Annotated in this window: 109 protein-coding genes, 5 tRNA genes and 1 pseudogene (2 of these 115 cut by a window edge); 49 read left to right on the forward strand and 66 right to left on the reverse strand. The window is 69.7% G+C overall.

The window, feature by feature from the left end:
• Nucleotides 1-714: the start of a tetratricopeptide repeat protein gene (locus tag QSK18_RS03075; RefSeq protein ID WP_285616506.1), read on the reverse strand. It extends 1098 nt beyond the left edge of the window; the window shows 714 of its 1812 coding nt (coding positions 1-714); it begins with the start codon at nt 712-714; its stop codon lies off the left edge, out of view.
• A 206-nt stretch (nt 715-920) separates the two neighbouring features.
• Here QSK18_RS03075 and QSK18_RS03080 point away from each other — a divergent pair, with 206 nt between their 5' ends.
• The 3 genes from QSK18_RS03080 (at nt 921) to QSK18_RS03090 (ending at nt 3047) form a co-directional block, all read left to right on the forward strand.
• A complete protein-coding gene (locus tag QSK18_RS03080) occupies nt 921-1508 on the forward strand; it encodes a SigE family RNA polymerase sigma factor (protein ID WP_232808375.1) in 588 nt (195 codons plus the stop codon).
• Nucleotides 1509-1511: 3 nt separating this feature from the next.
• Nucleotides 1512-2504 carry a hypothetical protein gene (locus tag QSK18_RS03085; RefSeq protein ID WP_285616507.1) on the forward strand — a complete coding sequence of 331 codons (993 nt, stop codon included), beginning with the start codon at nt 1512-1514 and terminating at the stop codon, nt 2502-2504.
• Between the two features lie 357 nt (nt 2505-2861).
• Nucleotides 2862-3047 (forward strand): hypothetical protein, encoded by a 186-nt coding sequence (locus tag QSK18_RS03090; RefSeq protein ID WP_232808377.1) that lies wholly within the window; start codon nt 2862-2864, stop codon nt 3045-3047.
• 24 nt (nt 3048-3071) lie between these two features.
• Here the strand turns inward: QSK18_RS03090 and QSK18_RS03095 are convergent, their stop codons facing one another.
• From QSK18_RS03095 to QSK18_RS03110, 4 genes are all read right to left on the reverse strand, one after another.
• The gene (locus QSK18_RS03095; RefSeq protein WP_232808378.1) at nt 3072-3260 is read right to left on the reverse strand and encodes a hypothetical protein; all 189 of its coding nucleotides are present in this window, start codon (nt 3258-3260) and stop codon (nt 3072-3074) included.
• 45 nt (nt 3261-3305) lie between these two features.
• Nucleotides 3306-3728, reverse strand: a complete 423-nt coding sequence (locus QSK18_RS03100; RefSeq protein ID WP_232808379.1) for a hypothetical protein — start codon at nt 3726-3728, stop codon at nt 3306-3308.
• Between the two features lie 78 nt (nt 3729-3806).
• On the reverse strand, nt 3807-4568 hold the full coding sequence (locus QSK18_RS03105) for an alpha/beta hydrolase (protein ID WP_285616508.1): 762 nt from the start codon (nt 4566-4568) through the stop codon (nt 3807-3809).
• Nucleotides 4569-4662: 94 nt separating this feature from the next.
• Nucleotides 4663-5499, reverse strand: coding sequence for a CPBP family glutamic-type intramembrane protease (locus tag QSK18_RS03110; RefSeq protein ID WP_285616509.1), 837 nt, complete (start codon nt 5497-5499; stop codon nt 4663-4665).
• Nucleotides 5500-5558: 59 nt separating this feature from the next.
• Between QSK18_RS03110 and QSK18_RS03115 the strand changes: the two genes are divergently transcribed.
• A complete protein-coding gene (locus tag QSK18_RS03115; protein ID WP_285616510.1) occupies nt 5559-6146 on the forward strand; it encodes a TetR/AcrR family transcriptional regulator in 588 nt (195 codons plus the stop codon).
• Between the two features lie 50 nt (nt 6147-6196).
• On the forward strand, nt 6197-7063 hold the full coding sequence (locus QSK18_RS03120; RefSeq protein WP_285616511.1) for a DODA-type extradiol aromatic ring-opening family dioxygenase: 867 nt from the start codon (nt 6197-6199) through the stop codon (nt 7061-7063).
• Nucleotides 7064-7068: 5 nt separating this feature from the next.
• Here QSK18_RS03120 and QSK18_RS03125 read toward each other — a convergent pair whose 3' ends face one another.
• From QSK18_RS03125 to QSK18_RS03135, 3 genes are read right to left on the reverse strand one after another with little or no spacing between them, the layout of a single operon-like run.
• Nucleotides 7069-7221, reverse strand: coding sequence for a hypothetical protein (locus tag QSK18_RS03125; protein WP_232808384.1), 153 nt, complete (start codon nt 7219-7221; stop codon nt 7069-7071).
• A 22-nt stretch (nt 7222-7243) separates the two neighbouring features.
• Nucleotides 7244-8149, reverse strand: a complete 906-nt coding sequence (thyA, locus tag QSK18_RS03130; protein ID WP_285616512.1) for a thymidylate synthase — start codon at nt 8147-8149, stop codon at nt 7244-7246.
• A gap of 1 nt (nt 8150) precedes the next feature.
• On the reverse strand, nt 8151-8657 hold the full coding sequence (locus QSK18_RS03135) for a PGPGW domain-containing protein (protein ID WP_232808386.1): 507 nt from the start codon (nt 8655-8657) through the stop codon (nt 8151-8153).
• A 223-nt stretch (nt 8658-8880) separates the two neighbouring features.
• Between QSK18_RS03135 and QSK18_RS03140 the strand changes: the two genes are divergently transcribed.
• Nucleotides 8881-9327: a BLUF domain-containing protein gene (locus QSK18_RS03140; protein WP_285616513.1), complete on the forward strand. Its 447-nt coding sequence runs from the start codon at nt 8881-8883 to the stop codon at nt 9325-9327.
• 2 nt (nt 9328-9329) lie between these two features.
• On the opposite strand, the gene QSK18_RS03145 is transcribed toward QSK18_RS03140, so the two are convergent.
• A complete protein-coding gene (locus QSK18_RS03145) occupies nt 9330-10049 on the reverse strand; it encodes a GntR family transcriptional regulator (RefSeq protein WP_232808388.1) in 720 nt (239 codons plus the stop codon).
• A 157-nt stretch (nt 10050-10206) separates the two neighbouring features.
• Between QSK18_RS03145 and QSK18_RS03150 the strand changes: the two genes are divergently transcribed.
• Genes QSK18_RS03150 through QSK18_RS03175 form a run of 6 tightly spaced genes read left to right on the forward strand, consistent with a single transcriptional unit; the run spans nt 10207 to nt 16244 of the window.
• Nucleotides 10207-11208, forward strand: a complete 1002-nt coding sequence (locus QSK18_RS03150; protein WP_269809470.1) for a BMP family protein — start codon at nt 10207-10209, stop codon at nt 11206-11208.
• Nucleotides 11208-12749, forward strand: a complete 1542-nt coding sequence (locus QSK18_RS03155) for an ABC transporter ATP-binding protein (protein ID WP_285616514.1) — start codon at nt 11208-11210, stop codon at nt 12747-12749. Before QSK18_RS03150 ends, QSK18_RS03155 begins: the two co-directional genes overlap by 1 nt.
• A complete protein-coding gene (locus QSK18_RS03160; RefSeq protein WP_285616515.1) occupies nt 12746-13852 on the forward strand; it encodes an ABC transporter permease in 1107 nt (368 codons plus the stop codon). Before QSK18_RS03155 ends, QSK18_RS03160 begins: the two co-directional genes overlap by 4 nt.
• Nucleotides 13849-14760, forward strand: coding sequence for an ABC transporter permease (locus QSK18_RS03165; RefSeq protein ID WP_285616516.1), 912 nt, complete (start codon nt 13849-13851; stop codon nt 14758-14760). The genes QSK18_RS03160 and QSK18_RS03165 overlap by 4 nt, the downstream gene beginning before the upstream one ends.
• 33 nt (nt 14761-14793) lie before the next feature.
• The gene (locus QSK18_RS03170; RefSeq protein WP_285616517.1) at nt 14794-15774 is read left to right on the forward strand and encodes an ornithine cyclodeaminase family protein; all 981 of its coding nucleotides are present in this window, start codon (nt 14794-14796) and stop codon (nt 15772-15774) included.
• Complete coding sequence (locus QSK18_RS03175; RefSeq protein WP_232808394.1) at nt 15771-16244, forward strand: nucleoside deaminase; 474 nt, start codon at nt 15771-15773, stop codon at nt 16242-16244. The genes QSK18_RS03170 and QSK18_RS03175 overlap by 4 nt, the downstream gene beginning before the upstream one ends.
• A 35-nt stretch (nt 16245-16279) precedes the next feature.
• Here QSK18_RS03175 and QSK18_RS03180 read toward each other — a convergent pair whose 3' ends face one another.
• From QSK18_RS03180 to dapA, 4 genes are all read right to left on the reverse strand, one after another.
• Nucleotides 16280-17314, reverse strand: a complete 1035-nt coding sequence (locus QSK18_RS03180) for a hypothetical protein (protein WP_285616518.1) — start codon at nt 17312-17314, stop codon at nt 16280-16282.
• Nucleotides 17314-17895, reverse strand: a complete 582-nt coding sequence (locus QSK18_RS03185) for an RNA polymerase sigma factor (RefSeq protein ID WP_232808396.1) — start codon at nt 17893-17895, stop codon at nt 17314-17316. The genes QSK18_RS03180 and QSK18_RS03185 overlap by 1 nt, the downstream gene beginning before the upstream one ends.
• 49 nt (nt 17896-17944) lie before the next feature.
• Nucleotides 17945-18220, reverse strand: coding sequence for a hypothetical protein (locus QSK18_RS03190; RefSeq protein ID WP_232808397.1), 276 nt, complete (start codon nt 18218-18220; stop codon nt 17945-17947).
• Nucleotides 18221-18290: 70 nt separating this feature from the next.
• Nucleotides 18291-19202 carry a 4-hydroxy-tetrahydrodipicolinate synthase gene (gene dapA, locus QSK18_RS03195; protein WP_232808398.1) on the reverse strand — a complete coding sequence of 304 codons (912 nt, stop codon included), beginning with the start codon at nt 19200-19202 and terminating at the stop codon, nt 18291-18293.
• A 72-nt stretch (nt 19203-19274) separates the two neighbouring features.
• On the opposite strand from dapA, the gene QSK18_RS03200 reads away from it, so the two are divergent.
• The 3 genes from QSK18_RS03200 to QSK18_RS03210 are packed head-to-tail and all read left to right on the forward strand — an operon-like array spanning nt 19275 to nt 21826.
• The gene (locus QSK18_RS03200) at nt 19275-20189 is read left to right on the forward strand and encodes a LysR family transcriptional regulator (RefSeq protein ID WP_285616519.1); all 915 of its coding nucleotides are present in this window, start codon (nt 19275-19277) and stop codon (nt 20187-20189) included.
• Nucleotides 20189-20821 (forward strand): hypothetical protein, encoded by a 633-nt coding sequence (locus QSK18_RS03205; RefSeq protein ID WP_285616520.1) that lies wholly within the window; start codon nt 20189-20191, stop codon nt 20819-20821. The genes QSK18_RS03200 and QSK18_RS03205 overlap by 1 nt, the downstream gene beginning before the upstream one ends.
• A gap of 42 nt (nt 20822-20863) precedes the next feature.
• Nucleotides 20864-21826, forward strand: coding sequence for an SDR family NAD(P)-dependent oxidoreductase (locus QSK18_RS03210; RefSeq protein ID WP_285616521.1), 963 nt, complete (start codon nt 20864-20866; stop codon nt 21824-21826).
• A gap of 43 nt (nt 21827-21869) precedes the next feature.
• Here QSK18_RS03210 and QSK18_RS03215 read toward each other — a convergent pair whose 3' ends face one another.
• On the reverse strand, nt 21870-22310 hold the full coding sequence (locus tag QSK18_RS03215) for a VOC family protein (RefSeq protein ID WP_352396461.1): 441 nt from the start codon (nt 22308-22310) through the stop codon (nt 21870-21872).
• Between the two features lie 132 nt (nt 22311-22442).
• Between QSK18_RS03215 and QSK18_RS03220 the strand changes: the two genes are divergently transcribed.
• Entirely contained in the window at nt 22443-23414 is a 972-nt protein-coding gene (locus QSK18_RS03220) for an NAD-dependent epimerase/dehydratase family protein (protein WP_232808403.1), read from the forward strand.
• A 3-nt stretch (nt 23415-23417) separates the two neighbouring features.
• Here the strand turns inward: QSK18_RS03220 and QSK18_RS03225 are convergent, their stop codons facing one another.
• The 4 genes from QSK18_RS03225 to QSK18_RS03240 are packed head-to-tail and all read right to left on the reverse strand — an operon-like array spanning nt 23418 to nt 27489.
• Complete coding sequence (locus QSK18_RS03225; protein WP_285616523.1) at nt 23418-24050, reverse strand: uridine kinase family protein; 633 nt, start codon at nt 24048-24050, stop codon at nt 23418-23420.
• A gap of 37 nt (nt 24051-24087) precedes the next feature.
• Nucleotides 24088-24738 (reverse strand): response regulator, encoded by a 651-nt coding sequence (locus QSK18_RS03230; RefSeq protein ID WP_285616524.1) that lies wholly within the window; start codon nt 24736-24738, stop codon nt 24088-24090.
• The gene (locus QSK18_RS03235; protein ID WP_285616525.1) at nt 24735-25946 is read right to left on the reverse strand and encodes a sensor histidine kinase; all 1212 of its coding nucleotides are present in this window, start codon (nt 25944-25946) and stop codon (nt 24735-24737) included. The genes QSK18_RS03230 and QSK18_RS03235 overlap by 4 nt, the downstream gene beginning before the upstream one ends.
• A 28-nt stretch (nt 25947-25974) precedes the next feature.
• Complete coding sequence (locus QSK18_RS03240; RefSeq protein WP_285616526.1) at nt 25975-27489, reverse strand: alpha/beta hydrolase; 1515 nt, start codon at nt 27487-27489, stop codon at nt 25975-25977.
• Between the two features lie 313 nt (nt 27490-27802).
• Here QSK18_RS03240 and QSK18_RS03245 point away from each other — a divergent pair, with 313 nt between their 5' ends.
• Complete coding sequence (locus QSK18_RS03245; protein WP_285616527.1) at nt 27803-29776, forward strand: MMPL family transporter; 1974 nt, start codon at nt 27803-27805, stop codon at nt 29774-29776.
• 64 nt (nt 29777-29840) lie between these two features.
• Here QSK18_RS03245 and QSK18_RS03250 read toward each other — a convergent pair whose 3' ends face one another.
• Entirely contained in the window at nt 29841-31226 is a 1386-nt protein-coding gene (locus tag QSK18_RS03250; protein WP_285616528.1) for a TolB family protein, read from the reverse strand.
• 211 nt (nt 31227-31437) lie between these two features.
• Complete coding sequence (locus tag QSK18_RS03255) at nt 31438-33297, reverse strand: phosphatase PAP2 family protein (protein WP_352396462.1); 1860 nt, start codon at nt 33295-33297, stop codon at nt 31438-31440.
• 177 nt (nt 33298-33474) lie between these two features.
• On the opposite strand from QSK18_RS03255, the gene QSK18_RS03260 reads away from it, so the two are divergent.
• Entirely contained in the window at nt 33475-34692 is a 1218-nt protein-coding gene (locus QSK18_RS03260; RefSeq protein WP_285616530.1) for an MFS transporter, read from the forward strand.
• A 17-nt stretch (nt 34693-34709) separates the two neighbouring features.
• Here the strand turns inward: QSK18_RS03260 and QSK18_RS03265 are convergent, their stop codons facing one another.
• Nucleotides 34710-35111, reverse strand: a complete 402-nt coding sequence (locus QSK18_RS03265; RefSeq protein WP_285616531.1) for a RidA family protein — start codon at nt 35109-35111, stop codon at nt 34710-34712.
• Between the two features lie 85 nt (nt 35112-35196).
• Here QSK18_RS03265 and QSK18_RS03270 point away from each other — a divergent pair, with 85 nt between their 5' ends.
• The gene (locus QSK18_RS03270) at nt 35197-36093 is read left to right on the forward strand and encodes a LysR family transcriptional regulator (protein WP_232808407.1); all 897 of its coding nucleotides are present in this window, start codon (nt 35197-35199) and stop codon (nt 36091-36093) included.
• Between the two features lies 1 nt (nt 36094).
• Here the strand turns inward: QSK18_RS03270 and QSK18_RS03275 are convergent, their stop codons facing one another.
• The 3 genes from QSK18_RS03275 to QSK18_RS03285 all read right to left on the reverse strand — a co-directional run bounded on the left by QSK18_RS03275 (nt 36095) and on the right by QSK18_RS03285 (nt 38539).
• Nucleotides 36095-36763 (reverse strand): hypothetical protein, encoded by a 669-nt coding sequence (locus QSK18_RS03275; protein WP_285616532.1) that lies wholly within the window; start codon nt 36761-36763, stop codon nt 36095-36097.
• Complete coding sequence (locus QSK18_RS03280; protein WP_232808409.1) at nt 36763-37344, reverse strand: DUF6585 family protein; 582 nt, start codon at nt 37342-37344, stop codon at nt 36763-36765. Before QSK18_RS03280 ends, QSK18_RS03275 begins: the two co-directional genes overlap by 1 nt.
• Nucleotides 37345-37489: 145 nt before the next feature.
• Complete coding sequence (locus tag QSK18_RS03285; protein ID WP_285616533.1) at nt 37490-38539, reverse strand: helix-turn-helix domain-containing protein; 1050 nt, start codon at nt 38537-38539, stop codon at nt 37490-37492.
• Nucleotides 38540-38667: 128 nt separating this feature from the next.
• Between QSK18_RS03285 and QSK18_RS03290 the strand changes: the two genes are divergently transcribed.
• Together QSK18_RS03290 and QSK18_RS03295 are read left to right on the forward strand one after the other, a co-directional pair.
• Nucleotides 38668-40455 (forward strand): atrophin-1 family protein, encoded by a 1788-nt coding sequence (locus tag QSK18_RS03290; protein ID WP_285616534.1) that lies wholly within the window; start codon nt 38668-38670, stop codon nt 40453-40455.
• Between the two features lie 45 nt (nt 40456-40500).
• Nucleotides 40501-40947: an acetyltransferase gene (locus tag QSK18_RS03295; protein ID WP_232808412.1), complete on the forward strand. Its 447-nt coding sequence runs from the start codon at nt 40501-40503 to the stop codon at nt 40945-40947.
• A 37-nt stretch (nt 40948-40984) separates the two neighbouring features.
• On the opposite strand, the gene QSK18_RS03300 is transcribed toward QSK18_RS03295, so the two are convergent.
• Nucleotides 40985-41545, reverse strand: coding sequence for a hypothetical protein (locus tag QSK18_RS03300; protein ID WP_285616535.1), 561 nt, complete (start codon nt 41543-41545; stop codon nt 40985-40987).
• Between the two features lie 430 nt (nt 41546-41975).
• Here QSK18_RS03300 and QSK18_RS03305 point away from each other — a divergent pair, with 430 nt between their 5' ends.
• Together QSK18_RS03305 and QSK18_RS03310 are read left to right on the forward strand one after the other, a co-directional pair.
• Nucleotides 41976-42395: an Hsp20/alpha crystallin family protein gene (locus QSK18_RS03305; RefSeq protein WP_232808414.1), complete on the forward strand. Its 420-nt coding sequence runs from the start codon at nt 41976-41978 to the stop codon at nt 42393-42395.
• Nucleotides 42396-43075: 680 nt separating this feature from the next.
• Complete coding sequence (locus tag QSK18_RS03310; RefSeq protein ID WP_285616536.1) at nt 43076-43591, forward strand: hypothetical protein; 516 nt, start codon at nt 43076-43078, stop codon at nt 43589-43591.
• 18 nt (nt 43592-43609) lie between these two features.
• On the opposite strand, the gene QSK18_RS03315 is transcribed toward QSK18_RS03310, so the two are convergent.
• Nucleotides 43610-44779, reverse strand: a complete 1170-nt coding sequence (locus QSK18_RS03315) for an ROK family transcriptional regulator (protein WP_285616537.1) — start codon at nt 44777-44779, stop codon at nt 43610-43612.
• A 137-nt stretch (nt 44780-44916) separates the two neighbouring features.
• Between QSK18_RS03315 and edd the strand changes: the two genes are divergently transcribed.
• The 4 genes from edd (at nt 44917) to QSK18_RS03335 (ending at nt 53833) form a co-directional block, all read left to right on the forward strand.
• On the forward strand, nt 44917-46833 hold the full coding sequence (gene edd, locus QSK18_RS03320) for a phosphogluconate dehydratase (protein WP_285616538.1): 1917 nt from the start codon (nt 44917-44919) through the stop codon (nt 46831-46833).
• Entirely contained in the window at nt 46830-47486 is a 657-nt protein-coding gene (eda, locus tag QSK18_RS03325) for a bifunctional 4-hydroxy-2-oxoglutarate aldolase/2-dehydro-3-deoxy-phosphogluconate aldolase (protein WP_269809406.1), read from the forward strand. Before edd ends, eda begins: the two co-directional genes overlap by 4 nt.
• A 141-nt stretch (nt 47487-47627) precedes the next feature.
• Entirely contained in the window at nt 47628-48644 is a 1017-nt protein-coding gene (locus tag QSK18_RS03330) for an LLM class flavin-dependent oxidoreductase (protein ID WP_285616539.1), read from the forward strand.
• Nucleotides 48645-48793: 149 nt separating this feature from the next.
• Nucleotides 48794-53833 carry a DUF3320 domain-containing protein gene (locus QSK18_RS03335; protein WP_285616540.1) on the forward strand — a complete coding sequence of 1680 codons (5040 nt, stop codon included), beginning with the start codon at nt 48794-48796 and terminating at the stop codon, nt 53831-53833.
• Between the two features lie 16 nt (nt 53834-53849).
• On the opposite strand, the gene QSK18_RS03340 is transcribed toward QSK18_RS03335, so the two are convergent.
• Nucleotides 53850-54857 (reverse strand): 1-aminocyclopropane-1-carboxylate deaminase, encoded by a 1008-nt coding sequence (locus QSK18_RS03340; protein WP_232808419.1) that lies wholly within the window; start codon nt 54855-54857, stop codon nt 53850-53852.
• A gap of 15 nt (nt 54858-54872) precedes the next feature.
• Nucleotides 54873-55523, reverse strand: a complete 651-nt coding sequence (locus QSK18_RS03345; RefSeq protein WP_232808420.1) for a GntR family transcriptional regulator — start codon at nt 55521-55523, stop codon at nt 54873-54875.
• Nucleotides 55524-55766: 243 nt separating this feature from the next.
• On the opposite strand from QSK18_RS03345, the gene QSK18_RS03350 reads away from it, so the two are divergent.
• Complete coding sequence (locus QSK18_RS03350) at nt 55767-56027, forward strand: hypothetical protein (protein WP_285616541.1); 261 nt, start codon at nt 55767-55769, stop codon at nt 56025-56027.
• 37 nt (nt 56028-56064) lie between these two features.
• On the opposite strand, the gene QSK18_RS03355 is transcribed toward QSK18_RS03350, so the two are convergent.
• The 7 genes from QSK18_RS03355 to QSK18_RS03385 form a co-directional block, all read right to left on the reverse strand.
• A complete protein-coding gene (locus tag QSK18_RS03355; RefSeq protein ID WP_232808426.1) occupies nt 56065-57003 on the reverse strand; it encodes a hypothetical protein in 939 nt (312 codons plus the stop codon).
• An 85-nt stretch (nt 57004-57088) separates the two neighbouring features.
• Nucleotides 57089-57844 carry a histidine phosphatase family protein gene (locus QSK18_RS03360; protein ID WP_232808427.1) on the reverse strand — a complete coding sequence of 252 codons (756 nt, stop codon included), beginning with the start codon at nt 57842-57844 and terminating at the stop codon, nt 57089-57091.
• Nucleotides 57845-57928: 84 nt separating this feature from the next.
• Complete coding sequence (locus QSK18_RS03365; protein ID WP_285616542.1) at nt 57929-58639, reverse strand: hypothetical protein; 711 nt, start codon at nt 58637-58639, stop codon at nt 57929-57931.
• Between the two features lie 37 nt (nt 58640-58676).
• Nucleotides 58677-59588 (reverse strand): DNA-processing protein DprA, encoded by a 912-nt coding sequence (locus QSK18_RS03370; RefSeq protein WP_232808429.1) that lies wholly within the window; start codon nt 59586-59588, stop codon nt 58677-58679.
• A 218-nt stretch (nt 59589-59806) separates the two neighbouring features.
• Entirely contained in the window at nt 59807-60646 is an 840-nt protein-coding gene (locus tag QSK18_RS03375) for a DUF2382 domain-containing protein (protein WP_232808430.1), read from the reverse strand.
• Between the two features lie 153 nt (nt 60647-60799).
• Nucleotides 60800-63112, reverse strand: coding sequence for a DEAD/DEAH box helicase family protein (locus tag QSK18_RS03380; protein WP_232808431.1), 2313 nt, complete (start codon nt 63110-63112; stop codon nt 60800-60802).
• A gap of 6 nt (nt 63113-63118) precedes the next feature.
• Complete coding sequence (locus QSK18_RS03385) at nt 63119-64996, reverse strand: site-specific DNA-methyltransferase (protein WP_232808432.1); 1878 nt, start codon at nt 64994-64996, stop codon at nt 63119-63121.
• A gap of 139 nt (nt 64997-65135) precedes the next feature.
• Here QSK18_RS03385 and QSK18_RS03390 point away from each other — a divergent pair, with 139 nt between their 5' ends.
• Entirely contained in the window at nt 65136-65378 is a 243-nt protein-coding gene (locus QSK18_RS03390) for a hypothetical protein (RefSeq protein WP_232808433.1), read from the forward strand.
• A 7-nt stretch (nt 65379-65385) separates the two neighbouring features.
• On the opposite strand, the gene QSK18_RS03395 is transcribed toward QSK18_RS03390, so the two are convergent.
• From QSK18_RS03395 to QSK18_RS03435, 9 genes are all read right to left on the reverse strand, one after another.
• Nucleotides 65386-65847, reverse strand: coding sequence for a hypothetical protein (locus QSK18_RS03395; protein WP_232808434.1), 462 nt, complete (start codon nt 65845-65847; stop codon nt 65386-65388).
• Nucleotides 65848-66095: 248 nt separating this feature from the next.
• A complete protein-coding gene (locus QSK18_RS03400) occupies nt 66096-66767 on the reverse strand; it encodes a fasciclin domain-containing protein (RefSeq protein WP_269809408.1) in 672 nt (223 codons plus the stop codon).
• A 90-nt stretch (nt 66768-66857) separates the two neighbouring features.
• Nucleotides 66858-68393, reverse strand: a complete 1536-nt coding sequence (locus QSK18_RS03405) for a molybdopterin-dependent oxidoreductase (protein WP_285616543.1) — start codon at nt 68391-68393, stop codon at nt 66858-66860.
• 96 nt (nt 68394-68489) lie between these two features.
• Nucleotides 68490-69491, reverse strand: a complete 1002-nt coding sequence (locus tag QSK18_RS03410) for a nucleotidyl transferase AbiEii/AbiGii toxin family protein (protein WP_285616544.1) — start codon at nt 69489-69491, stop codon at nt 68490-68492.
• The gene (locus tag QSK18_RS03415) at nt 69488-70108 is read right to left on the reverse strand and encodes a hypothetical protein (RefSeq protein WP_285616545.1); all 621 of its coding nucleotides are present in this window, start codon (nt 70106-70108) and stop codon (nt 69488-69490) included. Before QSK18_RS03415 ends, QSK18_RS03410 begins: the two co-directional genes overlap by 4 nt.
• 63 nt (nt 70109-70171) lie before the next feature.
• Nucleotides 70172-70822, reverse strand: a complete 651-nt coding sequence (locus tag QSK18_RS03420) for a response regulator transcription factor (protein WP_232808438.1) — start codon at nt 70820-70822, stop codon at nt 70172-70174.
• Complete coding sequence (locus QSK18_RS03425) at nt 70819-71925, reverse strand: sensor histidine kinase (protein ID WP_408622469.1); 1107 nt, start codon at nt 71923-71925, stop codon at nt 70819-70821. Before QSK18_RS03425 ends, QSK18_RS03420 begins: the two co-directional genes overlap by 4 nt.
• Before the next feature lie 48 nt (nt 71926-71973).
• Entirely contained in the window at nt 71974-72492 is a 519-nt protein-coding gene (locus QSK18_RS03430) for a hypothetical protein (RefSeq protein ID WP_285616546.1), read from the reverse strand.
• 71 nt (nt 72493-72563) lie between these two features.
• Nucleotides 72564-74780: an LLM class flavin-dependent oxidoreductase gene (locus QSK18_RS03435; RefSeq protein WP_285616547.1), complete on the reverse strand. Its 2217-nt coding sequence runs from the start codon at nt 74778-74780 to the stop codon at nt 72564-72566.
• Between the two features lie 72 nt (nt 74781-74852).
• On the opposite strand from QSK18_RS03435, the gene QSK18_RS03440 reads away from it, so the two are divergent.
• Together QSK18_RS03440 and QSK18_RS03445 are read left to right on the forward strand one after the other, a co-directional pair.
• Entirely contained in the window at nt 74853-75194 is a 342-nt protein-coding gene (locus tag QSK18_RS03440) for a winged helix-turn-helix transcriptional regulator (protein WP_232808849.1), read from the forward strand.
• 70 nt (nt 75195-75264) lie between these two features.
• Nucleotides 75265-75891 (forward strand): dihydrofolate reductase family protein, encoded by a 627-nt coding sequence (locus QSK18_RS03445; protein WP_232808442.1) that lies wholly within the window; start codon nt 75265-75267, stop codon nt 75889-75891.
• On the opposite strand, the gene QSK18_RS03450 is transcribed toward QSK18_RS03445, so the two are convergent.
• The 3 genes from QSK18_RS03450 to QSK18_RS03460 all read right to left on the reverse strand — a co-directional run bounded on the left by QSK18_RS03450 (nt 75878) and on the right by QSK18_RS03460 (nt 79270).
• Complete coding sequence (locus QSK18_RS03450) at nt 75878-77062, reverse strand: diacylglycerol/lipid kinase family protein (protein WP_285616548.1); 1185 nt, start codon at nt 77060-77062, stop codon at nt 75878-75880. The genes QSK18_RS03445 and QSK18_RS03450 overlap by 14 nt on opposite strands.
• 558 nt (nt 77063-77620) lie before the next feature.
• The gene (locus QSK18_RS03455) at nt 77621-78460 is read right to left on the reverse strand and encodes a LysR family transcriptional regulator (protein WP_232808444.1); all 840 of its coding nucleotides are present in this window, start codon (nt 78458-78460) and stop codon (nt 77621-77623) included.
• Between the two features lie 48 nt (nt 78461-78508).
• Nucleotides 78509-79270, reverse strand: a complete 762-nt coding sequence (locus QSK18_RS03460; RefSeq protein WP_232808445.1) for a DUF899 family protein — start codon at nt 79268-79270, stop codon at nt 78509-78511.
• A gap of 121 nt (nt 79271-79391) precedes the next feature.
• Between QSK18_RS03460 and QSK18_RS03465 the strand changes: the two genes are divergently transcribed.
• On the forward strand, nt 79392-80288 hold the full coding sequence (locus QSK18_RS03465) for a WcbI family polysaccharide biosynthesis putative acetyltransferase (RefSeq protein ID WP_232808446.1): 897 nt from the start codon (nt 79392-79394) through the stop codon (nt 80286-80288).
• Here QSK18_RS03465 and QSK18_RS03470 read toward each other — a convergent pair whose 3' ends face one another.
• Nucleotides 80289-81230: a heme-binding protein gene (locus tag QSK18_RS03470; protein WP_232808447.1), complete on the reverse strand. Its 942-nt coding sequence runs from the start codon at nt 81228-81230 to the stop codon at nt 80289-80291.
• A 234-nt stretch (nt 81231-81464) separates the two neighbouring features.
• Here QSK18_RS03470 and QSK18_RS03475 point away from each other — a divergent pair, with 234 nt between their 5' ends.
• A complete protein-coding gene (locus tag QSK18_RS03475) occupies nt 81465-82055 on the forward strand; it encodes a helix-turn-helix domain-containing protein (protein WP_232808448.1) in 591 nt (196 codons plus the stop codon).
• 646 nt (nt 82056-82701) lie between these two features.
• Here the strand turns inward: QSK18_RS03475 and QSK18_RS03480 are convergent.
• From QSK18_RS03480 to QSK18_RS03505, 6 genes are all read right to left on the reverse strand, one after another.
• A tRNA-Phe gene (locus QSK18_RS03480) sits at nt 82702-82775 on the reverse strand.
• A 31-nt stretch (nt 82776-82806) separates the two neighbouring features.
• Nucleotides 82807-82883: transfer RNA gene (locus QSK18_RS03485), tRNA-Asp, on the reverse strand.
• Between the two features lie 128 nt (nt 82884-83011).
• Nucleotides 83012-83085, reverse strand: a tRNA-Phe gene (locus QSK18_RS03490).
• 35 nt (nt 83086-83120) lie between these two features.
• Nucleotides 83121-83194: transfer RNA gene (locus tag QSK18_RS03495), tRNA-Asp, on the reverse strand.
• A gap of 31 nt (nt 83195-83225) precedes the next feature.
• Nucleotides 83226-83298: transfer RNA gene (locus tag QSK18_RS03500), tRNA-Glu, on the reverse strand.
• 299 nt (nt 83299-83597) lie between these two features.
• Entirely contained in the window at nt 83598-83792 is a 195-nt protein-coding gene (locus QSK18_RS03505; protein WP_232808449.1) for a DUF4926 domain-containing protein, read from the reverse strand.
• 432 nt (nt 83793-84224) lie between these two features.
• Here QSK18_RS03505 and QSK18_RS03510 point away from each other — a divergent pair, with 432 nt between their 5' ends.
• The 3 genes from QSK18_RS03510 to QSK18_RS03520 all read left to right on the forward strand — a co-directional run bounded on the left by QSK18_RS03510 (nt 84225) and on the right by QSK18_RS03520 (nt 87132).
• On the forward strand, nt 84225-84815 hold the full coding sequence (locus QSK18_RS03510) for a hypothetical protein (RefSeq protein WP_285616549.1): 591 nt from the start codon (nt 84225-84227) through the stop codon (nt 84813-84815).
• 85 nt (nt 84816-84900) lie between these two features.
• Nucleotides 84901-85335, forward strand: a complete 435-nt coding sequence (locus QSK18_RS03515) for a pyridoxamine 5'-phosphate oxidase family protein (protein WP_232808451.1) — start codon at nt 84901-84903, stop codon at nt 85333-85335.
• Nucleotides 85336-85380: 45 nt separating this feature from the next.
• Entirely contained in the window at nt 85381-87132 is a 1752-nt protein-coding gene (locus tag QSK18_RS03520; protein ID WP_232808452.1) for a sensor histidine kinase, read from the forward strand.
• Nucleotides 87133-87184: 52 nt separating this feature from the next.
• On the opposite strand, the gene QSK18_RS03525 is transcribed toward QSK18_RS03520, so the two are convergent.
• From QSK18_RS03525 to QSK18_RS03535, 3 genes are all read right to left on the reverse strand, one after another.
• A complete protein-coding gene (locus QSK18_RS03525; RefSeq protein WP_285616550.1) occupies nt 87185-89494 on the reverse strand; it encodes a flagellar hook assembly protein FlgD in 2310 nt (769 codons plus the stop codon).
• Between the two features lie 205 nt (nt 89495-89699).
• Nucleotides 89700-90359 carry a flavodoxin family protein gene (locus QSK18_RS03530; RefSeq protein ID WP_285616551.1) on the reverse strand — a complete coding sequence of 220 codons (660 nt, stop codon included), beginning with the start codon at nt 90357-90359 and terminating at the stop codon, nt 89700-89702.
• Nucleotides 90360-91054: 695 nt separating this feature from the next.
• Complete coding sequence (locus QSK18_RS03535) at nt 91055-92029, reverse strand: aldo/keto reductase (RefSeq protein WP_232808455.1); 975 nt, start codon at nt 92027-92029, stop codon at nt 91055-91057.
• 93 nt (nt 92030-92122) lie between these two features.
• Between QSK18_RS03535 and QSK18_RS03540 the strand changes: the two genes are divergently transcribed.
• Nucleotides 92123-92326, forward strand: a complete 204-nt coding sequence (locus QSK18_RS03540) for a hypothetical protein (protein ID WP_232808456.1) — start codon at nt 92123-92125, stop codon at nt 92324-92326.
• 78 nt (nt 92327-92404) lie between these two features.
• Here the strand turns inward: QSK18_RS03540 and QSK18_RS03545 are convergent, their stop codons facing one another.
• A complete protein-coding gene (locus QSK18_RS03545; RefSeq protein WP_285616552.1) occupies nt 92405-93085 on the reverse strand; it encodes an SDR family NAD(P)-dependent oxidoreductase in 681 nt (226 codons plus the stop codon).
• Nucleotides 93086-93187: 102 nt separating this feature from the next.
• Between QSK18_RS03545 and QSK18_RS03550 the strand changes: the two genes are divergently transcribed.
• Entirely contained in the window at nt 93188-94030 is an 843-nt protein-coding gene (locus QSK18_RS03550) for a helix-turn-helix transcriptional regulator (RefSeq protein ID WP_232808458.1), read from the forward strand.
• 130 nt (nt 94031-94160) lie between these two features.
• Here QSK18_RS03550 and QSK18_RS03555 read toward each other — a convergent pair.
• Nucleotides 94161-94346, reverse strand: a pseudogene (locus tag QSK18_RS03555) (MerR family transcriptional regulator); the annotation flags it as partial.
• 56 nt (nt 94347-94402) lie between these two features.
• On the opposite strand from QSK18_RS03555, the gene QSK18_RS03560 reads away from it, so the two are divergent.
• A complete protein-coding gene (locus tag QSK18_RS03560) occupies nt 94403-95281 on the forward strand; it encodes a CE1 family esterase (protein ID WP_232808459.1) in 879 nt (292 codons plus the stop codon).
• On the opposite strand, the gene QSK18_RS03565 is transcribed toward QSK18_RS03560, so the two are convergent.
• Nucleotides 95239-95922 (reverse strand): ArsR/SmtB family transcription factor, encoded by a 684-nt coding sequence (locus QSK18_RS03565; RefSeq protein ID WP_232808460.1) that lies wholly within the window; start codon nt 95920-95922, stop codon nt 95239-95241. The genes QSK18_RS03560 and QSK18_RS03565 overlap by 43 nt on opposite strands.
• Before the next feature lie 58 nt (nt 95923-95980).
• Nucleotides 95981-96682 carry an aspartate/glutamate racemase family protein gene (locus tag QSK18_RS03570; protein ID WP_232808461.1) on the reverse strand — a complete coding sequence of 234 codons (702 nt, stop codon included), beginning with the start codon at nt 96680-96682 and terminating at the stop codon, nt 95981-95983.
• A gap of 121 nt (nt 96683-96803) precedes the next feature.
• Here QSK18_RS03570 and QSK18_RS03575 point away from each other — a divergent pair, with 121 nt between their 5' ends.
• On the forward strand, nt 96804-97871 hold the full coding sequence (locus tag QSK18_RS03575) for a LysR family transcriptional regulator (RefSeq protein ID WP_285616553.1): 1068 nt from the start codon (nt 96804-96806) through the stop codon (nt 97869-97871).
• A 3-nt stretch (nt 97872-97874) separates the two neighbouring features.
• Here the strand turns inward: QSK18_RS03575 and QSK18_RS03580 are convergent, their stop codons facing one another.
• The 3 genes from QSK18_RS03580 to QSK18_RS03590 form a co-directional block, all read right to left on the reverse strand.
• On the reverse strand, nt 97875-98108 hold the full coding sequence (locus tag QSK18_RS03580) for a CDGSH iron-sulfur domain-containing protein (protein ID WP_285616554.1): 234 nt from the start codon (nt 98106-98108) through the stop codon (nt 97875-97877).
• A complete protein-coding gene (locus QSK18_RS03585) occupies nt 98105-99139 on the reverse strand; it encodes an iron-containing redox enzyme family protein (RefSeq protein WP_285616555.1) in 1035 nt (344 codons plus the stop codon). Before QSK18_RS03585 ends, QSK18_RS03580 begins: the two co-directional genes overlap by 4 nt.
• Nucleotides 99140-99282: 143 nt before the next feature.
• Nucleotides 99283-99882: a TetR/AcrR family transcriptional regulator gene (locus QSK18_RS03590; RefSeq protein WP_285616556.1), complete on the reverse strand. Its 600-nt coding sequence runs from the start codon at nt 99880-99882 to the stop codon at nt 99283-99285.
• 176 nt (nt 99883-100058) lie between these two features.
• On the opposite strand from QSK18_RS03590, the gene QSK18_RS03595 reads away from it, so the two are divergent.
• Nucleotides 100059-100964, forward strand: a complete 906-nt coding sequence (locus QSK18_RS03595) for an SDR family oxidoreductase (RefSeq protein WP_232808466.1) — start codon at nt 100059-100061, stop codon at nt 100962-100964.
• Nucleotides 100965-101453: 489 nt separating this feature from the next.
• Entirely contained in the window at nt 101454-103052 is a 1599-nt protein-coding gene (locus QSK18_RS03600) for a phytoene desaturase family protein (protein ID WP_232808467.1), read from the forward strand.
• A 3-nt stretch (nt 103053-103055) separates the two neighbouring features.
• Here QSK18_RS03600 and QSK18_RS03605 read toward each other — a convergent pair whose 3' ends face one another.
• A complete protein-coding gene (locus tag QSK18_RS03605) occupies nt 103056-103583 on the reverse strand; it encodes a hypothetical protein (RefSeq protein WP_285616557.1) in 528 nt (175 codons plus the stop codon).
• Nucleotides 103584-103843: 260 nt separating this feature from the next.
• Here QSK18_RS03605 and QSK18_RS03610 point away from each other — a divergent pair, with 260 nt between their 5' ends.
• From QSK18_RS03610 to QSK18_RS03640, 7 genes are all read left to right on the forward strand, one after another.
• Entirely contained in the window at nt 103844-104515 is a 672-nt protein-coding gene (locus tag QSK18_RS03610; RefSeq protein ID WP_232808469.1) for a LuxR C-terminal-related transcriptional regulator, read from the forward strand.
• Nucleotides 104516-104761: 246 nt separating this feature from the next.
• Nucleotides 104762-106282 carry a nitronate monooxygenase gene (locus QSK18_RS03615; protein ID WP_285616558.1) on the forward strand — a complete coding sequence of 507 codons (1521 nt, stop codon included), beginning with the start codon at nt 104762-104764 and terminating at the stop codon, nt 106280-106282.
• A 406-nt stretch (nt 106283-106688) separates the two neighbouring features.
• On the forward strand, nt 106689-107726 hold the full coding sequence (locus tag QSK18_RS03620) for a TerC/Alx family metal homeostasis membrane protein (RefSeq protein WP_232808471.1): 1038 nt from the start codon (nt 106689-106691) through the stop codon (nt 107724-107726).
• Between the two features lie 103 nt (nt 107727-107829).
• On the forward strand, nt 107830-108660 hold the full coding sequence (locus tag QSK18_RS03625) for an IclR family transcriptional regulator (protein ID WP_232808472.1): 831 nt from the start codon (nt 107830-107832) through the stop codon (nt 108658-108660).
• Nucleotides 108657-109061: an allophanate hydrolase-related protein gene (locus tag QSK18_RS03630; RefSeq protein WP_232808473.1), complete on the forward strand. Its 405-nt coding sequence runs from the start codon at nt 108657-108659 to the stop codon at nt 109059-109061. The genes QSK18_RS03625 and QSK18_RS03630 overlap by 4 nt, the downstream gene beginning before the upstream one ends.
• Nucleotides 109062-109178: 117 nt before the next feature.
• Nucleotides 109179-110441: a glucarate dehydratase family protein gene (locus tag QSK18_RS03635; RefSeq protein ID WP_232808474.1), complete on the forward strand. Its 1263-nt coding sequence runs from the start codon at nt 109179-109181 to the stop codon at nt 110439-110441.
• Nucleotides 110438-111385, forward strand: a complete 948-nt coding sequence (locus tag QSK18_RS03640) for a 2-hydroxyacid dehydrogenase (RefSeq protein WP_232808475.1) — start codon at nt 110438-110440, stop codon at nt 111383-111385. The genes QSK18_RS03635 and QSK18_RS03640 overlap by 4 nt, the downstream gene beginning before the upstream one ends.
• A 3-nt stretch (nt 111386-111388) precedes the next feature.
• On the opposite strand, the gene QSK18_RS03645 is transcribed toward QSK18_RS03640, so the two are convergent.
• A protein-coding gene (locus tag QSK18_RS03645) for a DUF7010 family protein (RefSeq protein ID WP_285616559.1) crosses the window boundary here: on the reverse strand, nt 111389-111664 show its 3' portion. It continues 267 nt past the right edge of the window; the window shows 276 of its 543 coding nt (coding positions 268-543); its start codon lies off the right edge, out of view; its stop codon occupies nt 111389-111391.

The raw sequence follows: 111664 nt of genomic DNA on the forward strand, positions 1-111664 counted from the left end.
GCCGCCCGGATCGGGCCGGGTGGTGAGCACCGGGGCGAGCAGGTCGGCGGCGCGGGCGGCGTCTCCGGACGAGAGCAGGAGCCCGCCCAGCCGGCCGGCCGCCAGCAGGGTCAGCGGGTGCTCGTCGCCCAGCACCCGGCGGCACCCACCCAGCACGTCTTCCGCCGCCTCCACCGCGCGTTCCGGCTCGCCGGCCGACTGCAGGTGCCCGATGGCCAGCGTGACCATCTGGTTCACCGGCTCGAGAACACGCTGTTCGCTCATCGTCAGTGCATGATTCCACAGGGTGATCGCATGCCGGCCCAGCTCCCGGGCCGTGCGGCGTACCGCTGCGGCGTCGTCGCCCTCGGGGCGGGTGGCGGTGACCATCCCACTGAGGACGTCCGCCAGCCCTTCGATGCGGCCGGCGGCGGTTGCGTCGGTGTGGTCCTGGGCGCGCAGGGCGCGGGCGACCGACACCGGGATCTTGAGGACGCCGGTGCTCGCCTCGCGCTTCAGGCCGCCGGTGGCGATCAGGGCGTCTACGGCGGGAGCGAACCCCGGCAGTCGGGCCAGCACCTCGGGCCCCAGACCGTCGGGGTGGAAGTAGGCCAGGACGCTCAGGACGGCGTCGACCGCGGCCCCGCCGGCCAGTTCCGCGGCCGCCTGCCGGGCCCGGCCGAAGCTCTGTGCGACGTCGTCCTCACCTGGCGTCATCGCCCCCGGTTCCCCCACGGTCGCGATTTTGCCAGAGCAGGCCGCTCCGGCCAGGATCTCAACACCCCTGCACGCGGCCTTATCCGCGGCAAAACATAAATTCCCCCGCAACCGGGCAACCTTTGCTGGTTCTCACCCGACCTACAGCACGTACGGAAGGCCCCCGCGGGCATTCGGGTGTCTTCCGTACGGCTCGAGACAAGGACAAGGAGACGGCTCCACGGATGAGCAAACCCCCGGCGACGGGAAGCCCGGTCCGGCTCGGCAAGGCCAGCGCACGAGCCGAGTTCGAGGACTTCTTCCGTCGTCATCACCGTGAGCTGGCCCGCCTGGCCTACAGCATGACCGGTAACCGGGCCGAGTCCGACGACGTGGTCGGTGAGGCGCTGGCCTCCGCCTGGGAGCGCTGGGATCGGGTGCAGGCAGCGGACAGCCCGCTCGCCTACGTGCGCAAGATCGTGGTCAACCTGTCGGTGGAACGCGTCCGGACGGCTGTGCGGGACCGGCAGCGGCATCGCCTGATGGCGCCGCTGACCCGGTGGTTCTACCACTCGCCGGACGTCGGTGGCGCGGTCGACCTACAGGCTGCCGTCCTGGCCCTGCCCCCTGGGCGCCGGGCCTGCGTGGTGATGCGCCACGTCCTGGACCTGCCGGAGGAAGAGGTCGCCCGAACCCTGGGCATCAGCCTCGGCACGGTCAAGAGTCAGACATCCAAAGGTCTTGCCCAGCTGCGCAGTCAGCTGGCCCCGAACGAGCTCGCCACTGCCGCAAGCAGTGCGCGGGCCGCCAGAACGAACCGGAAGGAGGCGTGATCCGTGCCCGAGGATGAACTGCTCGAAGCCCTGCGAGGACTGGGGGCGGATCACGAACCCGACGTCGCGGCCATCCGTCGCCGGATGGAGGGTGAGCGCCCGAACGTCGTGCCGCTGCGCCGCCGGGTCGTCGAACAGGGGCCGCGCCGCCGGCCGGTGTTCCTGTCCGCGGCCGCCGCGATCCTGATCGGCGGCGGCGTCACGGTCGCGGCCTCGCAGATGGGCCCGTCCGACACCGGCACCCCGGCCACCAAGCTGCCGGTGGAGATGCCCGAGTTGACCACCCCGAGCCACACCCCGACCTCGGCGGCGCCCACCACCACCGAGAGCGACTCCGACGACCGTAAGGAATCCACGCCGGACAAGGAGGCCACCTCCAAGGGGGGCCAGCCCGACGGCGAGGACAAGACGTCCGACGACAAGGACAGCACGCCGCCGACGAGCACCACGCAGTCGAAGCAGCCGCCCGCCTCCAGCGGGTCGGGAACGGGTGCGGCCGCCGCGATCGGCACGGTCACCCCGCTCAGCACCGGCCAGGAGATCGTCCTGGGCGACGCCGACGAGGACTGGCTGGCCATCGGCTCCCGCAACGACATGAAGACGGTGCGCAAGAAGTCCTCCTCCACCTCCCCGCTGCTGAACTTCGTGGCCCCGGACTCGGCGTCCAGCGTCGACGGGCCGTTCAAGCTCTCGTGGGAAGGCGGGGTCCCCGAGTCGAACCGGGCCGGCAGCACCCGCTGGATGCAGACCAACGGCGCGGTCGTCACGGTGACGGCCTCGCAGGCGGCGCGCACGGTCACGCTCTACACCGGCAACGCGATGAACATCGTGGTGAAGGGCGGCGGCCTGAAGGATCTGAACGTGACGCTGGGCGACAACGCCCAGGGGTTCGTCACCACCCTGCAGATCCCCTCGCACGCCGGCGACACCACGATCGAGTTGCAGAGCGGTCGCGGGCCGGTGCACCTGGCGGCGGCGACAGCGGCCTCCCGCTAGTCCGCCGACCAGGTCCGGAAAAAACTTCCGGAACACGAGCAACCTTTGCCCCACCCCGAACGACTGACGCGCTGAGGAGATGCGGTTCCGTCGGCCACGAGACCGCATCGCTTCCTGCTCAGGGCGCCGGATTCATGACCGGTGTCCTGAGCAGTAGGTCCCGTCGTGTCCCTCCCACGGCGGGACCTCATCCCCCAGAGCGCCCCTCCCGGCTGGTCGGAGCCGGGAGGGGTCTGGGCGTTCCTGGCCAGGTACGCCCAGAGGGGCACCTTACGGAAGACGCGCGGGCAGCCGGACATCCACCCCGGACCTCGGCCCGGCTGCTTCGATGGCTGCCCTCGGCGAAGGGGGCGCGTCGTGACCGCAGTGCTGCTGACCTGGCTCTTCATGGCGAGCTGGGCCCTGGTCGCAACCGGCTGGGCGGTCTGCGCCCAGTACCGCTGGGTGGGCCGGTGCGAGTACCTGATCCGGTGCGAGTACCGCACCTGGGACGACTACTGGCCGATCGTGGTGCCGGCCGTGGTGGTGGTCGACCTGTACTGACCTGCACTGGACCCGTAAGGGCCCCTACTGGGCCTGGTCGGCGAACCAGTTGTAGTTCTGCTGGGGCTGCTTCGGGTCGAGCCTCAGCACCTCCTGCTCGTGCCACGCACGCAGGCGGTAGACGAAGTCGAACGGCAGATCCTCGGGACTCGCCGCCGCGAGGACGGTCATTGCCTGCTCGATCTGCTCCATGCCGGGTGACGACTCACTCATGCCGGGCAAGAGTAGAGCAGCCACCTGGGTCCCGCTCGGGCGCGTTCACTCGGGCCAGGCGAGCGGGGTGGTGAACGGGTCACCCCGTGAGTACTCGATGTGCATCATCCAGACCCAGGGGTCGTAGCGCACCCAGGTCGGTTCGCTGAACTCGCCGATCCGGTCGGCGAACCGGTGGATCTCGGCCGAGGCGGTGAACTCGTTCCAGAACGAGCGACTGACCGCCACCACCTCCAGGTGCGGCACGTAGAGCGCCCAGGTGTGCGGCACCAGTTCGTGCCCGGTGACCCGGCGCGGTGAGTTGCCGGTCGCCGGTGCGTGCACCCGGAAGGCCGGGTCCAGTTCCAGGGCCTTCACCCCGAACCGCACGGCCTCCTCACGGTTGCCCTCGTCCAGGGCGAGCTGCGCCCGGGCCCAGGCCTGCGTGATGGCTTCGGTGTCCACCTGCTGCGTCTCCCCGTTGCCCATGACACTCAAGGCTAGGCACCGGCCGCCGCCGCGGGTAGCGCCGTCCGGGGGCCTTCCCGCTCACCGGGCTCACCAGGCTCACAGCTGACGCAGCCAGCGTTCGCACAGGTCGGTCCAGCCGGCCGTGTGCGGGATGCTGACCAGCGGGGGCATCCGCTCCCCCTCCGGCGCCTCGCCCCACGACACGCCGTCGGCCAGCCCGATGCCGTGATACCCCTCCGGGAAGACATGGATCTCGCAGCTCACCCCGGCCGCGGCGCAGGCCCGGGCGAGCTCCAGCGTGTTGGGCAGGCCGGGTGGATCGTTCAGAGTGCACCAGGCGAAGACCGGTCCCGTCCCGGGCGAGATGTGGGTGACCGGCGAGAACTCGTCGCGCAGGTGCAGGCGCCCGTTGGTCATGGCCTCGACCGGCGCATCCGGGAGCAGCTTCAGATCTGCCACCGAGTACGCCAGCACACTGAATTCCGGCCTCGGGGGCGATGTTCCGGGCGCGTCCAGACTCAGCACCGCACCGGTGGCCAGCAGCCCGGCCAGGTGCCCGCCGGCGCTGGCGCCGAACACCCCGACCTTGCCGACGTCCAGCCCGTGCTCGCCGCTGCGCACCCAGTCCAGGGCCTGCCGGGCGGCGACCAGCGGCCCCGGCCAATCGGTCTCGGACGGGAACGGGTAGCGGAAAGTGAAAGCGTGCACCCCGATGGAGGCGAACCAGTGCGCGACCCCGGCCCCCTCGTGCGGGGCGTGGAACCGGTAGGCGCCACCTGGGAACACCATGACGGCGGGGCGGGGACCTGCTACGGGGGCCGGGACCACGTCGATCCGGGCAGCGATCTCGAAAGGCAATGTCGACCTTGAGGTTCGGCTCCTCCATGCCTGACGCAGTCCGCCAGCGGCACGCGAAGCTGATCGACACCATGCCCCGGTCGGCCGTCTGCCGTCAAGCGCGCCGGCGTAGGACGACGAAGCCGAGTCCCGCCACCAGCAGGTAGACCAGCACGAGCAGTTCCACACCCGGTTCGGTCGCCACCGACAGGCCGGTGTCGAAGTTGTCGCTGGGCAGAAGGATGCGGTTGGCGGTGAGGAAGGTCAGATGTACGCCGATCGCTGCCCACAACGATCCCGTCGCCTCCCGGGCCAGCAGCAAGACCGCGCTGAAGGCGGTGAGCAGCACGGCGTAGGCCACCGGATCCTGGCCGCCGGGTGCGAAAGTGGCTGGATCAGTGGGAATGCCGAGCACCTGACCAGCCGCCGCGGTCAATGCGATGGCAGCCGCCGGAGCCACGACGAAACTGGCCGTGGTCAGGACGGCCGCCAGTTTCAGCCGCCCACTGCCGCGCAGTGAACCGTAGACCGAACCCCGGAACGCCAGCTCTTCCGGGACGGCTTCGTGCGCCAACGCCAGAAGGGTGTTGGTGACCAGGAAGAGCAGCAGCACAGCCGGTTCGACGGCGGTGAAGGAGATCCAGCCGGCCAGGAAGGCGGGCCCGAAGGTGATGCCCACCGCGGCGACGGTGACCATCGCTCCAGCAAGAGCTTGCTCCGGGTGCGCGAGGGCCAGCGGCGACCGGTCCCGCCGGTGCACGAGCAGCACCAACGGCATCCCGACGAGCAGCGTGATGACGGCCGGAACCGCCTTGACCAGGACGTCCGGAGGGTGGCTGACGGCCTCTTCGAACGCGGCCAGGCCGAGCGAGGCCGCGGCCATCGCCACGACGAACGCACTCCAGCCCAGCAGCGCCCGAACCCCCCGGGCAGTACGACTGTATTGCCTCATCGATCCAGCATCAGCAATACAGTCGTATCGGACAAGTAGACCAAAGACTAGGATTGCGCATGGACCAGGCCTGGGATCCGACACGCGGCCGACAGGTGATCGCCGAGGCGGCGGTGCACCTGGTGGCCACCCACGGCCTCGAGGGCGTGAGCGTGCGCAAGGTCGCCACCCAGGCGGGGGTGAGCGCCGGCCTGGTGCAGCACCACTTCCCCACCAAGCAGGCCCTGCTGCTGGCCGCGATGCACCAGGTCGACGCCGCGGTCCAGGCCCGGCTCGAGCCCCTCGTGAGCGACCGGCGATCAGCCTCCGCGCGCCTGCGGGCTCTGGCCCTGGAGATCCTCCCCCTGGACGAGACCCGGGCCACCGAGGCCCGGGTGTGGCTGGCGTTCATCGCCGCAGCGCCCGCCGATCCAGCGATCACCCAGGCTCATGCCGCCACCTGGCAGGAACTGGCCGAGATCCTCACCCGCCTGCTCACCCACCACCACGGCAGCGACCAGCCCGAACTGGACCGGGCCACCCTGCTCCTGGCCGGACTCGACGGCCTGGCCGTCACCGCCCTGGCCGAGCCGCAGCGACTTCCCCCGCCCCGCCTGCTCGCACTCGCCGAGCAGCTGATCGGGCAGGCCCTCTCGCCAGATAGTTGAGGATTCAAGTACAGTGACGGCTCTCAACCGCACGCTCCTGGGAGCTCGCCATGTCTGATCCGTTCAACCCCAAGGTGCCGGCCGGGGCCTACGACGCCCTCCTCGCCGACGTCCTGCCGCAGGCCCGCGAGCAGCGCCTCTGGGAACCGGCCGACGGCCCGCTCCCGTCGTTGTTCGTCAGCCACGGCGCCCCACCCACCCTGGACGACGCCGACTGGCTGCGTGACCTGTACACCTGGGGCCAGTCGATGCCGAAGCCGCGGGGCATCGTGATCGTGTCGGCGCACTGGGAGAACGCCCCGCTGGCGATCTCCGCATCGGCAGCCGGCACCGAGCTGTACTACGACTTCGGAGGCTTCCACCCGCGCTACTACGAGCTGAAGTACCGCTCCCCCGACGCGAGCGCCCTGGCCCACCAGGTGGCCGGCAGCCTGGCCGACACCGAGCCCCTGCACCAGTTCGTCAACCGTGGCCTCGACCACGGCGCGTTCATCCCGATGATGGCCATGTACCCGGCCGCCGACGTGCCGGTGATCCAGCTCAGCATGCCCAGCATGAACCCCGCGGCCCTGCTGAAGCTGGGCGAGCGGCTGCGCTCCCTGCGCCAGGAGGGCATCCTGGTGATCGGCTCGGGCTTCATGACGCACAGCTTCGCGGTGTTCCGGCACCCCGAACTGATCGGGCACAACCAGGCTTTCGACACCTGGGCGGTGGACGCGATGGCCCGCGGCGACGTGGACGCCCTGGTCGACTACCGGGCCAAGGCTCCCGGCGCGCAGGTCGCCCACCCCACGGCCGACCACTTCGTGCCCCTGCTGCTCACTCTCGGCGCAGCGTCGGCCCCAGGCCAGGGCATCGAGACCGCTTTCGGCCGCATGGTGATGGGCAACTCGATCCGCTCGATGCAGATGGCCTGAGACCCTCAGAAGGCCGCGAAGATCCCGAAGATCACCAGGACGACGCCGACCAGCGCGGGCACCAGGCCGGAGACCCCCAGCGACTGCATCGCCACCGCCAGGACCCCGAGCCCCACACCGAGGGCCATGGCCCAGATCCCCACCGCTCTGCTGATCACAGCAGGACGGTACCAACCGGCCTCAGGTGGCGACCGGAATGCCCCGGATGCCGGGATGCGGGTCGTAGTCGGCCAGTTCGAAGTGTTCGGCGCGGAAGTCGTGGATGTCGCTCACGGCCCGCCCGGCCTCGGTCAGCCGCACGGTCGGGAACGGCCGCGGGTCGCGGGCCAGCATCGTCTCGACCGCTTCCTTCTGGTCGAGATAGATGTGGGCGTCCGAAATGGTGTGGTAGTACGTGTCCGCCGGATACCCGGTCAGCTGTTCCAGCATCAGGGTCAGCGCCGCGTACTGCACGATGTTCGAGGGCACGCCCACCGGAACGTCTCCCGAGCGCTGGAACATGTGCAGGTGCAGCCGGCCGCCGAGCACCCGCACGTGGACCCAGCCGTGGCACGGAGCGATCGTGGTCCTGGGAAGCTTTCCCGCACCGCGGATCTGGTACTGCGGGATCCACGGCGAAACGAAATGCGTGCGGTCGCCGGGCAGTTCGCGGATCTGCTCGACCAGGTGCTTGAACTGGTCGAACCCGCCGCCCTCGGAGGTGGGGAAGTCGTGGAAGGCGCCGCCGTACGAGCCGGGGCCGAGCGTGCCCGGCTCGATCCCCTTCTTCAGGGTCTTCTCCGGGGTGGCCCACGCCCCCCACCAGTCGCACCCGAACTCCTCGAACTCGTCCATCGTGGTGGCGCCGTTGACGAACGCGCAGAGCTCGCCGATCGCCTTCTGCCAGAACGCCTTCACGCTGCGCTCGGTGATCAGCGGGAAACCGTTGGCCAGCGGGAAGGTCATGGTCTGCTGCATCAGGGTGAGCGCGGTCACGCCCTGACGGGTGGGCACCTCGACGCCGCTGGTGAGGATCCGCCGCAGCACCTCGCGGTACTCGGAGGAAGGCTGACGTTCGGCGTAGGGCAGGTACTCCACGCTCGCCACACTACCTCCCGGACTGCTGCGACCTCCGCCGCTCCTCGGCCTCCTCCTGCGCCTCCTCGACCGCCTCCTCGTGACGGATCTCGCGGAAGTTGAGGTACGAGTAGACGATGGTGGCCGCCGCGATCAGCGCCGAAACGATCAGCGAGGCCCCCACGCCCCAGCCGCCCTTGAGCCACCACTCGTCGTCGATCGGCCACCACGAGGGCACCGGCGTGCCGACCCCCCAGACGATGCCGATCGCCATCAGCGACAGCACGCCGAGCACCGACATCGCGATCCGCCAGGGCGCCGCCACACTGTCGGCCGCGGTGCGCAGCGCCGCCTTCTTCACCGGCTCGAGCCGCCGCTCGGCCCACTCGTACTGGGTGGCGAGCACGGCGAGCCCGGCGAAGAGCGCCAGCAGACCCGGCCCGGGCAGCACCAGGGCCGCGATCCCGGCCAGCACCAGCGCCCAGCCCACCACCTGCAGCGCAAGGCTCTTCAGGGCGTTCGTCCCGGGCACTCTCATGGCAGCTACCTGTACTTTCGTCATCGGGCCGGCGCGGACATTCCACCGCGCCGGAGCCTGCCCCGCGAGGCCATCCTGCCCAACGGCCGACGCCCGCACGCCGGTTCCGCCGGATATTCACCTGAAAGTGCCCTCCGGATCGCCGATCCGTCTCGAGTCGCCGCTCAACCTGACTCGGGTAGCTTGCCGAGGCTCAGTCGAAGCCGAAGGTTGGGAGCACTCGTTGTACGAGCTCATCTACGCCAGCCGGGCCGTGGTCGACCTGAGCGAGAACGAACTCGAGGTCTTCCTCGGCCGCAGCCGTGAGCGCAACGCCGCCGCCGACATCACCGGCTGCCTGTTGCACGTGCACGACCGCCCGGGCGATGCGGCCTACTTCGTGCAACTGCTGGAAGGCCCTCAGGAGGCGGTGGAGGAGACCTACCGGCGCATCACCCAGGACCTGCTGCACGTCGACAGCACGGTGGTCCACCAGGGCGAACGTGAGGGCCGCGGGTTCGAGGGCTGGCGGATGCGGCTGGCCACCATCACCACCGAGTCGGTGCTCGCGCTGATCGCCACCGACCCGGAGTACCTGAACGACCCCCGCCCGACCGCCGAGCTGCTCCAGAACCCCTCGCTGGCCCGGGCCCTGCTGGAGCTCCAGGCCGGCCGGGCGGTCACCCCCTAGCCTCAGCGCCGGCGTGAGCGGGTGACCTCGACCGGGTTGATCGTGGCGGCCGACCACTCCCGGGCCAGCGCGATGCTGTCTTCCCGGCCCGAGGTGACGTGCTCGAACGCGCAGCGGGCGGCCTGCTCGGCATCGCCTGCGGCCAGCGCGTCGTACAGCTCCTGGTGCTCGTCGCACTGCTGCCCCAGGTCGCGCTGCCGGGTCAGGTGGAACAGCCACTGCGTGCGGGCCTCCAGAGGCCGCATCATGGACGTCAGCAGCGGGTTGTCGGCGATCCGCACCAGCACACGGTGGAACTGCGAGTTCGCCGCCGCGATGGCCGGGTGGTCCTGGGCCGCCAGGGCCCCGCGGGCCCGGTCGATCTGCTCGCGCAGCTCGGCCAGCCCCTCCTCGCCCACCCGGTGCGCGGCCAGGCGCGCGGCGAGCACCTCCAGGCTCTCGCGGACATCGAACAGATCACGGACGTCGGCGGCGGTGAACGGGGCCACCAGGGCTCCCTGCCGGGGCACCAGGACGACCAGGCCGTCGTTGGCCAGCAACTGCAGCGCCTCGCGCAGCGGGATCCGCGAGACCTCGAGTTCCGCCGCCAGGTCGCGCTCGAAAAGCCGCTGCCCGGGCGCATAGACGAGATTGACGATGCGGCTGCGCAGTTCGTCGTAGGTCGCCTCGCGCAACGACGGCGCCGATCCCTGGTCGCCGGGCTTCTCTCTGCCGTTCCGCACCACCGTCACACCCCCAGCATTGCTCACCGCCCTCGTCCCCCACGAACTTTCCCGACCTTTACCCCGCCGAAACGTGGCCGTCACAGCCCCTCACCACCCTCGTTGCTTAGTGGTATACCGCTAATTGGTGAACGCAGACAACGAAGGGCTCACTGCCATGGCCTCCCGCTCGTTCCCGCCCCACAGCCTTCTGGCCGCCACCCTCGTCGGGGCATCCGTGCTGCTCAGCGCCTGCGGCTCGGACAGCCCCGAGGCCTCCCCGGCGGCCGGCGACGACGCCCTCAAGGTCGGCGTGTTCTTCCCCGGCTCGATCTCCGACACCGGGTTCATGCAGTCCGGCTACCTCGGCTACGAACGCCTGAAGAAGGCCGGTGAGGTCGAGCTCAGCTACGTGGAACAGGTCGAGGCCGCCGACTACGAACAGGCCCTGGTCCGCTTCGCGTCGCAGAACGACCTGGTGATCTCGCTGGGCGGGCAGACCGACGCCGACGTGCGCAAGGTCGCGCCGCAGTTCCCCGAGGTCGAGTTCGTCGAGATCGGCGGCCCGGCCGATGCCGAGCCCCTGGCCAACCTCGCCTACTACGACCCGCAGCAGGCCGAGGCCGAGTTCCTCACCGGCGCCGTGTCGGCGATGGCCTCGGCCAAGGGCACCATCGGCTTCGTCGGCGGGGTGGAACTGCCCGCGATCGTCAATGCGGCGAACGCCTTCAGCAACGGCGCGCAGTTCGCCGATCCCGCCGTGAAGGTACTTCCGCCGCAGTACGTGGGCGATTTCAACGATCCCGCCAAGGCCAAGCAGGCGGCCGCCGCGAACTACGGCGCCGGGGCCGACGTGCTCGGGCAGATCGTGAACCTCGGCAAGCAGGGCATCCAGCAGGCCGCGGCCGAGAGCAGCGCCCGGATGATCGGCGGCCCGATCCCGGGCAGCTGCGACGACGAGTCCTACGTCGGCTACGTGCAGACCGACATCGGCAAGGAGATCGAGTACGCGGTCGCCGCCGTCCAGGACGGCACCTGGAAGGCCGAGCAGGTGCCGTTCGGCCTGACCTCGGACAAGGACGCCACCGACTTCGTGCTCTGCGACGAGGACGCCGAGATCCGGGCCACGCTGGAGAAGGCGAAGACGCAGCTGGCCTCCGGCGCGGTCGAGCCCTACTGATGACCACCCTGCTCCGGCTCAGCGACCTCGGTAAGCGTTACGGCCCGGTCGAGGCCCTGCACGGCGTCGACCTCCAGGTCCGCGCCGGCACGGTGCACTGCGTGCTCGGCGAGAACGGGGCCGGCAAGTCCACGCTGTGCAACCTGGTCAACGGCGGCGTGCGGCCCTCGTCCGGCTCGATGACCCTCAAGGACCGGCCCTACCGCCCCTCGTCCCCGGCCGAGGCCCTGAGCAGCGGTGTGGCGATGGTGCACCAGCACTTCTCGCTCATCCCGACCCTGACCGTGCAGGAGAACCTGCTGCTGGCCTCGGGCCGGTTCTTCGGCCGGCGCTCGGCCCGGCTGGGCCCCCGTCTGGAGCGCATCCGCGACGAGTTCGGCCTGTCCGTCGCCCTGAACGCCCGGGTGGCCGACCTGCCGGTGGGCGGGCGGCAGAAGGCCGAGATCGTCAAGGCGCTGCTGACCGATCCGGACCTGATCCTGCTCGACGAGCCCACCGGAGTGCTCGACGGGGCCGAGATCGACGCGCTGATCGGAGTCTGTCAGGCGATCGCCGCGTCCGGCCGCGGCGTGGTGCTGGTGACGCACAAGCTGGGCGAGGTCTCCCGGGTCGCGGACGAGGCGACGGTACTGCGCCACGGAACCGTCGCCGGCGGGGGACGTCTGAGTGAAGTTGCGGTGGCAGAATTGCTTTCGCTGATGCTGGGTCAGAAACCCGAAGACGTCTCGAGCGTTGCGGCCGCAGCGGCCGGGGCCGGGGTCACCCGCCGATCGGTCACCCGGACCGCAGCCGAGCCGGTGCTTTCGGTGCGGGACCTTTCGGTCACCGCCGCCGACGGGTCGAAACTGGTGGACGGCGTGCAGCTGGATCTGTTGCCGGGCCGGATCACCGGAATCGCCGGGGTCGAGGGCAACGGCCAGAGCGAACTCGTGCGGGTGCTCTCGGGAGCGTTGCGGCCCACGTCGGGTTCGGTGAAATTGAAGACCCTCGACCTGACCGACGCGCCTCCGGCGCTGCGCACGGCTCACGGTCTGGGTGTGGTTCCGGAAGACCGGCACCACGAGGGCATGGTCGCGGACCTTTCCGTGGCCGAGAACCTGTTCCTGTCCCGCCTGGGAGACTTCCGCAGGTACGGGCTGCTCGACCGAAAGACGCTGGAAGCCGCTGCCGCACAACTGATCGAGACCTACGACGTACGGGTGCCGGGACCCCGCACGCCGATGAAGTCCCTTTCCGGCGGCAATCAGCAGAAGGTCGTGCTGGCCCGGGAGCTGTCGATCGAGGGGTTGCAGGTTCTGGTCGCCGCGCAGCCCACCCGGGGTCTCGACGTGGGCGCGGTGGCGGCCGTGCTTGAGCGGCTGCGCGAGGCCGCGGGCCGCGGCGTGGCCGTGCTGGTCGTCTCCAGCGAGGTCGACGAGCTTCTCACCCTGTGCGACCAGGTGCTGGTCAGCTACCGGGGTCGCCTGCTCGGACCGGTCGAGGCAGGAACCCCCTCGGCCGAGGCCGAGATCGGCGCCCTGATGACGGGAACGACGGCATGAGACTCACCTACCACCCGGCCTTCACGGCCCTGGCCTCGACCGCCGCGGCCGCGGTGATCGGGCTCGTTCTGTGCGCGGTCGCCGGAGCCTCGCCTGCCACCGCCGTCTCCGCCCTGGCCGAGGGCATGTTCGGAACCCCCTACGCGATCGGCAAGTCCGTCAACACCGCAGCCGTGCTGCTCCTGGTGGCGGCCGGTTTCGTCCTGGCCTACCGGGCCGGGCTGGTCAATGTCGGCGGCGAGGGCCAGATCTGCGCCGGAGGCATCGCCGCGGCCGCCATCGGCACCACCCTCCCCACCGGCACCCCGGCCGCCCTGGCTCTGCCCCTGGTCCTGGCCGGCGCCGCAGCCGCCGGCTTCGGCTGGGCCGCCATCGCCGCCGCACTACGCGCCTGGCTGGGCACCAGCGAGATCATCACCACGCTGCTGCTGAACTTCGTCGGCATCGCCCTGGTGACGCTGATGGTGCACGAACCCTTTCTGCTGCGGCAGCCGGTGACGTCCTCCGAAACCCTGCCCCAGTCGTCCGCTCTGATCGACGGCGCCCGCCTGCCTCTGCTCGGCCTGACCGGCTCACCCGCCACGATCGCCGTCGTCATCGCTCTCATCGCCGTGATCGCGGTCGGAGTCCTGCTGCGCCACACCGCCTCCGGCATCCGGCTCAGCGCGCTCGGCCACGCCCCCGAGGCCGCCGCCCGCCTGGGCATCCCGGTGGCGCGCACCCGATTCCTGGCCCTGTCCGGCGCCGGGGGTTTCGCCGGGCTGGCCGGAGGCCTGCTGGTGGCCACGGCGCCGTTCATCCTGGCCGAGGGCTTCACCTCCGGCTACGGCTTCTCCGGGCTCGTGGTCGGCCTGCTGGCCCGCGGTTCCATGCTCGGCCTGGTGTCGGTCGGCCTGCTGCTGGCCCTCCTGGTCTCCGGCGGGATCAATCTGCAACTGGTGGCCGGGGTGCCGGCCACCACCGTGTCGATCGTCGAGAGCCTGATCATCCTCTTCATCGCGGCCACGGCCGGCTGGGCCACCCGGCGCCGGCTCGCCCGTACCCGCGACGGAGCCGGCCCGGCCTCCGACCGGGCGGCCGAACTGACGGGAGCCGGACGATGAGCATCCTCACCCAGATCCTGGTCAGCGGCATTGGTTTCGCCCTCCCCCTGCTCGTGGCCGCGGTCGGCGAGCTCGTGAGCGAGCGGGCCGGCGTCCTCAATCTGAGCTTGGAAGGCATGATGCTGACCGGCGCCTTCACCTCGGTGGCGGGGGCGGTGGCCACCGGATCACCCTGGCTGGGCGCCGCCTGCGGGGTGCTCGGGGGGCTGCTGACCGGTCTGGCCCAGGCGATCCTGTCGGTGCGCTGCCGGGCCGACCAGATCGTGGTCGGCATCGCCCTCAACGCCCTCGCCCTGGCCGCCACCACGTTCGGGGCACGGCTGTGGCTGGACTCCACCGACACCGTTCCCGCCTTCGCCGATCTGAATCTGCCCGGACTGAGCGAGATCCCGGTGATCGGCCCGGCCCTTTTCGGCCTGACCCCGCTCGGCTACCTGTGCCTCCTGCTGGCCGGCGGGGTGGCCCTGACGCTCTCGCCCCGCACCGGGCCCGGCCTGCGCATCGATGCGGTCGGCGAGGACGCGGTGGCGGCCGACCACACCGGCCTGCCCGTGCTCCGGCTGCGCACTCTGTGCATCCTGCTCACCTCCGCCCTGGCCGGCCTGGCCGGAGCCCAGCTGGCCCTGTCCGAGGTGCGGGCGTTCAGTGACAACATGACCGCAGGTATCGGCTACCTGGCCGTGGTCGCGGTCATCGCCGGGCGCTGGCGGCCGGTCGGAACTGCTCTGGCGGCAGTGGTCTTCGGCGTGGTTCAGGCCCTGCAGTACGCGCTGCCGGCCCTCGGTGTGGACGTACCGCCCGCCCTGCTCACGATGCTCCCCTACCTGGTCGCGATCATCGCGGTCAGCGGCCTGGCCGGCGCCAGCCGCGCCCCTTCGGGCCTGACCGTGCCCTTCGCCCGAGCCTGACCTCCCCACCCCGACTCCCGTGAGGACGTCCCCTTGCTGATCCTGACCCACTCCGACGTCAGCCGACTCCTCGGCGAAAACCCGCACTCCGACGTCCGTTCGGCTCTTCAGCAGGCCCACACCGAACTGGCCCTCGGCCGGGCCGTGGTGCCTGCCCCACCGGCGATGACCATGAACGGCGCCTCGCTGGTGCCCATGGTCGCCGCCACCCCCACCACCGCAGCGGTGAAACTGCTGGCCGACATCCCGGCCAACGCCGGGCGCGGCCTCGCCGTGCAACGCTCCACGATCCTGGTCACCTCGGCCGAGACCGGTGAGTGCCAGGCGTTGATCGACGGACGATTGGTGACGGCGGTGCGCACGGCCGCCGCGAGTGCCCTGGCCACGGCCTTCCTGGCTCGCCCGGAAAGTCGCACTCTGGGACTGGTGGGTGCGGGCGGCCTGGCGGTCCAGCACACCCGCGCGCTGAACGAGGTGCTGGACCTGGAAACCGTTCTGGTCTGGTCGCGTACCCCAGCCACGCTGGAACGCTATCGCCAGGCCGTCGCCGACCTCGGGATCACCGTGAAAAGCGTTCAGACGGTGGAGGAAGTGGTACGCGGCAGCGATGTCGTCTGCACCCTCACGCCGTCACGCGATCCCTTGGTGCTGGGCGCCTGGTTCGGCCCCGGCCTGCACGTGAATGCCGTGGGTGCGCCTCCGCGGCCGGATCATCGGGAGATCGACGGGGAGGGGCTGCGACGTTCCCGGGTGGTGGTCGACTCGCTGGCAACCGCTCTGGCCAAGTCCGGAGAAGTGGTGTTGGCTCTGGCCGAGGGCGCCGTGGTGCAGGCCGATGTGTCGGTCGAGCTCGGCGCGGTGACAGCCGGCCTCGCGCCGGGCCGCTCGGACGCGCAGGAGGTCACGTTGTTCAACTCGGTGGGGCTGGGTCTGCAGGATCTGGCGGTGGCCGACCTGCTGGTCGAACGGGCCCGGGCCCTGGGAGTCGGTACCGAACTGGAGCTGTCCGCATGAGCGAGGCCCTCGACCACGAGGTCCACATCCGCCGCTCCATCGAACTGGCCCACCTGGCCGTCGAGCGCGGCGACCACCCCTTCGGCGCCGTCCTGCTCTCGGCCGAGGGCGAGATGATCGCCGAGGGAATGAACGCCGTGCCCTCCACCGGCGACGTGCGCGCCCACGCCGAGCTGGAGGCCGTGGTGAACGCCCGTCGCCTGGGCCCGGCCGAGCAGATCCCCGGCGGCATCATGATCGCCAGCGGCGAGCCCTGCCCGATGTGCGCCACCGGCATGGTCTGGGCCGGCCTGTCCCGCATCGTCTTCGCCGCCGCCACACCCGACTTCGCCCAGTACCTGGCCCCCGGGCCGAGCTTCACCCTGCGCTGCCGCGACATCATCGAAAGCGCCTCCTCGAAGGTCGTTCTCGAGGGGCCGATCGAGGGTGTGGGCGCGCTCGAACCCTTCCTGGCCTTCGCCGCACGCTGAGGTGGGGGCGCCTGCAGTCAGGCGCCCCCACCCGTTCAGGCCGTGAAGTCGGACACCGAGACGCGGGAGACCTGGTAGGTGCTCTGCGAACCCGGCACGTCCGCGTCGGCCGCGCTGACCAGCGAGATCGGAGTGCCCGACTCGGCGTCGACGGTCAGCACCTGCGGTGCGCCGCCCCCGGACAGCGCCGCACCGGCGGTGAGGGTCAGGGTGGCCTGCCCCTCGGTGGTGGTCTTCTCGACCTTGACCTCGGGCACGGACGCGTACAGCCGCAGCACGCCGGCCCGCACCTCGGGGCTGCCGCTGCCGCCGTTCAGGGCGTCGAGCCCCTGGTTCCACAGGTGGGAGCCGACCAACTGCTCGAGCTTCTTGCCGGTGGGCGGGTTCTTCGGCGGCTGGTAGCCCTTGGCCTCGTAGACGTCGGCGTTCTCGGCCAGCGTCTCGTCCCAGATCTTCTGCCGCGCGGCCTCGTCCAGGCCCAGGCCCAGGCTGTTGGGCGCCGCGTCGACCATCCGGCGACGGGCCTCCTCGAGGTCACCGTCCACCGCGAACCGCGCTGCCTCGACACTGTTCGCGACGATCCGCGAGAAGCCCTCGTCCGAGCCCTCACCGATCGCCTGGCGCAGCGACGCCTCGTCCGCGGCGCCGAAGTAGCGGCCGTCATCGGTGTAGAGGTTGTAGCTGACCGTGGGATCCTGACCGTCGATGGTCTGGGTGCGAACAACCAGGGACGCGTCTCCCGACCCGGCCTCGCCGGCGGCGGTCAGGCGGGTGGCCAGGGAGATCAACTCGGACTCGACCACCGGCCCCTGGGCCACCGGGGCCTTCGGCGTAGCGGGCTGCGACATCGAACTGACCGCGAACACCACGGCCGCACCGGCCGCCAGCGCACCGATCCCGGCGCCGATCCACGGGGTGCGCCGCCGACGCGGCTTGAGGAAGGCCACCTCGCCCCGGCCAGAGGCTTCCTCCAGGGCCGCCCGCAGGTCGGCGCGGGCCCGCTCGTGCGCCTCCGGCCGCAGCGGCGACACCTGCAACGACTTCTTCGCCAGGTCCATCTCGTCCACCATTACCTGCTCCCTCTCACGCTGTTCAGTTCGGTCAGGAGAGCCGCGACCTCGGGGGTGCCGCGCAGTGTCTCGCGGGCCTGGTGCAGCAGACGCCGGGCCGTGCCGGCCGGAATGCCCAGCACCCGGGCGGCATCGGCGGCCGTCAGGTCCTCCCCGGCGACCAGGGTCAGCACCTCACGCTCGTCGGACCGCAGCCCCGCCAGGGCATCCCGGAACACGGCCTGGGCATCCACCCGCATCTGCACCATCGGCCACGGGTCCCACGCGCCGCCCTGCTCGTTCAGATCCGGCACCAGATCCTCGGGCGGCTGCGAACGCCAGTGATGCCGGACCTGGTTCAACGCGACGGTGTAGAGCCAGGGGCGCGCGTCCGGGTACTGCTGGTCGTAGGTCTTACGGGCGGCGAAGGCGGCCACCCAGACCTCACCCAGCAGGTCCTCGGCCGTGTCCCGGCCCACCCGCCGCACCAGAAAGGCCCCGATCGCGGACTCGTGCCGAAGCACCATCTCCACGAAGGCCTCGGCCTCGCCGGTCAGCGACCGGCCGATCAGCTCGGCGTCCGATGCTCTGCGGCTCTTCACACCCACTAGTAGTCGGGGCGGAGGCAAAGCGTTCAGACGGCCGGCCGGCTCAGAGTGCCTCGGGGTTCTGCATGGCGGCCGACATCGCCTCGGCGTGCGGCCCGATCAGGATGAGCAGCCCGTCCGGCGTGAGCACGACCGGCTGGTCGGGGTAGGTACGCCGGGCCGCCTCCAGGTCGTCCTCGCCCCAGGCCTGCTTCAGCCCGGCCTCCTCGATCGGGAAGATCAGGGTGCCCTCGATCATCTCGATCCCGCCGACCGCCAGACCGGGCCAGCGCCACTGCCAGGCGGACGGGCTGCTGAGGGCTTGGTCCTGGTCGGACACGGTGACTCCTTGATCCGGGCGGGGCACCGGACCAGCCTAGGTCCTGTCCGAACTCGTCCCCGCGCGCCGATCAGGCGACCGGCGTGGCGATCGTCAGCAGGGCCGCGCGCAGCTTGCGCAGGTCCTCGTCGGGCGATTCGAGCAGCGGCAGGCGCACCGCGGCGCTGGGGACCACCCCGATCTCGGCGAGCGCGGCCTTGGCCATGATCGCGCCGGAGGAGGTGCGCATGATCGCGTCGGTCAGCGGGATCAGCGCCTTGGCCACCTCCTGGGCCCGCTCCAGGTCGTGCTCGCGCACCGCCTTGATCAGCTCGGCGTTGCGGTCGGCGACCACGTTGCCCACCACGCTGACCACGCCCACCGCGCCGCTGGCCAGGTAGGGCAGGTTCAGCTCGTCGATGCCGCTGTAGTAGGCCAGCCCGGTGCGGGCCATCACGGTCAGGGCCTCGAAGATGTCGCCCTTCGCGTCCTTGATCGCCTGGATCCGCGGGTGGGCGGCCAGCTCGACGATGGTGGCCGGGCTGAGCGCCAGGCCGGTCCGGGCCGGCACGTCGTAGAGCATGATCGGCAGACCGGTGGAGTCGGCCACGGCCCGGGTGTGCGCCACCACCCCGGCCTGGGTGGGGCGGTTGTAGTAGGGCGTGACCAGCAGCAGGGCGTCGGCGCCGGCCTCCTCGGCCGCCTGGGCGCGGGCGATCGTGGCCCTGGTGTCGTAGGTGCCGACCCCGGCGATCACCCGGGCCTGCCCCTGCACCTGGGCCTTGACCTGCCGGATCAGCTGCAGGCCCTCCTCGCCGGAGACGGTGGCCGACTCGCCGGTGGTGCCGTTGACCACGATGCCGTCGCAGCCGGTGCTCAGCAGGTGCGCGACCAGGCTGGTCACGGCGGCCTCGTCGATGGAGCCGTCCGGCTTCATCGGGCTCACCATGGCCACCACGTTGGAGCCGAAGAGCAGGTCAGCGGGCACACGCGTGTCGGTCATGGGTTCATCCTGACGGGCCTAAAGCCTGCGGTCCAGCGATGGATTCTTGGCGGTATTGCGTAGCCTGGCTTCATGATCGATGTGACCGCCCTGCGTGCGCTGCGTTCCGTGGCCACCCTGGGCACCCTGGCCCGGGCCGCCGAGGAGCTGGGCTTCACCGCCTCGGCAGTGTCTCAGCAGATCAAACGGCTGGAACGCGAGGTCGGCGTGCCCGTGCTGGCCCCGGCCGGTCGCGGCGTGGTGCTCACCCCCGCCGGTCAGGCCATCGTCGACACCGCTCCCTCAGTGTTCCAGGCCCTGGAGCAGTGCGCCGAGGCGGCCCGTTCCGTGGCCGACGGGGCTCCCAGCGGCACCCTGCGCGTCGTCGCCTTCTCCACCGGCGTCCGCGGCCTCCTCGCCCCCGTCGTCCCCGCGCTCGCCGCCCACGCTCCCGAGCTACGGCTGCACATCTCCGAGGAAGACCCCGAACAGGCGCTGCGTAGCGTCGAGGCCGGCACCGCCGATCTGGCCCTCACCCACGACGCCGACGGCCTGCCCGTCGCCCTCTCCCCCGCCATGATCCAGCGGCGCATCCACACAGACGTCGGCGACGTCGTCCTCCACCGCTCCCATCCCCTCGCATCCCTCGACCGCCCCCTGGCCGTCTCCGACCTGGCCGGTCACGCCTGGGTCACCTCACCCCCGGGAAGCGTGTGCCACCAATGGTTCCGCCGTCTCTTCGCCTCGTCCGGAGAAGACCCCGACGTACGCCACCTGATCGACGACTTCAGTACCCAGCTGTCACTGGTGGCCTCGGGTGACGTGATCGCCCTGATCCCCCGCCTGGCCCGCCCCCCACTACGCGAGGACCTGGTCTCGCGCCCCCTGAAGCGAGCCCCCAAACGCGAGGTCTTCGCCGCCTGGCGCCGCAGTGCCAACGCCAGCCCCGCCATCCAGGCGGTCCTGCGAGAGCTGGCCGCCGAGACCCCCTGGCCCGAGGCGCTTTGATGAGTTCTTCACCAACGCCGTGGCAGAACACCACCCACGACTGGGCCCGTACGGTGGATGCAAAGCACCTGGCCACCATCCGAGGCGACCCGACCGCTTACGCGCCCACCGGCGTCCTTCATCTGGTGTTGGAAGTTCTGGCCTACGCGGCCGACGAGGCTGAAAGCGGTTCGCGGGTGGGGCATTGCACGGTGGCCCTGCATCGGGACGGCTCGGTGTCGGTGAGTGATGACGGGCGAGGTACCGACACGCGGCGCGACGAGCAGGGCGAGCCGGTGAAGAAGCCGGTGATGGCCACGAAAGACCTGCGCTTCTTCGACTTTCCCGATGCCGAGCAGTTGCCCGACGGACATCCGCGGCGGGGCATGTCGGTGGTGGCGGCGCTGAGTTCGTGGCTGGTGCACACCAATCGGCGGCTCGAGGGGTCCTGGACTCAGCGCTACGAGCACGGGATCCCGGTGACCGGCCTGCGGCCCGCCCCGCCGCAGAGCGGCACGGGCACGACTGTGCACTTTCTGCCCGACGCCTCGATCGATGCGCCGAAGCTGACGCTGGCCGCGGAGCTGGTGCCCGCGCTGGCCGCGTTCACGCAACTCGATGTCGAGATCGTGGGAGCGCGTGGGTGGTTGTGACACTGCCTGGAACAGCACCGGGGGCGTTCGTACGGTCGAGGCATGGTTTCTTATCAGCGCCCGATCGGGTCGGGTTTCGGTCACCACACCACCACTGAGGACGTCCTTGCCGGGGTTGATCTCACCGGTCGGGTCGCGATCGTGACGGGTGGGTATTCGGGGATCGGCATCACCACCACGCGCGCGCTCGCCGGGGCGGGCGCCACAGTGGTCGTGCCGGCGCGTCGCCCTGATGCGGCGGCCGAACAGTTGGCCGATGTGAAGAACGTCGAGATCGCTGAGCTGGATCTGGCCGACCTGGGCAGCGTGCGGGCCTTTGCTCAGTCGTTCCTGGCCAGTGGCCGGGCCCTGGACATCCTGATCAACAACGCCGCGGTGATGGCGATCCCGCTGACCCGGGTGGGGCCGGGCTGGGAGGCGCAGTTCGCCACCAACCACCTCGGTCACTTCGCCCTGACCACCCAGGTGTGGCCGGCCCTGGTGCAGGCCGCAGGGGCCCGGGTGGTGAGCCTGAGTTCGTGGGGGCACAAGGGTTCCGACATCCAGTGGGACGACCTGCAGTTCCACAACTCCTACGAGAAGTGGCAGGCCTACGGGCAGGCCAAGACGGCCAACGTGCTCTTCGCCCGGCACCTGGACAAGCTCGGCGAACCCCATGGCGTACGGGCGTTCTCAGTGTTCCCCGGGGGCATCAAGACGCCGTTGCAGCGGCATCTGCCCGACGGGGAGATGGTCGGCCTGGGGTGGATCGACGCCGAGGGCAACGACATCTACCCCTGGAAGACCCCGGAGGAGGGTGCGGCCACCAGCGTCTGGGCGGCCACGTCGGCTCAGCTCGCCGGCATGGGCGGGGTGTACTGCGAGGACGTCGACGTGGCGCACATCGCTGATCTGGGCACCCAGGAAGGCCTCGACCGGGGTGTGAACGCCTACGCGATCGACCCGGTGGCGGCCGAACGGCTGTGGACGCTCTCGGCCGGGCTGACCGGCACCGACCTTCCCTGACCCCCTTGTGACCGCGGAGCCGGCGCCGGCCCGGACGGGCGCTTCAGGCCGTGGCTTCCTGCTGCTGAGCTGCGACGAACTCTTCGGGGCCCGTCTCGGCCGCCGCCGGGTCCATCCACATGATCTGCCAGCCGTGACCGTCCAGGTCGAAGAAGCTGCGCGAGCACATGAACCCGTAGTCCTCCAGGCCGTCGGCCTCGACCCCGCCGGCGGCCAGCGCGGCCTGGGAGACCGAGTCGACCTCTTCGCGGGAGGACACGCTGAAGCAGAACAGGGCCTGGGTGTGGGTGGCCGGGTCGGCCAGCGGCCGCTTCGCGAAGGTGGCGAACTTCTCCCGGGTGAGCAGCATGAAACTGGCCTGGTCGCTGACCTTCATGCAGGCCGCCGTGTCGTCGGTGAAGTTCGGGTCGAAGGTGAAGCCCAACTGGGCGAAGAAGGCCTTGCTGGCCCCGAGGTCGGCCACGGGGATGTTCACGAACAACATGCGTGCGGTCACAGCGGTCTCCAGGTGGGTGAAGCGTCGGATACGCAGTGAAGACCGGGCCGGCCGGCAGAACTCATCGCCCCCGCCCCGATAACGTGAGCCGCCAAGGACCTCCGGCGGATCGGGAGAGACATGCGCATCGTGGTCATCGGCGGGAGCGGCCACATCGGCACCTACCTCGTCCCCCGGCTCGTGCGGGCCGGTCACGAGGTGGTCAGCATCAGCCGCGGCACCCGCTCGGCCTACACCGAGGCTTCCGAGTGGACGTCGGTGCAGCAGGTCGCTGCGGACCGGGAGCAGGAGGACGCGGCCGGCACGTTCGGCGACCGGGTCGCCGGACTCGGGCCCGACGTCGTCATCGATCTGATCTGCTTCACCGTCGCCTCGGCGACCGCCCTGGTCGAGCGCCTGCGCGGCGAGGTCGGGCACCTGCTGCACTGCGGATCGATCTGGCGTTACGGTCCCAGCCACCTGGCGCCGATCGCCGAGGGATCCGGCACCCCGCCGTTGGGGGAGTACGGGATCCAGAAGGACCAGATCGCTCGTCTGCTGCAGGCCGAGACCGCGGCGGGCGGCCTGGTCACGACGTCGCTGCACCCCGGCCACATCGTCGGCCCCGGCTGGATGCCGATCGGCCCGCTGGGCAACCTCGACCCCGGGGTCTGGCAGACCCTTTCCAGCGGTTCGCGGCTCCGCGTGCCCGGCCTGGGCAACGAGATGATGCATCACGTGCACGCCGACGACGTGGCCCAGGCGTTCGAACTGGCGGTGGCCCGCCGCGAGGCGGCCGCCGGCGAGGACTTCAACGTGGTGGCACCGACCGCGCTGACGGTGCGGGGTTTCGCCGAGGCCGCGGCCGGCTGGTTCGGGCAGCCGCTGTACCTGGAGCCGGTCGACTGGGACCGGTTCCGCGAGGGCATGTCCCATGAGCACGGCGAGGCCAGCTGGGAGCACCTCGTGCGCAGTCACTGCTGCTCGATCGAGAAGGCCCGCCGGCTACTGGGGTACGAACCGTCGTACACGTCACTGGAGGCGGTGCTGGAGGCGGTGCGCCGGCTGATCGAGAACGGTGACCTGACGGTCGAGCGTCCACTGGTTGTCTGATCCCTACCGTCGGCCGACCGCGACGAGCACCTCGGTCTCCGGATCGTGGGCGACCGCCGACAGCGTGCCCACGATCGCGTCGGCCCGTTCCCAGGGCTGGTCGTCGGCCAGGAAGGGGATCTCCTCGACCTCCCACTCCTCCCACTCCCGGGCGGCGGTCTCCTCGTCGAGATCGCTGCGCTGGAGCATGTCCCGGGCCAGACCGCGGCGCCGGGCCTCGTCCGGGTCCGACTGCACCCAGACGACGAAGTCGAGGTAGGGGGCCAGCGAGCGCCGGGAGACGCCGATGCCCTCGATGATCAGCATGGGCGCGTCGGCCGGGACGTCGAGGTGCCCCTCACGGCCGTGCGGAGCCCAGCCCAGCGGCTGGTAGTGCACGCCGCGGCCGGCCCGGAACGGCTCCAGCACGCCGTCCCGCATCAGGTCGCCCCAGTCGAAGCGGGCGTGATTCCAGGCCACGTCGTCGGAGTGCACCACGACGGCCCCGGTGCGCGCGGCCAGCCGCTCGGCCAGCGAGGTCTTGCCGCTGCCGCCCCGGCCGTCGACGGCCACCACCCGTCGGCCGGTCAGCGTGGCGGCGAAGTCGTCCAAGGACGTCCTGCGCCAGTTCTCGTAGCGGGGTTCCCCTGGTCCCATCCCTGCACGCTAACCCCGGCCGGTCGGACGGACCAGGTCACCGGGGCAGAAGACCGTTCTCGTAGACGTAGACCACGGCCTGCACCCGGTCGCGCAGGCCGAGTTTGGCCAGGACCCGGGAGACGTGGGTCTTCACCGTCTGCTCCCCGACGAACAGGGCGGCGGCGATCTCGGCGTTCGACCGGCCGCGGGCCAGTTCCAGCAGGATCTCCTTCTCGCGGACGGTGAGGCGTTGCAGGTCGGCCGGCTCCGGGGGCGGGGCCAGACCGGCCGCCAGCCGGGCGGCCAGGCGCTGGGTGACCGAGGGGTCGATCAGGGCGTCGCCGCGGGCCGCGATCCGGATGGCGCCGAGCAGTTCCTCGGTGGGCATGCTCTTGAGCAGGAAGCCGCTGGCCCCGGCCTGGAGCGCCCGGTAGAGGTAGGCGTCGTCGTCGTACGTGGTGAGCAGCAGGATCCGGGTGGGTGAGCCGGCGCCCAAAACGGCCTCGGCCGCGCCCAGGCCGTCGAGCACCGGCATCCGCACGTCCAGGACGGCCACGTCGGGGACCAGACCGAGCACCTGCTGCACGGCGGCCCGGCCGTCTCCCACGTCGGCCACGCACTCCAGGTCGGGCTGGGTCTCCAGAGCGGCCCGGAAGCCGGAACGGAAGAACTCGTGGTCGTCGGCGAGCAGCACTCTGATCGTCATTCTTCGCTCTCCAGGGGGAAACTCACGCGGGTGGTCCAGGTCCGGCCGTCGGGCTCCGGACCGGCCTGGACGGTGCCGGAGAAGAGCCCGGCCCGGTGCCGGATGCCGTCCAGCCCGCGGCCCGAGCCGGGCGAGGGCCGCACGCTCGCCGGGACCGGGTTGCGGCCGGTCACCACCAGACGGGTGTCGTCCTGGTCGATCACCAGGTCCAGGGTGCCACCACCGCCGTGGCGCAGGGCATTGGTGAGGATCTCCTGGACGACCCGGTAGGCCGCGACGTCCACGGAGCCGGGCAGGTGGGCCGGTTCCAGGTCGGGCCGGTGCAGCCGGATCGGCAGTCCGGCCCCGCGACTGCCCTCGAGCAGTTCCTCCAGGTTGCGCAGGCCCGGCTGGCGCACCTCGGCCCGGTGGTCGCCGTCCGGCTGGTCGTCGTAGAGCAGGTCGAGCATGCGGCGCAGGTCGGACATCGCGGCCTGGCTGGAGGCTTCCACCTGCCCCAGCGAGGCTTTCACCTTCTCCTCACCGGCCCCGGCGGCCAGCCCCAGCCGGGCGGCGGAGGCGTGCATGCCCATCGCACTGACGTGGTGGGAGATGGTGTCGTGCAGGTCGCGGGCGATGGCGCCGCGTTCCTGGGCCACCACCGTGACCAGGGCCTGACGGGCGGCCTGGCGTTCGGTCTCGGCCCGCCGTTCGATCTCGTCGATGTAGCCGCTGCGGGCGGTGGTGTACCGGCCCACCAGCCAGGGCAGGAACGTGTTGCTGACCGTGGTGAGCAGGTCCCCGCCGACCGAGTCGAACCCCTGGATCATCTGGGCCCCGGTCATCCCGGCGACCAGCGCGGCCAGAGCGGCCACGGACTGCCGGCCGCGCAGCCAGGCCCCGGCCCGGTAGCCGGCCAGGACCAGCCCGACCGCGTTGCCGATGCCGCTGTCGCCGCCCTGACCGGTGGAGACCAGCAACCACGCCACCAGGCAGCGCGCAGCGCCGTGGGCGAAGGCGGCCCCGGCGGCGGTCGCCGCCGGGAGGGCCAGGGCCAGGTCGACCACTGCGATCGTGACCGCGGCCAGCCACAACGCCGGTCCCAGAGGGTTCCCGGAGACGTCCAGGAAGAAGAAGATGGCGCCGTCGAAGGTCAGGCAGAGCAGTGCGATCAGGATGGACTGGCGTCGTAGGGAGGCGTTCTCGTCGAGCCGGGAGCTCCGCGTCACCGGTCCATCCTTCCGCACGTGGCGTTCCTCAGGCCCGGCCGGCCGCGATGAAGGAGAGGATCTCCTGCACGCCCTCGGGCGTGGAGGCCGGGGTGTGCCCGGCGTCCTTGATCTCCTTGAACGTGGCCCGGGGGAACTGCGCGGCCGCCTGGCGCCCGGCGTCGCTGTGGGTGTTGGCGTCCAGATCACCGGAGAGCACCAGCACCGGCACGTCCGGGAGCTCGGCCCGGGCGGGCAGCGGCGACTTCGCGGTGGGGTCGTTCGGCCAGTTCAGGCAGGCACCGGTGTCGTAGTCGGCCCGGGTGACCCAGGCCTGGGGGCTGAAGGGCGCGAAGTCCTTGGCCCTGAACTGCGACTGGCGCTGGTCGTACTCGGCCCGGCGGGCGGCCGCAGGGTCTGCGTAGTCGAAGTCGCGGGGGTAGTCGTGGCAGGTTGCGGCCCAGGTCAGGGTGTCGGAGAACAACTGCGGGCCGACGGTGAGGTGCTCGGCCAGCTGAAGGGTGCTCTGCCGGACGAGTTCGCCGAACGGTCCGAGGTTGCCGCGGCGCCCGGCGGCGGCCGCCTCGACCAGGGCCAGCTGGGCCTCGGGATCGGCGGTGGAGGAGTAGACCCCGGCGGCGGTCGAGGTCATCCGCCACTCGTCCAGGACGACCTTGTGCGTGGTGCCCCCGAAGCGGACCTTCACCTGCACAGGGTGGGCCCGCAGCCGCTCGGCCAGGGCACCGAGGTCGGAGAGCACCTGCTCACCGGAGCATTCCTGGGTGCGCTCACAGACCAGCCGCACGGCCCGTCGGAAGGCGGCCACGTCGCCGACGCCGATCGGGTTCACGTTCACCGCGTAGGCGCCGGCCAAGGTGACGGTGCGCACGTGCTCGGAGTGACGCTGGGCGTAGACCGGCATCAGGTAGCTGCCGTAGGAGACACCGACCAGGTCGAGCCGGTCCACGCCGAGCCGGGCCCGCACGGCGTCGATGTCGTCGGCGAAGGCGGCCGTGCCGTAGTCGCCCACCCGTTCCCCGAGCTGCCGGCCGCACTGACCGATCAGCTTGCGCTGCTGCTCCAGCCCCTGGAAGGCGCGGGCCGGCCCCTTCAGCGCCGCACAGGTGACCGGTCCCGAGCGGCCCACCCCCCGAGGGTCGATCAGGAGCAGGTCACGCCGGTCCGAGAGGGGCTGGAAGACCTGCGCGAACAGCTCTCCGGTGAGGTCGATCGCCGAGTCGCCGGGACCTCCGGGATTGGGGACGATCGTGCCCAGTCCCGGCCGGGTGGTGTCGGTCCGGGGGACCAGGGCGAAGGCGATGTCGGTGGTCCCCTTGCCGGGGTCGGTGCGGTCGAGCGGCAGTTTGAGGACGCCGCAACGCGCCTTGGGCAGCTGGTCCAGGTCCTTGCAGGGCTGCAGACCGGCCAGGGTCTGGGCGGAGGCCGTCATCACGGGCGGCTTGGTGGTGGTGGAGGTGGCGGCACCGGCCGAACTGCCGGCCGCCGTGAGAGCGACGGCGCCGGACACGGCCAGGAGTGCGGAGACGAAAGCGGTCTTCTTCATCGGGTTCTCCCTCTTGGGTGGTTCGACTGGGGACAACGCTAGGAATTGCGGTGCCTCGCGGTCGTCACCGGCAAGACCCCCTTCGGGTCCCCCGTGAGAGGGATGCCCTGCCCACGTTCAGGGTGACGATCTACGGCTCCGCACCGAGCAGGCTCGAGGCATGAGCCAATCAGCGGTCATCACACCCCCTCCGGCAGAGAAAGTTTCGGCCGGCGCCACTTCGCGGATAGCCCGATGGAGCGCCACCCACCCTTGGCGATCGGTCAGTGCCTGGGTCCTGCTCGTCCTGGTGTGCGTGGGCATCGGTTCGGTCGTGCCGGGTCGCACGGCCACGCCGCTCGACCTCACCGTGGGCCAGACCCACCAGGCGGCGCAGATGCTGCGGGATGCCGGAATGAGCGCTCCTGCAACGGAGAACGTCCTGATCACGGCCGGGTCCGGCGCACTCGACCGGGCGCAGGCCGACGCCGCCACCGCCGACCTGGTCTCCCGGGCCTCCGGTCTCACCGACGTCGCCCAGGCCGGTGATCCGGTGACTGCCCAGGACGGGCAGGCGGTCCTGGTGCCGCTGGTGATCCGTGGGGACGCCGACACCGCCGCCGAGCGCATCGGGCCGCTCGGCGCGGCCCTGCACGAGGTGCAGGAGAACTTCCCCGGCCTGCGTCTGGAGCAGGTGGGCGAAGCCTCGCTGAGCAATGCTCTGGCGGACCTGGCCACCGAGGACCTGGAGGCGGCCGGGGTGATCAGCCTGCCCGTGACCCTGGCCATCCTGCTGGTGGTCTTCGGGGCGCTGCTGGCCGCCGGAGTGCCGGTCCTGCTGGGCCTCTCGGCGGTGGCGACCGCGAGCGGCCTGTCGGTGCTGGTCTCGTACCTGGTGCCGAGCACCGGTTCGACGTCGGCGATGATCCTGCTGATGGGAATGGCCGTGGGCGTGGACTACTCGCTCTTCTACGTCAAGCGCTACCGCGAGGAACGGGCCCGCCACCAGGACCATCTGGACGCGGTCCAGATCGCCGCCGAGACCTCCGGGCACTCGGTCCTGGTCTCCGGGCTGGCCGTGGTGATCTCGATGGCCTCGCTGTTCCTGGTCGGCGACGTCACCTTCAGCTCCCTGGGCGCCGGTTCCGTCCTGGTCGTGGCGATCGCCGTGGTCGGTTCCCTGACCGTGCTGCCGGCCCTGCTGGCCGGGCTCGGCCGGGCGATGAACCGCCCCCGGGTGCCTCTGGTGTGGCGGCTGACCGCCTCGACCCGGCCGCCGCGGCTGTGGCCGGCCCTGCTGCGCCCGGCCCTGAACCACCCCGGCCGCACCCTGGTGACCTCGGTGCTGCTCCCGCTGGCCCTCGCGGCTCCGGCGCTGAGCATGACCCTGGCGGACCCGGACGAGAAGTCGCTGCCCACCTCACTTCCCACCGTCTCGGCGCTGCACCGTATGACTGCGGCCTTCCCGGGCGAACGAACCTCCCACGACGTGGTGGTCGCGGCCCCGACGGCGGCCACTGCCGACACCGCCGAACAGCGCCTGAACCAGTTCACCCCGTTCGCCGGTGCGGGCACCGAACTCTCGCGGTCGGCCGACGGACGCGTGCTCCACCTGGTCGTGGCCACCGCGGTGGACTCGTCCTCGACCGAGGCCCGGGCCCAGGTCGAGGCGCTGCGCACGCAACTGCCGTCGGTCCTGGCCGGCACCGAGGCCCGGTGGGCCGTCGGTGGCGCGGCCGCCGGCTCGGTGGACTACGCCGACAACCTGCAGGCGAAACTGCCCTGGGTGGTCGGTGCCGTGCTGCTCGCCACGACCGTGATGATGCTGGTGGTGTTCCGCTCACCGGCCCTGGCGCTGATCACCGCGGCCACCAACCTGCTGTCGGTGGCGGCCGCGTTCGGCGTGATCTGCGCGGTCTTCCAGCACACCTGGGCCGAGAGCCTGCTCGACTTCCGTTCCACCGGTGCGGTGGTCACCTTCGTTCCCCTCTTCGCCTTCGCGGTGCTGTCCGGATTGTCGATGGACTACCACGTCTTCGTGCTGACCCGGATCCGCGAGCTCGTGGCGCAGGGAGTGCCTGCCCGTCGGGCCGTGGCCGACGGCATCACCGACTCCGCCGGAACGGTGACCAGTGCCGCCGTCATCATGGTGTCGGTCTTCGCGATCTTCGTCATGGGCCACGGGCTCGAGTTCAAGCAGCTCGGGGTCGGCCTGGCCACCGCCGTCCTGCTCGACGCCCTGGTGGTACGGGCCTTCGTCCTGCCCGCGCTGCTCACCGTGCTGGGCGAGAAGGCCTGGCGGCGCTGACTTCCCGCCGGGACGGAAACGGCGGCGGAAACCGGAGACCCGGTGTCCGCCGCCGCCTCCGGTTCTACTTGCCCCAGAACTTCTTCGGCAGCTGACGCAGGTACAGGTCGTCACGGCCGAAGACCGGGTCCGGGACCAGGTTCGTGGCGTCCGACGAGAACACCACCTTGGTGCCGCCCGAGGAGACCACGGAGTTCAGGCCGCCGCTGTCCTTGTCGGGCTCGCCGCCCTTGAGGCCGACCGAGATCCGCTCGTTGCGGCCCGCCTTCAGGTCCCGGACGAAGACGTCGGTGTCGTTCCCGGCATCGGCGCCCTTGACCAGATCGGGCCCGGAGGTCTCGAAGACCACGAACCGGCCGTCGGGCGAGATCGTGGCCCCGTTGACGTGGGCACCGGGCGCGCCGCTGGTGCCGGGCACGCCTCCGTCGGCGGTACGCACCGCGAGCTGCGTCTTACGCGTGACGCGGTTGTACAGGTAGGCCTGCCGAATGTTGCCGGTGTCCTCAGCAACCAGGCCCTTCAGGCTGATCGCCGAGTAGACGACCAGCTTGCCGTCGTCGGAGACGGTCGGTTCACCGGCCCCCTCGTGCACCGAGGGGATGCCGCCGGTGGCCTGGCTCCCGTTCGGGCCGACCGAGATCCGGGTGGTTCTGTGCGTGGTCAGGGAGTGCGTGAAGACGTCGGAGACGTCGTTGGTGTCCCCCTTCACCAGGTTGCTTGCGCCGGAGCGGAACACCACGGTCTTGCCGTCGGCCGAGATCTGCGCGTCCCGGGAACCGGCGTAGTAGTCGTAGGGTGCCCCGGCCGCACCGGCCTGCTTGCCTGTGCTGGTGACGCTGATCCGGGTGATCTTCTTGGTCGCCCGTTTCCAGACGAAGACGTCGTTCACCGCATTGGTGTCACCTTTGATCAGGTCGGCCCGGTTGGAGTAGAAGACGACCACCTGACCGTCGGCGGAGACCGCCGGGTGATACTCACTGCCGTGCTCGTTCGGCCCGCGCTTCACGGTGGTGACCCGAGTGGTCTTGCCCGTCTTCAGGTCCTTGTGGAAGACCTCGTAGGCCAGGGTGCTGGGGTCGGGGTCGTTCTTGACCAGGTTGGAGGCTGCGGACATGAACACCACGTAGCGGCCGTCCGGCGTGATGTCCGGGCTGGAGCTGCCCCCGTTGGCCTCGGCGCCCTTCAGGCCGGTCGAGACCTTCCGGGTCTTACCGGTCTTGGTGTCGCGGACGAAGATGTCCGAGTGCGCCAGGCTGTCGGTCTTGGGCAGCAGGTTGGTGGCGGTGGACTGGAACGCCACATAGCGGCCGTTCGGGGTGATCGACGGCTCGGCGCCCGGGCCGGTCGGGGCCAGGCCCCCGGCCCCCTTGGTGATCAGCTCGGTCTTTCCCTTGGCGGCCGCGGCCTGCGCGGGGGCGGCCAGCAGGCCACCGAGGGTCACCGCAGACACGGCGGACACAACGGCTGCGACGGTGAGACCACGGCGGCGCACTGATGCTCGATGCTGCAACGAACGTCCTTAATCTGGATCGGTCCTGACGGCGGAAAACCTGGAAGAGGCGTCGCTCAGCAGGTGATCGTCAGAACCGTTGCAGACGTTACATATGCCACGTACGAGGCGCGCGGCCACCAGATGGCCGCGCGCCCGCCGAACTCCCGGATCAGGCCTTGCGCAGCTTCACCGTGATGCCGTCGCGGACATAACCGATGTCGGCCCGCAGGCCCTGCGGCACCTGTACGTCGCCGAACTTGCCCTTGACGCGGGCGGCCCGGATCACCACGGAGTCACCGGACTTGCCCTCCACCTGCAGCACGGTGTCGCCGCTCAGCACCAGGTCGTCGTCGATCGCGACCTTGACCTTGCCGTGGGCCTTGAGAACGCCGCCGTTCTGGCGGTATTCGCCGGACAGGCGCGCGTCTTCGGCGAACTCCAGTGTGGCGCCGTCAACCACGACGTCACCGTTACCCAGCGCACGCTTGGCCGCCACCACGAGAGTGCCCCCGGCGACCGTGGTGCCACCCCGGTAGGAGTTCTCACCGGTCAGCGTCAGCGATCCGGTGCCGGCCTTGGTCAGTCCACCCCGGCCGCTGATGTCGTTACGCCAGATGTCGCTCTTGGAGAACCCACCAGCGGACGCGTCCATGGTCACCTTGACGTCGCCGTCGAACGCGCCGTAACCGTCCGTCGCCACGAAAAGGTCCAGCCGCCCCCAGTTCTCCGGGCCGTCGAGCAGCGGGTGCCCGGCCTCCAGAGCGGTGGTGCGCAGCACCTCGCGGCGCTGTTCGGCGCTCAGGTACGGCTGGCGCGTCTCCAGCAGCACCTCCGCGCCCTTCGGCACCACCATGGCCGCGGACGAGCGCTTGGCCGGCAGGTCGTAGGTGAGCTTGTCCTCGATCAGGCGACGGTTCGCCTTGCGGTCGGCGTAGGCGTCGTTCTTACGGTCGGCGCTGTGCGCGTAGCCGATCACGTCCTCACCCACCTTGCTGGTGAAGAACGCGCGGGCCTGCTCGCGGGCCGCAGCCTTGAGCGAGGCGTTGTCCGGGTCGTTGAGGATCGCCGCGGCCAGCGCGGTGGCCAGGATCCGGCCGCCCATCACGTCCAGCGGCGAGTGCATGCCGGAGACCACGCGGGTGTGGGCCAGGTCGATGGACGAGGTGACCAGTTCCTGGAAACGCTCGGGAACCGCGTAGGCGTAGGCCAGCGAGGCCAGGTAGAAGGCGTTGGTGTGGCCGCTGGGGTAGCCGCCGTCGTCCGCCGGGGCGGTGCTGCGCTGGCGCAGGAGCTGCGGGATCACCGTCACCGGCGAGTCGTAGACCGGGTAGCCGAGTTCGTCGGTCTTCCCGGTGTCGACCACCTCGTTCTTCAGGTTCATCCGCCACGGCCGCGGGTACAGGTAGGCGGCCTTGCTCGGGTTGCCCGAGGAGTAGTTACCCCGCAGACGTCCGACCAGCGCCACGACCTGTCCGAGTTCCGAGTCCGCAGCTCCCGCACCCAGAGCCGAACCGGCCGGCGCATCGGCGGGGAGAGCGTCCTCGATCTTGGTGGCCGGCGTGCCCTTGGGAGCCTCGGTGATACCGGTGACCGCGCGGGCCGCCTCGCGGTAGAGCGGGGCCAGCGGGCCGAGGCCGACGATCGTGGCGTAGCTCTGGTGCTGGCGGTCGGCGATGAACGCACGCTCTTCCTCGGCCAGGGTGCGGGTGCGGCTCACCTTGGCCATGTACTGCATGTTGGCGCGCAGCACCGACGACGAGAGCACGGTGCCGGTGTTCCAGGTGCTGCCGGTGCGCCACAGGCTCTGCATGCCGGACAGGGCCCGCACCGCCGCGTTGGTCTCGACGGTGACGTTGCCGGTGACGTTGGTCTTGTAGGAGTCGACGAAGGCCTCGACGGCGGCCTTGGTCGTGGCCAGGCTCTCGGCGTTGAGCGTTCTGGCGTTCGCGGTTCCGGACAGCAGGGTGGGGCCTGCGGCGATTCCGGCGGTGGAGACGAGGGCCGCGCGCAGGAGGGTGCGGCGGTTCATGGTGAGGGACACCCGCCGATGGTGGTTGGAGTGAGTCCGACCGCAGAGAACACCAGTGGGTCTCCCGGTTAACGGTGGGCGAATGTCCCTACCCACGGGTTTGCTGTGAACCGGCAGGTGAGGGACCGGTACTGACAGGGCCTCCCTCTCTGCGGCCCGGCTGCCTACGGTGAGGGCGTGCCCGTGAACGCAGCCGTCGAGGCCCCCGTCATGACCCGCCGGCTGACGCTGCTCTTCGCCGTCGCCGGAGGAGCCGCCGTCGCCAATCTCTACCTGGCCCAGCCCCTGCTCGACCTGATCGCCTCCGACCTGAACGCGTCCCCCCACACCGCGGGCTGGCTCGTGACCGCCACCCAGATCGGCTACGCAGCCGGGATCCTGCTCGTGGTCCCCCTCGGCGACGTCCGGGAGAGGCGCTGTCTGCTGCCCATCGTGATGACTCTCGGCGCCGTCGCGCTGGCGGCCTGCGCGCTCGCGCCGTCGATGGGCGCACTTCTGGTCGCGATCACCCTGCTGGGCGCCACCACGGTCTCCGGGCAGATCCTCGCGCCCCTGGCCGGGGATCTCGCCGATCCGGGCAACCGAGGACGAGTGGTGGGCACCGTGGTCTCGGGCCTGCTGACCGGCATCCTGCTCTCGCGCACGCTCAGCGGCCTGATCGCCGACCGGGTCGGCTGGCGCGCGGTCTACGGCTGCGCGGTCGTGCTCACCGTGCTGCTGGCCGTCACCCTGTACCGGAACATCCCCGCCACCGGCCGTAAGACCCGGCTGCGCTACCCCAGCCTGATCGCCTCCGTGTTCCGGCTGGTGCGCACCGAACGGATCGTGCGCTGGACCCTCGCCCTGGGCCTGCTCACCTTCGCCACCTTCACGATGTTCTGGACGGCCCTGACCTTCCTGCTCAGCGCCGAGCCGTACGGCTACTCGGTCACCACGATCGGCCTGTTCGGGCTGGTCGGGCTCGCCGGCGCGGCGGCGGCCCGCAATGCCGGTTCGCTGCACGACCGCGGCCTCTCGCTGCCCGCCACCGGGATCGCGGTCGTGCTGCTGCTGGTCTCGTTCGGCATCGCGCTGGCCGGCCGCACGTCGGTGGCCGCGGTGATCGCCGCCGTCGCCCTGCTCGACGTCGCCGTGCAGGCCGTGATGATCCTCAGCCAGACCCGGCTGTTCCAGGCCGTTCCCGACGAACTGCGCTCACGCGCCAACACGGCTTTCGTCACCTCGAACTTCATCGGCGGTGCGCTGGGTTCGGCGGCGGCTTCGGTGCTTTACGACGTCGGTGGCTGGGACGCCGTGTGCCTCACCGGGGCGGGGATCACCGCGGTGATCCTGGGGATCTGGGCGGTGGGGCGACGATCGGCACTGCGCCCGGTGGCCGCCAGTTCGTCGACCTGACCTTAGGCGGGGCGATCTCAGACCGCAGCCAGCACCTCGACCTCGAGTTCCACACCGGGCAGGAACAGCCCGCTGACCTCCACGGTGGTGCTGGCCGGGCGCAGCGGTCCCGGGAAGAACTGGTTGCGGGCCTGGCCGTACTCCGGCAGCCGGCTGAGATCCCGCATGAAGGTTCGCAGGTGGGCTACGTCGGCCAGAGTGGCGCCGTGGGCGGTGAGCAGGTCCCGCACCATCTCGAAGATGGCCGTGGTCTGGGCGCCCACATTGCCCGGGCTCAACACCTGCCCGACCTCGTCCACGGCAACCTGCCCGGAGAGCACGAGCAGGGCACCGGAGCCGGTGGGGATGCGGGCGACATGGGCGAAGCGGTCGCCGAAAGGTGCTGGTACGGAGGCGGGGTTGTCCAGGGAGACGCTCATACCGACCAACGTAGGCAGCCTACCGGCATGCCACAAACAACGATCAGGCATGCTTCCCATGCGGGCGACGCATATGTTTGCGCGCGTGGACACGCAGTTGCTGAAGACGTTCCGCGCGGTGGCCGAGACCGGTTCCATCTCCCGGGCCGCCGCTCGGCTGGGATACACCCAGTCCGCGGTATCGCGTCAGATCGGCGTACTGGAGACGACTCTGGGGCGCGCTCTGCTGGATCGGCTCCCCCGCGGAGTTGCGCTGACCGAGGCCGGCCAGGCTCTGCTGCCGCACGCCCAGGCCGTGCTGGAGCGGCTGGACGCAGCCGGCCTCGAGCTGGAAGACCTGGACCAGCTTCGGCGGGGTCGCCTGCGGGTCGGGGCCTTCGCCACCGCCATCTCGACCCTGGTGCCGCAGGCCCTGGCTCGATTCCGTTCTCAGCACCCGCAGGTCACAACGACTCTGACTGAAGGCCGCACCCCGGAGCTGCTCCGGCGCCTGGACGCGGGCGAGGCCGATGTGGTGGTGGTCAGCACCGCCGAGGGCCACAACCTGCACGAACCCCGGTACCAGCTGCATCACCTGCTCGACGAGCCGATGATGCTGGCCGTGCCCCGCAACCACCGGCTGGCCCGGCGCCGCACCGTACGGCTGGCCGAGTTCACCGGCGAGGTCTTCGTGGTCGGCTCCCGCACCGACGACCAGAGTTTCCTGCAGGCCCGGCTCCCGGCGGACTCGCCACCGCGGGCCGACATCGTGGTGACCGGCTGGAATGCCAAATGGGGTTGCGTGGCAGCGGGTCTCGGGGTGGCACTGGTGCCCTCGCTGGCAGTGCGGGGCACACCGGGCGACATCGCACTGTTGCGGCTGCATCGTCAGGACGAGGCCGTTCGCCAGGTGTTCGCGGCCGTGCGGGCGGGGCGGACGATCGCCCCGCCCGTCGCGGCCTTCCTGCCCGAGCTCGGTCAGGTGGCGGCCGGGCTCCGTTGACTCAGACCTGAAGGGCCCTCAGCTGCCGACGAGTGCGCAGCCGGCCCAGGACCATCCCCATCGACAGCCCGAGAACAACCACCAGCGCTCCGCCGCCCGCGGTCCGCAGGGGGATCCCGGCGTACCGCATCACCCCGTACTCCGGGTCCAGGTCGTCCAGCTGATCGCTGCTGGCCTTGTCGCCGATGGCGTAGGCGACGATGCTGAACTTCTGATCCCCGAACCCGGACAGCTGCTGGTAAGGAAGCTTGACCTCGCCCTCGATCTGGCGGCCGGCCAGAGTCCACGAGGCCGGGCAGGTCTCGGTGGCCTGCCCGCCGCCACCTCGGCGGCGGATGACGATGCGTTCCGGCTGTTCCTCCGGCGGGCACGCTCCTGCCACGGTGACCTTGTCCCCGTAGTGGTACCGGTAGGAGTCGGCGGTGATGGTCCGCATGGCCAGGGCGCCCAGGCTGGCCACCACCAGGGCCAGACCCACCACGCAGACCACGGCCGGGATCGCGTCGTTCAGGTCTTCGCCGAAGATGGCGAGGGTGAACCCGACCACAGCGATCCCGATCAGGATCGGGCCGTAGAAGCTGAACTCGTAGGGGAAGAACAGCAGGACCACCCCGGCGATGCCGAGCAGCACGCTGACGATGGCGAGGAGGCCGAGCAGGGTGGTGCGCATCAGACGACCGGCCTTCCGGCGGCGCGAGCGGCTTCGGCGAGGCTCTCGTTGAACGGGTCATGGCCGTCGGTGAGCTCGACCGGCACGTTGATCGGCTGTCCGCTGCCGGGCACCACCTGGTACCGGTAGATCTGCCCGGCGTTCTCGCCGGCCTCGATCCGTTGCACCGTCACCTGCGCGATGTCCTCCCAGGTGTAGGCCCGCACCCTGCTGTTGTGCCGGTACACGAAGCCGCCGTCCCACAGGTAGAACGACCGCTCACCGCGCAGCAGGGCGACCAGTGCGGCGATCAGGAACCCGATGCCGAACACCAGCAGGCAGAGCGCGCCGAGCGCCAGCAGCTTGCCCAGGCTCCGGGGGAGGAAGTCGTCCGTAGACGTCGCGATCCAGGACAGGAGCAGGAAGAGCAGGCCCGCCCCCACTGCTGCGGCCAGGTAGCCGGCGGCGACCACCATGGGACGAGTGAGCTTACGGACGTCGGTCAGCGGGCCGAGGTTGTGGTCCCGGGCGGCCTGCTGGACGTCGTCGGGCACCTCGGGGGTGCCGGCGTCGGGGACGGGCGGGGTTGCGGAGTCGGACACGGGTTCTCCTGATGACAGGGCGGAGATGACCTGATCAGAAGACTGCAGCCGGGGTGTCAGGAGCAGCTTTTCCGGACCACACCAGACACTTGCGCCGGTGTCGGACGGCCGGACCGGACACCTGACAGCCCAGGTGGGCGGGCGATCAGCCGGGGATCTGGGCGATCGCCACGTCGCTGATGGTCAGCTCGAAGTCCTCGGTGTTGTTTCCGACCTGGAACGTCAGCTCGCCCGCCGGATAGGTGCGGGCGGCGGTGAACGTGTAGCTGTAGGTCTTGCCGCCGGCCCCGATCTCGAGGTCGCGCTCGAACGACTCCAGGTTGGTCGGCGGGTTCTCCTGCACCCGCACCCTCATGTGCGCCGGATGGTCGGCCTGGGCCTGGAACGTGAGCCGGTACTTGGCCCCGCCGGTCAGCGGTACACAGCTGCGCACCACGATCAGCTCCCAGGGTTCGCGTCGGCCGCCCTGCACCTGCGCATCGAAGCCGTGCTCGGCCAGGTGCCCGAACTGCAGCCACGCCTCGTTGCTGGACCACCAGAGCCGGTGCAGCGGATTCCCGGTCTGCTGCACGTCGGGCAGCGCGTCCAGCACGTTCTTCCCCTCGGCCGGTGCCGGTAGCGGGCACAGCTCCGCTCCCGTGACGGCTGCGGTGGTGGAGGTGCTCGGGGCCGGGGACGCGACCTTCGGTTCGTCCTCGTCGTCGGACAGCTGCGTCGTGACCACGGCCGTGATCACCGACAGCACCATGACCATCACCACCGCCCCGGCCAGGAGCGCCCAGAGGTTGCGCGGCCGCACGTACTCGTACTGCGGTGTCCCCACGCCGGCGTCGCCCCCAGGCGACCCACCGCCCTCGCCGCCGCTGCCCTCGGAGGCTGTACCCCGTCCTTTGTTCTGCCCTTCGGACCCCACCGCGGCCCGTTGCTGGCGGCGCTGCTCCTCGTAGGAGCGCTCCAGCTCAGCGTGCCGCTTCCGCCACTGCGCCACCTCTTCGTCGGTACCCCCGCAGGCCCGGACGAACGGCTCCACGAAGCCGGAGAAATCCGGGGGACGCCGGATCTCGCCTTTGAGGATCGAGTAGAAGTGCCCCCGGCTGACCGACAACTGCGCCGCCAGGGCGGCCGCGCTGCGCGAGGACCGGCGCCGCAGTTCCCCCAGGTCGGCGCAGAAGGCAGGGACCGAATCCCCTGACATTGGACACTCTCCCCTTTTCTGGACTTCGCACATGCTAGGCATTGAAGGGACGATTGCCCGACCCGCACCGGTCCCGTCCATCCGTTCAGGCCCTGCCCGCTTCTGCCGATTGGCTCGCCATGGCCCCCGTGCATCAGCTGACGCAGGACAGCGCCGTCCGGGAGCTGGCGGCGCAGCTGAACTCCGGTCAGCGCACCCGCCCGGCCGTGGTGGTCACCGTGCCCACCGGCCGCGCCGAGCCCTGGATCAAGCCCGACCGGATCGCCGACGAACTGGCCGACCTGGCCGACGTGTACCTGCTGGCCAACGCCGCCACCGGCTGGGCCTTCACCTCCCAGATGCCCGACGGCACCAGCGTCTACGGGGGCGCGGGACGGGTGTACCCGCCCGACATCGCCTGGGTGCACAACCCCTTCCTGTCGCGACTGCACCTGGCCTACTCCGACGAGGAGGCCGAGCACGCCACCACCGCACTGATCGAGAGCGCTCTGGACGCGGCCGCCGCCTGCGGCCTGATCGGTGCTCCTCCACCCACCGGACACGCCAAGGAGGTCACCGGCGAGGTGGTGGGCTTCCCGACCGCCTCCCAGGTGATGGTCAACGCGAGCGACGGGTGGATCGCGATGATCCGGGTGTCCACGCTCGTGCCCGGGGTGGACTCGAACCAGCTCTTCTCGGTCGGCATGCAGGTGAAGGGCGTGCTCGACACCGAGAGCCGGGTACTGGACGTCCGCGGTTGGCTGCCCGACCCGAGAGCCCAGCTGGAGCAGCTCAGCGAGGGCCAGTACATCTGGGCCCGGGTCGAACGGGTCGAGGCCGACCGGGCCGTTCTGCTGCCCTGTCCGGGGGCACCGGTGACGGTGTCGGTGAAGGACGTGATCGCCGACGCCGTCGGTGACCTGCGCGACCTTCTCACCGAGAACGAGACGGTGGCCGTGCGCGTCGGGCCCGGCCGAGACGGCGTGACGCTGAAACTGGTGGCCTTCGAGTCGCTCAGCGAGCAGGCTCAGCAACGTATTTCGGCGCTGCCGTTCCTTCCGGGCGGGCCGCCCTGGCTCACCCCTCCGGGTCCTGCCGCACCACCACGCGAAACGCCGGCGGTGCGCTCCGACCCTGTTCCCAGCGCACCACCACCGGCCCGCATCCCCACCCCGGCCGAGCTTTACGGCATTCCACGCCCTCCCGAAACCCCGCCCGAGACCAGGGCTCCCACCCCGGCCCGCCGCGTCCCAACTCCCGCCGACCTGTTTCCCGGCGTGTTCCGCAGAGACAGCACCGACGAACTGCAGCAGCTGAGAACCCAGCTCGACGCCGCCCGCTCCTCGCTCAGCACGCTGAACCAGAGCCTGACCGACCTCACCGCGCGCCTGACCGATGCCCAGCACCAGATCCGGGTGCAGGAATCGGATGCGTCGCAGCAGCGAATGACGTTGAAGGAGAAGGACAAAGATCTCACCCGGCTACGACGCGAGCTCCGGGACGCCAAGCGCTCCCAGCGCTCCGGCGACTTCCTCTTCCTCGACCCCGAGGCCCAGTTCCGCCACGATCTGTACGAGCACTGGGTGCACCGGGTCCACGCCTCGGAGAAGGCCGAAAGACCGCTTCTGGACTACAGCCTGGGCCCCGAGTTCCTACCGTCGCTGGACGCTCTGGAAGGGGTTTCGCGCAGCAAGGTGCTAGACGTCCTGGTCGAGGTACTCACCGGCCGGGCCGAGACCATGACCTCCCGAGACCTGCACCGGCTACGCCGAGGGCTGGGCGGGAACGATGCACCGGTGCAGCGCGAGGACGGGGCGGTCTGCTGGCGGGTCTCGCTGCAGAACAACAGCCCTTCGGCCCGGCGGTTGCACTACTGGCGCTCGCCGGAGGGGATCGAGTTGTCGCGGGTCGTGGTGCACGACGACTACGAACCCTGAGATCGGCCACGTAATCCTCGACGTGCAGCCGCATACGATCTGCCCATGATCTCGATCCGTCCTGCCGAGACCGCAGACCACAGCACCCTGCTGGCCATCTGGCGCCGGGCCGTCGAAGCCACCCATCATTTCCTTACCCCCGCGGACATCGACGCATTAGCGCTTGATGTGGAGACGTACCTACCGCAGTTCCCTGACCTCCGTGTCGCTGCAGATACGGAAACGTCTTTCGTCGTCGGCTTCGTCGCTGTCGACGGCGACTTCATCGATGCGCTGTTCGTGGACACGTCCGCTCAGGGACGAGGCGTAGGAACGAAGCTGCTGGCGTCGGCCACGACCGGTCGTGATCTCGTGCGGGTAGACGTCAACGAGCAGAATCCCTCGGCTCTCGCCTTCTACGCTGCCCGGGGTTTCTCGGTGGTTGCCCGGTCGGAGACCGACGGCCAAGGGCGCCCCTTCCCTCTTCTCCACCTGCAGCGCAGGTTCGAGTAAGTGGTGCCCGCTCCGGCGGAAGCGAAGTCTGGCCTGGTCAGGCCATGTGCATACGGCGGTCATTCGCGACGGCGACCTGCTGGTGCGGGACCCTGCGCTCGATGCTGGTCGCCGTAGCCGCACTGTGCTGCTGGGTGACCCGTTCGATGGCCTCAGCCTTCAAGCGCGCGACCCGGGGCAGCGCGAACTCCTTGTCGTAGGAGAGCGGGAGGGCGGCTGCCTCGCTGGCCGCGATCGCGTGGCTGATCGCCCGCCACTGCAGCTCCGTCATGGGTTCGTCCAGTTCGCCGCGGTTACGGGCCGCGGTGAACCATTCCAGCGCCTCGGAGTAGGTCAGGAGGAAGCTGCGGCGCCAGAGCTGGTCGTGGACCGTGGCGCGCACCGGGAGGTAGCCGGTGCCCCACTGCCTGGCCAGGAGGAACAGGCCCAGGTTGGCGGCCTCCAGGTGCGCGGGCGGGGCCAGCCGGCCTGCGGCCCGGAGACTGACCTGGTCGGCGGTCACGTGCATCCGGACCAGGGCCTGGTTGATGTGGCTGGGCGGTGTGGCCTCACGAATCGCGAAGAACCGGTGCTGGATCGACTCTTCGTAGGCATTCACGTACCGCTTGATACGCCGGGTGCCGAAATGTGTACCGAGAGCGCCGGACAATGTCCTCCCCAATCCCCGGAGCGCACTCATGCATCTCCGGCCCCAAAGGGAGTTATAGCGCGCCTGCGCACCTATCGGGCCGATCCGATCTCAATCGTTACGCCACCCGGGGGTCACGCACCACAGATGGTGCCCGGCACACTCTACTGAGTGAAGGCGCAGCGGCCGGTGGCTCCGCCCAGGCCCCAAGGATGCCCGAAGCCCGGGAGACGCTGCGGCAGTGCATCTCTGGACCCGTTCGGGGGACCGGAAAGCTTGCACGCGGACCCCGGTCTTGCTATATCAATAGTGCCGCCCGCGAGGCACCGGCCCCGCTGAGCGGCCCGGGATGACCGTGCAGACACAGTGTCAGGGTTTCTGTAGACGGAGGTGGTTCGCCATGCTTGTCCGCACCGATCCTTTCCGTGAGCTGGATCGTCTCACCGAGCAGTTCTTCGGCACGACCGCACGACCTGCGGTCATGCCGATGGACGCCTGGCGTGAGGGGGACAACTTCTACCTGGAGTTCGATCTGCCGGGGATCGACCCCGCATCGATCGACCTGGACCTCGAGCGCAACGCACTGACCGTGCGGGCCGAGCGTCCGATGACGGAGGTCCAGGGCCAGCACCTGGTCTCCGAGCGTCCTCGGGGCGTGTTCAGTCGCCAGGTGATCCTGGGCGACAACCTCGACACCGAGCAGATGACAGCACATTACGAGGCCGGCGTGCTGCGGCTGCAGGTGCCGGTCGCCGAGAAGGCCAAGCCACGCAAGATCGCCATCAACACGGCGTCCGACCGCCAGGCCATCAGCGCCTGAACCGGCCTTGGACTCCTCGGCCGAGGGCCGGGCCGGCGGCCCACCTTCGGGCACCGCGACCGTCGGCGACGCGTTCGTGCACCTGGTCTACGAAGACGAGGAACTGCTGCGCGCCGAGTTCGACGAGATCGTGGCTGCTCTGAAAGTTGTTCCGCCGCAGTTCGACTCTCCGTGTCCGACCACATTGTTCTGTGGTGCAGGCCGCTGTTTCGATCACCGGGAGGCCGCTCTTCCAATCCACGCCGATGACCCCGAGCGAAGAACGCCACTCCCCAAGGAGCGCTCTCCCCCGTGATTTTCGAAGCGGTCAGCAGGTTTTCTGATGAAGGGTGGTGATGTGCTGAGATCGATCGCAAGGTTGTCAACGCGCCGCATGCTTCACCTCGGCTGCGGCGGATCGGAAATGTGAGTTGCTGGCGAGCGGGTGCGGCGAATTCGGCCGCACCCGCTCTTCGTGTCCCAGGCCGGGCCTTCCGTTGCTTTATGCAACCACCGCCTCGGCGCGCTGTTCGAATGCCCGCTCAGGCGGAAGACTTACGACAGCCGTCCGCGCGATCGACCCAGTCGTCGGTCACGCATTGCAATCTCGAGTTGCCGCCACCAGCGATGCCTATTTAGGTATCAAACGGGCACCTGACTGCCCGCGATCCGGCGGACAACTCTTGCGGAGGAATGACGTGATGTTTCGGGTGCGGTCCAAGCGCTCCGTCCTGCAGGCGGCGGTAGCGATCCCGATGGCGGCGCTGCTGCTGACCGGTTGCGGTGACGAGGCGGAAGCGGAGCCGGAGGCAGCCCCGGCCACCAGTCAGGCCACCGAGACCAGTTCGGCCGCCACCGACGAGACCCAGCCCTCACCGTCGTCCTCAGCGACCCTCAAGAGCAACGAAGAGCTGGCCAGCGACATGCAGGAGCAGCTGAAACTGGCTGCCGAGCAAGGAGGTTCCGCCCAGCTCGGCGCCGTGACCTGTGAGGCCGTGCGCGGGTTCATGATGACGGCCGACGAGGTGGCCGACAAGGAGGCGGTGAGCCAGGCGGCCGGCGACCTGCTGACCCCGATCCTGGAGGGCGCGAGCTCGGCCGACGAGAGCGTGAAGGCCTCCGACCTGGACAGCACCACCAAGAAGGATTGCTCCGACCAGCGTCAGGAACTTCTGAAGGCCACCGACGCCAAGAGCCTGGAGTCCCTCACCAACTGAGCTACCGCCTGGGCATCGTCAGACCGCAGCAGAAGCCAGCGGCCCGACGATGCCCAGGCTGAGCCGCTCATCGACGGCCCGCGGGCTCAGCACCCGCCGCAGGGCCAGCACCGCCGTTCCCCGAGCCCCGGAATCAGCACCGTGGCTGGCGACCAGAACATCGAGGTCACGAGCGGCCACAGTGGTGGCGTCCCGGTAAAGGGTCTCCCGCAGCCCAGCCACCAGCAGGTCGTAGGCGGGCGCCATGTCCCCTCCGACCACGATCACCGCCGGGTCCAGCAAGGTGACCGCAGCCGCCAGAACCTCGCCGATGGCCTGCCCGCTGCCTCGAATAGCCCGGCGGGCCGCAACATCGCCTTCCAGGGCCAGCGCAACGACGTCGCGCACGTGTGAGACCGAACGCCCTTGGGCAGCCAGGTCCCGCACGAGCGCCCATCCGCCCGCCACCGCCTCGAGGCAACCGGTCTCCCCGCACCGGCACGGCACGTCCGAGGCACCGCGGTACTTCACGTGCCCGATGTCGCCGGCCGCGCCGCGGGCCCCGTGCTGAAGCACCCCGCCGGCCACGATCCCCGCGCCCAGCCCGGTCGACGCCTTGACGATCAGGGCGTCCCGGTAGCGCGTGAGGTGATCGTCCAGCTCGGCCAGGGCGATCACGTTGGTGTCGTTCTCGATCACCACCGGCGCCGACGACAGCGCGGCGAAGTACGGCGCGATCGGCACCCCGTTCCAGCCGCGCATGATCGCCGAGTTCAGGCTCGTTCCGGCCACCGGGTCCACGGTGCCGGGGATGCTGACCCCGATCCCCAGGACATCCGCAGCGTCACGCCCGGTGCCTACGAGTAGCTGACGCAGGCGTTCAACTGCGAGCGGCATCACATCGTCAGGACCCAGTCCAACTTCCTGTTCATGTTCGTCAGCGCCCAGAACCCGCCCGGCGAGGTCACACACCGTGAACTGAGCGCGGCTGCGTCCGATGGCGGCAGCCAGCACGAGCCCGGCCCCGGCTTCGAACTCAAGACGTTTGGGAGGACGTCCGACACCGACTCCCGGCGCTTCCGTCTCACTCACGAGCCGGGCCCCGACCAGCGCATCCACCCTGGCCGCGACCGCTGTACGGGACAGTCCGGTCATCCGGGCCACGTCGGCCCGGGAGTGCGCCTCGCCGTCCCGGACCAGCTGAAGCACATCACCAGCTGTGACCGGCAACACAGCGCCACTCACACGACCGCCTCCGCCACCGTCTCCACGCGTTCACTCTAATTTAGCTTTTGAAAATCAAAACCCCTGTACTCCGAAGACCAAACCGGCTTAGGCTCCCCGCCATGACCGGACCCACCGGGCCCATCCCGGCCATCCAGGAGATCACCGCCCGCATCGCGCGCCGTTCAGAGCCGACCCGCACCGCGTACCTCGAGCGGGTCTCCGAGGCCATCGAGTCCGGCACCTCGCGGGGCCGTCTCGGCTGCGCGAACCTCGCGCACGGGTTCGCCGCCAGCGACCCCGACGAGAAGCTGGTGCTGCGCGCCAACACCAAGCCGAACATCGCGATCGTCTCCGCGTACAACGACCTGCTCTCCGCCCACAAGCCGTTCGAGAACTACCCGGCGCGGATCAAGAAGGCGGTCGTGCGGGCGCACGGCATCGCGCAGTTCGCCGGTGGTGTGCCGGCCATGTGTGACGGGATCACCCAGGGCCGCGACGGCATGCAGCTGTCGCTGTTCAGCCGCGACGTGATCGCCATGTCCGCGGCGGTGGCCCTGTCCCACGAGATGTTCGACGGCGCCGTCATGCTCGGCGTCTGCGACAAGATCGTTCCTGGCCTGCTGATCGGCGCCCTGGCCTTCGGTCACCTGCCCACCGTCCTGATCCCGGCCGGTCCCATGACCAGTGGCATCCCCAACGGTGAGAAGGCGCGGATCCGCAAGCTCTTCGAACAGGGGCTGGTCGACCGCGAGACGCTGCTGGACACCGAGGCCGCCTCGTACCACGGCCCCGGCACGTGCACGTTCTACGGCACCGCCAACTCCAACCAGCTGCTGATGGAGATCATGGGCCTGCACCTGCCGGGTGCGAGCCTGCCCAACCCCGGCACGGAGCTGCGCGACGCGCTCACCGACGCGGCCGCCGCGCGCGTCACCAGCATCACGTCCCAGGGCTCCGAGTACACGCCCATCGCCCACGTGATCGACGAGAAGGCAGTCGTCAACGGGGTCGTGGGCCTGCTGGCCACCGGCGGCTCCACCAACCACACCATCCACCTGGTGGCCATCGCCCGCGCCGCCGGCATCGCTCTGACGTGGGACGACATCAGTGATTTAGGACGAGTCGTCCCCCTGTTGTCGCGCATCTACCCCAATGGTTCGGCGGACGTAAACCACTTCCATGCCGCCGGGGGCATCGGCCTGCTGATCCACGAACTGCTGAACGCAGGGCTCCTGCACGACGACGTCCAGACGGTCGCCGGTCCTGGGCTGCGGCGGTACACCGAGGAGCCGGTGGTCATCGACGGCACGCTGGAATGGCGCCCGGGCCCCACCAAGACGCTGGACCGCGACGTGCTGCGCCCGGTGAGCGATCCGTTCTCCCCCGAGGGCGGCGTGCGCATCATGCACGGCAACCTCGGCCAAGCCGTCGTCAAGGTTTCCGCCGTGGCCGCCGAGCACCAGGTCATCACCGCACCGGCCCGGGTCTTCGAGACCGACAAGGGCTTCCTGACCGCCTTCCGGTCCGGCGAACTCGACGGGGATGTCGTGGTCGTCATCCGGCAGCAGGGCCCGGCCGCCAACGGCATGCCCGAGCTGCACGGCCTGACCTCCGCTCTGGCCCTCATGCAGGACCGCGGTCAGCGGGTGGCTCTGGTGACCGACGGACGGATGTCCGGCGCCTCGGGCGCGATCCCGGCGGCCATCCACGTCACCCCGGAAGCGGCCTTCGGCGGTCCGATCGCCCGGGTCCAGGACGGCGACGTGATCACGCTCGACTGCACCACCAGCACCCTGCTCGTGGACGTGGACCAGGCCGAGTTCGCCGCCCGCCCGGCCGTCACCAACACCGCCCCGCCGGCCTTCGGCGCCGGCCGCGAACTGTTCGCCGCGTTCCGCGCCACGGTCGGCCCGGCCGACCTGGGCGCCAGCGTGTTCGGCGACGCCCTCGGCATGACCACCGCCCCCGCCGAACCCGCCGAACCCGCCACCCCCGGCATCACCACGTACGAATCCAGCGAAAGACTGCCCGCATGACCGCCGTTGAGGCCACCCCCGTCTCCACCACCACCTCGATCCTCGACATCGCCCCGGTCATCCCGGTCGTCGTCGTGGAAGACGTCACCAGCGCCGTGCCACTGGCCCAGGCCCTCCTGGCCGGGGGCATCGGCGTCATCGAGGTGACCCTGCGCTCGCCGGCCGCCATCGACGCGATCAAGGCCATCGCCGCCGAGGTCCCCGACATGCACGTCGGCGCCGGCACCGTCTGCTCCGAGCAGCAGGCCGAGGACTCCGCCGCCGCCGGGGCGAAGTTCCTGGTCAGCCCGGGCAGCACCGACCGTCTCCTCGACGGCTTCGCCCGGGTCGGTCTGCCCTTCCTGGCCGGCTGCGCCACGCCCTCGGACATGATGCGCCTGATCGAGCGCGGCCTGACCGAGGCCAAGCTCTTCCCGGCCACCGTGGTCGGCGGCACGGCCATGCTCAAGGCCGCCGCCGGCCCCCTGCCCCAGCTGCGCTTCTGCCCGACCGGCGGCATCACCCCCGAGACCGCGCCGGACTTCCTGGCCCTGCCCAACGTCGGCTGCGTCGGCGGCACCTGGCTCACCCCCAAAGAGGCGGTGCGCAACGCCGACTGGCAGGAGATCACCTCCCTGGCGGCCGCAACGCAGGAACTACGCCGGGCCGGCTAGACCACCGCGCCGTCGGTCTCCGTTTCGCCCGGAGACCGACGGCCGCCTGCTTCACCCCGCGGAACGGAACAGACCCACGCCCCACGCCGTTGGCGATCTGATAGAACCGTCAACTAAATGGCGACCAGGCTGGAGACACCGATGCGCGCACTGCGGAAGCTCGGATTCCTCACCATCGGGCTGTTCGACGCGGCCGACCCCCGGGCCGGGCACGAGTCGACGCTGCAGATCATCGAGCTCGGCGAGCAGCTCGGCTTCGACAGCGCGTGGCTGCGGCACCGTCACCTGCAGTTCGGCATCTCCTCGCCGGTCGCCGTGCTGGCGGCCGCCTCGCAGCGCACCCGCCACATCGAACTGGGCACCGCAGTCACCCCGCTGGGCTGGGAAAACCCCCTGCGACTGGCCGAAGACTGGGCCACGGTGGACGTCTTGTCGGGCGGGCGGCTGAACCCCGGGCTGAGCGTGGGGCCGCCGATGAACTTCGACACGGTCAAGGACGCGCTGTACCCCGACACCGCCGAACAGGAAGATTTCTCGTACCAGCGGGTGAAGCGGCTGCTCGGCTTCGTCCGTGGCGAGAAGGCCTCCGACTTCAGCGGTGCCCGGGCCTTCGAGGAGTTCTCCGACCAGGTGCAGCCGCACTCCGCCGGTCTGGGCGAGCGGCTCTGGTACGGCGGCGGCAGCCTGAGCTCGGCGCGGTGGGCCGGGGAGAACGCGATGAACTTCCTGACCAGCAGCGTGGTCAAGGCCGAAGACGCCGAGCCCGACTTCGCCCAGATCCAGCTGAGCCACATCCAGGCCTTCCGGGCGGCGCATCCGCTGGGCGCGAAGGCGCGCGTTTCGCAGGGCCTCGTGGTCATACCGACCGACTCCGCCGACCCTGAGCAGATTGCGAAGTACCAGGCGTACGTCGACCGGCGCACCCCGCGCACGGCCGAACCCCAGGGCCCGGCCCGGATGCTGTTCGCCCGCGACCTGATCGGCACCAGCGAGCAGATCGCCGAGCAGCTGCACGCCCACGCCGCCTTCGCCGAGGTCGACGAGGTGGCCTTCGCCCTGCCGTTCAGCTTCCAGCACGAGGACTACGTCCAGATCCTCACCGACATGGCCACCCGGCTGGGCCCGGCCCTGGGCTGGAGCAGCTCCGCCGCGGACTGAACCGGTCCGCGCCACCCGTTCCGGTTCTGTGACCCACACCACCCTCAGTTCCGGCCCCGCTCCGGCCGATACCCACCCGATGAGTGCCGGGCCGGTCCGGACGGGGCGACGACCGAGGGAACAGCGTGGGTCAAGCGGACAGTGCGGACTTGGTCCGGCAGGCCATCGCCCGCTGGCGTGAAGAGCCGGCCGGTGACAGCCATCTGCTCGATTTCCGGCCCGACGGCACCACCACCGTCGAGATCGCCCAGCCCGACCTGCCCGGAACGCTGAGCGGTCTGCTCGCCGGGGCCAAGTACGGCTTCCGCGGACAGTCGGACCCTGGCGAAAGCACCCGGAACACCGACGTTCTGCTCACGCGGCTCGAGCAGGACGATCTGGGGGCGGCCCTGGGGGCCCTGAAACGCGCCTCCGTCCAGGAGTACACCGAACGCGGTATCTGGGTGCTGTATCTGGCGTTCGGCACCCTGAACTGGATCGACGAGAGCGGCGCGAAGCGGGTCAGCCCGCTGGTCCTGGTGCCGGTGAAGCTCACCAACGCCGCGCAGAAACTCAAGCTGGCCGATCAGGACACCACGCCCAACCCGGTCCTGGCCGCCCACCTGGCCTCGCTCGGCCTCGAACTGCCCGCGTTCGAAGACCTGACGTCACTGAACCTGGGTGAGTACTTCGAGGCGGTGGAGACCGCGGTCCGCCGTAACGCCTGGCAGGTCGCCCCTACGCTGCACCTGTCCTGTTTCCGGTTCGCCCACCACGCCGTGCACCGCGACCTGCTGGACAACGAGGACCAGATCACCGCGCACCCGGGCGTTCAGGCGCTGGCGCTGGGATTGATCGGGACCGGCCCGTCGTTCGACTTCGACCCCATTGCCGAGGACCGCCTCGACGAGCTGGCGTCCGTCTCCGACACCCCCCTCGTCCTGGACGCCGACTCCTACCAGAGGACGGCGGTGGCCGCCGCCCTCGCGGGTCGCTCGTTCGTGCTGGACGGGGCTCCCGGAACCGGGAAGTCCCAGACCATCGCGAACATGATCGGCGCCCTGCTGCATGCGGGCCGAAGCGTGCTGTTCGTGTCGCCCAAGGCGGCCGCGCTGGAGACGGTGCAGCACCGGCTGGACCAGGCCGGCCTAGGGTCTTTCCTGCTTTCCCTGCACTCCGAACAGGCCCGCCGCAGCGCCGTCGCCCGGTCGCTGCAGCAGACCGACGATTCCGTTCCGACGCCGGTAAAGCCCCTGGACCGTGAGCAGCTCAAGCAGCGTCAGGAGGAGCTGAACGCCTACGCGGCAGCAGTCAACGACGTGCGGGAACCGCTGGGGCTGAGCCTGCACGAGGTTCTGGGCCGGCTCGAGCATCTGCGTGACGCGCCTGCGGTTCCGGTGAAGATCAAGGGTGCGAAGAGCCTGGACCGGGTGGCTCTGGCCGAGATCCAGGAGGCCGCCAACGGTCTGGCCGGTTCGTGGCGTCCGCTGCTGGAAGGCCAGAACTTCCTGTGGCGGGGCGTGCGATCGCTCAAGCCGATCGATGACGCGATCGAAGGCGCCACCGCCGCGCTGCGAACTCTCACCCAGGAGCTGGCCGAACGCGCAGAAGCAGCCGAAGCCTTCGGTCTGAGCGCCGTTTCGGACGCGCCCAGACTGCGGGACCACCTGCACAAGGCCGCATCGCGCCCGCCCCGCACGCCCCAGGCCTGGCTCACCACCGCGGATCTCGAGGGTGTCCGCTCGGCCCTTCAGCACCTGCGCGACCGACCGCAGGGCACCAGCGAGCCCGACCCGCAGCGTGACCGCGATCGTCAGTTCGTGCGGACCGCAGCCGTGCTCACCCAACGCCTCAAAGACCTGGAGAAGATCGCCTCGACGCTCGGCCTGCCCCGGCCGGGCACCCTGCGGGAGGCCATGACGCTGCTGAACGTGGCCGACATCGCCGACCAGCCGAACCGGCCGGAGCCGAACTGGTTCACCCGCGAGGGGCACCAGCGCGCCGCCGACGCCCTGACCGCGCTGAAGGCCGCGGTCAAGAAGCTGGGCGCGGCTCAGGCCTCCTGTGACGCAACCTTCACGCCGGAGGTGCTGAACGCCGACATCGAGGCCCTGATCGACGGTTTCGCCGAACCGACCACCGGCTGGCAACAACTCGTCGGCGGCCTGGCCCACAGCAGCCACACCGAACTGCAGCGCATCATCCGGGACCCCTCCCAGGCCGCCGAGGCCATCCAGAGCCTGCACAAGGCCCGGCGCTGGAAGGAGGCCGACCACGCCTACCAAGAGGCCCTGGACGCGCACGGCCCGGCCCTGGGCGCCTACTTCCAGGGCCGCGAGACGGATCTCGACCTGGTCGCCGACGGCCTGGCGCTGAGTGAGCGGGCCCTGTCCACGGGGATGGACGTGTCGCAGGCCGGGCAGGTGCTCGGAAACGGCCGGGAGCGGCCGGACTGGCTGCCCGACCTGGCCCGCCGGGTTTGTCAGGACCTCAAGCACTGGCGCACGCAGGTCGTTCCCGACCCGAAGCTGGAGATCCCGTTCAAGCTCCTCGAGCGCCCGCTGCCGGACAGCGTGGCCTGGCTTCTGGAACAGACCGAGACCGGGCAGATCCCGCCCGAACTACTGCTCGACAGCTCGGCCGAGGAGGCGGAAGGCTTCGGCGAGCAGGAGCTCTCGGCGCTGCTGGGCGAGCTGTACCAGGGCGATGACACCGACCTGTCGAAGCTCGAACAGGCCCTGGAATGGGTCGAGAGCATGCGGCCGGAGGGGAATCCGCTGAGCGCTGAGCAGGCCGAGCACCTGCGATCGTGCGCTCCCCCGGTCGAGCTGACGATCGGGGTCAAGCGCTGGGAGGAGGCAAAGGCCGAACTTCTCGACGCCTTTGCCGACGATCAGCACCAGGACCTGGAAGACCTTTTCGAGGATTCCGAACTCACTCTGGCCTTCCTGCAGGCGCTCTGGGACGATCCGCTGGGCCGGGAGGAATGGATCGCGTACGAAGACCGGCGGAGCATCCTGCAGGACTGCGGTCTGGGGCCGGCCCTGGACCACTGCATCAGCCGGCAACTCGACGCCGAGCAGATCCCCGCCGCCTTGGAACGCAGCGTGCTGCAGACCTGGGTCGACGAGATCGTGGCCAGCGACCAGGTGCTGCGGCTGTCCAAGGGCGAGACGCGCGATTCCCAGGTGCAGGAGTACCGCGACCTCGACCGTACGGTTTCGCCCCACGCCGCGGCCGAGGTCGTGCGCACCTGCCGGTCCCGACAGCCGGTGGACGACCGACCGGTGCAAGATCTGCACGATGTCGTCCAGCAGTCGATCAGGCCCTGCTTCGTGCTCTCGCCGCTTTCGGTGAGCCGGATCCTGCCCCCGGAAACACTTTTCGACGTGGTGGTCTTCGACGAGGCAAGCCTGGTCGATGTGCCCACGGCGATCAGCTGCATCTACCGCGCCAAGAGCCTGATCGTGGCTGGCGACCAGCAGCAGCTACCACCGCCCGGCGGCCCGGAGTCGATCCTGGATCTGGCCAAGAGCGCCGGCGCCCTGCGCACTCTGACCCTGCGCTGGCACTACCGTTCCCGCCACGAAGACCTGTTCTCGTTCAGCAATGCCTCCTACTACCGCAACCGCCGCATCACCTTTCCTGGTCCTCGAACCGGGGGCGCCGATGTCGGCATCGAGGTGTTCGCAGCCGGGGGCGCACCAACGCCGAAGGTCGTCGAGCGGGTTCTCCATCACTACCGCACCCGGCCACACCTTTCGCTGGGCGTGATCACCTTCAGCGAGTCTCAGGCGGCCGGCATCGAGACCGCCGTCCGGGCCGCCCGGAGCGCCGATGCCGAACTCGACCAGCTCGTCCTGCGCGGTCGCCTCAACGGCTTCTTCGTCAAGCCGGTGGAATTCGTGCAGGGTGACGAACGGGACGTCATCATCCTCGTGCTCGAAGACGCCGACCGGGAGTCCGTTGATTCCAGGCGTCTCAATGTGGCCGTCACCCGGGCCCGTCACCGCAACGAGATCGTCAGCAGCATCAGCGCTTCTGATGAGGACAGCGATCTCCAGCGTTACCTGAACTACGCCGTCAACGGCCAGACAGCTCTGACCGCAGACGCCCCCCGCAGCTCGGACGGCGAATCGCTTTTTGCCGATGCGGTTCTGGACGTCGTGCGCACCTGGGGATACCAGGTCGAGTCGCCCACCGGCACTACCGGGCAACGGATCGATCTGGCCGTCCGCCACCCCGAACACCCGGAGTCGTTCGTGCTCGGCGTCATCTGCGACGGCCCGCGCTATCACTCCTACAAGGTGGCCCGCGACCGCGACCGGCTGCACGACAGCGTTCTGCTGGAACACGGCTGGAGCCTGTACCGCATCTGGAGTCCGGCCTGGAACCGCAACCGCACCGAAGAGACGAAGCGGCTGCGCTCAGCCATCGAGGCTGCGCTCCAGCGGCCCGTCCCGGAACCCCCGAAGCCGGAACAGCCCAAAAAGACCGACAATGGACGAGTGTCAGCCTCGGTTCGCGAACCCATCACCACCCTGCCGCACCCGCGGACACCGACGAGCACACCCGTCCATAATCAGACACCTTTGCCGCGCCCGCCGGCTCCCCGCACCGAATCCCCGGTGGCGATCGAGCCCAAACACGCGTGGGCCGTCCCCTATGTCGTGACCGACACGGTGCCCCTGCGCATCGACAGCGACCCGGCCGCGTCCCACTCCCGTCCAGCGATCACCCGGGCCATCGAGGAGATCATCCGGATCGAGAGCCCGATTCACCTGGACCTGCTCGACGAGCGCCTCAAAGACGTTCTGCAGACTCAGGAACTCGGGGCGGACGTCCGCACCAACATCACCTTGGCCACCCACGCGTCCACCCAGATCCGCCAGTACGGACGTCATCTGGCCATCCCCGGCTTTCCGGTGGACCGCGCCCGCACCCCCACGCCCGCCTGCACACGCACGATCGGGCAGATCCACGACGCCGAACTGGCCGTTGCCGTGGTTCATCTCGCGGCCGAAGCGGGCAGTATCCAGACCAGCGCCCTGGTGGACCAGGTCACCGAGATCTTCGGCTGGCCCCGGATGATGGCCGATGCCCTGACCCGCCTGGACATCATCATCAACAAGCACTGTGCCAAAGGTCAGCTGGTGCGTGTTGGTTCGGCGATCGCCCCGGCCGCGAGCGTGGGCGCCCGGCGTTCCTGATCCGTCGGGCGGACGGTCAGGAGAAGACGCCGGAATAGGCGTTGAGTGCAGGCTGGCCGCCGAGGTGGGCGTACAGCACCGTCGAGTCGGCGGAGATCTCGCCGCCGCGGACCAGATCGATCAGTCCGGCCATCGACTTCCCCTCGTACACCGGGTCGATGATCATGCCTTCGAGCTCACCGGTCAGCCGGATCGCGTCGATCGTCGACTGCACCGGGATGCCGTACAGGTCGCCGGCCCAGCCCTCGAGCACGGTGATCTCGTCGTCCCGCAGGTCACGCTTCAGGCCGATCAGATCGGCCGTGTGCCGGGCGATCCGCTCCACCTGGGCCCGCGTCTTCTCCAGCGTGGCCGAGGCGTCGATCCCGATCACCCGGCGGGGCCGGTCCTGCTGGGCGAACCCGGCGATCATCCCGGCGTGGGTGGAGCCGGTGACCGTGCACACCACGACGGTGTCGAAGAAGACCCCGAGCTGCGCCTCCTGCTGCTCGACCTCGCGCGCCCAGTTGGCGAAACCGAGCCCGCCGAGGTGGTGTTCGGAGGCTCCGGCCGGAATGCCGTAGGGCGTGCCACCGGCCGCCCGCACGTCTTCCAGAGCCTGCTCCCACGAGCTGCGGATCCCGATGTCGAACCCGGCCGGGTCGAGCTGCACGTGCGCACCCATGATCCGGGACAACAGGATGTTGCCGACCTTGTCGTTGACCGCGTCCGGCCAGTCCACCCACTTCTCCTGCACCAGGCGGGCCTTGAGGCCCAGCTTGGCGGCCACCGCGGCCACCTGCCGGGTGTGGTTGGACTGGTAGCCACCGATCGAGACCAGCGTGTCGGCGCCGCTGGCCAGAGCATCGGGGACGATGTACTCCAGCTTGCGGGTCTTGTTGCCTCCGTAGGCCAGACCGGAGTTCACGTCCTCCCGCTTGGCCCAGATCCTCGGACCGCCCAGGTGCTGGCTCAGCCGCTCCAGCGGGTGCACCGGGCTGGGCCCGAACAGCAACGGGTAGCGGTCGAAATCGTCGAGCGACATGTGGTTCTCCTGAGGTCAGCTGGTCGGCGGCTGAAGGGTCAGCCAGTTGGCCCGGGCCAGGGCAGCAGCGCCGTCGGCGTCTGCCCGGGCGGCGTGCTCGATGATGGAACGATGCTGGGCCACCGATGAGCGGCCGCTGAGGCCGGCGAAACGCACCCGCTCCATCCGCCGGAGCAGGGGAGTGACGTCCCGCAGGACGCCGGCCAGCAACCGGTTGGCGGCCAGATCGACGAACACCCGGTGAAAGGCGTCATCCGCAGCGATCGCCCCGTCCACGTCGGCCCCGGCCAGCGCGGCCGCGAACTCGTCGTTGGCCTGCCGCATCGTGTGTAGGTGGGTCTCCTGCACGAGGGGCACCGCCTCGCGGGCCGCAAGCTCGTGCATGCTCGCCGCCACCGCCTGGGCCTCGACCGCAGCCCGCACGTCCAAGGGTGCGACAATCGTGCGGCTTCCCGGCTGGATCTGCACGAGCCCGGTCTTCTCGAGGTGGGTCAGCGCCTCCCGCACCGGCGTCCGGCTCACCCCGAGCCAGGCACAGAGCTCCGCATCGACCAGCCGCTCACCTGGTTCGAACGTGCCGTCCACGATGGCCGCCCGCAGAGTCTCGAGCGCGCGCTCCCTCAAGAGGACACGTGGGGCAGCAGCGCTGGAACGGGGAACCGGCATGTCGCCGACAGTATGCGAAATATTGCATGACGCAAAGACCCCCGTGGCCGACGTGTTGGGGATGCGTGATGAAGCCGCCCGGTGCTCAGCGGAAAGCTCGGGACCAGCACCTCACCGAGGCTGACGACCACCTTGGGAAGCTGCCCGATCGTGGGCATCACCTGGCTACCTGTAGTCACAGCCGTGCAACTTTAGGTATGGTTCGCGGCTTATAAGACATCGTTGCAGCGGAGGGGCGACCTGATGTCCAAGATCGACGAACTCGCGGAAGCCATCAGTGGCGTGGCCGGAAAGATCGACGAGGCGACCAACGAGAGCACGGTCGCGTCGCAGGAGGCCGAGGAGACCGCCGCCGTCGCCGAGGCCCTGGGCTCCGACGGCCTGGTCGAGGGGCTGAGCCACGTCAAGGAACAGCTGGACGCGCTGAGCGAGGTGCTCAAGGGCGCGTCCCAGCAGGCCAGCGAGATCCAGGCACTGACGCTCAGCCTGGCCGAGGGTGGCTGAGGAGAAAGCGGCTGCGCGTTGCCCCCAGGCGCCCTTCTCATTCCAGAACCCGTTCTCCCCCAGCCTCATTGACCAGCACCATCCCCATCACCACGTCCCCGAACAACTCCACTTCCCCTTCCCCCAGGGCCTCGGCCAGCCCACGCGCCCGCGCATGCACCAGGTACAGGTTGGCCAGCGCCTCCGACGGCACGCCGGCCCGCGAGAGCTCCGGGGCCAGCCCGAGGGCCATCCGCAGTTCTTCGAGTAGCCCGGCCTGGTTCAGATCGCGCACCCGGATGGACGGGTCGCTCTCCAGGGCGGCGCGGATCTCCCGGGCGGGCCCGGCGTCGGTCACGGTGACGTCGCAGATGCCGCCGTCGAGGGAGCGCTGGTCGGTGCGCAGAACGATGAGGTGCTGGCGGGGGCCGCCGCCGAAAACCATGCCGATGGCGGCGGCTCCGTCGAACTTGTACACAGCGCGCCAGGAACGCTCCAGGGTCCAGGCCACCGGCTCGGCCCAGTTCGGAAGCGTGACCCCGGCCATCCGCTCGGCCGCCTCGGTCGCGACGACGCGGGTGAGCGCGGGACCGAGCTGACCGGCGATGGTGAGGAAGCCCCGGGTGATCGGGTCGGGGACCTGCTCGCAGGCCTGGATCAGGTGTTTCACCATGTCCGCGGTCAGCATCAGGCGCTGCGCTTCGTCCACGTCGACCGGGACGTGTTCCTCGAAGACCGCGAACACCGAACCCACCACCAGTTCGGCCTCGAGCCGGTTGCGGGCGTCGAGCAGAGCCTCCAGGACGCTGTTCCCGAACGAGGCCATCCCCTGCGCCGCCCCCTCCCAGGTGACCGGCGAGGCCTCGTTCCCCACCGGCTCGAACTCGGCGAAGACCGAGATCGGCAGGGTCACCGGCACGGGAGTGGGCAGCAGACGCAGAACAGTGGACGATCGACCCGCCGGGCGCCGGGGACCTCGCCGCTTGCGGTTGGTCATGGTGCCAGCCTGCCAGGACTCGCCTGGCCGACGCGCCGAAACCGCAGCGTAGGGGCAGGATGCCAGCTGTTCTGCGGACGCCGGCTCAGTTCGTGACGTCGCCCGGGTCGAGGTGGTCGACCCGGTTCACCCACTCGGCCACTGCCTCCCCGTACTCCATCCGCAGTGACACGTGCCCCGTGTTGTCCACGGGAAACCGCCGCCACGGCGGATGCTCGAACCCGAGGGCGGATGCGAGCACGAACTGCGCGAAGAACTGATGACTGACCAGGACCACCACGTCGTTCATCCGGTGCGTGGCCAGCAGAGCCGACAACAGACGGCGGGCGCGGGGCACCGCGGCTTCCAAGTCGGCCTCGAACCCGCCGTTCCACGGCTGCCCAGCCCCCGGGAACAGCCCCGCCGGCGCCAGCACATTACCCCCGTACACCTGCAGCTCTTCGAGAGTCGCCCCGGGCAGCGGGCCACGCTCACCGGTGTCCTCGTTCACATCCTGAATGCCGCCCACCTCATAGGCATCGGGCTGCAGCAGGATCGGCAGCCCGCTCGCCTCGGACAGCGGCCGGGCCGTGGCCACGGCCCGCAGCGTGGGGCTGGCGTAGAGGTGGGTAGGGGTGAAGGGCACCTCACCGGCGGCCAGGGCCTTGCCCAGGGCCTGGGCCTGCCGCTCCCCCAGATCCGTCAGTGCGGGATCCGGCACCCGGGCCGGGTAGCCCACGATCTCCTCGGCGATCTGCGCATCCCCGGGTTCCCCCGTGTCCTGCGCCTGCTGCCGGGCCACGGCAGCGAGATAGTTGGCGTTGTTCGTCGACTGACCATGCCGGACAAGGACCAGCTGCATGCCGTTCAGTCAAGCACAGGCTCTTTCCACTGCCGGCCGGGTTGCGCTGCGAGTACCTTCCACAGGCTCTGGCATTGGAAGCCGTCAGTCCGGGCAGCGTCCGCCTGTCCAGCAACACTGCATCGGATCCAGGTCCCGGCGCGGGTGAGAAGCCAGAAACTTCTTCGTGGCCGTGAAAGACGGCTTGATGTAACGAGCGATGTTCAGTACCGAGATCTGCTCAGCCCCGGCGGCCCGGACAGCGAGCGCTGCCGACTGGGCGTGCGCACCGGTGGTCCAGGTGTCGTCGATGATCAGCACATGCTCACCAGGGACAGGGTGTTCCGACCGGTAGTGATCGGCGTTCAGAGTGCGCGGCGCAACTGTGGGCTGAGCGATGAGCTGCAGTTGTTCTCCCGGCGCGATGGCCTGGGCGATCATGTTGAGCGGGTGCTGGCGCTGGGCGGGCTTGGCCGGTAAGGAGGGCACAGTGGCCCAGAAGCGTGGGGGCCGACCGGTCAGCCGATTCAGGCAGTCCTCATGCGTGCTGAGAGCGTTCCACAGCAGGAGCGACACCACGAACTTCGAGTCGGAGTCGGGATGCGGCTGCTTGTAAAGCCGCATCATGTAGTGAGACTGCTCGCCCTCCACGGCGTACACAGCAGCTCCCACCCGATCCGCGACGGGCTGGCCCGCATGCGCGCTACAGGGGCGGCACCGGGTGTAGCCGTAGACCGGCGTGAAGCAGACGTCGCAGGTCTCGCCGACGACATAGGCCGTGTTGCGCACCGTTCCGCCGTAGGTGTCAGCCAACATGTGACGCACGTGGTCGGGGATGGCCGGAACGGGCACCTCAGGTATGGAGCAGGTTGCGCAGTGCAGCCCTTGCCTGACTTTGCTCTTCATCGATTGCGCAGATTGTCCGCATCACGTCGCTCAGCGTACGCGCTTGATGCACTCCCGGTCGCCCGATCAGCTCGGCTGCCCACTGATTGCGCGCAACCACCATGTCGGTCAGGATCACCGGCCGGCCGTGCTCCACCGCCACCCGTGCCTGGATGCGAGCCCCACTCTTCTCACCGGCCTCCACGATGACAGTCGCCATCCCGTAACCGGACATGGTGGCGTTGCGCAGCGGGAAGGTGTGCCGAGCCCCCGGCGCGTCGGGCCAGAACTGGGAGATGAGCAGGCCCCGCCGGGCGATGGTCTCCTGCAGTTCCCGGTTCTGAGCCGGGAACTGCCTCTGAATGCCGGTTCCGATGACAGCTACTGTGCGGCCACCGTTTTCGAGAGCGGCTGCGTGAGCGGCCGTGTCGATACCCTCGGCCAGGCCGGACAGAACGGTGAAGCCCTCCGCCACGAGTGACTGGGCAATGCTCGAGGCTCGCTTCAGCCCCTCGGGTGACGCCTTCCGGCTCCCCACCACGGAGACGGCGCGGTCTTCCGGGCGCACCTCGCCCCGGGTGAACAACAGCGCAGGCGCCTGATGCACGGCGCGCAGGCGCAGGGGGTAGTCCTCGTCCAGCACAGTGACGAGACGCAGCCCTTCACTGCCCCAGCGATCCACCTCCGCCGCTGCTTGCTGGCGAGGATCCGGGGCCGTGGGGTCGGCCAGTAGAGCATCGTCGGTCAGTTCGTTCCAGAGCTGCACGGCGCTACCACAATCGAGCAGCCGACTGGTCAACTGCGACAGGGGAAGCTTTTGCGGCGCACTTCGGAGCAGCGCGACGACTGCGATCCACTCTTCCCGCTGGTCGCCGCTCACAGAGCCCAGCCTAGAGGCAGGCCGGGAGACCGGGTGGACAGTTCGCACACCCAGCAATACGAACACATGTTCGAGCGATGCGCCAGGCCGGCGCACCTGCCCCGAACGGCCGGAAGCCGCCGGAGACAGGCACGCCATCTGAAAGAGCTTTCACCGGGCAGAATCTGAATCGCCGAGGATGCCGTCAGGGCACCGCCGGCGATCGCCCGGACGGTGGATCAGCGGCGGGTGTCGGGGATGCCGTCACCGTCGACGTCGATGCGCTCCTTGCGCACCTCACCGCCCACGGTCTCGACCGACTCCTCGACCTCGGTGTCCAGGCGGACGCGCTCCTGCGGCACGGCCTCCTTGGAGACCACAGGACGCTCGGCGTTGAGGACGACCTCGTGCTCGTCCTCGGTGATGTCCCGGCCCGAGTAGGCCGCGTCGCGGTTGGTGTCGGTCACCGGCTCGGTGACGACGACCGCCTTCTCCTTGCGCACCGGCACGTCGACCTGCACGTTCTCGGTCTCCACCCACTTGCGCAGGCGGGCCTTGCCGGCCTGCACGCGCTCGGTGTCGACGTTCAGCTGCTCCTCGGAGCGGGTCATCGCCTGATCGGTGGTCCCGCCCGCGGTCCCGTGACCGGTGCCCGTGGTCCCGGCATTGCCGGTGGTGCTGCGGTCGGTGACGTCACTGACCTCGCGGTCGGAGTCCGCGTACTCGGTGCGTGCGGTGCCGGTGCCCGCGTAGGACGTTTCCTCGGGGTAGGAGACGTTGTAGTGGGCGTACAGCTCACGCTCTTCGGCCGGGCTCAGGTGCCCGGTCTCGTCGATGTTCGGGGCGTTCTTGATCTGCGACTTGCTGTACGGCACAACGAGATCCTCGTCGGAGATCGTGGCCTCGGCCAGCGGCACGAACGACTCGTTCGTGCCGAAGAAGCCGGTGTTCACGGTGGCCCACTCCGGCTGACCGGTCTGGTCGTCCACGTAGACCTGGCCGATGGTCCCGACCTTGTCACCATCGGTCGTGCGCAGCTTCTGGCCGATGAGCTGCTGAGCCTGAGCCTGGGTGATCATTGGTTACCTCCTGCGCAATTCGGGCGTGCGGGTGTCCGCACCCAGAAAGCCACGGATGCCGACATCGGACCATTCGAGGTGACCCCCTCCCCTGAATCCTCTTGCGGAGCACAGGTTCCTGTCCGATACAGACACGAATGGTTGAAACCACCCTTAACGGGCTTCGACTGGATGCCGACACGAGCCACCCGCACAAGTCCTGTGCGCCGACCGGCACTGCATCCCTACGGCACCGATCGGATCGCCAGGGAACGACCACAGGGCAACCGGGCTCGGCAGAGCCCCCAAGAACCGCCGCGCACACTGAACCAACCGCTCGGGCGCAGCGGCCGGGTGCACCAAGAAGGCACGCCCGTCCTGAAGCGCCACCGCCCATTTCGGCAGGTAGTCACCGAACGGGGTGGGGATGGCATAGCCGCGCGGAAGGCGGGCGTAGGCAGCAACGGCCGGGTCTGCCTCCAACTGAGCCACGAACGCCCGTTCAGCGTCGGAGGCCGGGGCAGCGTAGCGATAGACATGCTTGGCCACCGGCTCGCCTACGAGTTGCCGGGTCTGCGCGGCAGTGAAGAGGTTGTCGCCGTAGCGCTGGTCGAGCAGCTCGTAGGAGAGCCCTTCGACGATCAGGTCAGCCTTCTCAGCGCCGATCAGGCGAACGGCTTCTCCTATGAAATGCTCCACATTCAGCTGCAATTGAGCGAGGGTAGGATCAGCAATCCCTTGGAGAACTGCGCTGACCGTACGTCGCGTGAGGCCGGTGCCCGCGGCGATCTCGCCCACCACGTCGACCCGGCCGTTGGTCGACGCAGACGCTGGAGACAGGCGCTGATCAAGCACGGCGATACTGCGCCCGATCAGCCGGGCCGAGTCCAGCTGGATGCGATACGTCGCCCGGTGGTCGATCGCCTGCCACAGCGCCCGGAAATGTTCTCCGGCAAAGACTTCGCGGTTCAGAACGTTCCGGCGATAGATCCGGTCGTCGACCGGCCGGGGGAAGGCCCCCACGACTTCCCGCTGCAGTCCTTCCACGAATGCGGCGTACGACTCGTCGGTCACCACCGTCAGTTCATTGACCGAGCGATCGCGCACCCGTTCACCCTGCTGGTCGACCGCCAGCCGCAACCCTCGCCCGACCTCTTGGCGGCGGGAGATCGTGGTGCCGCTCTGCTTCAGCAGGCCCATCACGAAAACGTTCGGATTGTCCCACCCCTCACGCAGCGCCGAGTGAGAGAAGATGAACCGCACCGGCTCGGCCATCGACAACAGGCGTTCCTGGTCACGCAGGATCAGATCGTAGGCGCCCACGTCCTTCGACAGGCCGGCCTCGTCACCGCTCTTGCAGACCTCTCCGTCCACCCAGCGCTTCGTCTTCTTGTCCACCGAGAAGTAGCCCGCATGCACAGCCGAAACATCATCGCGCAGAAGATAATCGCCGTAACCCGGCTCGTCCAGGAACTCATCACGCAGGCGCAGGTACTCGTCCTCGAAAATGCCGGCATAAAGGCCCAGCGCTCCCGGCTGACTGTAGTCCCGGTACTTGACCACCTCGTCGATGAAGAACAATGACAGCACCTTCACCCCTCGGGCGAAGAGTTCCCGTTCCTTCTCCAGGTGAGCCCGGATCACCGCGCGGATCTGCAGCCGCCGCAGATCTTCGCCCGAGCAGTCCTGATCGCCCATCCCCCGCACGGCAATCTTCTTGACCAGCCCGCGATTCAGAGCGTTCACCGCGTCGAGGCGGTGAACCTTGACGTGCTCGACGCGGTGCGTGGCCGAGTACCGCACCATGAAAAGCGGCTCGAACCGGGACAACGCCTGGAGCGACTTCGCCGAACCGATCTTCTGCGGTTCGTCCAGGATCACGATCGGGCGGCTCTCCCGCAGCACATCGATGGGCCGACGCCCTTGAAAGGCGTCCAACTCTTCGTAGATCCGGCGGCTCTCCCGGCCAGGCGCATTGAACGCCTGAATGTTGATGATCAGGACCTGCACCCCTGGATCAGCGGCGAACCGTTCCACTCCGCGCAGGCCAACGGGCGAAGAGCGATAGACAGACGCTCGCGGCCGAGTTCCGTACATCTCCTGGAAGTGGTCGGCCGTTACGTCGAAAGACCGCTTCACGCCCTCACGAATCGCGATCGATGGCACCACGACCACGAACCGGCTCCACCCGTAACGCCGGTTCAGTTCGAGAATGGTCCGGATGTACACGTACGTCTTGCCGGTGCCCGTCTCCATCTCGACATCCAGATTGAGGACGCCGGGCGCGCCTGGGCTGTCAACCAGACTCATCGAGAGGGGAAGGTTCCGGATCCGCTGCCCGGCGTTCACGTTCTTCAGCAGATCAGCCGCGCTCAGAACTATCCCGGCATTGGCAACGCCCGAGCGACGAGGCTGCCCGGCGAAGACGTCGGCCACCGCATCAACGGCCTCCGTCTGGTACTGCTGTACCTTGAACCGCAGCTTCATCCCGGCTCAGATCGTCTTCACATCCGTGGCCGGCGAGAGCTCCCGGAAGATCTGCCCGGCATTGATCAGGTCCTGGTCGGATGCGAAGCCGGAATGGCGGAACGCCGCCCGCCCCGGGCATTCCCGAGCCAGGGCTTCCAGTAGGGCAAGATCGAGCCGATCCTCGAAACACGCCAGCAGATCGCCCACCGCGAAGACCCGGTGCCCGAGGACAGTGTTCTTCTTGATCACTGGATCGAGCGGCATCGCGCAGCCGAGCAGAGTCTGAAACAGCAGATCCTCGTCCGAACGATCCGGCTTCACCTTCTCCCGAAGTTGCGCGAGATCGACCCGACGGATCCCCGCTGAGTCGCGCCGCACGTCCACAAAGTTCGAAGTACTCACTCGCAGAACCCGAAAACCCACATCCAACAATGGACGATCGGTCGCCAGCAGGCGGCCGGCCCGCCTCAGGCGCTCCTTGGCTATTTCGGCAATCGTGCCGAACCCGGCCTTGGCCGCTTCGGTGGCCGGCGCGCACACCTCGGGCAGCTGAACCGCGATGAACCGACGCCGGCCGCCGTCCTCGTGATTCAGCGCGAGCACGGCATGAGCACTGCTTCCCGAGCCGGCGAAGAAGTCCAGCACCAGCGAGTCCGGGGTGGTCGCAATCGCGATCAGCTTCTTCAGCAACGCAACCGGTTTGGGATGATCGAATACGGCAACGCCGCCGAACAACTCCCGCACCTCGCGCGTTCCGGCCTCGGTGCGCACTTCCTTCTCGTCCCAGACCGTCTTCACCTTCTGCGTGGAGGGCCGGTGCTTCTCATAGATGTTCCAGGCACCACTCCGCACACGCCGGGCCACCACTGCCGAAGCCGAAGGATCGTCCGGAACCAGCCCCGCGGCCACCTTCTCCCGCCCCCACCGCCAGCAGCCCTCCACACCCTGGCTGTTCAGCGGAACCGTCGTAACCTCATATCCAGCGGAGGATTCCAGAGCCACTGCCGCATAACCGTTGTCATCGGTCAGCGCCGGGTTCACAAACATCGGGTAGAACAGATTGGGGCGATTGGCCCGGCTGAACCGGGGATTACGGTTCCGGAGATCGCGCGGCGCGTACCGCCCCACCTCGTCGGTCAGCGGCAGGTCCGACCCGTCACGCGGCAGATCGTAGACACCGGCCCCACCACTACGCCCGTAGATCAGCAAATACTCGTGCGTCTGGGCCAGGGGCAGATAGTCCCGCCCGCCCTTGTTCGTCTGGACCACCACTTGGGCGACCCGACCGTCGTCGCCGAACAACTCGTCCAAAATCTGTGAGATCCGGGCCAGCTCATGGTCGTCGATGCTGACCGCCAGGATCCCGTCGTCGGTCAGCAGCGAGCGGGCCAGCTTCAGTCGCGCGTACATCATGCTCAGCCAGTCGCTGTGGAACCGCCCACCCGACTCCGGATTGGCCACCAGACGGGCGCCGGACTCGTCCGTCTGCCCTGAAGTTCGCAGGTACTCGGCGGCGCCGACGGTGAAATGGTCCTGGTACACGAAGTCGTTGCCGGTGTTGTAGGGCGGATCGATGTAGATCAGCTTGACCTGCCCCAGATACGACTCCTGCAGCAGCTTCAGCGCCTGAAGGTTGTCGCCCTCGATGAACAGGTTGCGCGTGGTGTCGAAGTGCACCGACTCGTCCCGCACCGGGCGCAGCGTCTGGTCAGTCGGCGCATTGGCCGCGAGCACCGCCTCGCGCTTGCCCGGCCACTCCAGGTGGTACCGCTCCTGCGGGCCCTCCACCAGCGCGCCGGCCAGCTCCTGACGCAGCAGGTCCAGATCGACCGCCGGACCCAGCACCCCGTCTTCCACCTGCTCGGTGACAACGTTGGGAAAGATCTCGGCGAGCGCAGCCACCTGGGCAGCCCTCAGGCCCGGGGAAGTGCGCCGTAGTCGCTCCGCCACTCATGCAGTATCCAGGCGCACGCCCCCGCCGTCAGCGATCCTGCTTTCCCGCAGCCCTCCGGGCCGGGCCGCAGCGCGTACGCTGACCCCCATGTCCGCAGATGAGGTTCAGCGGCCGGGCTCCTCACAGAACGGCCTGCTCGGCATCGCCCTGCGCATCCTGCTCATGTTCCTGTTCCTGTCGCTGTTCGGCCTGGCCAGCAACGGGGTCCGGCTCCCTCTGGTGCCGGGCCTGGTCGTGCTGGCCGCCGGCGTCGTCCTCAGCCTGGTCGCCGCGGTGTTCGTGTCCAACCTCGTGTGCGACCGTTACGACCGCTGGCGCGCGAGCCGGTAGACCGCGCTCACTCCTCGGCGAGGGCGGCTTCCAGGGCCTTGAGCACCTCGTCCAGGTAGGTGCTCCAGTCCTTGTCCTCGGGCAGGAACGCCGACACCAGCCACCCGCCCAGCGCGAAGCCGGTGACCGCGACGTCGCCCGGGCTCATCACGTCGAGCACGGCCTCCTCACCCATCGCCGAGGCCATGTAGGTGCGGGCCAGATCAGCGCTGACCTCGGACCAGTCCTCCTGGGTCTCGGCGAAGTCCTCGGCCAGATCCGAGATCTCCTGCGCCCCCGGCACCTCGCCGTCGTGCATGTCCTGCAGGACGATCGCGGTCACGTTGATGGCAAGCTGGAACGCCTCGATCGTGAAGTCGTCCCCCCGGTCCAGGATGTCCTCGATCGCCTCGTGAAAACGGTCCGGGTCCTCCTCCACCGAAGCCTCGAAGGCGGCCCGGACGGCGGGCTCCACTGCGTCGATCTCCACGTGCGTTCTCCTGTACCTCGGGTTCAGCGCCGTGTGAACGGTAGTGCCAGTTCCGCCCCAGCTCCGCTTCAGAGCCTCTACGGCCGGCCCGCAAAAGGCGTAACCCCGGCGATGTGGCCGGAGGGCCAGTGATCGTTCCGGGGTCTTCACAGACCACGGTGACAGTGAGAGCAGCGGCCGTCAAACGCCGGGCGGGAGGTGCGAGACCGGTCTGGTGGGTCTCGCACCTCCCAGCCTGAGGGGGTGTCCTACTTCGCGTCGGCCGGGCTCAGGACCTGGTCGATCAGGTAGACCGTGGCGTTGGCGGTCTTCACGCCGCCGCAGACCACGTTCGCGCCGTTCACCATCAGCTCGTCGCCCGAGCCGGTGACCTCGACGTTGCCGCCCTGCACGGTCTTCTGCGTGCCCACCACGTCGTCGGCCGAGAGCTGGCCGGCCACCACGTGGTAGGTGAGGATGTCGGTCAGGGTCTTGGAGTCGGTCTCCAGGGTCTTCAGGGTCTTGGCCGGCACCGCCGCGAAAGCGTCGTCCACCGGGGCGAAGACGGTGAACTCGCCGCCGTTCAGGGTGTCGACCAGGTCGACGTCCGGGTTCAGCTTGCCCGAGACGGCCGCCGTAAGGGTCTTCAGCATGGGGTTGTTGCTGGCCGCGGTGGCGACCGGGTCGGTGGACATGCCCTCGACCGAACCGGCACCGTCCGGAACAGCCTCGGCATAGGCGGCGCAACCGGGGCCCACCAGGCCGGACATGGCGTCGTCGGCCGCCTCGGTGGTCATCGACGGGCTGGCCGCGGCCGTGGTGGTGTCCATCGGGGCGGCGGCGTCGGAGGTGCTCTCGTCGTCACTGCCGCAGGCGGTGAGGCTGACGGTGGCGGTGAGGGCCACTCCGGCCACCAGGATCCTGCGCATCGAGGCGTTCATGGTGATGAACCTTCTTTCCTTGGTGAGGCTTTCGGATCTTCGCCGGTAGTTCGGCGCGAGCTGTGCAGCGGATTGGTCTGAGAAGAAGATTTATTCGACGGTCACGACGACGGACTGCCAGCCGGAGGAACCGTTCGGGAAAGGCTCTGCCCTTTCCTCGATCTGGACCTCACCGTCGCCGTCGACGGCACGCACCTGAAGCGTGTGCGAGCCGGAATCGGCGTCCCAGCGCCAGACCCACTGCCGCCACAGGTCGTCGTTCACCTGTGCCGACAGTTCGGCCTCCTGCCAGGCGCCGCCGTCGACCCGCACCTCGACCTTCGAGATGCCGCGTTGCTGAGCCCAGGCCACGCCGGCCACGGCGACCGTGCCGGCCTTGGTCCGGGACAGCGGCCGGGGAGTGTCTATGCGGGAGCTGGTCTTGATCGGGGCCCGCTGGTCCCAGCCCCGGCGCACCCAGTACGGGTCGAACGCGTCGAATCGGGAGAGCTCCAGATCCACCAGCCATTTGGTGGCACTGACATAGCCGTACAGACCAGGGACGACCATCCGGCAGGGGAATCCGTGCTCCGGCAACAACGGCTCACCGTTCATGGCAATGGCCAGCATTGCTGCCCGTCCGTCCAGAACCGCCGAAACCGGTGTCCCGATCGTCATTCCGTCGATCGAGGTGCCCACCAGCTGATCGGAGTCCGGATCCACCCCGGCCTCGCGCAGCAGCGGGGCCAGTTCGACCCCCAGCCAGCGGGCGGTGCCGACCAGTTGCCCGCCGACCTCGTTGGACACACAGGTCATGGTGATGTCGTGCTCCACCATCGGCCGGGCCAGCAGGTCGTCGAAGTCGAGAGTCAGCTCTTTGCCGACCATCCCGTGAATGCGCAGCTTCCAGTCGTCCGTGGTGAGTTTCGGCACCGAAAGTGCCGTGTCCACGCGATAGAAGTCAGCCGGGTTGGTGTAGAATCTGCTGACGCCCGACACCTCGAGCATGGCCCCCTCGGGCAGGGCGGCGGCCGGCTTGGCGGGAGTGGGAAGGCGCAGCGCTTTTCGGGACGCAGCCACGTCGGCCCGAATGTTCTGCAGTTGCCGACCAGCCACCCCAGCCGCACCGGCCGCGATCGCCAGCACCGACGTCATCAGTACCGCTCTTCGCCCGGGCCCTGCTGAATCGCGGTCTCGCGAACGCAGGAGCAGGGCAAGCAACCCGGCCAACCCGGCGACGGCGACCACTGCGGCCGCCAGAGAGGGCACCACGTCGATCAGTTCGAATTGAGGACGGGTCGCTGCGGCAGACGCTGCCACCAGGCCCAACAGGGCGGCACCCGCCAGTCCGATCCGGCGGTAGCGCGTGGCCACGATCCCGACCACGGCCGCGATCAGCGCGACCGTGACGAAAATACCGGCCAGAAGAACAATTTTGTCGTCCTCGCCGAACTGCTCGATGGCGAACTCCTTGAGCCACCGTGGCGTGCGGTCGATCGCCGCACCACCCACCACGATGGCCGGAGCCGCCGACCGGCCGATCGCACCCGCGACCAGCTCGGCCACTCCCAGCGCCAGACCGGCCGCGACGACCCCGGCCAAAGCGCCCCGAACGGGCCTGAACTTGCCGTTCTCCTGCGCGACCACGGTTCACCGCCTCCCGAACCCGTTGCTTGGACACAGCGGGTTCGGGGCGAGGACGGCAGCGGATTGGTCCGGATGTCGAGCGGCCCGGCGAAGTCCTTACTGCGCCTGGTCTGCGAACGCCGGCCGGAGGGCCGTGATCAGGCGATCCGGCAGACCTGCGGCGACTGCTTCCAGCGAGGGATATTCCATGACGAAGTGGTCGTCCTCGCACTGACGCACCGCTTCGATCACGTCCTCCAGCCCGACCCGGCGCTCCCGCCACCAGGGCTCGTGCTCGCCGAACAACCGGAACACCTCGTCCAGCAGCGGCCGCGACAACACCTGCTGCTCGGCCAGCAGAACGGCGTCGTACAGATCCTTGCCCTGCGGGTGCATGTCGCTGATCAACCAGAGCATCTTCCAGGCCAGCGACAACGCCGGCGACGCGGCCTGCACCCGGCCGCCGTCGGGAAGGGCGAGGGGCTGAGGAGGCTCCGGCAGCGGCTCGTTGAAGACGAAGTCGATCTGCACGTCGCCACCAGGCAGGCCCGGCGACGACCAGGGCAGCACCATGCGTCGGCCCGGTACCCGGTCGTAGGTCCAGATGTCCCCGAGTGTGGCCTGGTCGGCGGCAATCGTCAGACGGGCATCGCGCCGGCCGGCGCGCTCCTGCGCGGCCTGGGCGATGTCCGACACCATGGCTCCGGTACGCCGGCCATGAATGCTCCAGGTGTGCGGGACGACGACGAAGTCGAGGTCACGCGGCTGGCGGGCCGACTCGGGGAACCAGAGCGACATCGCCGTGCTGCCGCGCAGAACCAGGTTCTCGGCCCAGGGCGTTTCCACGATCGCCGCCAGCACCAGGTGCAGCGCTCGCCACCGGGCCTCCCGCCAGGCCCGGTCGACCGCCGGGTCCCGGAACGTCGGGTCACTCGCACGATAGGCGTTCGAGTTGTGCAGGTTCGCGGGATCGAAGACGTAACGCTGAACGGCTTCTTCGCTCCCGACCGTCCGGAACGTCCTCGGCAGCATCTGTTCCCGCAGGGCCTCGTCGCTCAGCGGCGTCTGGGGCACCTCGCGCCCCGAACCAGGCCGGCGCCCGTCCCAGTCGGCGGTCATGAGGTCTCCTCCTTGTCCTCGTCGACGATCCAGCCGTCGTCCAGCGAAAGGTCGCTGTCGTACAGCACGAACTCCTCCTCGACCTCGATGATCTGCACCCCGTTGAGATCGGCCAGCAACCGCTGCAGGGCTGCGTGCGCTGCCGGGGCGTCGACGTCGTGACACCGCTGGGTCACGAATCGCTCGTGGGCGCCGTCGGCCAGAACTCTGCGGGCGTTCCACGACACGTGCGCGCCGTGCGGCTCGGCCAGCCGAGCCAGCTGCGACAGGTCGGTCCCGGCATCCAGCCGCAGCTTGACGTGGTGCTCGAAATACTGTCCGGGACCGGGCTGCTGGGGAACTTCTGGCGCTGCCGGGGTGGACTCGATCTTCACCCGCAGCGGCTCGAATCCGGCCGTCTGCAGGCCGGCCCACAGCTCACGGGTGGCCTGCGCCTCCTGCTCGTAGGAAGCCGCGCCGGGCCGGGTCACCATGACCTGGGAACGAGTGCGGCCGCGGGCCAGCTGGATGTGGGTGAGCTTGAGGCCCGCTGTCTCCGTCCATCGTCGCAACCGTTCGGTCTCGCCCGGCCGACTACAGCGAACCGTCACATGGGTCTCGTAGAGGACATCGGTCACGGAACAGAGCGTGGCAGACCAGCCCGTTCCGAGCCGCCGAATTTCCCGGCGCGAAGCGTTTGCTCAGGCCAGTCCGGCCGATACCGCCCGCCGCACGGCGTCGGCGCGGTCGCGGATGCCGGCCTTGGCGAAAAGGTTGTTGATGTGGGTCTTCACCGTGGCCTCGCTGACGAAGAGGCGTTCGGCGATGGCCCGGTTCGACAGGCCCTGGCCGATCAGGGCGAACACCTCACGTTCGCGCGGGGTCAGGTACGCCGGGATCTCGCCCGCCGGTTCGGGAGTTCGCGTGCGGGCGGTGGCGAGCAACCGGTCCTGCACCGCGCGGTCGAGCACGGCCTGACCCGCGGCGGCCGCACGGATGGCGCGGGCGATGTCCTGGCGGCCGGCGTTCTTGGTGAGGTAGCCCCGGGCTCCGGCGCCGAGGGCGGCCAGGATCGACTCGTCGTCGGCGAAGGTGGTCAGCACGACGACGGCCACGTCGGGGAACCGCTCGCTGATGCGGCGGGTGGTCTCGGTGCCGTCGAGCACCGGCATGCGCAGGTCCATGAGAACGACGTGAGCCTGGTCGGTCTCGAGCGCCTGCAGCACCTGCTCGCCGTCGCCCACCGCCGCGACCACGTCGATGTCCGGCAGCAGGTCGAGCACCGCGGCCAGGGGTTCACGAACGGCGGCCTGGTCGTCGGCCACCACGACCTTGATGACGTCGGTGGTCACCGGGAGCCCTCCAGCGGGACGACGGCGGTGACCCGCCAGCCGCCGATCCAGTCTGCGGTATCGGCCGCCGTGATCGGCCCGGCCTCGAGGACACCCCCGAGCAGGGCCACGCGCTCGCGCATTCCGATCAGTCCCATCCCGCTTCCCGGACTCGCCGACACCGGCGCCACCACCCGTCCATTGTTGATCGTCAGCACCACATCTGCCGCGCGGCGCCGCAACTCGACCCGTACCGGTGCGCCGGGAGCGTGGCGCGCGGCGTTGGTCAGCGACTCCTGGGCGATCCGCAGCAGGTTCTGCACCACCTGGGCCGGCAGCTCACCGACGTCACCGTGGACGGTGAGGGCATCACGATGGCCGGACGACTCGATCATCGCGGTCAGGCTGTCCACCAGGGGCAAGGCGTCTTCCCGCAGGGCGTGCACGGTCCACTGCGCCTGCTGCAGGCTCTCGCGCACCAGGCTGTGCGCCTTGTCGTTGGCCTGGCGCACGCGGTCCAGGTCGCCGGTGTCGAGCAGCGCATCGGCCAGCTCGAGCTGCATGTTGATCCCGGCCAGGGAGTGCGCCAGCACGTCGTGCACATCGCGGGCGATCCGGGCCCGCTCGGCCAGCACCGCTGCCTGCGCCTCGGCCCGGGCGGCCCGCTCACCCGCCTGCGCTGCCGCCAACGCCGCCTGGGTCGCCTCCTGACGGCTGCGCCGGGCCAGGCCGATCAGGACCGGCAGGCCCAGAGTGAGGCCCACCGGCCAGGGCAGCACCGGCGCGACGGCGAACGCGGCGGCACCGGACAGGCCCGCGGCCACAGCCAGAGGAACGGCGCGGCGGGCTTCGAGGCGGACCCCGGCGTGGCCGACCAGGAAGTAGGTGAAGAGGTACGCGGTGCCCTGGTCACTGGTGGCGATCAGCGCGATCGAGGCCAGGATGCCGGTGGCCAGCCAGGGAAACGCCAGGTCGGGCCGGATGACGGGCAGGTGGCGGGCGGCCAGGGCCAGGCAGCACAGCGGCAGCAGGACGGCGATGACCAGGCCCGGGCCGGTGGCGCCGATCGGCCGGACCGTCGCCAGCCCGGCCACGCTCACGCCCACCGTGGCCAGCACCTGCAGCCCCTGCTCGCGGACCCAGGACGACACGCCGCGACGATAGCCCACCGGTCAGGCCGGCTGAGCGGCGAGCACCGGCAGCGCTCCGGTCAGCGCCCGGCTGCGCAGGTAGATCGTGGCCAGCCGGGTCACCACCTCGGTCAGCGCCATCAGCACGAAGGCCGCCACCCAGGCGTCGGCACCGGTGATCGAGTGCTCGATGCTGAACCGGGTGATCGCCTCGCCCCCGCCGTGCTCGCTCCACAGCTGGAACGCCATCCGTGAGCCCATCCCCAGCACCCACAGCAGCGCAGCCACCACCCCGGCCTTGACCAGTACGTCCTCACCCACACGCCGCACCAGGGTGAACAAGCCGCCGGCGATACCCAGCGCCGCTCCGACCGTCACCAGCGTCCCGATCAGGACGAGGTCGTTGCCGCCGGTCGGGATGGAGTGCAGATAGCTGTGGGCGACCACAGCGACGATGGCCAGCGGGAGGATGAAGCCCCGCGGGGTCAGGCGGCCCTCCCGCACCTGGCGCAGCACCAGGAGCAGGAGGACGAGGTCGGTGATCCACTCGGTCGTTGTCATGCCTCAAGACTGCTGCGACCTGCGGGAACGCACCTGCACCCAGGGGTGGAGATCCGGGTGGAGACGAGGCCTCAGGGGGCGATGAAGAAGTTGTCGCGGAACAGGCCGGTCGGGTCGTAGCGCCGCTTCAGCTCGCGCAGCCGGGTCAGGTGGGCCGGCGGGAAGGCCTCGGCCAGCACCTCCTCCCCCACGGCCGACTCGAAGCTGATGTAGAGGCCCTCGAGGTCCGGCTTCAGCCTCTCCCAGTGCTCGTCCAGCCCGCTGCGGGCCGAGCCCATGGCCACCAGGGAGAAGTTGGCCGAGCGCCAGCCGTACGCAGTGGCGTCGGCCGGTACGTCGGAGACCGCACCGCCCACCGCCCGCACCTGGAAGAAGTACGAGGCGCCGGTCTTCAGCAGCGCCTCGATCTTGCCGCCGATCTCCGGCGTCAGGTGCTCGACCAGGCCGGAGTGGGCCAGGGGCTCACCCTGCCCCTGTTGCGGGCCGTCGCTGACGAAGGCGCCGATGATCTCGTCGTAGCCCGCCAGCGACACCGACTGGTCGGCCAGCGGTGCGATCTCGGCGATCGGCTGAAGGTTCTCGATGATCACGCCCGGGTCGTCGGAGTCGACCACGAGCAGCGCCTGCGCCATGTACCGGCCACCCTGCGGCGGGCCGAGAATCACCTGCCCGGTCACGCTGCGGTCGGCCGCCTCGAGCGCCCTGCCCCAGTTCTCCAGGAACAAGGGCACATTGGGGACGTCGAACACCAGCTGGGCGAAGGCGACGCGGCCGACGCGGTGGGCGGTGAAGTCGAAGGACACGGCTACGCCGAAGTTGGCCCCGGCGCCGCGCATCCCCCAGAACAGGTCCGGATTCTCCTCGGCGGAGGCATGTTTCACGGTTCCGTCGGCCAGCACCACGTCGACCGAACGCAGGGCGTCGATGGTCAGCCCGTGCTCACGCGCGAACCAGCCCACGCCACCGGCCGTGGCCAGGCCACCCACTCCCACGCCGCCGTGGTCGCCACTGGTCAGAGCCAGACCATGAGGGGCCAGCGCCCGAGCCACGTCCACCCACCGCGCACCGGGACCGACCCGCACGTGCCCGGTGGAAGCGTCTACAATTTCGACGGTGTTGAGGGCGCCGACGTCGATGACCAGGCCGCCGTCGTTCAGCGAACGACCCGAAAGTCCGTGTCCAGCGCTGAAGATGCCCAAGGGGACGTCGCGGTGCCGGGTAGCGAAGACGACGGCGTCGGAGACTTCTGCGACGGTTTGCGGACGAAGAACCAGGCCCGGCCGGCCCGAGCGCAGATATCCGGACAGATAGCGGGCGTAGGCCGGATCAGCCGGTTCGACCGCCTTGGCCGCCAAAGACTCCGGAACACCGTCGTAGTCGATGCCGGGGCGACGACGTGCTCGCTGCGCGGCGGTGCGGGTCTGCGTCGGGCCCGAACTACGCGGTCGGGCGCGTTCCACCTTCTCCCGCACCGCCGGCGCGATCTCCTCAGCAAAACGGCGCAAGGTGCGCTCGTCGTCGCCCATCGAGATGAACGTGCTCACGCCCTCTTCGAGCGCCAGTTGCACCAGATCGTCCACTGATTCCTGGGGCGTGACATTGAGCAGACGGACGATCTCGGCCGGGTCCCGCCCGGCCTCGCGCGCTGCCTCGTCGATCACCTTGTTGCCCCGGGCCAGGTCGCCCGGCTGCAGGTAGGGCAGCGAAGGCAGCCAGCCGTCGCCCTTCTGGGCAATGAGCCGCTGCATGCGGGGTTTCAGCGCGCCGACCCAGATCGGGATGAGGTGCGCCGGAGCCGGGCCCCGCTTGGCCCCGGCCACCCGGTGGTACTGGCCGCCCGCGCGCAACGGCCCGGACTCGCTCACGTCCCAGATGCCCCGCATTACGTCGATGGCTTCCGAGAGCGCATCGACCGACTGCCCCGGGGTCAACCGCGGCCCGCCCATCGCCACGATCGGGTCCCAGAAACCGCCGGCGCCCAGGCCCATCGCCAGCCGGCCGCCGGTGAGCAGGTCCAGGCTGGCCGCAGAACGGGCGAGAACCGCGGGCTGGCGCAGCGGCACGTTGAGCACGTTGCCGGCCAGGTGGATGCGCTCGGTGCGGGCACCCACCCAGGTCAGCAGCGTCCAGGTGTCCAGGAACCCCGGCTGGTACGGGTGGTCCTGGAAAGTGACCAGGTCAAGGCCCAGTTCTTCGCTGAGCACAGCCAGCTCGCCGGGCTTGGCGGCGGGGGCGTTGGTGGGTGTGACGAAAGATCCGAAGCGCAGTGGGTGGCCGTAGTCGGGCATGTGCACCAGCGTTCGCCCTGAGCGCGGGAGCTGGCAACACGAGGGTAAGTCACTTACTCTTCACAAGTGACTATGCACCCCCTGGGGCAACCGATCAGCGACGAGGAGTGCCTGCGCGCCTCCGGCATCGTGGAGCTCACCACCGTTATCGGCAAGCGCTGGACCAGCGGCATCATGCTGGCCCTGGGCCGCGGGGCCGACCGCTTCGGGCAGATCGAGGCGATGGTGCAGGGCGTCTCCGCCCGCATGCTCTCAGTGCGCCTGCGCGAACTGGAACAGCACCGTCTGGTGGAACGGGTGGTCACTCCGACCATGCCGGTGTCGGTCACGTACTCGCTGACCCATCGCGGACGGGTGGTGCTGGCCTGGGTGCAGGATCTGGCCCTGGAGAAGCAGGGCGCACCAGTCGCCTGAGCGCCGATGAGTTCGCCCCGCCCCGAACGTCTATCTCTCCGACAGCACCGCCGCGCTCCGGGAGGCCGACATGGGCAAGCTGATCGTGACCGAGTACATGACGCTCGACGGGGTCGCCCAGGGGCCGGGCGGGCCCGAGGAGGACGAGGAAGGCAGCTTCGCGCACGGCGGCTGGCAGGCGCCGCTGATCGACCACGAGACCGGCGACGTGGTGTTCGAGCAGTCCCGGAGCATGGACGCACTGCTGCTGGGCCGCCGCACCTACGACATCTTCGCCTCCTACTGGCCGACGGCGCCCGACGACATCCCGTTCAAGGCGCTGCTCAACGGCGTGCCCAAGTACGTCGCCAGCAACACCCTGAGCGAACCGCTGAGCTGGGAGGGCACCAGCCTCCTGAAGGGCGACCTGGCCGAGTCGGTGGCCGAGATCAAGCAGCGGCACGAGACCGTCGCCGTGATCGGCAGTCTCGACCTGCTGCAGTCGCTACTGCGCCTGGGCCTGGTCGACGAACTGCGCCTGTGGCAGTACCCGGTGCTGCTGGGCTCGGGCAAGAAGGTGTTCGGCAGCGGCACCGTACCCGCCGCCCTGCGCCTGGAGCAGGCGATCAGCTACCCCGGCGGGGCCGTGCAGCTGACCTACCAGGCTCTGGGCACCACCCCCGGCTACGGGGACATGGCCGAGGTCAGCGCAGGGTAGCCAGCGCCCCGGCGGCGATCTCGACCAGGATCTCGTCGCCCGCCTCCACCTCCATCACCTCGCCGTCGATCTGCAGCGGCGCGGCCTTGAGCACCCGGAACCGGAACTCGGTGTAGGCCGGCTGCGGCCCGAGCCCGGTGGTGGCGGCCTTGGCGGCCTTGGTCAGCACCCGCCAGCGCGGCTCGTGCGCGGTCAGCGTGACCTCGAACTCGCCGTCCTCCGGATCGCCGTTCTCGCTCAGCTTGAGCACCTTGGCCATCTGCGGGATGTTCGAGAACACCAGGCTGTCGACCGGGAGCCGCCGGCCGTCTTCCAGCTCGATCCGCAGCGGCCGGAACTCCCCGAAAGACCGCGCCACGGTGACCAGCTCGCGCAGCGAACCCTTGGTGCCCTTCTCCAGCTCGACCGCGACCACCGGGGTCAGGCCGATGCCGATGTACGAGTGCGCGTACCGCACGAGCTGCTTGCCCCGGCTCTGCACGGTCATCCGCAACAGGTCCATCGGGCGCACTTCTTCGGCGGCCACCGCCTCGGGCAGCGGCCGCGGGTCGGTGACCCGGTGGTGGTCGTTGGCATTACCGGCGGCCACCACCGCGGCGACGGCATCGGGGTTGCCCGCGTCCATGATGCCGTTGACGACCTCGTTGTAGCCGCCGTCGCCGCTCACCGAGACAATCAATGGACGTCTGTGGGCACCACCGCCGCCCTGGTCACCGAAGGCGGGGGCTGTGGTTGTGGGGGCCGAGTCGGCTGGGTCGGCCGAGGCATGGGCCCGGGTTGCTTCGGAGTCGGCACCAACTTCGGAGTCGGCACCAGCTTCGGCGTCGGCACCGGCTTCGGCGTCGGCACCAGCTTCGGCGTCGGCACCGGCTTCGGCGTCGGCGCCGCTGTCGGCACCGGCTTCGGCCTTGGCAGCCTCGGCAGCACCGGTTCCGGCCAGGGGGCCAGAGGCTCCGGCAGCACCGGCTTCGGCGTCCGTGCCGGCATCCGTGCCGGCTTCCGCGGCCTGGGCGGCCAGCAGCCGGGCGTGCCCGGCGTACTGGGTGGGCTGCATCTCGACCCGCAGACCAGGATCGAGGTCGTGCAGCGCCTTGCTGAGTTCCTCGGCCCGGCCCGGTGCATCACCGGTGCTGTTGGGGTTGAAGATCAGGACGACCCGGTCGAACGGCATGGAACGATCTTCCCGGTTCTGCGGGCAGGCGGCACCTCGGCGGGCACCCGGCCGACCCGGTGGTCGCGCGCGGCGGACCAGTGGGTCGTACCTCAGCCGCCGACCGGGCCGGAGGAGCGGCGGTGAACCGGACGATGCTGCTCATTGCGTACGCGTCGACTCCCGAGGCGTACCCGTGGAACAGTGCCGGCCGGCCCTTGTGCCCGACACCGAGCGATGCGAACCGAACCCGCTGAGGTACAGGCAGATTCGCGCTTGTTCCGGCCACCGATGAAGGTGGACCGTCAGCGCCTGGTTCCCCGAAACCCATGGGCAGCGAGACACGCTGCAGCCGAACGGGTTTGAGCTACCACCGAGAAGGGCCTACCGCCGCCTGCCAGTTACCACGCAGACGCCGTTCACCACGGTTCTGCACTTGCAGGAGGAGGATTACATCGAAGATCGCGGACCTTGCCGCGACCAGGTCGCTCATGAAGCGAAGGTGATCTCGACAATCACCAGAGGAATGAACACCAGAGCATCATGACGCCCCACCACCCCTGTGCGCAAGCCGAGAACTCACAGCCGCGCAGCGACCCGCACCAGCCGGGCCAGCGCCTCCGACCGGCTGTGCGCCGGCCAGGCGATCACGACGGTCACCGCCTCGGCATCCAAAACCGGCACTGCCGAAAGATCTTCGCGCAGATTCTCGGTGAACGACTCCGGCCCGACCACGGTGGCCCGGCCCGCGGCGATCAGCTCGAACAGCTGCGTCAGGTCCCGCACTTCCGGACCAGGACCATCGGCGTAGCGGCCGTCCGGGCCGGGCCATCGAGCCAGCGGCAGGTCGGGGAGCGCCGCCACGTCGGAGTGCCGCAGCGCATACTGCTGCCCGAGCGGGTGCGCGGCCGGAAAGACTGCGACCTGCCCCTCCGTCCAAAGGTTTTCCGACTCGAACCCGGAGACCGAATCGAGTGGCAGGTGCAGCAGCGCCACGTCGGCCCGGCCCTCCTGCAGCATCCGCCGGGTCTGGTGCACCTCACCCGGCACCACCTCGACCGCAACCGACCCCGGTTCGGCGCCGTAAGCGTCCACAAGCCTTTTCAGCAAGTCGTCCGAGGCGCCGGCCGGGGCCGCGAGCACCAGCCCGACCCGGCCGGTGGCGGCCTGCCGAGCCCGACGCTCGGCTGCCGCCATCGCACCCAACGCGGCGCGGCCCTGGGTCAGCAACACCGAGCCGGCCTCGGTCAGGCTCACCTTGCGGCTGGTGCGCTCGAGCAGAGCCACGCCGAGGCGCCGCTCAAGCTGGGTGATGGCGCGAGACAGCGGCGGCTGGGCGATTCCCAGCCGCTCCGCCGCCCGGCCGAAATGCAGCTCCTCGGCCACGGCGACGAAGTACCGCAGCTCGCGTGTCTCCACCCGACCACCCTACGCGGATCAATACCGCGCGGGTATCGCTGGCTTACCTCAGTGGTGATCGCCCTTACGCCCGAGCTCGGTCTCCGGGGTGGCGCCCGGACGCGTCCACTGCGGGGCGGGACGACCAGTACCGCCCCAGGTGGGCTTGCCCTCCGAGTCCACCCGCCAGTACCAGCACGGCCCCTCGCCCTCCGGCCAGCCCTCGGGCTTGTCCTGCCAGGTCTCGCCCCGGCCATACGGCGTCATGTCCAGTACGGCGAACGTGCCGCTGGCGACCTCGCTGCCCCGGCCGGTGGTGGAGTAGGTGAGGAAGGTGCGCTCACCCTCGCGTAGGTACGAGGTGTGGTGGCCCATCTCGCCGCCGATCGGCTCGTCCAGGTCGCGCACCGAGTACCAGGGCTCGGTGTAGCCCATGAACTCGGTGAAGGGCGCCACCTCGTCCCATACGCCGGTGGTGACGAAGGCCAGCGAGACCCCGCGCGCGTTGAGGTAGGGCTCGGTCTGCCGCAGGTGCCAGGCCGCCAGGGTGCAGCCCTCGCACTGCCCCTGGTGCGGCGCTCCGTCCCACCACATGTGCTTGTAGACCATCAGTTCCTCGCGCCCCTGGAACAACTCGATGAACGGGGTGGGCCCGTCGGGGCCGACCACCTCGATCGTTCCGTCGAACTCCACCATGGGCAGCCGGCGGCGTTCGGCGGCGAGGGCGTCACCGGCGCGGGTGTGCGCCTTCTCCTTGACCAGGAGCTCGTCACGGGCGGCCTGCCAGGTGGCCCGGTCGACTACGGGCGGGCGCTTGTCCTGCGTGCTCATGGTGCCTCCCCTGTTGGCTTGCGACGGTCACCAGATCCGACCGCCGAACCTCGCCGAACTCATCGCTCGTCCCTCGGCCGGTGGTGGTGCGTACCGGCAAAGGGGCCAATAGTGTCGAGCGGTGGACGACGCGCGGGCACGGCACTACGGATCCTTCTACGGCCTCGACCGCGTTCCGGAAGCTGACGGACGTCCATTGGTCGTTCTGCACGGAAACTGCCAGGCCGAATCGCTGCGGGTGCTCCTGAGCGCACCCGACTCGCCGGTGCGTACCGTGCGCATCCCGCCCGTGCACGAGCTCACCGGCGACGACCTGCCCTATCTGCACAAGCTTTTGGGCCAGGCCGACGGGGTGGTCTCGCAGCCGGTCCGCTCCGGCTACCGGGGTCTGCCCATCGGCACCGCCGACGTCCTGGCCGCGGCCGCGCCGGCCACCCGGCTCGTCCTGGTGCCGGTGATCCGTTGGGCCGCACTGCACCCGTTCCAGGTCATCGTGCGCTCGGCGGCCGGCGAACCGCCGATCGTCCCCTATCACGACCTGAGGACGATGGCCCTGGCGATCGATGTGAAGGCACCGCCCGTGGGTGAGGACTTCGTGCGAGCGGTACGGGACATCAGCGTGCGCGAACTGCGCGAGCGCCAGCACCGGCACGGCACCATCGACGTGGTCGACCTGCTCGTGGAGGCCGGACGGCAGGCCTGCCAGGTGGTGAACCACCCGGGCAACCCGGTGCTTCGAGGCGCAGCGGAGCGGATCGCGCTGGCGCTGGGCCAGACCTGGGAGTCACAGGACCCGGGGCGCGTGCTGCTCAACAGCGTGCACGCCCCCGTCTCGCCCCTGGTCGTCGACGCCCTGGGCCTGGACGGCGCCCCGACCCCCGACTGGCTCGTCCACGGTCGCACCGTCACCGACGACGAGGTCCGCGAGGCCCACCTGGACTGGTACCGCCGCAACCCCGGCGTGGCCTCCGACGGTCTGGAACGCCACGCCGAGGTCGCCCGGCTCCTGCTGGGGTAGCTACTCCACCCGGCGCAGCGTGGCCACCGTGACGTGCGGCCAGCTCAGCCCGGAGAAGTCCAGCAGCACGGTCTGCGTGTACTGCAGCTGCGAGGCACGGGCCTCGTTGTCCAGCTTCTCCAGCCAGAACGTCGACGTCACCTTCGCCGCCACCGCATTCGGCTCCGAGTCGCCCACCAGGAAGGCGGTGTTGGCCACCCCGCCGCCCCGCACCGCCTTGGTCTTGGTGCTGGTCGAGATCCGGATGGTGGAGGTGATGTTCTGCCCGGCGATGGCCTCGCGCAGCACGCTGTTGGGATCGTTCACCATCTTCTGGGTGATCCCCTTCAGGCCGGGGCCCGCGGTGCGGAACTTGGTCTTCGTCTTCAGGTCCATCTCTTCGAACTCGATCAGGCCCTGCGGGTCGCCGATGGTGAACGGCACGATGCTGGCCTTAGGGATCTCCGGCCGCGGGGTCTCGTCGGCGCTGGTGGAGTCACCCTGCGCCAGGATCACCGTGCCGTGCGGGATCGTCGCCATCCGCACCACCGTCACCCCTTCCTTGGGGTCGCTGGTGGCCGGCACCCGGGCGAAGATGCCGGGCTCGAAATGCAGCCCGGCCCCGACGTTCCGGTCGGTGATCTGCTGCAGGTAGTTCAGCCCGAACATGTTGACGTCCTTCTGCACCAGCCCACGGTTCGGGATCGCCCCGGCGATGCGCTGGAACTCCAGCGTCTCCGAGGTGAGGTTCAGCTCGAGGAAGTGCGCCACGTCGCCGCCGAAGTGCGGCCGCCAGATCGTGTTGAACCCGGTGCCCTGCCACTTGCCCCGCAGATCGGCCAGCCGCCCCAGCGGGTGCGGCGCCTTCGCCTTGGCCGCGACCCCGAACTCGCCCTCCTGGTCCATCTGGCTCTCGCCGATCGGCGGGAGGGGCTCGAACACGAAGCTCTTGGAGAGTTCCACGGATTCTTCTTTCGTGAGTGGGTGCCGCCACCAGAAACGCCCGACGTCCGATATGCCGGTTACGCCGGGGGTCTGCCGACCATATGCCCGCCGATCCGGCCCGAGCCAGACCTGACCGCAACACCCACCCAGACCTGCCCGAAGGTTCCTTGGGCCGAACTTTCTGCGCCGGGCCGGTGCGCGGCCAAGTCGCTCGATGGACATTTCTCTTATCACATTTGATAACCTGAACCCATGGACCCGGACCTGGCCCACATGACCTCAGCCCTCTCTCGGGCGTTGGAGGACAGCGGCCTGCGGCAGGCCGACTTCGCCGCAGCCCTGGGCACCTCAGCATCCCGGTTCTCCACGTACCGCAGCGGGAAGACCATCCCGTCCGCCGTCTTCTACCTTCGGGCCCTGCGCATCGGCGCCGCCCTCGGACAAGCCGAAGAGAACGGCTGGATGACTCCACCGATGACCGCTGCAGCCATCGCCGGGGCCCTGGCCGAACCGGACGAGATCTGGGCCTTCAAGCTGGCTCTTCAGGCCCGCGACCACCTGCATGAACTTCTTGCCGTCCGACCCGATCTGGCCGGCTCCTGGGAGGCCGTTCCCTCAGAGACCGGCCGTCCCGAATGGGACACGTTCCTGGCTGCCTTGGCCGAGCACGAGTTCGACGATGCGGGACTGCCTGCTCCGGCCTGGACCCAGCACCCTGCTCTCGTCACCGACTGGGTTCTGGACAGTCCGCTGCTCGACGAGGTGGAGATCCGCCACCAGACACCTGATTGGCTGGCTCGCCGTCACATCTACGTCTCACCACGAGATCTGACCACCGTATGAATCCCGAGTTGGGCAGGAAACAGATCCAGCGCCTCCTGGATCTGCTGGACGCCCGGTTGCCAAGACCGAGAACCTGTCCCGGACATGGCTCAATCAGGCTGCTCGTCCCTGGATCCCCACTCCCGTGGTGCCCCCTCGGCCTCGGTCCTCGGGTCTGCAGGTGCTGTTCGCCCCGCCTGAGCATCTCCTGGCCATGAAGCTGGTCGCTATGAGGCGTCAGGATCTCAGGGACATAGTCACCCTCGTCGCCGAACTCGGGATGCTGAGCCGAAGCGGCTGACTACGCGGACCTCCTGCAACGGGTGTACGGGGACGAGGACGTCCTTCAGCAGCTTCTGGGCGTTCCCTATGACCAGGTCCGAACGGAGGCTCTGGCCAGGGGCGGAGCAGCAGTTCGGGCTGTGGCAAAGGTTCGGCCCGAATGAGCAAGCATCCCGCCGGCAGGCTGGTGCGGACCTCACCGCGCAGGCGTGTGCTCTTCGAAGTCGTCCGGGGACTCCTGGATCGGGATCGGGTCGAGACGCAGGCCGGCCCTCACGAAGGAAGTCCGGCGTCGGCCAGGGGCTGTGGCACCTTGCTCGTGCGCCGCCCCTTCGCCTGAGTTGCGAAGCAGATGCTGACGCAGGTCAGAGGTTGTTCTGGAAGGTGGCCAGGGACGGGGTCGAACCGTCGACCTTCCGATTTTCAGTCGGACGCTCGTACCAACTGAGCTACCTGGCCGGGACCTGAGCCCTACGTTCCGGCTCAGGTGTGGCGACCCTGACGGGACTTGAACCCGCGACCTCCGCCTTGACAGGGCGGCGCGCTAACCAACTGCGCTACAGGGCCTCGTGCGTGCTGAGACAGGCTACCGCACAGTGTGGGCCGCCCCGTTCACCGCCCGGTCGGAGCCGGCCGACGAACCGGCCGGGACGCAGAAAAGCCCCCAGCCACAGGCTGGGGGCTTTTCTGGAAGGTGGCCAGGGACGGGGTCGAACCGTCGACCTTCCGATTTTCAGTCGGACGCTCGTACCAACTGAGCTACCTGGCCGAGTCCTGAGCCTCAACGAACTGACTCAAGCGCTGCGACCCTGACGGGACTTGAACCCGCGACCTCCGCCTTGACAGGGCGGCGCGCTAACCAACTGCGCTACAGGGCCTTGCATTTTCACTTTTGTGGTGCGAGCACCGTACCCCCAACGGGATTCGAACCCGTGCTACCGCCTTGAAAGGGCAGCGTCCTAGGCCACTAGACGATGGGGGCCTAGACACACGTTGGAGGTTTTGGTCTCCGTTGGTGACATGAAGAAGCATAGGGGGTCCGGGGCTTATCTCCAAAGCGACTTCCCGACCGGCGGCCAGGAAGACCCCGATCCTGCCCCTGACCTGCGAAGACACTGGTTGGCACCCAAGGTGGGCCGGGAGCCTCGAGGCGGGCCGACGTCCATAAAGAGGGTTTTTGGCTGCCCGGAAGAGACGGGCACCACACCGGACTCAGGCGAGGCGAGTGACTCTCTGCGGTGGTCGCCGTGGCGGTGGCCGACGGCGACACCACTCCTTCGTTCAGGACAGCCGGCGCACCTGGTCGGGGCCGAGCATCACATGGGGCGGGCGCAGCCCGTCCTGACCGCCGAACTCGACCTCGTAGGCCACTCTCGGATCGGTGAACACCGCCAGGACCGTACCGAGCGCACCTGGGAGCAGGCCGTGCTCGGGCAGGGTCACGGACAGGGAGACGAGGTCAAAGTTGTGCAGCACCAGCACACCTCACACGGTTGGTCGACGCTGACCGCCCGAACGCGCCCGGGCCGCACCGGCACCACCACCGGCACCGCCGGCCCGGAAGTCGTTCATGGAAATCCCTGCTGTCGAACTTCTCAGCAATTACCCACGGCCACCATTGTCGGAGACTTCGGAAAGCTTTTCGGCCGGGTCCGGGGCCTCCTTGACAACGGTGGTCGAGGGCTAGCTTGCACGCAACCGCCGCAAAAGACGAACGACCAGGTCAGACCGGCTTTTAGCCGGATCCCCGGCCAGGTCCACAAGCACTCTGGGCAGCATCCATGTAGAGCCGACCGACAAAGGGACCTTTGGCGCCGTGGACCCCTTCTTTGGGCCGCTGTCCCTTTCTCCTGAGCGGACCAGACTCAAGGCATCAACCGGAAAAGGAATTCCCCAGGAGGAATGATCATGTCGATCGAACCTGCCACCCCGGTCAGCCAGGGCTCGCCGTCGGCGAACAGCCGCCCCGACTCCGCCGTAACCGACTGGGCCATCCGGCTCTTCGCCGTACTGCGCCTGTCGGTCGGGTTCGTCTTCCTCTGGGCGGCCCTGGACAAGACCTTCGGCCTGGGCTATTCGTCCACCGGCGAAAAGGCCTGGGTGAACGGCAATTCCCCGACCAAGGGGTTTCTCAGCTTCGTCGACCAGGGCCCCTTCGCCTCGGTCTTCAACGACCTGGCGGGCCTCGCGGTCGTCGACATCCTCTTCATGGTGGGCATGTTCGCGGTCGGAGTCGCCCTGATCGCCGGGGTGGCGATGAACGTGGCCGCCGTGAGCGGCGCCCTGATCATGGTGCTGATGTGGGCGGCCGAGTGGCCGATGGCCCAGAGCACGAACGCCGGCGAGCCCACCGGTAGCACCAACCCGTTCATGGACTACCACATCGTCTACGCCCTGGTCCTTTTCGCCCTGGTTGCGGTGCACGCGGGCCGGGTCTGGGGCCTGGGCCGCACCTGGGAACAGCTGCCGGTGGTCAAGGACCGGAAGTGGATGCACTGAGCAGGACCTTCGACCCTGCCGAGCGGCCCGCCCCGGACGCAGACTCGCTAGATCCGCACCTGGACCGCACCGGAAGGTCGAATTCGTGACCAGCACCGATCAGCAGACCACAGGCGAGGCGCCCCCCGAGGTCGGCGTGCGTGTCCTGGACCGGGCCGAGTGCCTGCGCCTGCTGGCCACCGCGCAGATCGGCCAGCTGGTCTTCACCTACCAGGCCATGCCCGACGTCCTGCCGGTCAACGTCGCGCTGGCCGACGACGCCCTGCTCATCCCCTTCGCCGACGGCTCGATGATCGAGCGCGCCGCCCGCAACACCGTGGTCGCGTTCCACGTGGACAAGATCGACGAGCAGACCCACCTGGGCTGGAGCGTCACCGTGGTGGGCCGCTCGTTCGAGCTGCGCGAGGGGGACTCGCCGGTGGTCCGGCCGCGCTCCTGGACACCCGGGCGCCACGACCGCACCCTGGCGGTCGCACTGGAACGGGTGACCGGGAGATATCTGGAACCCGGCGTGAAATGATTCAGCCGGGCAGATCCGACGGCCGGTGACGAGGTTCCAGCAGCGGTGAACGACCACCACGACAAGTCCGAAGAACGCTACGGGAACAACTGGGCGGCCAAGGAGGCGCACCGTTACTGGAGTGCCGGCCAGCCACCGCCGCTGCCCAAGCTCGGGCTCGAACGGCTGCTGCAGGAGCTGATCGGGCGCTCGCAGGAGATCATCGACACCGAGCAGCAGCTACACCGGCTGCTCGACGCGGTGGTGGCGGTGGCCAGCGACCTGAGCCTGCCCGACACCCTGCGGCGGATCACCGAACTGGCCGCCGACCTGGCCGAGGCCAAGTACGCGGCGCTGGGCCTGCTCGATCCGGAGGGCCGTGAGCTCTCCGACTTCATCACCGTGGGCATTCCGGGCCACGAGCGCATGAAGATCGGCGAACCTCCGCGCGGCAAGGGCATCCTCGGGGTGCTGATCGACCTGCCGGTGCCGTTGCGGCTGGACCGGCTGGCCGACCACCCGGCCTCGGCCGGTTTCCCGAAGCACCACCCGCCGATGGGCAGTTTCCTGGGGGTGCCGCTGCGGGTGCGCGGTGAAGTCTTCGGCAACCTCTACCTGACCGAGAAGCGTGGCGGCGGCACCTTCACCGAGCGGGACGAGCAGCTGATCATCGCGCTGGCCGCGGCGGCCGGCATCGCGATCGAGAACTCCCGCCTGTTCGACGTCACCCGCCGGCGGGAGGCCTGGCTCACGGCCGCCGGCGACGTGACCAAGTCGCTGCTGGCCGGTGCCGAGATCGAGGAGACGATGCGGCTGGTCGTCGAACGCGCGTCCACGGTGGCCGGCGGCGGGGCGAGTTTCCTGCTGCTGAACGACGCCGACGGTGGGCTGAGCGTGCGGGCCGCCCACGGCGAGAACACCGCCGCCACCCTGGGTACCTCGTACCACCCCGAAGATCCGCGGCTTACCGAGCGCCGGGCCTTCCTGGCCAACGGTTTCGTCACCGGCCCGGGCATCTCCAACCAGTACAGCGGCCCGGCGGTGCTGGTGCCGCTGGTGGTGGGGGAACACGTGATCGGGGTGCTGGCGATCGCCCGGGCGCTGCACCAGGAGCCGTACTCCGAGGCCGACATGAAGATGGTCGAGTCGTTCGCCGGCCACGCCGCCCTGGCCGTGCAGTTCAGCCGCCAGGCGGCCGACCGGCAGCGGCTGGCGGTGCTGGAGGATCGGGACCGGATCGCCCGCGACCTGCACGACCTGGTGATCCAGCGGATCTTCGCGGTCGGCCTGGGCCTGCAGAGCATCGGGATGAGCATCGCCAACCCGGCCACCGCGAGCAAGATGTCCGGGCTGATCGACGACCTGGACACCACCATCCACGCCATCCGGACCTCGATCTTCAGCCTGCAGCAGCAGGAGGAGGAGTCGACCAGCCTGCGCTCGGAGGCGCTGGGCGTGGTCAGCGAGGCCACCGGGGCCCTGGGGTTCGAGCCGGTGCTCACCTTCCGCGGCCCGGTGGACACGCTGGTGCCGGTGGAGGTGCACGGCGACCTGCTGGCCGTGCTGCGCGAGGCACTGTCGAACGCCGCCCGTCACGCCCGGGCCACCCACGTGGAGGTGCGGCTGGGGGTGGAGTCGGGGCAGGTCACGCTGGAGATCGAGGACGACGGTCAGGGCGTGGCGGCCGACGCCCGGCAGGGTACGGGCACCACGACCATGAGGACGCGGGCGGAACGTCACGGCGGTTCCTGCGCCTACGCGGCCCGGGACGACGGTTCTTCCGGCACGGTGGTGATCTGGCAGGTCCCGGTCGGTTGAAACCACGAGGGCGGGGAGGGCCATCGCCCTCCCCGCCCCCGTTCCACCCGGTTCAGCGGTGGATGAGCTCGATAACCCCTTCGACAATGGACGATCCGTCCCCGGCAACCAGCGTTCCGTCACCATCGGCGGAACGGCCCGAGAGCGTCCATCGGTAGTAGCCCTCCGGCAACTGGGCGCCCTTCGACGAGAGACCGCTCCACCACAGATCCCGCACGCTGCCGTCGGGCGCGGTGCCCTCCAGTTGGGCCACGGTCTTCTTCCCGGCCTGGTCCTGGATCTTCAGCGTGACCGAGCGCATCGGCTTGCTGATGTCGAACTGCGGCCTCCAGGCGTCGCCGTCGCCGTTGTCGTTCGGGCTGAAACCGAGCGGGGTCACCGTGGAGATCAGCCGGGGCCGGTACTTCGGCTGGAACGGCAGCGGTGACAGCTCGGCCCGGGGCATCACGCTCCAGCTCGGCGGCCGCTCGGCCAGCCGGGCGATCTGGTGGTCGTCGATCGAGAGCAGGGCCGACCGCCCGTCCAGCACCACCGGCGCGTTGTTGCCGGTGGTCAGGTCCATCACCCGGGTGCCGATGAAGCCGGTGTAGCTGTCCGACCAGGTCAGGGTGCCCTCACTGAGCGAGAGCCGGGCGAGCTCGCGGGCCTGGGTGGGAACCTGCCGCACCTGGCCGGTGTTCAGGTTCTTCCAATGGATCTGGTCGCCGCAGCTGCTGGACCAGGCCCCCAGCTCACCCCAGACGGTGACCAGCGGGGTGCCGCCGTCACAACCGGCCGCCACCTTCGCCACCTCCTTGTGGGTCTTCTTCTCGGCGTCGTCGAGCCAGACCGTCGAGCTCCCGTCGGCCTTGGTCTCGACGTAGACGACGTTGGGGCCGAACAGGTCGTCGGCGGTCGACGGAACCGGCTGGGTGTACATGTGTTTGCCGTCGGGCCGGAACGCCTTGCCCCCGATCAGCGTGTAGGCCCCCGACTGGTTCGGCTGCCCGAAGGCCTCGGCGTCGCCGGTCTCCTTCCCCCGGTCGATCAGTTGCCAGCGCCCGTTGTGCCCGGGCACCCCGACCACTCCGCGAGCGCCGGAGAAGGCGATCGCGCCGGAGGTCTGGGCGATGCTGGTCTCGGCCGAGAACGTGGCCCGCCGGTCGCTGGAGACACGGCGCTGATAGACCGGACGCGAGGCGAGGCTGGAGCGTTCGACGTAGCGCACCTGGCCTGCGCTCAGCGAGAGCTGCGCGGGCGGAAGGTCGGCCTGCGGCACGGTGGCCACTCGGGTGAACTCGTCGGCGGTGACCCGGTAGACCCCGGCATCGACGGACGCACGGGGGTCCGGCCCCAGGGTTCCGCTGCTGGCAGTGAGGAAGTGGTTCCCCACCGCGGCGAGACCGGAGGCGTCGTAGGGCAGCGCCTTGTACTTGGCGGCCGGGCCGTTGACGATCGCCAGGGTGGTCGAGGTCGCGCGGGGGCGGGCCGGATCGTCCGGGTGGTTGATCAGGTAGCCGACTCCGGCGGCGCCGACGGCCAGGTGGGCCACGTCGGCGTTCGGGTCGAGCTCGGCGTAGTGGGTGACAGCTCCTCCGGCGCGGGGCTTCTGGTGGATCTCGTAGCTACCGCCCGCGGCCTTGGTGGCCCAGACGATCCAGCCCTCCGACAGGCCCAGCCCGAGGACCTCGTCCGGGCTCTCGGCGATCCGGGTGACGGCCCCGGTCTTCAGAACGACCAGATCGAGGACGTGGGTGGCCGGCTGCACCCGGTTGTCGAGAGTCGTGCGCAGCACCGAAGTGCGGTCGGCAGCCAGGCCGTACCCGCCCAGAACACCCGGGACGTGCGGCATCAGGACATCGGCCTGCATCCCCTGGCCGGTGTCGGTGCCGGCCCGGTGGCGCACCAGCGGGTACCGCCACTGACTGGGAACGTTGGCGTAGCTCCCGGGCAGGTCGGAGAACCAGCCCTCACCGTTGAACGCGTCGGGCCGGGTGATCTGCCCGGCCTCGACCACGTCCTGGCCGGTGAGGATGTTGAGCCGGTGCGGCACCTTGGGCTGGCTACCGGCCCGCTGCAGGTTCTCGTACCAGGCCAGCTGCGTGCCGCTGACCGCCAGCAGGGTGGGCGCGGCGGAATTGCTGGTGCTCGGCCCGACCTGCGGGCGATGCTCCAGCTCCCCGCCCAGGGCACCGGTGAAGACCGGCCGGTTCTGACCGAGCGGCTGCCCCGTCGGATCGGCCTGCTGCACCGCCACACCGGCTTCGGAGGCGCCGACCAGGTGCAGGTCGGCCGCCACCGGGTGCAGCGGGATCGGCACGGTGTAGCTCGAGGCGGCCTGGCCCGGGGCGGCGGCCACCCCGGCGACCAGGGCGGTGGCCATCCCCCCCGGCCAGCCCCAGCCGTTTCAGCCCCAGCCGTTTCAGCCGGTGTGTGTTGCGCCTTCTCGTATTGATCTGAACTGCCATATTGTCCCCCCGACTCGTCGCAGTTGGGGGTGATCATGGCGGGACCCGGACGGTCCGGCCCGGCAGCCCGAACTCGGGCGAGTCCGGGACCACCCGGCCGGTACCGGATCGGCGCAGGGCTCAGGCGGGAGAGCGGGTGGCGGTGGGGGCCGGCCGGTGCATGGTGAGCTGCTGCGCGGCGGACAGCCGCACCGCCGCCTTGGCCGGGGCGAGCACCTCGGGTTCTGCCTGCCGGCCGGCCGGGCCCTGGGGCCGGGCGGAGATCCACAGCTGGGCCGTCTCGCCGGTCTTCCCGCCGAACGAGGCCAGGCTGCTGCCCCACTTCCGGGCCCGGGCCAGGTCTTCCGGCACGGCCGGGCCGAGCATCGCCTCGACCAGGAAGCGTTCGCTGGTCAGCACCTCCACCCCGCGCTGGTGCAGGCGCCGGGTGATCTGGTGCACGGCCGAGCCGTTGATGAAGCCGTTGCCGGTGCCGCAGTCGAAGGCCGCGGCCCGCCCGCCTTCCCAGTGCGGCATGCCCTCCAGCCATTCGGCCACCCCGAACGACTTGGGCGTGGCCCCCTGGGTGCCGGCCAGCGCCCGGGACAGCCGGTTGGGCAACCCCCGGTGGTGGATCGGCGCACCCACCACCAGGAGGTCGACATTCTCCAGATCCCACTCCTGGGCGGCCGCCTCGACCACCCTCGCGCTGACCCGGAACTCGGTCAGGCCGGCGGCCACGGCCTCGGCGAAGCGGTGGGTGTTGGAGAAGCAGGACTCGACGACGACCAGAACGTTCAACTCGTGATGCCCCCGTACATGCGGTTTTTCGATCGCAGACTTCCAGGACGGCGGTGGGCCGGACAGGGCCGAAGGTCCCGTCCGGACGTGCGGTGCGCATCGGATTTCCGGTCAGCACGCAACGCAGGCCGAGTGGCCCGACGAACCTCGCGTTCGTACAGGTCTCGCCCGTCCGCGGTGTCGTACAGCTTGGCACGAATCGGACCCGGCTGTCGTCGCCCCGGGCCGATCAATTTCCGGAAACCCGCATCACTGAACCCTTTACCCGGGAAATCTGCTCACGCGGGCGCTGGGTCCAGGGGTGCACCCCCGAACCCGCCGGTGACCGGGCCGACCCGGTGAGTGAGACCGCCGGACGCCGGAGCGGGTCTATCAGTCCGATCCCGTGAAACGGCTGAGATCCGGCGGGGCGACGCTGAACACCGGCCGGGCGATCTCGGTGCGCCACCACGACCCCTCCGGGCAGGCCGGGTGGGTTGCTGACGGCAGCGCCGAGCTCGGCCATGGCCCCGGCGTACCCGGTAAGTACCTCATCAAGGCTGACGCTGGCCTGAACGCCGGGGGGCGAGGGGGCGCGGCACAGCTCGACCTCGGTCCCCTCGAGGGCCGGCTGAAGCGAGAGTCGAGCAGCTCGCCTGTGCGCGAGTTCCCGCTCCAGCCGGTCCAGGTGGGAACCGCTGATGCCCGGTCGCCGGTTACTTGAAGGCGCTGGGCAGGCGCGGGGTGTAGGGCCGCTCCAGGATCTCGATCTCCTCGGCGCTCAGTTCCAGCTCGACCGCCGCGGCCGCGTCGGTGAGGTGCTCGGGCTTCGACGGGCCCACGATCGGCGCCGCCACCGACGGGTTCTTCAGCACCCAGGCCAGCGCGACCTGGGCCATCGGCACCCCGCGGGCCTCGGCCACCTGCTGCACGGCCTCGACGATCGGCCGGTTCTCGGCCTCCACGTCGTAGCGCTGGGTGAGGCGGTCGACCCCGGTGCGGCTGGTCCGGGTCTGCCACGGCCGGGCCACCCAGCCCTTGGCCAGCGGGCTCCACGGGATGCTGCCCACTCCCTGGTCGGCGAGCAGGCCGAACATCTCCCGCTCCTCCTCGCGCTGCAGCAGGCTGTACTGGTTCTGCATGGACACGAACCGGGTCCAGCCGCCCCGGTCGGCGGTGTGCTGCAGCTTGGCGAACTGCCAGGCCCACATCGACGAGGCGCCCAGGTAGCGGACCTTGCCCGCCTTCACCACGTCGTGCAGCGCCTCCATCGTCTCCTCGACCGGCGTCTCGTAGTCGAAGCGGTGGATCTGGTAGAGGTCCACGTGGTCCACCCCGAGCCGGGTCAGCGAGGCGTCGATCTGCTCGAGGATCGCCTTGCGGGAGAGCCCGGAGCCGCCCGGGCCGTCGTGCATCGGGAAGTAGACCTTGGTGGCCAGGACGATGTCCTCGCGGCGGGCGTATTTACGGATCGCCCGGCCCACCACCTCCTCGGACGAGCCGTCGACGTAGGCGTTGGCGGTGTCCCAGAAGGTGATGCCCAGCTCGACGGCCTGTTGGAAGAACGGCTGGGAGGCCTCTTCGGTCAGCGGCCAGCCGGCCTCCGGATCGGGCGGCGTACCGAAACCCATGGTGCCCAGGGCGATCCGGCTGACCTTGAGCCCCGAGCTACCGAGGCGGGTGTACTCCATGCTCCGACGGTCCCCTTCCGTGTGCGGTCACTGCAGCCTCCCCGAACATAAATGCAGTGACAATCCCTCGCCCGCCGGTCTATCAACATAGGTATGAAGAAAGGGATCACGCTCAGCAAGACCTGGACGGACGGCGAACTCGTCGCCCGCCGGGCCCTGAGCGCAGACGAACTGCAGCACCGCCTGGAGCTGAACCGTATTGCTGCGGCCGCGAACGGTGACGGCGCCCGCCGCAACCGCCGGGCCGAACGCAGCCGTCGGCTGGCCCGAGGGAAGGCCGGCCGCCATGACGACTGATGCGTTCCCCGAGGGAAAGAACCGGAGACCGGAGGCGCGCCGCACGGGCGCACCCCCGGTCTCCTTCGTTTTGCAGACCTAGTAATCGATCCGGCCGTGTCGGCTGTGGAACTCCCCCGTGGGCCCGTCCGGCCCGATCAACGCCAGCGCGACCGTCGCATCGGTACCTTCGGTGATGCTCTGGTGCCCGCTGAACCCGTTGAACTCCGTGGCCGTGTAACCGGGGTCGGAGACGTTGACCCGCATCCCGGGCAGGCTCTTGGCGTACTGCACGGTCAAGGCGATCACAGCGGCCTTGGAGCTGGCGTAGGGCACACCGGTGACGTGGAACTCGTCGGCCTTGGGGTCGAGCAGGTAGCGCGGCCAGCCCACGCCGGAGGCCACGTTCACGATCACGGCGGAGGGGGAACGGCGCAGCAGGGGTAGGGCCGCCTGGGTGACACGGACGATGCCGAGCACGTTGGTGTCGAACACCTGCTGCATGGCGTCGGCGTCGAGGTCGTCGGTGCTGAACGACGTACCCAGCACGCCGGCGTTGTTGACCAGGACGTCCAGCTCGGGGAGGGACGCCAGGGCCCGGGTGATGCTCGCCTGATCGGTGACATCGAGCTGCACGGGTACGGCGCCCAGTTCGCGAGCCGCCTCGCCGTTGTCGAGGTTGCGCATCCCGGCGTAGACGGTGTGTCCGGCCTCCAGGAGGCGGCGGGTGGTTTCGAGACCGAGGCTCTTGTTGGCCCCGGTCACCAGGGTGGTGGTCATGTCTTCCAACTTGGGACGTCGGTGAGCACCTCACCAGGCATCTCTCGTCAGTGGGTCCACCGGTACCACCCACTGCGCCCGGCGCGGGAGCATGATGGCTGGATGGATGAGTTCGCCCAGGTACTGCGGGCCTGGCGGGACCGGGTCACCCCCGAACAGGCCGGGCTGGCTCCCGGGCTGAACCGCCGCACCCCCGGTCTGCGCCGAGAAGAGCTGGCCCTGCTCGCGGGGGTGAGCGTGGACTACATCGTGCGTCTGGAGCAGGGGCGCGCCCGCAACCCCTCCCCGCAGATGCTCACCGCCCTGGCCCGCGCGCTGCGCCTGGACGACAACGAACGCGAGCACCTGTTCCGGGTCGGTGGGGCGGCCCAGCCCGGCGGCGGCACGGTGCCGCGGCACGTCAGCCCCACGGTGCAGCGGATGGTCGACCGGCTGAGCGAGTTCCCGGTCGGCGTGCACACCGCCGCCTACGAGCTGGTGCTCTGGAACCCCCTGTGGGCCGCCCTGTTCGGAGACCCCTCGAGCCGCAGCCGGCTGCAGCGCAACATGGTCTGGCGCTACTTCGCCGAGGATCCGATGCCGGTGACGCACTCCCCGGCGGCCGAGGAGGAGTTCGCCTCCGACCTGGTCGGGCATCTGCGCTCGGCCCAGGGCCGCTACCCGGCCGACCCGGAGATCCCGCACCTGGTCTCCCGGCTGGTCAGGGCCTCTCCCGACTTCGCCCGGCGCTGGGCCGAGGCACCGGTCGCCGAGCTGCGCACCAGCCACAAGACGGTGCACACCCGGGTCGGTGACATCGCCATGGACTGCGACACCCTCAGCGAGGGGCCGAACGGACTGCTGATGGTGGTGATGACCGCCGAACCCGGCTCCGAGGACGAGCAGCGGCTGCAACTGCTGCGGGTGGTGGGGCTGCAGGAGCTTCTTCCCGGAGGTACTGCGTGAGGGCGTCGCGGGTCTGCGCCATCTGGGCGACCCGCTCGGCCATCTCGTCGCGGATGCGGGTGACCTGCTCCACCACGTTGCCGCAGACGTCCTGGTCGGTGTCGCCCCCGGTGCAGGGCAGCACGGTGCGCACCAGATCCATCGGGAAGCCCAGATCCATCAGCGACCGGATGGTGAGCACCGTGGCCACCGCATCGTCACCGTAGTCGCGGTAGCCGTTGGGCAGGCGCTCGGCCGCGAACAGGCCCTGCTGCTCGTAGTAGCGCAGGGACCGGGCGCTCACCCCGGTCCGGCGGCTCAGCTCGCTGATCCTCACCGGCGGTCGGCCTCCAGCCTTGACCTTGACACGATGTCAAAGTTTAGCGTTCAAACATGTCGCAGCAAACAGTCGAGGCCGGCGGACGGACCCGGACCTTCACCACGGTCGGCACATCGGCCCGGAACCTGCTTCTGGTCTTTCACGGCAGTACGCAGAACGGCCGTACCCACCAGAAGTTCACCGATCACTCCTACGACCGGCTGGCCGAGGACGGCACGGCCGTGGTGGCGTATCTGGACGGCTTCAAGGGCAACTGGAACGACGCCCGCCGTGAAAGTCGTTTCCCAGCACGTAAGAACAGCATTGATGACATTGCCTTCACCCGTGCGGTCGTCCGGAAACTAGCCGCCAGTCACGGTATCGACGAGCGCCGGGTGTTCGCGGCCGGCTACTCCAACGGCGGGCAGATGGTGATGCGCCTGATTCACGAGGCACCCGGCCTTCTCGCCGGGGCAGCCATTTTCGCCAGTACCATGCCGGTGCCGGAGAGCTTTCTGGCCCCCACGGAACCAGTCGTCGCGCTACCCGTGTTGCTCGCTCACGGCACCGCCGACCCTATCGTCCCCTTCGACGGGGGATCCATGACGTGGTGGAAGCAGAAGCTGTTCAGGGTGGGCGGGAGCAGCCTGTCGATGCCTCAGACCGCGGCCTACTTCGCCGAGCGCAACGGCATCTCCACCGAACCGGCCGTCACCCGCCTGCCCGCCCGCGAAACCACCACCTATCTGGAACGTTCCGAGTATCGCCAGGACAAACGTCCTTTAGTTGTGCTCTATCGCATTCACGGCGGCGGGCACACCGTGCCGGGCTCCAAGGACAAGCCCTTCGTCGGCCGGAGCAACCGGGACCGCACCGCTGCCGACCTGATCTCGGAACTTCTCGAGGCCCCTCAGATCGAGTGGCAACCGGACGAACAGCCCAGCCAGAGCTGAATATTGGCCCAGTCGGCGATCTCCACCCGACGCCCGGGCCGGCAGTTCAGCCATCCGCGGTCGGTGAACGCGGACAACAACGCGGCAGCCAGCGCCCCGGCCAGGTGCGGGCGGCGCTCGGTCCAGTCGAGGCAGTCCTTCAACAATGGACGTCGTTGGCGCCCCAAGGCGCTCACATCGATTTCCATTGCCGCGAGGGCCATTTCTCCTCGGGAGGTCACGCTGAGCCCGTCGAGCAACTGGTGCTCCAGCAACGCATCCCGCAGAGCCACACCGGCGCGGCCCGCGAGATGGTCGTAGCAGGTACGAGCCTCGGCCAGTCGCCGGGCCGCGGTGCTCTGCCGCAGGCTGCGCACCGGCCGGCCCGGAGCGATCGCGGCCAAGGACTCCACCGCCGTGGCCACCTCCGGCCGACTGATCCGGTAGTACCGGTGACGGCCCTGCTGAACCACTTCCAGATAGCCGGCCGCGACCAGCTGCTTCAGATGAGCACTGGCCGCCGGGCGCCCGATGCCCGCAGCCTCGGCCAGCGCCCCCGCCGGATGCGCACGCCCGTCCAGCAGCAGCGTCAGCATGGCCGCCCGGGACGCATCGGCCAGCAGCCGGGCTGCGGCGGCCACGTTCACGTCAGCGATCTGCATGTCTGACGGTAACCCGCCCACATTTCGCTGGTGGGCGAAGCGTGGGCGGGTCCAGGTCCTAGACGGAGGTCAGCTCGAGGGCCCGGTCGACGGCGGCCCCGATGTGCAGGCGGGTGGTGGGGAACGAGGGCACCGGGCAGTCGTCGGGCGAGATCAGCAGCTCGATCTCGGTGCAGCCGAGGATCACGCCCTCGGCGCCCTGTTCGACCAGACGGGTGATGATTTCGCGGTAGGCCTGGCGGGACTCGTCGCGCACGACGCCGACGCACAGCTCCTCGAAGATCACCCGGTGCACGAGCTCCCGGTCCTCGGCCGGGGGCACCAGCACCTCCAGGCCGTGCGAGGCCAGGCGGTCGCGGTAGAAGTCCTGCTCCATGGTGAAGGCGGTGCCCAGCAGGGCAACCTTGCGCACACCTTCGGCGCGGACCGCGGCGGCCGTGGTGTCGGCCAGGTGCACCAGCGGCACGGTGATCGCGGCGGCCACCTGGTCGGCCACCTTGTGCATGGTGTTCGTGCAGATCAGCACCATGTCGGCGCCGGCCGCCTGCAGATTGCGGGCCTCCTGGGCGAGCACCTGACCGGCCACGTCCCACTGACCCGAACGCTGCAGCTGACCGATCTCGGCGAAGTCCACCGAGGACATCACCAGCCGGGCCGAGTGCAGCCCCCCGAGGCGAGCGGCGACCAGCTCGTTGGCGATCCGGTAGTACTCCACCGTCGACTGCCAGCTCATTCCGCCGAGCAAACCGATCGTCAACATGTGGACCTCCCGAGGCTGTGGCTGTCCTTCTACGGTCACCCACCACGGAACCTGGGACAAGAACGTCTTGGTCGGAGCCATCCCCAAGCTCAGCTTTGGTTTCCGAGCCGGATGTGGGTGAATGGTCGACATGGCGGGAATGGGCGACGACGAAGAGCTCGCGACTCACCGGCACGTCCTGGAGCAGGCGCGGGAGTCCGGCGAACCGGTGCAGCGGCACGAGGCCGAGCACCCGGCGTCCGAGCAGGCCGACGAAGAGGTGCCGGAACGCTCGGTGCTGGGCGAGGGCAGCACCACCGCCAAGCTCGACCCGCGGCGCCTGCTGGTGTTCCGCGAGGTGGCGCACTCCGGCTCGATGGCCGCCGCCGCCCGCGAGCTCGGCTGGACCCAGCCGGCCGTCAGCCAGCACATCCGCAAGCTGGAGAAGGACCTCGGCCTGGCCCTGATCACCCGGGTCGGGCGCGGCATCGCGCTGACCGACCCGGGCCAGCTCCTGCTGCGCCACGCCGACGCCATCGACGCCCGGCTCGAGGCGGCCGGCGAAGCCCTGGCCGACCTGGCCCGCCGCCGCACCGGCCGGGTCCGCATCGCCGCCTTCCCCTCTGCCAGCGCCACTCTGGTCTCCACCGCCCTGGCCAACCTGAGCGCCGAGCACCCCGGCCTCGACGTGCGCCTCACCCAGGTGGAGCCGCCCGAGGCCCTGGTCCTGCTGGCCGAGGGCCAGTGCGACCTGGCGATCGTGTTCGACTACCCGGGAGAAGATTTCGAGCGCGGCCCACTCGAGGCGGTGACCCTGCTGAACGACCCGCTGCGCGCCGTGCTCGGGCCGGGCCACCCCCTGGCCGGGCGCGATTCGGTGAGCATGGGCGACCTGGCCGGGCAACGCTGGATCGCCGGCTGCGTCTCCTGCCGCAAACACCTGGTGCGCGAAGCGGTCAAGGCCGGCTTCACCCCCGACATCCGGCACAGCACCGACGACTACGTGGTGGTGCAGGCCCTGGTCGCCGCCGGCATCGCCGTGGCCGCCCTGCCCGGCATGGCCCTGCGGGCCAGCCTGAACCCGGCCGTCAAAGTCCTTCCCCTGGAAGGCTACCCGTCGCGAACCGTGTCCGCGGTACTGGCCCCCAGCAGCCACGGGGTGCCCGCGGTCGAGGCGGTGCTGGAACAGCTGCGCCTCGCCACGGTCTGAGGTTCAGCCGCGCTTGAGGGCTCGGTGGCTGCCGTCGCAGTAGGGGAACAGGGCGGAGGCGTTGCAGCGGCAGAGGGCGATGCAGCGGCGGCGGACCGGGGTGTCCTGGCCGTCGGCGCCGCGCACGGTGAGGGCGCCGCGGACCAGGAGGGGGCCGTCGGGGCAGTCGGTGACCCGGACCTCGGGGCCGGTGCTGGTCACCGCCTCGGGCAGGACCACCGGCTCGGCCGCCTTCACGCTGCGCTCACCTTGACTCGGGCCTGCTCGCGCAGGGCGCTGCGGCCGGCCTTCCAGTTGCTCAGCAGATGGCCGCTCGCCTCCTCGTCGAGCACCAGGGCGGTGGCCGCGCCGAAGAGGACGTCGGCGGCCAGCTCGGGCTGCTGCTCGATCAGGGCGCCGACCAGCTCGCGCAGCGCGATCTGCTCGTGCACCGCGTCGGCCTCGACGTGCTCGTCGAAGTAGAGGGTGGCGGCCTCGCCGAAGCCCAGGCGGCGAAGACCCTGGGCGTAGCGGCGGTTCGGGGTGGTCGAGGTCATCTCGAAGGCGGCCAGGTGGCCGGCCACGGCCCCGCGCAGGCGGCGGTGCAGGCCGAACAGCGACATCGCGTTGACCCCGGCCAGGATCACCGCGGGCACCTGGTCGAGGTAGTGGCCGTAGCGGGCATCCAGGCCGAGGGCCCGCATCGTCCGGGCGAACAGGTCTGCGTGGATCCAGTCGGGCCGCCCGCCGCCGTACTCGTCGGACTGCACCTCGACCATCGCGGCCTTCGGGGCTCCGGTGAGCCGGGGCAGCGCGAAGGTGTGCGGGTCGGCCTCTTTCAGGTGGTAGATCGAGCGGGTGACCAGCAGTTCGCGGTACTGGTCGGCGGTGGCCTGGCGGGCCAGGTAGGTGGACAGGCCGGGCGCCGACGTGGGGGCGGTGAGGGCCAGCAGCGTCTGCGCGACCTGTTCGCCCGTGGGCCTGGTCTCGGGGGCCGCGCCGGTGAACTCGGTGAGCATGGTGTGCACCCGTTCGCGCACGGCCCGCTCGAAGACCTCTTCCAGGCCCGCCCGCACCCCGAGCAGGTCCGGATCCCACTCCCAGCGGTCGTTCACCCCCTCGACGCCGCGGTAGTGCAGTTCGTAGAGCAGGGTCAGGGCGAGCTGAAAATCTTCGGCATGCACCGGATCGGCCACGGTGACCGCCTCGGCGGCGTGTTCACGCACCGCGAGCAGACCCGTCTGCGCCTCGACCCGGCCGGTGAGAAGTTCGATCAGGGACGCGCTCAAAGGACCGCGAGCAGAAGGAGTTCGGAGCGGTAGAGCGGTGCTGTCCATGAAGGCATGCTCTGGCAGCCCCGCAGGCGGCGCACCTTCAGGCGCCCCCCTCACCCGAGCCGGCGAACCGGGCGGATCAGGGCAGATCGAAGCCCTCAGGCCCGGATACCCGTAAGGGCCAGGGCTGTCAGCCGGGCCGCCTCACCGGCTGCGTCGGGGTGCGTCTCGGTGGCCAGCGACACGGCGTTGACCAGGATCAGGAGATCGCAAGAGGCCACCTCGGAACGCACGGCTCCGGCCGCCTGCGCCCGCTGCAGCAACCGCTCGGCGGCCTCTCCGAGCAGGACGTCGCAGTCGCTCCCGGCCGGCGAGGCCGATCTGGAGATACCGGTGAGCACGGCCGAGGCCAGGCCGCGGCTGGTGGCCCCGTAGACCGCCACCGCCTGCAGCCAGTCCACCAGGGCCGTTCCCGGGTCGGCCGCGTCGGCCAGCTCGTCGGCCTGGCGACAGAGCACCTCGACCCGGTCGTGGAAAACCGCATCCAGCAGCGCCCAGCGGTTGGGGAAATGCCGGTGCAGCGTGGCCGAACCGACTCCGGCCTTGCGGGCGATCTCTTCGAGCGAGGCATTCGCCCCCGACCGGGCGATCTCGACCTCGGCCGCCGCCACGATCTGGTCGTAGTTGCGGCGGGCGTCGGCCCGCCGGGGCCGGCCGCCGGGGGTGGCCGTCCGGGTGACGACGTCCTGGTTGGCCACGGTTCGGCACTCACTTCTGCTCGTGTGCGGGAAACCCGCATCCTACGCCACGAACCATCGAAGTGGAGGGGAGCCCCGCTTGTCGTTGACAAAGTGGGGTGGCCCTCCATATCTTCGTCACGACGAAGTGGGGGCACACCCCACTTACCTGAGCGACACCTTCCAGGAGCTTCACGATGACCGAGCCCACCCCGTCCGAAATCCGAACTGTGCTGGTCACCGGGGCCAGCACCGGCTTCGGGCGACTGACTGTCGAGACCCTGGCCCGCCGGGGCCACCGGGTCTTCGCCGGCCTGCGCGACGTTTCCGGCCGCAACGCCCCGGCCGCCGCCGAGCTCACCGCGCTGGCCGCGGCGGAGCACCTCGATCTGAAGGTGCTCGAGATCGACGTGACCGACGACGCCTCCGTCGCCACCGCCGTCCGTACATTGATCGAAACCGCTGGGCAGCTCGACGTTGTCGTGAACAACGCAGGCCGCAACTTCGCCGGGCCCTTGGAGGCCTACACCGCCCACGAGGCGCAGCAACAGTTCGACGTGAACACGCTCGGCGCCCTGCGCGTGAACAACGCCGTGCTCCCCCACCTGCGGGCACAGGGGCACGGCGTACTGATCCAGGTCGGATCGCTCTCGGCCTGGATGACCCCACCGTTCAACGGGCTGTACGCCGCCAGCAAGGCGGCGCTACGCGCCCTGACCGAAGCCTGGCACCACGAACTGGCGCCCTACGGCGTCGAATCCGTCATCATCGAGCCCGCCTCGTACCCCACGAACATCGGCGCGAACGCTGCCCTGCCCGCCGACCAGGAACGGCTCGGGCTGTACAGCGAGGCGCTGACCGGTTTCGTCACCGACCTGACCCGGCGGGCCACCGAGAACGCCGAAAGCATCGGCACCGCAAGCCAGGTCAGCGACGCCCTGACCTCCTTGGTCGAGACTGCGCCGGGGAAGCGGCCGCTGCAGACGCTGGTCGCACCGTCGGCCCAGCTCGCAGCGGTGCAGGAAGTTCACCGGAAGGCGGCCCAGGCCACGCGAATCGTCGCGGACGACATGGGCATTGGTGCGTACCTGGCACTCAGGTAACAGTGGGACGCGTGCGGTTCAGTCCCCGAACGAGGGATGAGGCGCAGGCGTGACCACGGCGCTGGAGGGGCCTGCCGACCCGGCGACTGTCGCGGGGTGCGGCGGCCCGAAGGCACTCAGGACGCGGGCGGTGAGGCGTCCGGACGAAGTAATCGGCGAGCCGTGTGTCTGACGCGATGAGCCATGGTTCCCTCCGTGCTCGCCCCCGCCATTGGGTGGAACAAGCTTTCACTGCGGATACGCCTGACTGCAAGATGTAGCCGAGAATCGGAGCCAAGCGGGCACCCGAACCGGCCCGCACAACCGGCGTAACGCTCCTGGCTCGCTGCAGAACTGATTCCGGCCCGTTTCCCGGGCATCGCGCCCGGCCTGCCCACCACCGGGCGGCCCCCCTGACTCGCGCACCCGCGGAGGGGCTGCTGGTATGAACACGGAAGCAGCACGGACACGGGCAAGGCCGGGCAGCCGGCAGAACGGGAGTGCAGCAGCGTGGAGACCGTCGACGCCGTGGTCATCGGAGCGGGCCCGAACGGCCTGGTCGCCGCCTCTGCCTTGGCCGATGCCGGGTGGGACGTGCTGGTCCTGGAGGCCCAGGACGAGGTGGGCGGCGCCGTACGCTCCGGCTCGCTGTGGCCGGAGTCCCCCGAGGCCACCTCCGACCTGTTCAGCGCCTTCTACCCGCTGGCCGCCGCCTCCCCCGTGATCAAGCGCCTGGGGCTGGAGCAGCACGGCCTGACCTGGGTGCAGGCGCCCAACGTGATCGCACACGTGGCCGGCCCGGAGGACGAGACGGCCGCCGTGATCCACCGCGACCCCGACGAGACCGCCGCTGCGCTCGACCGCGACCACCCTGGGGACGGCGAGTCCTGGCTGAAGCTGCACCAGCAGTGGATGCGGGTGCGCGACCCCCTGCTGGAAGCTCTCTTCACCCCGTTCCCCCCGGTGCGCTCGGGCGCCAAGCTCCTCTGGCGCGCCGGCACGCACGACACGCTGGAATTGGCGCGCATCGCCGCTGCACCGGTGATCCGGCTTACCCAGGAGTGGTTCGGTGGCGAGCACGGCAAGTTGCTCGTCTCCGGCAACGCGATGCACGCCGACGTTCCGATGGAAGCCCCCGGCAGCGGCCTGTTCGGCTGGCTGCTGGTGATGCTCGCCCAGGACGTGGGCTTTCCCGTTCCGCAGGGCGGCGCGGGCATGCTCTCCCAGGCGATGGCCAATCGGGCCCGGGCGGCCGGGGCCCGCATCGACGTGGGTGAGAACGTCACCGACGTGGTGGTGCGCGGCGGTCGGGCCACAGCCGTACGCACAGCTTCGGGCCGGGAGGTCTCGGTGCGCCGGGCCGTTCTCGCCGATGTCGACGCACCGCGCCTGTTCAACGATCTCGTCGGGGAAGAGCACCTTCCGGCCCGCCTGCGCGCCGACCTGAACCGCTTCGAGTGGGACCTGCCCACGGTGAAGGTGAACTGGCTGGTCGACGGCGGCATCCCGTGGAAGGCCGAGCAGGCCCGGCAGGCCGGAACGGTGCACTACGGCACCGATCTGCAGGGTCTGTCGCGCTGGTCCGGCGACCTGGCCGCGGGCCGCGAGCCCGAGCAGGTGTTCGCCCTCCTGGGGCAGATGACCACGGCCGACCCGACCCGTTCCCCGGCCGGCACCGAGAGCGTCTGGGCCTACACCCACCTGCCCCGCCACCGGCACGACAACGCGCACGCCGGGAAGATCGCCGAGACGATGGAGGAGACGCTGGAAGGCATGGCCCCCGGCTTCCGCGACCGGGTGCGCCACCGCACCGTCCAGCACCCCTCCGACCTCGAGGCCGCCGACGGCAACCTGCACCACGGCGCGATCAACGGCGGCACCGCCCAACTGCACCAGCAGCTGGTCTTCCGCCCCGCCACCGGCCTGGGCCGCCCCGAGACCGCGATCGACGGCCTCTACATCGCCAGCGCCGCCACCCACCCGGGCGGCGGCGTGCACGGCGCCTGCGGCTGGATCGCGGCCCGCTCGGCCCTGGCCGCCGAAGGCCGGCTGGGCAAGCCGACAAAGGCAGTGCGCAAGGCCGCGATGCGCAAGATCTACGGCGGTTAGTCCTCAGTTCTCGCCGAGGGGGAACTGGTCGATCCAGGCCCGGAACGAGGGCTCGTAGCGCTCCTGGGCGACCTTGACCAGGGAGTCGGCGTCGTCGATGGGCTGCAGGCCCTGGGTCTCGAGCCAGGCCACGAACTCGTCGTGGGACGGGCTCGGCTCGTCGTACTCCTCGTCCTTGTAGAAGCTGACCCCGTCCCAGTCGACCATCGGCTCCACGTCGAAGGTCAGGATCCGGAACAGGTCACGGACGTCGGTGGCGACCACGTGGATGCCGCCCTCGTCGCCGAAGACCACTACCGGCGACGAGCCGTCGTCGGCCTGCCACAGCGCGTACATCGAGCCGCCGCCGGTGGCCCGGGCGAACGACTTGAGCCGGGCGTGGAAGGCGTCGGCGTCGCTCCAGCCCGGGGCCAGGTCCTCGCGGTCGCCGAACTCCTCGTACAGGCCGAAGCCCTGGGCGTAGCTCTCCGAGCCGTGCACCGCCTGGAAGTCCCACAGGGCGTTCAGTTCGGGAACCGGGGAATAGGTCATGATCGGCAGACTAGAGACCTTTACGAACGCGCGGTGGGCGGCCTACCGTCCTTGAGGGACGAGGGCGTCGCGTAGGAGGAGCCGTGTGTGCTGTGCTCACCTGCTGCTCACCTGACACTCGTCCGACGCCGACCCCGATCTGCCTCCCCGATCCGGAACTTCCGGTGAGCCGGGCGTTCTCCGCCGCCAGCCGCGGCCCCTGACGGCGAGCGTCCGTGAATCCCCGCTGTTCCGAGCTCTCGGATCTGGAGGATCCAGACATGAGGACCACCTCGGTGCCGACGACGTCACCAACCCGGCCCAGCTCGTCCACCATCGGGATCGTCCTGGCCGGCCATCCGGCGAAGGTGCGCCAGGGGCTGCGAGAGGTGCTGGAACTTCAGGACGATCTGCGCCTGGTCGGCGAGGCGGGCTCGCCTGCGGAGGTGGTGGCCCGGGTGGAGCAGGGCCGGCCCGACGTGGTGCTGCTGGAAGCCTCGGCCGCCGGGAGCCTGGCCACCTGCGCGGCCCTGACCAGTCGCTTCCCCGGGCTCGGGGTGCTGATGCTGAGCAGCCTGCCGGACGACCGGCTGGTCCTGGCCGCCATCCAGCACGGCGCCCGCGGCTACGTGGTGCAGGACGCCGACACGACCGAGCTGGTGCGGGCGATCCGGGCGGTGGGGCGGGGTGACAGCGCTCTGGACGCCCGCAGCACCGCCGCCATGGTCCGCAGCCTCAGCCCGGGCCCCGACCCGCACCGCCCACGCCTGACCGAGCGCGAGGTGGAGGTGCTGCGCCTGCTGGCCCAGGGCTGCTCGAACCGCATGATCGGCGGCCGGCTCTACATCTCCGAGACCACGGTGAAGTTCCACGTCAGCAATCTGATGCGCAAGCTCACCGTGTCGAGGCGGGCCGAGGCGGTGTACGCGGCCAGCAAGCTCGGCTACATCTGAGCCGCAACGATGATCTTGAAAGTCGTTGTGCGGTACTGAAACGCCTGTGAGCTTTACCTCTTCGTTACCTGGCACCGCAGCCGCCGAACCCCTGCTGAGCAGGCAACACGGCGCAATCACGAGCCTCGCGACCCGGACCTACCGACGAGCTGCTCTAGCCAGACAACCTTCGCGCGCGTAGGTTACTCTTCCGAAGGCGTAACTTACGAAAGCGTAGGTTGCCAGATCCAGCAGGAAGGCCCACCCGTGCAGACTGGACAGACCATGCCCGGCACCGACACGGCTGCGCACCCCGTGGCCGGCGGTGCCCCGCTGCCCACCGTCATCCAGGGCGGGATGGGCGCGGCGGTCTCCGACTGGAACCTGGCCAAGCAGGTGGCCATGGCCGGTCAGCTCGGTGTGGTCTCCGGCACCGCACTGGACTCCGTGGTGGTGCGCCGCCTGCAGGACGGCGACCCCGGTGGCCACATGCGCCGCGCGCTGGAGCACTTCCCGGTGCCCGCCGTGGCCGAGTGGATCATCGAGCGCTACTACAAGCCTGAGGGCCGGGAAGAGGGCCAGGCCTACCTGCCGGTGCCCAACCTGACCATGAACCCGGTGAGCAAGAGCCGCGACCTAATGGTGGCCAGCGCCTTCGTGGAGGTGTGGCTGGCCAAGGAGGGGCACTCCGGCCTGGTCGGGATCAACATCCTGGAGAAGATCCAGCTGGCGATCGTGCCCGCGCTGTACGGCTCGATGCTCGCCGGGGTCGACTACGTGCTGGTCGGGGCGGGTATCCCGTCGAAGCTGCCGCGCCTGATCAACCAGCTCAGCCGGCACGAGTACACCGAGATGGACGTCCACGTCGACGGTGCCACCCAGACCTATGCCACCGCGCTCGACCCGGCCACCGTGGTCCCGGCCGGCACCCTGCCGCCGCTGAAGCGCCCGATGTTCCTGGCGATCATCTCCTCGCACCCGCTGGCCGCCTACCTCACCAAGGAAAAGGTCACCACGCCGGACGGTTTCGTGATCGAGGGTCACGTGGCCGGCGGTCACAACACCCCGCCGCGGGGCCGCGTGCAGATCGACGAGAACGGCGAGCCGGTCTACGGCGCACGCGACGAGGCCGACCTCACCAAGATCGCCAAGTACGGCCTCCCGTTCTGGCTGGCCGGCGCCTACGCCACCCCCGAGCACGTGCAGGAGGCCAAGGCCCTTGGCGCCGCGGGTGTCCAGGTCGGCACGATCTTCGCGCTCAGCAGCGACTCCGGCACCAGCCCGGAGAACCGCGGCAAGCTGCTCGGGGCGCTGGCCGAGGACCGCCTGGAAGTGAAGACCGACGCCCTGGCCTCGCCCACCGGCTTCCCGTTCAAGGTCGCCGAGCTCGACGGCACCACCGGTACGCCCGAGGGCTACGCGGCCCGCACCCGGATCTGCGACCTGGCCTACCTGCGCACCCCCTTCGAGCGCGCCCCCGGCAAGGTCGGCTACCGGTGCCCCTCCGAGCCCGAGGACGACTACGTGCGCAAGGGCGGCGAGCTGGACAACACCGTCGGCCGCAAGTGCCTGTGCAACGGCCTGATGGCCACGATCGGCATGCCCCAGGTGCGTTCCGGCATCAAGGAGGACCCGCTGCTCACCCTGGGCTCGGACCTCACCGCGGCCAAGGAGCTGCTGCGCCGGCACCCGCAGGGCTGGAACGCCACGCAGGCGCTGGAGTACCTGCTCGGCGGCCCGCAGCTGGCTCAGGCCCCGCGGGAGAGCCTGGCTCTGGCCACCCAGTAGCCGCACTCCTTCCCCACCACGCACCTGAGGGCCACCGACGTACGGACGTCGGTGGCCCTCGTCCTTTGTTTCGGCACCTTTGGTTTTCGGGCCGGGAACAAAAACGGGACAAATACCCTTGGACGTGGGTGGAGGCAAGGCACATGTCCGGCGCTCGCGGAAGTTCCCCGCACCGCATGTGTCGTTGTTCACCGGTAGTGGACCCGCCGGAAGCGGCGGGGCACACTGTGCCAGTAGTGGAGGGGAGTACTCCCTAAGCGGTGACGTCGTCAACACGGCATCCAGACACCAGACCGATCAGCGTCGTTCGGTCGTGCCCGGCGTCACCGGCCCGATCGCGTTCCTCGCGACCAGGTGGAGGAGACCTCCGGTTCCTTTTGCATGCAAAGAAACCGGAGGCCCTTGAATGGACGTCAGCGCGGCCTGGTGGATCGCCACCATCGCCCTGGTCCTTGGGATCACAGCCGTCGACCTGGTCGCGAACCGGGGTCAGACGCACATCACCATCCAGCACGCGACCCGCTGGGTGCTCTTCTACGTAGGCGTGGCACTGGCTTTCGGGGTCGCGATCTGGATCGGCTTCGGGCCCAGCTACGGCGGCCAGTTCATCGCCGGCTGGCTCACCGAGTACAGCCTCAGTGCCGACAACCTCTTCGTCTTCCTGGTCCTGATGACCAGGTTCTCGGTGCCGGAGTACCTGCAGCTGCGGGTGCTGACCATCGGCATCCTGCTGGCCCTGGTGCTGCGGGCCGGGCTGATCGCCGTCGGTGCCGCGGCCATCTCGCAGTTCTCCTGGGTGTTCTTCATCTTCGCGGCGTTCCTGCTCTACACCGCCTGGAACCTGTTGCGTTCCAAGCACGGTGACCCGGAGCACGAGGCCGAGGACGAGGCCCCGCCGGCCGTGGTCGGCTTCATCGGCCGGGTCATCCCCAGCACCCCGGTGTGGCACGGCGGCCGGCCGTTCGTGAAGCAGAACCACCGCTGGATCGCCACCCCGATGCTGATCACGATGATCGCGATCGGGGTCACCGACGTGCTCTTCGCGCTCGACTCGATCCCGGCCATCTTCGGCCTCACCAAGGAGCCGTTCCTGGTGGTCACGGCCAACGCCTTCGCCCTGATGGGGCTGCGGCAGCTGTTCTTCGTGGTCCGCGACCTGCTGGACCGGCTGCGCCACCTGGACACCGGCCTCTCGGTGATCCTGGCCTTCATCGGCGTGAAGCTGGTGATGGAGGCCTTCCACGAGAACTCGCTGCCGTTCCTCAACGGCGGTGAGCCGATCCACTCGGTGCCGGTGGTGCCGACCTGGGCGTCGCTCGGCTTCATCGTGGCCGTCCTGATCACCGTGACCATCACCAGCACGCTCGCCAACCGGCGGGACGCTCGGGCGGCGGCCGCCGCCGAGATCGAGGTCAAGGACGACGAGCCCACCCGGGCCGCCTGATCTCTTCGCCGAAGGACGCCGGTTCAGTGCTCTGAACCGGCGTCCTCGTATGTGGACGCCCTGTTAGGGTGACGCCTCCGCGTCCCCCTTGATTGGAGCGCCCGTGTCCACAGCGTCGTCGAACTCGGGAAGCCCGGCAGAACCCGTGGAGAGCAGCGGCGTTCGCGAGGTCAAGTCCGCCGCCCGCACGGTCGAGCTGCTCGAGCACCTGGCCGCCCGGCAGAACCGCCCGGCCCGGCTCCGCGAGCTCAGCGAGGCCCTCGGAGTGCCCCGCAGCAGCCTGCACGCCCTGCTGCGCACCCTGGCCAAGCACGGCTGGGTGCGGGCCGACAGCACCGGCACCCTGTACGGCATCGGCATCCGCGCACTCCTGGCCGGCACCAGCTACCTGGACACCGACCCGTACCTGCCGCTGGTCGCCCCGGTGCTCGACGAACTGCGCGAGCAGCTCGACGAGACCTTCCACTTCGGCCGCCTGGACGGCCAGGACGTGGTCTACCTGGCCACCCGCGAGTCCAGCCAGTACCTGCGCCCCTACAGCCGGATCGGCCGCCGGCTGCCCGCCTACAGCACCTCGCTGGGCAAGGCGCTGCTGAGCGACCGGGACCAGGACGAGCGGGACGAGCACCTGCCCGACACCCTCGACGCCCTGACCCCGCACACGATCGTCGAACGGGCCGCGCTGGAGGAGGATCTCGAGCAGACCCGGCAACGCGGTTACGCGGTGGACAACCAGGAGAACAGCCTGGGGCTGAAGTGCTTCGCCGTGCCGCTGCACTACGCCGAGCCCGCGGCCGACGCGATCAGCGCCTCGATCCCGATCGCCCGGCTGACCCCGCAGCGGGAGGCCGAGGTGATCCAGGCGCTGCGCAACGCCGGTGACCGGATCGATCGCGTGGTCTCCCCGATCATGCTGAATACTGCCTGGGTATGAGCTTGATCAGGATGTTCGTGAACGGCCAGGGCATGCGCGGCGGGGAGTTCAACGACGCCTTCGCCGAGGCCCGGTTCGTGGGTGAGTTCGACACCGCCCCGCGCTACCGCTTCTTCTCGGTGCGCGACGAGTTCCCCGGCCTGCACCCGGTCGAGAGCGGCGGCGCGGCCGTGCCCGGCGAGGTCTACGAGCTGCCCTACCTGATGCTGGCCGACCGCCTCCTGCCCCGCGAACCGGCCGAGCTGGAGCTGGGCATCATCGAACTGGCCGACGGCTCCGGCTCGCTGGCCATGCGGATGCGGGCCGAGGCGCTGCACCGCTCCGATGTCGAGGACATCAGCGCGGTGGGCGGCTGGCGGGCTCACCTGCAGGCCAAGGGCCTGCCGTTCGGCGCCCGCTGAACTGAGCCGGCCCGGACCGGGCCCCTTCATGCACAGGTGTCGTCCACATCCCTGACTCTTGTCCACACATGTGAACCGTGTCAGGATGCAGAGGACGTCTCCCAATGAAGGGTTGCCATGTCCGAGCTGATTTCTGCCGTCCGGGTGACACCCGTGGCCTTCCGGGATCTCCCGCTGCTGAACAGTGTTGGCGTGCACGAGCCGTTCGCCCTGCGCACGATCGTCGAGGTGGTGACGTCGGGCGGATGGTACGGGCTGGGCGAGACCTACGGCGACGAGCCGCACCTGCGGCGCATCGAGCGGGCGGCGGCCGCCCTGGTCGGCGCCGACGTCTTCGACCTGCACGAGATCCAGCGCCGGGTGGTCGTCTCCCTGCAGGAGGACACCGAGGTCGGCGGGCACGGCATGGCCGGCATGGTCACCACCTCCTCGACCAGCGACCGGGTGCTCTCCCCGTTCGAGGTCGCGGCGCTCGACCTGCAGGGCAAGCTCGTCGGCCGCCCGGTCAGCGACCTGCTCGGCGGCGCGGTGCGCGACCGGGTGAGCTTCACCGGCTACCTGTTCTACAAGTGGGCCGGCCATCCGGGCCACGACGAGGACGAGTGGGGGGCCGCGCTCGATCCCGACGGCCTGGTCCGCCAGGCCACGAAAATGATCGGCGATTACGGCTTCTCGTCGATCAAGCTGAAGGGCGGCGTGTTCCACCCCGAGGAGGAGGTGGCCGCGATCAAGGCGCTGCGGCAGGCCTTCCCCGACACCCCGCTGCGCCTGGACCCGAACGCGGTCTGGACGGTGCCCACCTCGATCAAGGTCGGCCACGACCTCGAGGGTGTGCTGGAGTACCTGGAGGACCCGACCGCCGGCCTCGAAGGCATGGCCCAGGTGGCCCGCGACGTGCCGATGCCCCTGGCCACGAACATGTGCGTGGTCGCCTTCGACCAGCTGAAGCCCGCCGTCCGGCAGGACGCGGTGCAGGTGGTGCTGTCCGACCACCACTTCTGGGGCGGTCTGCGCCGCTCGCAGGCCCTGGCCTCGATCTGCGACACCTTCGACCTGGGCCTGTCGATGCACTCGAACTCGCACCTGGGCATCAGCCTGGCCGCGATGGTGCACCTGGCCTCGGCCACCCCGAACCTCGACTACACCTGCGACACGCACTGGCCCTGGAAGCAGGCCGAGGACGACGTGATCGTGCCGGGGGAGCTGTCTTTCGAGGACGGGTCGGTGCGGGTTCCGACGAAACCCGGGCTGGGCGTCGAGCTGGACCGGGACGCGCTGGCCCGGATGCACCAGCAGTACCTGGACAGCGGCATCCGCAACCGCGACGACACCGGCTACATGCGCAGCATCGACCCCGGGTGGAAGCAGCCGCTCTGGTGAAGATCCTCGTCACCGAGCAGATCCTGCAGCGGTTCCGGACCCGGCTCGAATCGAACTCCCCGCACGAGTGGGTCTTCGCGCAAGATCTCCGGGCCGCGCCGGGAACCCAGGTCCTGGTCGGCGCCTCGGCCTCGGCGGAGCTGATCCGGGCCTGTGGTGAAGACCTTCGGCTGGTGCAGGTCACCGGGGCCGGCCTGGACAAGATCGCAGTAGACGCCCTACCACCCAGCACGTTGCTGGCCAACACCTTTCACCACGGTCGCTCGATCGCCGAGCACGTGGTGATGGTCTCGATGATGCTGCTGCGGCACGTGCCCCGGGCCTCCCGGGAGCTGGCGGCCGGCCAGTGGCGCACGGTGATGACCGATCCGGCCGTGCCCTTCGGTGGCGTCCTGGCCGGGCGCACCATGGGCATCGTCGGATTCGGTGAGATCGGCTCTCAGGTAGCCGTTCTGGCCCGGGCGTTGGGGATGAGGGTGCGGGCCGTGCGGCACTCCGGCCGCGCTGCCGAGGGAGTCGAGTGGATGGGGACCTCCGCCCAACTGCCCGAGCTGCTGCGGACGTCCGACATCGTGGTGGCCACCGTGCCGCTCAGCGAAAAGACCCGTGGCCTGCTGGACTCCGAGGCCCTGGCCGCCATGAGGCCCGACGCCATCCTGGTCAACGTGGCCCGCGGGGCCGTGGTGGACGAGCAGGCGCTGCACAACGCCCTCACCGAGGGCACCATCGGCGGCGCCGCGATCGACGTGTGGTGGCGCAACCCCCGCGACCCCGACGCGCCCCCGCCCTCACACCTGGACTTCACCGGTTTCGATAACGTGGTGCTCACCCCGCACCAGTCGGGACACACCGAAGAGACCTTCCAGGGCCGGGTCGCCGACGTGGTGGCGAATGTCGAGGCGCTGGCCTCTGGCCGGCCCCTACGCAATCTGGTCCGTCGCTGACTCTCAGGCCAAGGTCAAGGCAAGGACGGCGCCCGCGGCCATGAGTACGCCGGTGCCGGCGCAGACCGCTGCGGCCCCGGCCTGCGCCCCGGGGCCGTCTGCACGTTCGGCGCGAGCCATCAGGGTGACGCTGGTGAGCGCTACAGCCGTGCCCAGCACGAAGTACAACGGAGTGCGGTAGAGCCAGCTGTAGGGCGCGAAATGCACTACCAGCAGTAGAGCCATGGCCAGCGGGACGAGTTCGTAACGGCGTGAGAGGACTAGGTAGACCACGATCGG

Origin of the sequence: Kineosporia sp. NBRC 101677, from assembly GCF_030269265.1 — a bacterium.
GTDB lineage: Bacteria > Actinomycetota > Actinomycetes > Actinomycetales > Kineosporiaceae > Kineosporia > Kineosporia rhizophila.

What these genes read in the sequence shown, in the direction of transcription:
- QSK18_RS03360 (WP_232808427.1), bottom strand. Translation starts at nt 57,844, where the DNA reads ATGCAGCTGGTCCTTGTCCGGCATGGTCAGTCGACGAACAACGCCAAC.
- QSK18_RS03275 (WP_285616532.1), bottom strand. Translation starts at nt 36,763, where the DNA reads ATGCGCACCACCCTGCTCGGCCTCCTCGCCATCGTCAGCGTGCTGCTC.
- QSK18_RS03135 (WP_232808386.1), bottom strand. Translation starts at nt 8,657, where the DNA reads ATGAGAGTGCCCGGGACGAACGCCCTGAAGAGCCTTGCGCTGCAGGTG.
- QSK18_RS03510 (WP_285616549.1), top strand. Translation starts at nt 84,225, where the DNA reads ATGTCGATCGAACCTGCCACCCCGGTCAGCCAGGGCTCGCCGTCGGCG.
- QSK18_RS03535 (WP_232808455.1), bottom strand. Translation starts at nt 92,029, where the DNA reads ATGGAGTACACCCGCCTCGGTAGCTCGGGGCTCAAGGTCAGCCGGATC.
- dapA (WP_232808398.1), bottom strand. Translation starts at nt 19,202, where the DNA reads ATGACCGACACGCGTGTGCCCGCTGACCTGCTCTTCGGCTCCAACGTG.
- QSK18_RS03635 (WP_232808474.1), top strand. Translation starts at nt 109,179, where the DNA reads ATGTCCGAGCTGATTTCTGCCGTCCGGGTGACACCCGTGGCCTTCCGG.
- QSK18_RS03180 (WP_285616518.1), bottom strand. Translation starts at nt 17,314, where the DNA reads ATGGTGGACGAGATGGACCTGGCGAAGAAGTCGTTGCAGGTGTCGCCG.
- QSK18_RS03110 (WP_285616509.1), bottom strand. Translation starts at nt 5,499, where the DNA reads ATGAGGCAATACAGTCGTACTGCCCGGGGGGTTCGGGCGCTGCTGGGC.
- QSK18_RS03365 (WP_285616542.1), bottom strand. Translation starts at nt 58,639, where the DNA reads ATGTTGGCTGACACCTACGGCGGAACGGTGCGCAACACGGCCTATGTC.
- QSK18_RS03255 (WP_352396462.1), bottom strand. Translation starts at nt 33,297, where the DNA reads ATGAACCGCCGCACCCTCCTGCGCGCGGCCCTCGTCTCCACCGCCGGA.
- QSK18_RS03265 (WP_285616531.1), bottom strand. Translation starts at nt 35,111, where the DNA reads ATGAGCGTCTCCCTGGACAACCCCGCCTCCGTACCAGCACCTTTCGGC.
- QSK18_RS03175 (WP_232808394.1), top strand. Translation starts at nt 15,771, where the DNA reads ATGAGCGAGGCCCTCGACCACGAGGTCCACATCCGCCGCTCCATCGAA.
- QSK18_RS03620 (WP_232808471.1), top strand. Translation starts at nt 106,689, where the DNA reads ATGGACGTCAGCGCGGCCTGGTGGATCGCCACCATCGCCCTGGTCCTT.
- QSK18_RS03445 (WP_232808442.1), top strand. Translation starts at nt 75,265, where the DNA reads ATGGGCAAGCTGATCGTGACCGAGTACATGACGCTCGACGGGGTCGCC.
- eda (WP_269809406.1), top strand. Translation starts at nt 46,830, where the DNA reads ATGACCGCCGTTGAGGCCACCCCCGTCTCCACCACCACCTCGATCCTC.
- QSK18_RS03545 (WP_285616552.1), bottom strand. Translation starts at nt 93,085, where the DNA reads ATGACCACCACCCTGGTGACCGGGGCCAACAAGAGCCTCGGTCTCGAA.
- QSK18_RS03380 (WP_232808431.1), bottom strand. Translation starts at nt 63,112, where the DNA reads ATGAAGCTGCGGTTCAAGGTACAGCAGTACCAGACGGAGGCCGTTGAT.
- QSK18_RS03210 (WP_285616521.1), top strand. Translation starts at nt 20,864, where the DNA reads ATGGTTTCTTATCAGCGCCCGATCGGGTCGGGTTTCGGTCACCACACC.
- QSK18_RS03295 (WP_232808412.1), top strand. Translation starts at nt 40,501, where the DNA reads ATGATCTCGATCCGTCCTGCCGAGACCGCAGACCACAGCACCCTGCTG.
- QSK18_RS03575 (WP_285616553.1), top strand. Translation starts at nt 96,804, where the DNA reads ATGGTCGACATGGCGGGAATGGGCGACGACGAAGAGCTCGCGACTCAC.
- QSK18_RS03630 (WP_232808473.1), top strand. Translation starts at nt 108,657, where the DNA reads ATGAGCTTGATCAGGATGTTCGTGAACGGCCAGGGCATGCGCGGCGGG.
- QSK18_RS03460 (WP_232808445.1), bottom strand. Translation starts at nt 79,270, where the DNA reads ATGAGCACGCAGGACAAGCGCCCGCCCGTAGTCGACCGGGCCACCTGG.
- QSK18_RS03310 (WP_285616536.1), top strand. Translation starts at nt 43,076, where the DNA reads ATGTTTCGGGTGCGGTCCAAGCGCTCCGTCCTGCAGGCGGCGGTAGCG.
- QSK18_RS03355 (WP_232808426.1), bottom strand. Translation starts at nt 57,003, where the DNA reads ATGACCAACCGCAAGCGGCGAGGTCCCCGGCGCCCGGCGGGTCGATCG.
- QSK18_RS03435 (WP_285616547.1), bottom strand. Translation starts at nt 74,780, where the DNA reads ATGCCCGACTACGGCCACCCACTGCGCTTCGGATCTTTCGTCACACCC.
- QSK18_RS03440 (WP_232808849.1), top strand. Translation starts at nt 74,853, where the DNA reads ATGCACCCCCTGGGGCAACCGATCAGCGACGAGGAGTGCCTGCGCGCC.
- QSK18_RS03215 (WP_352396461.1), bottom strand. Translation starts at nt 22,310, where the DNA reads ATGTTGTTCGTGAACATCCCCGTGGCCGACCTCGGGGCCAGCAAGGCC.
- QSK18_RS03240 (WP_285616526.1), bottom strand. Translation starts at nt 27,489, where the DNA reads ATGAAGAAGACCGCTTTCGTCTCCGCACTCCTGGCCGTGTCCGGCGCC.
- QSK18_RS03430 (WP_285616546.1), bottom strand. Translation starts at nt 72,492, where the DNA reads ATGACAACGACCGAGTGGATCACCGACCTCGTCCTCCTGCTCCTGGTG.
- QSK18_RS03120 (WP_285616511.1), top strand. Translation starts at nt 6,197, where the DNA reads ATGTCTGATCCGTTCAACCCCAAGGTGCCGGCCGGGGCCTACGACGCC.
- edd (WP_285616538.1), top strand. Translation starts at nt 44,917, where the DNA reads ATGACCGGACCCACCGGGCCCATCCCGGCCATCCAGGAGATCACCGCC.
- QSK18_RS03100 (WP_232808379.1), bottom strand. Translation starts at nt 3,728, where the DNA reads ATGGGCAACGGGGAGACGCAGCAGGTGGACACCGAAGCCATCACGCAG.
- QSK18_RS03475 (WP_232808448.1), top strand. Translation starts at nt 81,465, where the DNA reads ATGGACCCGGACCTGGCCCACATGACCTCAGCCCTCTCTCGGGCGTTG.
- QSK18_RS03155 (WP_285616514.1), top strand. Translation starts at nt 11,208, where the DNA reads ATGACCACCCTGCTCCGGCTCAGCGACCTCGGTAAGCGTTACGGCCCG.
- QSK18_RS03540 (WP_232808456.1), top strand. Translation starts at nt 92,123, where the DNA reads ATGAAGAAAGGGATCACGCTCAGCAAGACCTGGACGGACGGCGAACTC.
- QSK18_RS03350 (WP_285616541.1), top strand. Translation starts at nt 55,767, where the DNA reads ATGTCCAAGATCGACGAACTCGCGGAAGCCATCAGTGGCGTGGCCGGA.
- QSK18_RS03095 (WP_232808378.1), bottom strand. Translation starts at nt 3,260, where the DNA reads ATGAGTGAGTCGTCACCCGGCATGGAGCAGATCGAGCAGGCAATGACC.
- QSK18_RS03610 (WP_232808469.1), top strand. Translation starts at nt 103,844, where the DNA reads ATGAGGACCACCTCGGTGCCGACGACGTCACCAACCCGGCCCAGCTCG.
- QSK18_RS03560 (WP_232808459.1), top strand. Translation starts at nt 94,403, where the DNA reads ATGTCGCAGCAAACAGTCGAGGCCGGCGGACGGACCCGGACCTTCACC.
- QSK18_RS03450 (WP_285616548.1), bottom strand. Translation starts at nt 77,062, where the DNA reads ATGCCGTTCGACCGGGTCGTCCTGATCTTCAACCCCAACAGCACCGGT.
- QSK18_RS03375 (WP_232808430.1), bottom strand. Translation starts at nt 60,646, where the DNA reads ATGATCACCCAGGCTCAGGCTCAGCAGCTCATCGGCCAGAAGCTGCGC.
- QSK18_RS03220 (WP_232808403.1), top strand. Translation starts at nt 22,443, where the DNA reads ATGCGCATCGTGGTCATCGGCGGGAGCGGCCACATCGGCACCTACCTC.
- QSK18_RS03390 (WP_232808433.1), top strand. Translation starts at nt 65,136, where the DNA reads ATGTCCGCAGATGAGGTTCAGCGGCCGGGCTCCTCACAGAACGGCCTG.
- QSK18_RS03550 (WP_232808458.1), top strand. Translation starts at nt 93,188, where the DNA reads ATGGATGAGTTCGCCCAGGTACTGCGGGCCTGGCGGGACCGGGTCACC.
- QSK18_RS03160 (WP_285616515.1), top strand. Translation starts at nt 12,746, where the DNA reads ATGAGACTCACCTACCACCCGGCCTTCACGGCCCTGGCCTCGACCGCC.
- QSK18_RS03225 (WP_285616523.1), bottom strand. Translation starts at nt 24,050, where the DNA reads ATGGGACCAGGGGAACCCCGCTACGAGAACTGGCGCAGGACGTCCTTG.
- QSK18_RS03080 (WP_232808375.1), top strand. Translation starts at nt 921, where the DNA reads ATGAGCAAACCCCCGGCGACGGGAAGCCCGGTCCGGCTCGGCAAGGCC.
- QSK18_RS03205 (WP_285616520.1), top strand. Translation starts at nt 20,189, where the DNA reads ATGAGTTCTTCACCAACGCCGTGGCAGAACACCACCCACGACTGGGCC.
- QSK18_RS03345 (WP_232808420.1), bottom strand. Translation starts at nt 55,523, where the DNA reads ATGCCGGTTCCCCGTTCCAGCGCTGCTGCCCCACGTGTCCTCTTGAGG.
- QSK18_RS03150 (WP_269809470.1), top strand. Translation starts at nt 10,207, where the DNA reads ATGGCCTCCCGCTCGTTCCCGCCCCACAGCCTTCTGGCCGCCACCCTC.
- QSK18_RS03565 (WP_232808460.1), bottom strand. Translation starts at nt 95,922, where the DNA reads ATGCAGATCGCTGACGTGAACGTGGCCGCCGCAGCCCGGCTGCTGGCC.
- QSK18_RS03400 (WP_269809408.1), bottom strand. Translation starts at nt 66,767, where the DNA reads ATGAACGCCTCGATGCGCAGGATCCTGGTGGCCGGAGTGGCCCTCACC.
- QSK18_RS03200 (WP_285616519.1), top strand. Translation starts at nt 19,275, where the DNA reads ATGATCGATGTGACCGCCCTGCGTGCGCTGCGTTCCGTGGCCACCCTG.
- QSK18_RS03605 (WP_285616557.1), bottom strand. Translation starts at nt 103,583, where the DNA reads ATGACCTATTCCCCGGTTCCCGAACTGAACGCCCTGTGGGACTTCCAG.
- QSK18_RS03340 (WP_232808419.1), bottom strand. Translation starts at nt 54,857, where the DNA reads ATGTCGCTCGACGATTTCGACCGCTACCCGTTGCTGTTCGGGCCCAGC.
- QSK18_RS03410 (WP_285616544.1), bottom strand. Translation starts at nt 69,491, where the DNA reads ATGACCGCCGACTGGGACGGGCGCCGGCCTGGTTCGGGGCGCGAGGTG.
- QSK18_RS03230 (WP_285616524.1), bottom strand. Translation starts at nt 24,738, where the DNA reads ATGACGATCAGAGTGCTGCTCGCCGACGACCACGAGTTCTTCCGTTCC.
- QSK18_RS03570 (WP_232808461.1), bottom strand. Translation starts at nt 96,682, where the DNA reads ATGTTGACGATCGGTTTGCTCGGCGGAATGAGCTGGCAGTCGACGGTG.
- QSK18_RS03305 (WP_232808414.1), top strand. Translation starts at nt 41,976, where the DNA reads ATGCTTGTCCGCACCGATCCTTTCCGTGAGCTGGATCGTCTCACCGAG.
- QSK18_RS03165 (WP_285616516.1), top strand. Translation starts at nt 13,849, where the DNA reads ATGAGCATCCTCACCCAGATCCTGGTCAGCGGCATTGGTTTCGCCCTC.
- QSK18_RS03330 (WP_285616539.1), top strand. Translation starts at nt 47,628, where the DNA reads ATGCGCGCACTGCGGAAGCTCGGATTCCTCACCATCGGGCTGTTCGAC.
- QSK18_RS03285 (WP_285616533.1), bottom strand. Translation starts at nt 38,539, where the DNA reads ATGTCAGGGGATTCGGTCCCTGCCTTCTGCGCCGACCTGGGGGAACTG.
- QSK18_RS03115 (WP_285616510.1), top strand. Translation starts at nt 5,559, where the DNA reads ATGGACCAGGCCTGGGATCCGACACGCGGCCGACAGGTGATCGCCGAG.
- QSK18_RS03595 (WP_232808466.1), top strand. Translation starts at nt 100,059, where the DNA reads ATGACCGAGCCCACCCCGTCCGAAATCCGAACTGTGCTGGTCACCGGG.
- QSK18_RS03525 (WP_285616550.1), bottom strand. Translation starts at nt 89,494, where the DNA reads ATGGCCACCGCCCTGGTCGCCGGGGTGGCCGCCGCCCCGGGCCAGGCC.